At 70.0% G+C, this 110,629-nt stretch carries 99 protein-coding genes, 1 tRNA gene and 1 other RNA gene (1 of these 101 cut by a window edge); 41 read left to right on the top strand and 60 right to left on the bottom strand.

Features of this window, described 5'->3' with window-relative positions:
- Nucleotides 1-126: 126 nt before the first annotated feature.
- From J2Y69_RS03915 to J2Y69_RS03870, 10 genes are all read right to left on the bottom strand, one after another.
- Nucleotides 127-642, bottom strand: coding sequence for a CarD family transcriptional regulator (locus J2Y69_RS03915; protein WP_310017749.1), 516 nt, complete (start codon nucleotides 640-642; stop codon nucleotides 127-129).
- Nucleotides 643-830: 188 nt separating this feature from the next.
- Nucleotides 831-2,480 carry an ABC transporter ATP-binding protein gene (locus J2Y69_RS03910; RefSeq protein WP_310017747.1) on the bottom strand — a complete coding sequence of 550 codons (1,650 nt, stop codon included), beginning with the start codon at nucleotides 2,478-2,480 and terminating at the stop codon, nucleotides 831-833.
- Complete coding sequence (locus J2Y69_RS03905; RefSeq protein ID WP_310017745.1) at nucleotides 2,477-3,589, bottom strand: serine hydrolase domain-containing protein; 1,113 nt, start codon at nucleotides 3,587-3,589, stop codon at nucleotides 2,477-2,479. The genes J2Y69_RS03910 and J2Y69_RS03905 overlap by 4 nt, the downstream gene beginning before the upstream one ends.
- Nucleotides 3,586-4,782, bottom strand: a complete 1,197-nt coding sequence (locus tag J2Y69_RS03900) for an enolase C-terminal domain-like protein (RefSeq protein ID WP_310017744.1) — start codon at nucleotides 4,780-4,782, stop codon at nucleotides 3,586-3,588. Before J2Y69_RS03900 ends, J2Y69_RS03905 begins: the two co-directional genes overlap by 4 nt.
- The gene (locus J2Y69_RS03895; RefSeq protein ID WP_310017742.1) at nucleotides 4,779-5,267 is read right to left on the bottom strand and encodes a GNAT family N-acetyltransferase; all 489 of its coding nucleotides are present in this window, start codon (nucleotides 5,265-5,267) and stop codon (nucleotides 4,779-4,781) included. Before J2Y69_RS03895 ends, J2Y69_RS03900 begins: the two co-directional genes overlap by 4 nt.
- Nucleotides 5,264-6,454, bottom strand: coding sequence for an anhydro-N-acetylmuramic acid kinase (locus J2Y69_RS03890; RefSeq protein WP_310017740.1), 1,191 nt, complete (start codon nucleotides 6,452-6,454; stop codon nucleotides 5,264-5,266). Before J2Y69_RS03890 ends, J2Y69_RS03895 begins: the two co-directional genes overlap by 4 nt.
- Nucleotides 6,454-7,359 carry an N-acetylmuramic acid 6-phosphate etherase gene (gene murQ / locus J2Y69_RS03885; RefSeq protein WP_310017738.1) on the bottom strand — a complete coding sequence of 302 codons (906 nt, stop codon included), beginning with the start codon at nucleotides 7,357-7,359 and terminating at the stop codon, nucleotides 6,454-6,456. The genes J2Y69_RS03890 and murQ overlap by 1 nt, the downstream gene beginning before the upstream one ends.
- Nucleotides 7,356-8,243 carry an ABC transporter permease gene (locus J2Y69_RS03880; protein WP_310017736.1) on the bottom strand — a complete coding sequence of 296 codons (888 nt, stop codon included), beginning with the start codon at nucleotides 8,241-8,243 and terminating at the stop codon, nucleotides 7,356-7,358. The genes murQ and J2Y69_RS03880 overlap by 4 nt, the downstream gene beginning before the upstream one ends.
- Nucleotides 8,240-9,211, bottom strand: a complete 972-nt coding sequence (locus tag J2Y69_RS03875; protein WP_310017734.1) for an ABC transporter permease — start codon at nucleotides 9,209-9,211, stop codon at nucleotides 8,240-8,242. The genes J2Y69_RS03880 and J2Y69_RS03875 overlap by 4 nt, the downstream gene beginning before the upstream one ends.
- A gap of 65 nt (nucleotides 9,212-9,276) precedes the next feature.
- Nucleotides 9,277-10,824, bottom strand: coding sequence for an ABC transporter substrate-binding protein (locus J2Y69_RS03870; RefSeq protein ID WP_310017733.1), 1,548 nt, complete (start codon nucleotides 10,822-10,824; stop codon nucleotides 9,277-9,279).
- Between the two features lie 167 nt (nucleotides 10,825-10,991).
- Here J2Y69_RS03870 and J2Y69_RS03865 point away from each other — a divergent pair, with 167 nt between their 5' ends.
- Nucleotides 10,992-11,894, top strand: a complete 903-nt coding sequence (locus tag J2Y69_RS03865) for a MurR/RpiR family transcriptional regulator (RefSeq protein WP_310017731.1) — start codon at nucleotides 10,992-10,994, stop codon at nucleotides 11,892-11,894.
- On the top strand, nucleotides 11,891-13,048 hold the full coding sequence (locus J2Y69_RS03860; protein ID WP_310017729.1) for an MFS transporter: 1,158 nt from the start codon (nucleotides 11,891-11,893) through the stop codon (nucleotides 13,046-13,048). The genes J2Y69_RS03865 and J2Y69_RS03860 overlap by 4 nt, the downstream gene beginning before the upstream one ends.
- A gap of 5 nt (nucleotides 13,049-13,053) precedes the next feature.
- Here J2Y69_RS03860 and J2Y69_RS03855 read toward each other — a convergent pair whose 3' ends face one another.
- The 10 genes from J2Y69_RS03855 to zapE form a co-directional block, all read right to left on the bottom strand.
- Complete coding sequence (locus J2Y69_RS03855) at nucleotides 13,054-15,093, bottom strand: acyltransferase family protein (RefSeq protein WP_310017726.1); 2,040 nt, start codon at nucleotides 15,091-15,093, stop codon at nucleotides 13,054-13,056.
- A gap of 314 nt (nucleotides 15,094-15,407) precedes the next feature.
- Nucleotides 15,408-16,082: a response regulator transcription factor gene (locus J2Y69_RS03850; RefSeq protein ID WP_310017724.1), complete on the bottom strand. Its 675-nt coding sequence runs from the start codon at nucleotides 16,080-16,082 to the stop codon at nucleotides 15,408-15,410.
- The gene (locus J2Y69_RS03845; RefSeq protein WP_310017723.1) at nucleotides 16,079-17,227 is read right to left on the bottom strand and encodes a histidine kinase; all 1,149 of its coding nucleotides are present in this window, start codon (nucleotides 17,225-17,227) and stop codon (nucleotides 16,079-16,081) included. Before J2Y69_RS03845 ends, J2Y69_RS03850 begins: the two co-directional genes overlap by 4 nt.
- Before the next feature lie 56 nt (nucleotides 17,228-17,283).
- Entirely contained in the window at nucleotides 17,284-17,826 is a 543-nt protein-coding gene (locus J2Y69_RS03840) for a hypothetical protein (RefSeq protein ID WP_310017721.1), read from the bottom strand.
- 123 nt (nucleotides 17,827-17,949) lie between these two features.
- Entirely contained in the window at nucleotides 17,950-19,152 is a 1,203-nt protein-coding gene (locus J2Y69_RS03835; protein WP_310017719.1) for an acetate/propionate family kinase, read from the bottom strand.
- Nucleotides 19,149-21,290: a phosphate acetyltransferase gene (gene pta, locus J2Y69_RS03830; protein WP_310017717.1), complete on the bottom strand. Its 2,142-nt coding sequence runs from the start codon at nucleotides 21,288-21,290 to the stop codon at nucleotides 19,149-19,151. The genes J2Y69_RS03835 and pta overlap by 4 nt, the downstream gene beginning before the upstream one ends.
- A gap of 53 nt (nucleotides 21,291-21,343) precedes the next feature.
- On the bottom strand, nucleotides 21,344-22,285 hold the full coding sequence (locus J2Y69_RS03825) for an alpha/beta fold hydrolase (protein WP_310017714.1): 942 nt from the start codon (nucleotides 22,283-22,285) through the stop codon (nucleotides 21,344-21,346).
- A gap of 208 nt (nucleotides 22,286-22,493) precedes the next feature.
- Nucleotides 22,494-23,069, bottom strand: coding sequence for a type II toxin-antitoxin system PemK/MazF family toxin (locus J2Y69_RS03820; protein WP_310017712.1), 576 nt, complete (start codon nucleotides 23,067-23,069; stop codon nucleotides 22,494-22,496).
- A 48-nt stretch (nucleotides 23,070-23,117) separates the two neighbouring features.
- The gene (locus J2Y69_RS03815; protein WP_310017711.1) at nucleotides 23,118-24,353 is read right to left on the bottom strand and encodes an ammonium transporter; all 1,236 of its coding nucleotides are present in this window, start codon (nucleotides 24,351-24,353) and stop codon (nucleotides 23,118-23,120) included.
- A 124-nt stretch (nucleotides 24,354-24,477) separates the two neighbouring features.
- Complete coding sequence (gene zapE, locus J2Y69_RS03810; RefSeq protein ID WP_310017708.1) at nucleotides 24,478-25,521, bottom strand: cell division protein ZapE; 1,044 nt, start codon at nucleotides 25,519-25,521, stop codon at nucleotides 24,478-24,480.
- A 132-nt stretch (nucleotides 25,522-25,653) separates the two neighbouring features.
- Between zapE and J2Y69_RS03805 the strand changes: the two genes are divergently transcribed.
- Nucleotides 25,654-26,553, top strand: a complete 900-nt coding sequence (locus J2Y69_RS03805; RefSeq protein ID WP_310017706.1) for a sulfurtransferase — start codon at nucleotides 25,654-25,656, stop codon at nucleotides 26,551-26,553.
- A 58-nt stretch (nucleotides 26,554-26,611) separates the two neighbouring features.
- Nucleotides 26,612-27,061, top strand: a complete 450-nt coding sequence (locus tag J2Y69_RS03800; RefSeq protein WP_310017704.1) for a SufE family protein — start codon at nucleotides 26,612-26,614, stop codon at nucleotides 27,059-27,061.
- Nucleotides 27,062-27,085: 24 nt separating this feature from the next.
- Here the strand turns inward: J2Y69_RS03800 and J2Y69_RS03795 are convergent, their stop codons facing one another.
- Nucleotides 27,086-28,276: an alpha/beta hydrolase gene (locus J2Y69_RS03795; protein WP_310017702.1), complete on the bottom strand. Its 1,191-nt coding sequence runs from the start codon at nucleotides 28,274-28,276 to the stop codon at nucleotides 27,086-27,088.
- A 25-nt stretch (nucleotides 28,277-28,301) separates the two neighbouring features.
- On the opposite strand from J2Y69_RS03795, the gene J2Y69_RS03790 reads away from it, so the two are divergent.
- The 4 genes from J2Y69_RS03790 (at nucleotide 28,302) to J2Y69_RS03775 (ending at nucleotide 33,507) form a co-directional block, all read left to right on the top strand.
- On the top strand, nucleotides 28,302-28,880 hold the full coding sequence (locus tag J2Y69_RS03790; RefSeq protein ID WP_310017700.1) for a DUF3000 domain-containing protein: 579 nt from the start codon (nucleotides 28,302-28,304) through the stop codon (nucleotides 28,878-28,880).
- Nucleotides 28,877-30,073 (top strand): ribonuclease D, encoded by a 1,197-nt coding sequence (locus tag J2Y69_RS03785; protein ID WP_310017698.1) that lies wholly within the window; start codon nucleotides 28,877-28,879, stop codon nucleotides 30,071-30,073. Before J2Y69_RS03790 ends, J2Y69_RS03785 begins: the two co-directional genes overlap by 4 nt.
- Before the next feature lie 75 nt (nucleotides 30,074-30,148).
- Complete coding sequence (locus J2Y69_RS03780; protein WP_310017697.1) at nucleotides 30,149-31,354, top strand: thiolase family protein; 1,206 nt, start codon at nucleotides 30,149-30,151, stop codon at nucleotides 31,352-31,354.
- An 8-nt stretch (nucleotides 31,355-31,362) separates the two neighbouring features.
- Nucleotides 31,363-33,507: a 3-hydroxyacyl-CoA dehydrogenase NAD-binding domain-containing protein gene (locus J2Y69_RS03775; RefSeq protein ID WP_310017775.1), complete on the top strand. Its 2,145-nt coding sequence runs from the start codon at nucleotides 31,363-31,365 to the stop codon at nucleotides 33,505-33,507.
- A 126-nt stretch (nucleotides 33,508-33,633) separates the two neighbouring features.
- On the opposite strand, the gene J2Y69_RS03770 is transcribed toward J2Y69_RS03775, so the two are convergent.
- The 4 genes from J2Y69_RS03770 to J2Y69_RS03755 all read right to left on the bottom strand — a co-directional run bounded on the left by J2Y69_RS03770 (nucleotide 33,634) and on the right by J2Y69_RS03755 (nucleotide 38,711).
- Nucleotides 33,634-34,275, bottom strand: a complete 642-nt coding sequence (locus tag J2Y69_RS03770) for a 2-phosphosulfolactate phosphatase (RefSeq protein ID WP_310017696.1) — start codon at nucleotides 34,273-34,275, stop codon at nucleotides 33,634-33,636.
- Between the two features lie 239 nt (nucleotides 34,276-34,514).
- Entirely contained in the window at nucleotides 34,515-35,375 is an 861-nt protein-coding gene (locus J2Y69_RS03765; protein ID WP_310017694.1) for a polysaccharide deacetylase family protein, read from the bottom strand.
- Nucleotides 35,376-35,386: 11 nt separating this feature from the next.
- Nucleotides 35,387-37,327 (bottom strand): 1-deoxy-D-xylulose-5-phosphate synthase, encoded by a 1,941-nt coding sequence (gene dxs / locus J2Y69_RS03760; protein WP_310017692.1) that lies wholly within the window; start codon nucleotides 37,325-37,327, stop codon nucleotides 35,387-35,389.
- A gap of 76 nt (nucleotides 37,328-37,403) precedes the next feature.
- Entirely contained in the window at nucleotides 37,404-38,711 is a 1,308-nt protein-coding gene (locus J2Y69_RS03755) for a citrate/2-methylcitrate synthase (RefSeq protein WP_310017690.1), read from the bottom strand.
- Between the two features lie 114 nt (nucleotides 38,712-38,825).
- On the opposite strand from J2Y69_RS03755, the gene J2Y69_RS03750 reads away from it, so the two are divergent.
- A complete protein-coding gene (locus tag J2Y69_RS03750) occupies nucleotides 38,826-39,983 on the top strand; it encodes a citrate/2-methylcitrate synthase (protein WP_310017688.1) in 1,158 nt (385 codons plus the stop codon).
- 76 nt (nucleotides 39,984-40,059) lie between these two features.
- Here J2Y69_RS03750 and acnA read toward each other — a convergent pair whose 3' ends face one another.
- The 4 genes from acnA to dut all read right to left on the bottom strand — a co-directional run bounded on the left by acnA (nucleotide 40,060) and on the right by dut (nucleotide 45,031).
- On the bottom strand, nucleotides 40,060-42,921 hold the full coding sequence (acnA, locus tag J2Y69_RS03745) for an aconitate hydratase AcnA (RefSeq protein WP_396653032.1): 2,862 nt from the start codon (nucleotides 42,919-42,921) through the stop codon (nucleotides 40,060-40,062).
- Between the two features lie 165 nt (nucleotides 42,922-43,086).
- Nucleotides 43,087-43,827: a DUF3159 domain-containing protein gene (locus J2Y69_RS03740; RefSeq protein ID WP_310017684.1), complete on the bottom strand. Its 741-nt coding sequence runs from the start codon at nucleotides 43,825-43,827 to the stop codon at nucleotides 43,087-43,089.
- An 80-nt stretch (nucleotides 43,828-43,907) separates the two neighbouring features.
- Nucleotides 43,908-44,531, bottom strand: coding sequence for a DUF3710 domain-containing protein (locus tag J2Y69_RS03735; RefSeq protein ID WP_310017680.1), 624 nt, complete (start codon nucleotides 44,529-44,531; stop codon nucleotides 43,908-43,910).
- Nucleotides 44,528-45,031 (bottom strand): dUTP diphosphatase, encoded by a 504-nt coding sequence (dut, locus tag J2Y69_RS03730; protein ID WP_310017678.1) that lies wholly within the window; start codon nucleotides 45,029-45,031, stop codon nucleotides 44,528-44,530. Before dut ends, J2Y69_RS03735 begins: the two co-directional genes overlap by 4 nt.
- A gap of 13 nt (nucleotides 45,032-45,044) precedes the next feature.
- On the opposite strand from dut, the gene J2Y69_RS03725 reads away from it, so the two are divergent.
- Complete coding sequence (locus J2Y69_RS03725) at nucleotides 45,045-45,545, top strand: DUF3093 domain-containing protein (RefSeq protein WP_310017675.1); 501 nt, start codon at nucleotides 45,045-45,047, stop codon at nucleotides 45,543-45,545.
- Between the two features lie 71 nt (nucleotides 45,546-45,616).
- Here J2Y69_RS03725 and J2Y69_RS03720 read toward each other — a convergent pair whose 3' ends face one another.
- Nucleotides 45,617-45,910 carry a DUF4193 domain-containing protein gene (locus tag J2Y69_RS03720; RefSeq protein ID WP_310017673.1) on the bottom strand — a complete coding sequence of 98 codons (294 nt, stop codon included), beginning with the start codon at nucleotides 45,908-45,910 and terminating at the stop codon, nucleotides 45,617-45,619.
- 198 nt (nucleotides 45,911-46,108) lie between these two features.
- Here J2Y69_RS03720 and sepH point away from each other — a divergent pair, with 198 nt between their 5' ends.
- The gene (gene sepH, locus J2Y69_RS03715) at nucleotides 46,109-47,170 is read left to right on the top strand and encodes a septation protein SepH (RefSeq protein WP_310017671.1); all 1,062 of its coding nucleotides are present in this window, start codon (nucleotides 46,109-46,111) and stop codon (nucleotides 47,168-47,170) included.
- Between the two features lie 26 nt (nucleotides 47,171-47,196).
- Here the strand turns inward: sepH and J2Y69_RS03710 are convergent, their stop codons facing one another.
- On the bottom strand, nucleotides 47,197-48,327 hold the full coding sequence (locus J2Y69_RS03710) for an alkaline phosphatase family protein (protein WP_310017668.1): 1,131 nt from the start codon (nucleotides 48,325-48,327) through the stop codon (nucleotides 47,197-47,199).
- Between the two features lie 94 nt (nucleotides 48,328-48,421).
- Here J2Y69_RS03710 and J2Y69_RS03705 point away from each other — a divergent pair, with 94 nt between their 5' ends.
- Together J2Y69_RS03705 and J2Y69_RS03700 are read left to right on the top strand one after the other, a co-directional pair.
- Nucleotides 48,422-50,866 carry a DNA gyrase/topoisomerase IV subunit A gene (locus J2Y69_RS03705; RefSeq protein ID WP_310017666.1) on the top strand — a complete coding sequence of 815 codons (2,445 nt, stop codon included), beginning with the start codon at nucleotides 48,422-48,424 and terminating at the stop codon, nucleotides 50,864-50,866.
- A complete protein-coding gene (locus J2Y69_RS03700) occupies nucleotides 50,863-51,384 on the top strand; it encodes an AAA family ATPase (protein WP_310017665.1) in 522 nt (173 codons plus the stop codon). The genes J2Y69_RS03705 and J2Y69_RS03700 overlap by 4 nt, the downstream gene beginning before the upstream one ends.
- 55 nt (nucleotides 51,385-51,439) lie before the next feature.
- On the opposite strand, the gene J2Y69_RS03695 is transcribed toward J2Y69_RS03700, so the two are convergent.
- Nucleotides 51,440-51,913, bottom strand: a complete 474-nt coding sequence (locus J2Y69_RS03695) for a GNAT family N-acetyltransferase (protein ID WP_310017663.1) — start codon at nucleotides 51,911-51,913, stop codon at nucleotides 51,440-51,442.
- Complete coding sequence (locus tag J2Y69_RS03690; RefSeq protein WP_310017662.1) at nucleotides 51,913-53,991, bottom strand: DNA gyrase/topoisomerase IV subunit B; 2,079 nt, start codon at nucleotides 53,989-53,991, stop codon at nucleotides 51,913-51,915. Before J2Y69_RS03690 ends, J2Y69_RS03695 begins: the two co-directional genes overlap by 1 nt.
- A 191-nt stretch (nucleotides 53,992-54,182) precedes the next feature.
- On the opposite strand from J2Y69_RS03690, the gene J2Y69_RS03685 reads away from it, so the two are divergent.
- Nucleotides 54,183-54,398 carry a DUF7455 domain-containing protein gene (locus tag J2Y69_RS03685; protein WP_310017661.1) on the top strand — a complete coding sequence of 72 codons (216 nt, stop codon included), beginning with the start codon at nucleotides 54,183-54,185 and terminating at the stop codon, nucleotides 54,396-54,398.
- A gap of 113 nt (nucleotides 54,399-54,511) precedes the next feature.
- Here J2Y69_RS03685 and J2Y69_RS03680 read toward each other — a convergent pair whose 3' ends face one another.
- Entirely contained in the window at nucleotides 54,512-55,567 is a 1,056-nt protein-coding gene (locus J2Y69_RS03680) for an alanine racemase (protein ID WP_310017660.1), read from the bottom strand.
- A complete protein-coding gene (locus J2Y69_RS03675) occupies nucleotides 55,555-56,262 on the bottom strand; it encodes an alanine racemase (protein WP_310017658.1) in 708 nt (235 codons plus the stop codon). The genes J2Y69_RS03680 and J2Y69_RS03675 overlap by 13 nt, the downstream gene beginning before the upstream one ends.
- 140 nt (nucleotides 56,263-56,402) lie before the next feature.
- Here J2Y69_RS03675 and J2Y69_RS03670 point away from each other — a divergent pair, with 140 nt between their 5' ends.
- On the top strand, nucleotides 56,403-57,425 hold the full coding sequence (locus tag J2Y69_RS03670) for a sugar-transfer associated ATP-grasp domain-containing protein (protein ID WP_310017656.1): 1,023 nt from the start codon (nucleotides 56,403-56,405) through the stop codon (nucleotides 57,423-57,425).
- A 10-nt stretch (nucleotides 57,426-57,435) separates the two neighbouring features.
- Here the strand turns inward: J2Y69_RS03670 and J2Y69_RS03665 are convergent, their stop codons facing one another.
- The 3 genes from J2Y69_RS03665 to J2Y69_RS03655 all read right to left on the bottom strand — a co-directional run bounded on the left by J2Y69_RS03665 (nucleotide 57,436) and on the right by J2Y69_RS03655 (nucleotide 60,552).
- A complete protein-coding gene (locus tag J2Y69_RS03665) occupies nucleotides 57,436-58,140 on the bottom strand; it encodes a coenzyme F420-0:L-glutamate ligase (protein ID WP_310017655.1) in 705 nt (234 codons plus the stop codon).
- On the bottom strand, nucleotides 58,137-59,384 hold the full coding sequence (locus J2Y69_RS03660; RefSeq protein ID WP_310017653.1) for an RNA polymerase sigma factor: 1,248 nt from the start codon (nucleotides 59,382-59,384) through the stop codon (nucleotides 58,137-58,139). Before J2Y69_RS03660 ends, J2Y69_RS03665 begins: the two co-directional genes overlap by 4 nt.
- Before the next feature lie 220 nt (nucleotides 59,385-59,604).
- A complete protein-coding gene (locus J2Y69_RS03655; RefSeq protein WP_310017651.1) occupies nucleotides 59,605-60,552 on the bottom strand; it encodes a proteasome assembly chaperone family protein in 948 nt (315 codons plus the stop codon).
- Nucleotides 60,553-60,662: 110 nt separating this feature from the next.
- Here J2Y69_RS03655 and J2Y69_RS03650 point away from each other — a divergent pair, with 110 nt between their 5' ends.
- The 3 genes from J2Y69_RS03650 to sucB all read left to right on the top strand — a co-directional run bounded on the left by J2Y69_RS03650 (nucleotide 60,663) and on the right by sucB (nucleotide 65,305).
- The gene (locus J2Y69_RS03650; protein WP_310017649.1) at nucleotides 60,663-62,156 is read left to right on the top strand and encodes a leucyl aminopeptidase; all 1,494 of its coding nucleotides are present in this window, start codon (nucleotides 60,663-60,665) and stop codon (nucleotides 62,154-62,156) included.
- Nucleotides 62,153-63,526, top strand: a complete 1,374-nt coding sequence (gene lpdA / locus J2Y69_RS03645; RefSeq protein WP_310017647.1) for a dihydrolipoyl dehydrogenase — start codon at nucleotides 62,153-62,155, stop codon at nucleotides 63,524-63,526. Before J2Y69_RS03650 ends, lpdA begins: the two co-directional genes overlap by 4 nt.
- Nucleotides 63,527-63,601: 75 nt before the next feature.
- Nucleotides 63,602-65,305, top strand: a complete 1,704-nt coding sequence (gene sucB / locus J2Y69_RS03640) for a 2-oxoglutarate dehydrogenase, E2 component, dihydrolipoamide succinyltransferase (protein WP_310017646.1) — start codon at nucleotides 63,602-63,604, stop codon at nucleotides 65,303-65,305.
- Between the two features lie 10 nt (nucleotides 65,306-65,315).
- Here the strand turns inward: sucB and J2Y69_RS03635 are convergent, their stop codons facing one another.
- Entirely contained in the window at nucleotides 65,316-66,926 is a 1,611-nt protein-coding gene (locus J2Y69_RS03635) for a hypothetical protein (RefSeq protein WP_310017644.1), read from the bottom strand.
- 156 nt (nucleotides 66,927-67,082) lie between these two features.
- On the opposite strand from J2Y69_RS03635, the gene J2Y69_RS03630 reads away from it, so the two are divergent.
- On the top strand, nucleotides 67,083-67,793 hold the full coding sequence (locus tag J2Y69_RS03630) for a DUF4191 domain-containing protein (protein WP_310017641.1): 711 nt from the start codon (nucleotides 67,083-67,085) through the stop codon (nucleotides 67,791-67,793).
- A 78-nt stretch (nucleotides 67,794-67,871) separates the two neighbouring features.
- Here the strand turns inward: J2Y69_RS03630 and J2Y69_RS03625 are convergent, their stop codons facing one another.
- Nucleotides 67,872-69,068 carry a RimK family alpha-L-glutamate ligase gene (locus J2Y69_RS03625; RefSeq protein WP_310017637.1) on the bottom strand — a complete coding sequence of 399 codons (1,197 nt, stop codon included), beginning with the start codon at nucleotides 69,066-69,068 and terminating at the stop codon, nucleotides 67,872-67,874.
- Between the two features lie 17 nt (nucleotides 69,069-69,085).
- Here J2Y69_RS03625 and J2Y69_RS03620 point away from each other — a divergent pair, with 17 nt between their 5' ends.
- Entirely contained in the window at nucleotides 69,086-69,574 is a 489-nt protein-coding gene (locus J2Y69_RS03620) for an ATP-dependent zinc protease family protein (protein WP_310017634.1), read from the top strand.
- A gap of 32 nt (nucleotides 69,575-69,606) precedes the next feature.
- On the opposite strand, the gene J2Y69_RS03615 is transcribed toward J2Y69_RS03620, so the two are convergent.
- From J2Y69_RS03615 to J2Y69_RS03600, 4 genes are read right to left on the bottom strand one after another with little or no spacing between them, the layout of a single operon-like run.
- Nucleotides 69,607-70,038 (bottom strand): RDD family protein, encoded by a 432-nt coding sequence (locus J2Y69_RS03615; protein WP_310017632.1) that lies wholly within the window; start codon nucleotides 70,036-70,038, stop codon nucleotides 69,607-69,609.
- A 52-nt stretch (nucleotides 70,039-70,090) separates the two neighbouring features.
- Nucleotides 70,091-70,771 (bottom strand): methionine ABC transporter permease, encoded by a 681-nt coding sequence (locus J2Y69_RS03610; RefSeq protein WP_396653030.1) that lies wholly within the window; start codon nucleotides 70,769-70,771, stop codon nucleotides 70,091-70,093.
- The gene (locus J2Y69_RS03605) at nucleotides 70,768-71,889 is read right to left on the bottom strand and encodes a methionine ABC transporter ATP-binding protein (RefSeq protein ID WP_310017629.1); all 1,122 of its coding nucleotides are present in this window, start codon (nucleotides 71,887-71,889) and stop codon (nucleotides 70,768-70,770) included. The genes J2Y69_RS03610 and J2Y69_RS03605 overlap by 4 nt, the downstream gene beginning before the upstream one ends.
- 7 nt (nucleotides 71,890-71,896) lie before the next feature.
- Entirely contained in the window at nucleotides 71,897-72,805 is a 909-nt protein-coding gene (locus J2Y69_RS03600) for a MetQ/NlpA family ABC transporter substrate-binding protein (RefSeq protein WP_310017625.1), read from the bottom strand.
- Nucleotides 72,806-73,022: 217 nt separating this feature from the next.
- Between J2Y69_RS03600 and glnA the strand changes: the two genes are divergently transcribed.
- Nucleotides 73,023-74,447 (top strand): type I glutamate--ammonia ligase, encoded by a 1,425-nt coding sequence (gene glnA / locus J2Y69_RS03595; protein ID WP_310017622.1) that lies wholly within the window; start codon nucleotides 73,023-73,025, stop codon nucleotides 74,445-74,447.
- A 131-nt stretch (nucleotides 74,448-74,578) separates the two neighbouring features.
- On the opposite strand, the gene J2Y69_RS03590 is transcribed toward glnA, so the two are convergent.
- From J2Y69_RS03590 to J2Y69_RS03580, 3 genes are read right to left on the bottom strand one after another with little or no spacing between them, the layout of a single operon-like run.
- On the bottom strand, nucleotides 74,579-75,841 hold the full coding sequence (locus tag J2Y69_RS03590; RefSeq protein ID WP_310017620.1) for a hypothetical protein: 1,263 nt from the start codon (nucleotides 75,839-75,841) through the stop codon (nucleotides 74,579-74,581).
- A gap of 55 nt (nucleotides 75,842-75,896) precedes the next feature.
- Nucleotides 75,897-76,478 (bottom strand): hypothetical protein, encoded by a 582-nt coding sequence (locus J2Y69_RS03585; protein WP_310017617.1) that lies wholly within the window; start codon nucleotides 76,476-76,478, stop codon nucleotides 75,897-75,899.
- A gap of 60 nt (nucleotides 76,479-76,538) precedes the next feature.
- Entirely contained in the window at nucleotides 76,539-76,775 is a 237-nt protein-coding gene (locus tag J2Y69_RS03580; protein ID WP_310017614.1) for a hypothetical protein, read from the bottom strand.
- A gap of 281 nt (nucleotides 76,776-77,056) precedes the next feature.
- Between J2Y69_RS03580 and J2Y69_RS03575 the strand changes: the two genes are divergently transcribed.
- Nucleotides 77,057-77,458 carry a hypothetical protein gene (locus J2Y69_RS03575; RefSeq protein ID WP_310017611.1) on the top strand — a complete coding sequence of 134 codons (402 nt, stop codon included), beginning with the start codon at nucleotides 77,057-77,059 and terminating at the stop codon, nucleotides 77,456-77,458.
- Nucleotides 77,459-77,497: 39 nt separating this feature from the next.
- Here the strand turns inward: J2Y69_RS03575 and J2Y69_RS03570 are convergent, their stop codons facing one another.
- Genes J2Y69_RS03570 through J2Y69_RS03555 form a run of 4 tightly spaced genes read right to left on the bottom strand, consistent with a single transcriptional unit; the run spans nucleotide 77,498 to nucleotide 82,886 of the window.
- The gene (locus J2Y69_RS03570; RefSeq protein ID WP_310017608.1) at nucleotides 77,498-78,283 is read right to left on the bottom strand and encodes an NAD-dependent epimerase/dehydratase family protein; all 786 of its coding nucleotides are present in this window, start codon (nucleotides 78,281-78,283) and stop codon (nucleotides 77,498-77,500) included.
- A 45-nt stretch (nucleotides 78,284-78,328) separates the two neighbouring features.
- Complete coding sequence (locus J2Y69_RS03565) at nucleotides 78,329-81,316, bottom strand: bifunctional [glutamine synthetase] adenylyltransferase/[glutamine synthetase]-adenylyl-L-tyrosine phosphorylase (protein ID WP_310017605.1); 2,988 nt, start codon at nucleotides 81,314-81,316, stop codon at nucleotides 78,329-78,331.
- Nucleotides 81,317-81,326: 10 nt separating this feature from the next.
- Entirely contained in the window at nucleotides 81,327-82,664 is a 1,338-nt protein-coding gene (locus J2Y69_RS03560) for a glutamine synthetase family protein (protein WP_310017602.1), read from the bottom strand.
- A 3-nt stretch (nucleotides 82,665-82,667) separates the two neighbouring features.
- Nucleotides 82,668-82,886: an SPOR domain-containing protein gene (locus J2Y69_RS03555; protein WP_310017599.1), complete on the bottom strand. Its 219-nt coding sequence runs from the start codon at nucleotides 82,884-82,886 to the stop codon at nucleotides 82,668-82,670.
- A 67-nt stretch (nucleotides 82,887-82,953) separates the two neighbouring features.
- Here J2Y69_RS03555 and ppgK point away from each other — a divergent pair, with 67 nt between their 5' ends.
- Complete coding sequence (gene ppgK / locus J2Y69_RS03550; protein WP_310017596.1) at nucleotides 82,954-83,697, top strand: polyphosphate--glucose phosphotransferase; 744 nt, start codon at nucleotides 82,954-82,956, stop codon at nucleotides 83,695-83,697.
- 72 nt (nucleotides 83,698-83,769) lie between these two features.
- Here ppgK and rnpB read toward each other — a convergent pair.
- An RNA gene (rnpB, locus tag J2Y69_RS03545) (RNase P RNA component class A) lies at nucleotides 83,770-84,136 on the bottom strand.
- A gap of 14 nt (nucleotides 84,137-84,150) precedes the next feature.
- Complete coding sequence (locus J2Y69_RS03540) at nucleotides 84,151-85,875, bottom strand: bifunctional 3'-5' exonuclease/DNA polymerase (RefSeq protein WP_310017594.1); 1,725 nt, start codon at nucleotides 85,873-85,875, stop codon at nucleotides 84,151-84,153.
- 200 nt (nucleotides 85,876-86,075) lie between these two features.
- On the opposite strand from J2Y69_RS03540, the gene J2Y69_RS03535 reads away from it, so the two are divergent.
- Complete coding sequence (locus J2Y69_RS03535; RefSeq protein WP_310017592.1) at nucleotides 86,076-86,909, top strand: aldo/keto reductase; 834 nt, start codon at nucleotides 86,076-86,078, stop codon at nucleotides 86,907-86,909.
- A 48-nt stretch (nucleotides 86,910-86,957) separates the two neighbouring features.
- Here the strand turns inward: J2Y69_RS03535 and J2Y69_RS03530 are convergent, their stop codons facing one another.
- From J2Y69_RS03530 to J2Y69_RS03520, 3 genes are read right to left on the bottom strand one after another with little or no spacing between them, the layout of a single operon-like run.
- On the bottom strand, nucleotides 86,958-87,437 hold the full coding sequence (locus tag J2Y69_RS03530; protein ID WP_310017590.1) for a reverse transcriptase-like protein: 480 nt from the start codon (nucleotides 87,435-87,437) through the stop codon (nucleotides 86,958-86,960).
- Nucleotides 87,434-88,186 (bottom strand): zinc ribbon domain-containing protein, encoded by a 753-nt coding sequence (locus J2Y69_RS03525; RefSeq protein ID WP_310017588.1) that lies wholly within the window; start codon nucleotides 88,184-88,186, stop codon nucleotides 87,434-87,436. The genes J2Y69_RS03530 and J2Y69_RS03525 overlap by 4 nt, the downstream gene beginning before the upstream one ends.
- Before the next feature lie 49 nt (nucleotides 88,187-88,235).
- A complete protein-coding gene (locus J2Y69_RS03520; RefSeq protein ID WP_310017586.1) occupies nucleotides 88,236-88,622 on the bottom strand; it encodes a YchJ family protein in 387 nt (128 codons plus the stop codon).
- Nucleotides 88,623-88,694: 72 nt separating this feature from the next.
- Between J2Y69_RS03520 and J2Y69_RS03515 the strand changes: the two genes are divergently transcribed.
- Nucleotides 88,695-90,875, top strand: a complete 2,181-nt coding sequence (locus J2Y69_RS03515) for a heavy metal translocating P-type ATPase (RefSeq protein ID WP_396653028.1) — start codon at nucleotides 88,695-88,697, stop codon at nucleotides 90,873-90,875.
- Between the two features lie 85 nt (nucleotides 90,876-90,960).
- On the opposite strand, the gene J2Y69_RS03510 is transcribed toward J2Y69_RS03515, so the two are convergent.
- Entirely contained in the window at nucleotides 90,961-91,638 is a 678-nt protein-coding gene (locus tag J2Y69_RS03510; protein ID WP_310017585.1) for a TetR/AcrR family transcriptional regulator, read from the bottom strand.
- 84 nt (nucleotides 91,639-91,722) lie between these two features.
- Here J2Y69_RS03510 and J2Y69_RS03505 point away from each other — a divergent pair, with 84 nt between their 5' ends.
- From J2Y69_RS03505 to J2Y69_RS03490, 4 genes are all read left to right on the top strand, one after another.
- Complete coding sequence (locus J2Y69_RS03505) at nucleotides 91,723-92,412, top strand: NAD(P)-dependent oxidoreductase (RefSeq protein WP_310017583.1); 690 nt, start codon at nucleotides 91,723-91,725, stop codon at nucleotides 92,410-92,412.
- A gap of 175 nt (nucleotides 92,413-92,587) precedes the next feature.
- Nucleotides 92,588-93,100 carry a DUF805 domain-containing protein gene (locus J2Y69_RS03500; protein ID WP_310017580.1) on the top strand — a complete coding sequence of 171 codons (513 nt, stop codon included), beginning with the start codon at nucleotides 92,588-92,590 and terminating at the stop codon, nucleotides 93,098-93,100.
- Between the two features lie 44 nt (nucleotides 93,101-93,144).
- Entirely contained in the window at nucleotides 93,145-93,609 is a 465-nt protein-coding gene (locus tag J2Y69_RS03495) for a hypothetical protein (protein ID WP_310017578.1), read from the top strand.
- Nucleotides 93,610-93,813: 204 nt separating this feature from the next.
- Nucleotides 93,814-94,065, top strand: coding sequence for a hypothetical protein (locus tag J2Y69_RS03490; protein ID WP_310017576.1), 252 nt, complete (start codon nucleotides 93,814-93,816; stop codon nucleotides 94,063-94,065).
- A gap of 100 nt (nucleotides 94,066-94,165) precedes the next feature.
- Here the strand turns inward: J2Y69_RS03490 and J2Y69_RS03485 are convergent.
- A tRNA-Val gene (locus J2Y69_RS03485) sits at nucleotides 94,166-94,239 on the bottom strand.
- Nucleotides 94,240-94,297: 58 nt separating this feature from the next.
- Between J2Y69_RS03485 and J2Y69_RS03480 the strand changes: the two genes are divergently transcribed.
- From J2Y69_RS03480 to J2Y69_RS03450, 7 genes are all read left to right on the top strand, one after another.
- A complete protein-coding gene (locus J2Y69_RS03480) occupies nucleotides 94,298-95,266 on the top strand; it encodes an isoprenylcysteine carboxylmethyltransferase family protein (protein ID WP_310017574.1) in 969 nt (322 codons plus the stop codon).
- A 91-nt stretch (nucleotides 95,267-95,357) separates the two neighbouring features.
- Nucleotides 95,358-98,084, top strand: a complete 2,727-nt coding sequence (gene aceE, locus J2Y69_RS03475; RefSeq protein WP_310017572.1) for a pyruvate dehydrogenase (acetyl-transferring), homodimeric type — start codon at nucleotides 95,358-95,360, stop codon at nucleotides 98,082-98,084.
- Between the two features lie 28 nt (nucleotides 98,085-98,112).
- Nucleotides 98,113-99,309 (top strand): PucR family transcriptional regulator, encoded by a 1,197-nt coding sequence (locus J2Y69_RS03470; RefSeq protein WP_310017569.1) that lies wholly within the window; start codon nucleotides 98,113-98,115, stop codon nucleotides 99,307-99,309.
- A 105-nt stretch (nucleotides 99,310-99,414) separates the two neighbouring features.
- A complete protein-coding gene (locus tag J2Y69_RS03465; protein WP_310017568.1) occupies nucleotides 99,415-100,335 on the top strand; it encodes an ACP S-malonyltransferase in 921 nt (306 codons plus the stop codon).
- Nucleotides 100,332-101,330, top strand: a complete 999-nt coding sequence (locus J2Y69_RS03460) for a beta-ketoacyl-ACP synthase III (RefSeq protein WP_310017566.1) — start codon at nucleotides 100,332-100,334, stop codon at nucleotides 101,328-101,330. Before J2Y69_RS03465 ends, J2Y69_RS03460 begins: the two co-directional genes overlap by 4 nt.
- Nucleotides 101,331-101,394: 64 nt before the next feature.
- The gene (locus tag J2Y69_RS03455) at nucleotides 101,395-101,643 is read left to right on the top strand and encodes an acyl carrier protein (protein ID WP_310017565.1); all 249 of its coding nucleotides are present in this window, start codon (nucleotides 101,395-101,397) and stop codon (nucleotides 101,641-101,643) included.
- Nucleotides 101,644-101,725: 82 nt separating this feature from the next.
- Nucleotides 101,726-102,967, top strand: coding sequence for a beta-ketoacyl-[acyl-carrier-protein] synthase family protein (locus tag J2Y69_RS03450; RefSeq protein WP_310017562.1), 1,242 nt, complete (start codon nucleotides 101,726-101,728; stop codon nucleotides 102,965-102,967).
- A gap of 160 nt (nucleotides 102,968-103,127) precedes the next feature.
- Here the strand turns inward: J2Y69_RS03450 and J2Y69_RS03445 are convergent, their stop codons facing one another.
- Together J2Y69_RS03445 and J2Y69_RS03440 are read right to left on the bottom strand one after the other, a co-directional pair.
- Nucleotides 103,128-103,631 (bottom strand): DUF3145 domain-containing protein, encoded by a 504-nt coding sequence (locus J2Y69_RS03445; RefSeq protein WP_310017560.1) that lies wholly within the window; start codon nucleotides 103,629-103,631, stop codon nucleotides 103,128-103,130.
- 203 nt (nucleotides 103,632-103,834) lie between these two features.
- On the bottom strand, nucleotides 103,835-104,608 hold the full coding sequence (locus tag J2Y69_RS03440) for a hypothetical protein (protein ID WP_310017769.1): 774 nt from the start codon (nucleotides 104,606-104,608) through the stop codon (nucleotides 103,835-103,837).
- A gap of 208 nt (nucleotides 104,609-104,816) precedes the next feature.
- On the opposite strand from J2Y69_RS03440, the gene J2Y69_RS03435 reads away from it, so the two are divergent.
- From J2Y69_RS03435 to J2Y69_RS03415, 5 genes are all read left to right on the top strand, one after another.
- On the top strand, nucleotides 104,817-106,817 hold the full coding sequence (locus tag J2Y69_RS03435; protein WP_310017557.1) for a DUF262 domain-containing protein: 2,001 nt from the start codon (nucleotides 104,817-104,819) through the stop codon (nucleotides 106,815-106,817).
- On the top strand, nucleotides 106,817-108,073 hold the full coding sequence (locus J2Y69_RS03430; RefSeq protein WP_310017555.1) for an alpha/beta fold hydrolase: 1,257 nt from the start codon (nucleotides 106,817-106,819) through the stop codon (nucleotides 108,071-108,073). The genes J2Y69_RS03435 and J2Y69_RS03430 overlap by 1 nt, the downstream gene beginning before the upstream one ends.
- Before the next feature lie 103 nt (nucleotides 108,074-108,176).
- Nucleotides 108,177-108,818, top strand: a complete 642-nt coding sequence (locus tag J2Y69_RS03425; protein WP_310017553.1) for a hypothetical protein — start codon at nucleotides 108,177-108,179, stop codon at nucleotides 108,816-108,818.
- Nucleotides 108,819-108,888: 70 nt separating this feature from the next.
- A complete protein-coding gene (locus tag J2Y69_RS03420) occupies nucleotides 108,889-109,569 on the top strand; it encodes a TetR/AcrR family transcriptional regulator (protein WP_310017551.1) in 681 nt (226 codons plus the stop codon).
- Nucleotides 109,566-110,629, top strand: the 5' portion of a protein-coding gene (locus J2Y69_RS03415) for an amidase (RefSeq protein WP_310017549.1). 322 nt of this gene lie beyond the right edge of the window; 1,064 of the gene's 1,386 nt are visible here — the first part of the coding sequence; it begins with the start codon at nucleotides 109,566-109,568; its stop codon lies beyond the right edge, outside the window. The genes J2Y69_RS03420 and J2Y69_RS03415 overlap by 4 nt, the downstream gene beginning before the upstream one ends.

Raw genomic sequence — 110,629 nt, 5'->3', positions numbered from 1 at the left:
CACGAGTAAGCCTCGCAGACCATGACGACCCCCGTTCTACCGCGAAATCACGCGGCTATGTCAAGAACCCATCCACTCTTTCTGGCCTATAACCCCGGAGTCCTGGCAGCATCGTCGCCATCAACCTCATCCGGTGGCGCTCTCGACCAACGCGATGCTCGGGCAGACGGCATCGTTCAGCATCGCCTCGGCCTCGGCCTGGCTCATCCCGAGCGTGAGGCTGACTTCGACGGTCAAGCCGTCGCGCACCTCGCGCAGAAGATCGCGTTCCGCACCCGGGACCGGATAGGGGCCACGCTGGCGGATGATCTCCCGCATCACCGCAACCCGCTGCTCGACCTGCCCCGTCTGGAGCTTGAGCTGATAGTCCTTGATCCGCCGCGACCACCTGTTCTCGTAGTCATCGTCGGAGGGCGCTCCCAGCAGGTCAAGAACCCGCTGTACGCCCTGCGCGTCGAGCAGCGGGCGCAGCCCGACCCTGTGGACCGCGTCGACGGGAACGCTGATCCGTAGCGGGTGGTGCAGCGTCTCGACGTCGAGGTAACGAACCGATCGCTGCTTGAGGTCCCGCGTGGTGGTGCCGATGATCCGGACGGGCCCGTGGAAGGGATGGACGATGATGTGACCTGGGGTCGTGAGCACGTTGCCTCGTTCTGTGTGAACCAGGCTTCGTCGACACTGCGTCGAACAGGTCGTCTGCAGCGGAGCGATACCAAGCACACGAGGCTTCGGCATCCGTTCGCGAGCGCGGGCTCGCCCGTATGGACGGGAGAGCGTCGGCTTGCGGCGAAGCACCTCTAGTTTATCGGGCCATCGCCCAGATCTTCCCCTCAGGACGCCAGGGACGCTCCGGGGATCGCCGCGAGCAGCTCTCGCGTGTACGGATGCTGCGGGTCGTCGAAGATCCGCTCCGGCGTGCCGCTCTCGACGACGACGCCGCGCTGCATGACGTGCACCTCGTCCGAGATCATCCGCACGACGGCGAGGTCGTGGCTGATGAACAGATAGCTCAGTCCCAGGCGACGCTGCAGGTCGGCGAGGAGGTCGAGGATCTGCGCCTGCACCAGCACGTCGAGCGCCGAGACCGCCTCGTCCAGCACGACGAGCTCAGGCTCGAGCGCGAGCGCACGGGCGATCGCGACGCGCTGGCGCTGACCGCCGGACAGCTCATGCGGCAGCCGCTCGGCCATCGCCGCGGGCAGGGCGACCTGCTCCAGCAGCTCCAGCACCCGCGAGTGGCGGGTGGCGGCGGTGCCGATCCGGTGCACGCGCAACGGCTCGGCGATCGACTGCTCGACCGTGTACCGCGGATCCAGCGAGGCGTACGGGTTCTGGAACACCGGCTGCACCCGACGCCGCAGGGCGAACAGCTCCTTGCGGCGGAGCGTCGTCAGGTCGACTCCGTCGAACCGGATGGAGCCTGAGGTGACGTCTTCGAGGCCGAGCACCATGTTCGCCGTGGTCGACTTGCCCGAGCCGGACTCGCCGACGATCGACACCGTGGTCCCGCGCCGGATCGAGAAGCTGACGCCGTCGACCGCGGTGAACGTCTGCGGCTCGCCCGCCTTGGGCGCACGGAGGGCGAACTCCTTGCGCAGATCGCGGATCTCGACGAACGGCACGGCATCGGCTGCCCCTTCAGTACCTGCCAACGCGTTCCGCTGCGGGAGCGTCTCACGGCGGGAGGCGAGACTCGGCGCGGCGGCGAGCAGCTGCTTCGTGTACTCGTGCTGCGGGTTGCCCAGCACCTCCGCGGACGTTCCCTCCTCGACGATGTGCCCGCGGAACATCACGACGATGCGATCGGCGCGCTCGGCCGCCAGCGCCAGGTCGTGCGTGATGAGGAAGACAGCGGTGCCGAGGTCGTCGGTGAGGGCGTCGAGCTGGTCGAGGATACGACGCTGCACGGTCACGTCGAGCGCCGAGGTCGGCTCGTCGGCGATCAGCAGGCGCGGGGTGCAGGCGAGTCCCATCGCGATCAGCACGCGTTGGCGCATGCCGCCGGAGAACTCGTGCGGATACTGGTGAGCCCGTTGGGCGGCGTCCGCGATCCCGACCATCTCCAGCAGCTCGACGACCCTGGCCTTCGTGGCGTCGCCGCTCGTACGGCCGTGGACCTCCAGCGCCTCGCCGATCTGCTCCCCCACGCGCATGAGCGGGTTGAGGTTGGACATCGGGTCCTGCGGCACGAGGCCGATCCCCGCCCCGCGCAACGAGACCATCGCGTTCTCGGGGAGCTCGGTCAGCTCACGCCCTTCGAAGCGGATGCTACCGGCGGTGATCACGCCGTTCTCGGGCAGCAGACGGTTGACCGCGGCGGCCGTGGTGGACTTGCCCGACCCCGACTCGCCCACGATCGCCACGGTCTCCCCCGCAGCGACGTCGATGCTCACATCGCTGATGGCGGTGACCAGCTCGGAACCGGTCCGGAAGGCGACGGCGAGGCCGGTGATGCTCAGCACGGGCTCGGTGGTGCTCATGATGTTCTCGTTCCTTCGTTGTCACGGAGTGTCGGGGCCTGGTCCTGGACTCCGCCGTCCAGGAGCGCGGGGAGTGCCGCCCGCCAGAGCGTCTCGGTGGGCGCAGGCTCGGGCGCGAAGAGGCGATTGCTCAGCAGCACCGCGGCGATGCCGGTGTCGGGGATGAGCCCCAGGGCGCAGCCCGTGTAACCGGGGTGCCACAGCATCCGGGAGTCCCGGCCGCCGATGGTCACGGTGTCGCTCCGCCATCCCAGCGCCTGCCCGGGATCAGGCCCGTCGCGGAACAGCTCCGCCACGACCTCCGGGCGCCACAGCTCGGCATGCCGCTCGGGCGCAGCGAGAGCGGCCCCCAGGGTGAGCAGGTCGTCGACCGTGCTGAACAGCCCGGCATGGCCCGCGACCCCGCCCCACGCATGGAAGCAGTTGCCGTCGTTCACGAGGCCGGTGATCTCGCCCACTCGCCAGGCGAACTCACGGGCATCCGTCAGGAGCGGATAGGGCTCGCCGGTGGCGACCATCCGACGCTCGGCGGCGTCGCCGATCCCCGAGGAAGCGACGGGCGACGACACCGGGCCGTATCCCGTGCGTGCGAGGCCAAGGGGTGCCGTCACGAGCTCGCGAACGGCGCCGTCCAGCGTCAGACCCGTGACCGCCGAGACGATCCGGCCGAGAAGCATGAAGCCGAGGTCGGAGTAGTGCCGTCCCTCATCGAGACCGTAACGCAGCGGGAGGGCGTCGGCAGCAGCTGCCGCGTCGTGCGCGGGATCGAGGTAGAGCGGCTGCCACTCCCAGAGGCCCGCGCGGTGCTGCAACAGGTGGCGCACGGTCGTCCCCTGCGCGCAGGCGGTGCCGGGGAGGAAACGGTCGACGGCGTCGTCGAAGCGGAGCTCGCCCCGGCCTGCCAGGCGCAGGATGGCGGTCGTGGTCGCCGCGACCTTCGACACCGAGGCGATGTCGAAGGCGGTCTCGGTGGTCATCGGAGTCTCGACGAGGTCGGCCAGTCCACCGGCCGCGATGTCGCGCCCGGCATCGGAGATCACTCCCGCGACCGCCCCGCGCGGGGCGGAGGGTTCCGCGAGGACCGCCGCGACGGCTCCGGCGGCGCTCATGCGTTCACCCGCGCATCCCCCGCGAGGTCGATGAGGACCTCGACCGGCGCCCCGGGCGCGAGCCCCGCAATGCCCAGACCTGCGATGCCCAGACCTGCAGTGCCGAGGCCCACAGTGCCGGGGCCTGCGTTCGCATCGAGCAGAAGCGTGTCCCCCGCCGCCGCGATCCCGCCGATCACCGGGGCGGTACGCAGCCAGAGGGCCGCATCAAGGTCGTGCACGACATCAGGCGCAACGGCCGCGGCGAGGTGCGCTGCGGCCGCCACCCCGACGTGGGACTCCATCATGCAGCCGATCACGATGCCCAGGCCCGCGGTCCGCGCGGCCTCCGCAGCCGTGAGAGCCTCCGCGAGGCCACCCGTCTTGGCGAGCTTGATGTTCACGAGGGCCGCAGCCCCGCGGTCGGCGATCACGCGGACGTCGTGCGCGGTCCGCACCGACTCATCCGCCATGACAGGGGTGTCGACGGCGCCGCTCACCATGACAAGCGCGTCGAGATCGTGCGCGGCGACCGGCTGCTCGACGAACTCGAGCCCGATCCCCTCGTCCTCCGCGGCGCGGATCACGCGGATCGCCGCCTCGGCGTCCCAGGCCTGGTTCGCATCGACCCGCAGGATGATGTCCGACCCGACCGCGGCCCGCACCGCGCGGAGCCCGGCGAGCGTGTCGTGCGCGGCGGAGGCCTTGATCTTGAGGCATCGGAAGCCCGCGGCGACGTGCTCGACCGCGAGTGCGGAGAGCACGGACGGCTCCGCGGCGGAGAGCGTCATGTCGGTGCGGATGCGCGATGCCATCGACCGGTCCTCCCCTGCGAACGGCCCCCGAAGGTCCGCTGCGAGAGGAACACCCCGCTCCTGTGCGGCGAGATCGGCGACCGCGCACTCCACGGCGCTGCGGGCCGCAGCGTTGCCCCACAGCGACCGGCTGATGTCGGCAGCGATCCCGGGGTCCGTCGGCGCACGTCCGAGCAGGACATCCGAGAGCGGTCCGGCCACAGCAGCCGCCACGCTCTCCGGGCTCTCCCCCGTGACACGCCAGCTCGTCGCGGCCTCGCCGTATCCACGGCGTCCTTCGCTGTCCGTGAGCTCGACCAGCACGACATCGAGGTGGTCCGCACGCCGCACGGCCGTGATGAAGGGGCGCACCAGGGGCGTGGGCAACCGGAGCACGCGGATGTGCTCGACGACGCTCACGTCCACTCCTTGCGCATGCGCAACTCGGGCTGACCGAACTCGGGCTGCGTGCGGGTCGTGCCGTCGGGACGCCAGCCCTGGGCCTCGTAGAACCCGATCGACGGGAGGTTCGCCGCGAACACCCAGAGGGTCGCGGCGACCGCGCCGGCCTCGCGGATGTCGTCCGTCGCGCGCGCAAGCAGCGCACCGCCGATCCCGCCGCCGTGCGCACGCGGCGAGACGTACAGCGAGTGCACCGCACCCTCCTCCGAGGATGCGACGTACCGCGTGACGCCGACGACCGCGCCGTCCCGCTCGGCCACGAGCACGACGCCCTCGACGGACGCGAGCACCCGGCGCCACAGCGCATCCGCACGCTCGTCGCTCATCGCGGCGACGGCGGAGTCGGGGAGAATGCCGCGGTAGCTCTCCCGCCAGCAGGCGAGGAACACCTCGAGCACCCCGGACAGGTCGTCCGGGGTGGCACGGCGCACCTGGAGGCTCACGATGCAGCGGCCTCCGTCAGCACGAGCGAGTCGATCGACGCGACCGGCTCCGGCATCCGCAGGGGACCCGCCCCGGGCGTGATGGTGCCGAGTATGCGCGGCTCACGCGCGCCGGTCCCGCCGGGGACGATCGCGGGGACGCCGTGCATCGTCGCCCAGCCGATGAGGGCGAGGAGGATGGCCTCCTTGCTGTCCGCGGCGGCGCCCAGCTCGTCGGCGAGCACGACCTCGGTCTCCGGCAGCGCGGCACGCAGTCCGTCGAGGATCAGCGGGTTGCGGCATCCACCGCCCGACACCGCCAGGAACCCGATGCCGGCGGCCGCCACATCGTGCGCGACCGTCCGAACCGTGAGCTCGGTGAGTGTGCGAACGACATCGGCGACCGGGATGTCGCGCCCCTGCGCCGCGAGGTGCTCGTGCACATAGCCGAGGTGGAAATGCTCCTTGCCGGTGCTCTTGGGCGGAGTGAGGGCGTAGTACGGGTCCTCGAGCAAGGCCGCCAGCAGCGCCTCGTCGATCCGCCCCGTGCGGGCGATCGCCGCGTCGTCGTCGTAGCCGAGCGGGTTGAGCCCGTGCTCGACGACGACCGCGTCGACGAGGGCGTTCGCCGGGCCGATGTCGTATGCGACGAGGCCGTCCGGCCGCACCACCGTCATGTTCGAGATGCCGCCCAGGTTCAGGGCCGCGGAGATCCCGGCACGCGAACGCAGCAGCAGCTCATCGAGGAACGAAACCAGTGGGGCGCCGTGGCCGCCGGCCGTGATGTCGCGGATGCGGATGTCCGAGACCACCGGCGCACCGACCCTCTCGGCGATCCAGGCCGGCTGTCCGATCTGCAGGGTGCCCAGCGCGTGCGCACCGTCGACCCAGTGATAGACGGTCTGGCCGTGCGAGCACACCGCGTCGACCCCGCCGACCTGCGCCACGACATCGGCCGCGACCTCCGCGAAGGCCTGCCCGATCAGCGTGTCCAGCTCGCATACCTCGGCCAGGGTCGTCTGCGCCGGAGGAAGTGCGGCGATCAGCCGTGCGCGCAGCTCCGGCGCATAGGGCACGCTCGTCGCGGCGACCACCGTGCCGTGCAGTCCCGCACCGGCAGCAGCCGGGTCGATGGTGGTCGAGAAGTCGACGACGGCGGCATCGATCCCGTCATGCGAAGTGCCGGAGATCAGTCCAAGGACGCGCATCAGTTCTCCTCCAGTGCGGTGCGCAGCCGGCTGTCGGCGGCGGCGAGTCGTGCGGTGGCCGCGGCGAGGTCCTCACCGCGGCGGATCATGATCGACGCGAGCTTCACGTCGTAGGAGGACGCTTCCAGTGCGGCCGCGGCCGTGCCGCGGTCGGCGTCCGCGATGGTCTGCACCATGCGGATGGCGCGCTCGCGCAGCTTGTGGTTCGTGGCCTTCACGTCGACCATGAGGCTTCCGTAGGCCTTGCCGCCCCGCACCATCGAGATCGTCGAGAACATGTTCAGCACCAGCTTCTGCGCGGTCCCGGACTTGAGCCGCGTCGACCCGGCGAGCACCTCGGGCCCGACCTCCACCTCGATGCCGTGCTCCGCGGCCCCGCTGAGCACGGTACCGGTGTTGCACGACAGGCCGACGGTGAGCGCCCCGAGCTCCCGCGCGCGGCGGACCGCGGCGACGACGTAGGGCGTGCGGCCACTGGAGGCGATGCCGATCACAGTGTCGAGCGGGCCGACGCCCGCGGCGTCGATCGCCGCCGCGCCTGCCTCCTCGTCATCCTCCGCGCCCTCGACGGCATGGACGATCGCGCCGGGGCCGCCGGCCATGATCGCGAACACCTGCTCCGGCGGTGTGCCGAACGTGGGCGGGCACTCCGAGGCGTCGAGCGCCCCGATGCGCCCCGGGGTTCCCGCGCCGACGTAGATCAGGCGTCCGCCCCGCGCCATGCGCGCCGCCGTCGCCTCGATCGCCGGCACGATCTGCCCGAGCGCCCGCTGCACGGCCGCGGGTACGGTGGCGTCCGCCTCGTTCATCGTCCGCGCGAGCTCCGCCACGCTCATGAGGTCAAGCTCCGCGTACCGGGGGTCGCTCGCCTCGGTGGCGAGTCCGCCGAGATCGTCGGGGGTCATCGCTTGCCCCTGTTCCGGGGGTCGAGGCTGTCGCGGAGCCCGTCGCCGAGCAGGTTCAGCCCGACGACGAGGAGCACCACGACCACGCCGGGCGCGATCATCGTCCATGGCGCGATCGTGACGAGCGTCCGCGCCTCGAAGATCATCGAGCCGAGCGACGGCGCGGGCGGCGGGGTCCCGAGCCCGAGGAAGCTCAGCGACGCCTCGGTGAGCACCGCCCAGGACAGCGAGAGCGTCACCTGCACGATGATGATCGAGGTGATGTTCGGCAGCACGTGCCGGAACATCGTCGCCATCCGGCTCTGCCCGGTGCTCTTGGCCGCCTTGACGTACTCGACCTCCCGCAGCGACAGCACGGGGCCGCGCGTGACGCGGATGAAGATCGGCACGTAGACGATCGCGATGGCGACCGCGATCGTGAACCAGTTGCGCTCGAAGACGGATGCCAGCGACAGGGCGAGCAGGAGCGGCGGGAAGGCGAAGAGCACGTTGGTGACCGCCGTGATCGCGCCGTCGGAGATGCCGCGATAGAAGCCGGCGATGAGTCCGCACACGGTGCCGACGACAGTGGCGAAGGCGACCGCGACGACCGAGATCAGGGCGGAGTTCGCGACGCCGGCGGCGACTCGGGAGAACACGTCGCGACCGAACTGGTCGGTGCCGAACCAGTGCGCGCCCGACGGGGGCTGCAGGCGCGACGGCGGATCCTGCGCGAGCGGATCGGAGGGCAGCAGCCCGAACGCCGACACGACGCTGAGCACCGCGAGGAGGATCACGATGATGAGACCGATGAGCCCGCTGCGGCTGCGCAGCAGCAGTCGCACGCGCTCCATGGTGCGCCCGCCGCCGGGGGCGAGGGCCGGGGTCTGAGAGATGTCGGTCATGCGGCACGCACCCGGGGATCGATGACCCGGTAGAGCAGGTCGGTGAGCAGGTTGACGATGACGAAGGCGAGCGCGATCACCAGGACGGTGCTCTGCACGAGCGCGTACTCCTTCTGCTGGATGCCGAGCAGCACCTGCCGTCCGATGCCGGGGAGCGAGAAGATCTGCTCCACCACCACGGCGCCGCCGAGGAGGTAGCCGAACTGCAGGCCGGTCATGGTGACGATCGGCACGAGCGCGTTGCCCAGCACGTGGCGCAGCTGCAGGCGGCGCGGAGGCACGCCCTTGGCCCTCGCGGTGCGGATGAAGTCGTGGGAACGGATCTCCAGCACCGCGGTCCGTGTCGTCCGCATGATGGGCGCGGCGATACCGAAGCCGAGCACGATCGAGGGCAGCAGCATCTGCTGGAGGTTCAGCAGCGGATTTTCGAAGAGGGTCGCGTAGCCCTGCCCGTTCGGGTTGAAGCCGAAGGAGGAGGCGAGGATCGCGAGGAGCGCCGTGCCGAGGAGGAACGCGGGGATCGACAGGCCGGCGAGACCGACGACCTGCCCGACGCCGTCGCGGACCGAGTCGGGCTTCGAGGCGGAGAGCATGCCGAGCGGGATGCCGATGGCCAGGGCGATCACGATCGAGAAGATCGCGAGCTCGAAGGTGACCGGGAGGGCAGCGGCCGTGAGGTCGAGAACGCTCGTCTGCGCCCGGGCGGAGAAGCCGAGGTTCCCCGTGAAGATGTTGCCGAGCCACGAGAAGAACTGGACGAGCAGTGGCTGGTCCAGGCCGTAGTAGGACTCGAGAGCCGCCCGTTGAGCCGGCGTGAGCGCGGCGGCCTCCGTGCCGAGGCCGGAGCTGATCTGGTCGCCGGGGATCGCCCGCAGCATGAGGAAGACGAAGATGGCGACGCCGAGGAGCGTCCCGAGGGCTGCGAGGATGCGTCGCAGCACGCTGTTGCGGAGGAGCTGTCTGAACATGCGCGTGTGTGGATGCCTGTCGTCGGGGAAGGAGGGGGCGCGGTCGGCCGCGCCCCCTCGATCCGCTACTTGATGGATGTGCTCCGCAGGTACTGCAGCGAGCCGTTCGCCATCGGGGCGAAGCCGTCGACGGTCGACGCCGTGGCCGTGTAGGTGTAGCTGGTGAACAGCCAGATCCACGCGGCGTTGTCCTCGAGGTTCTTCGAGACCTTCGCGTAGATGTCCTTGCGCTTCTCGGGGTCCGCCGTCTGACGGCCCTCGGCGAACAGCGCGTCGAGCTCGGGCGAGGAGTAGCCGGCGACCTTGTTCAGGTTTCCGGTGCTGGTGAAGTAGCGGCCGTACATGCCGTCGGGGTCGGGACGACCGCCGTTGAGCGCGACGGCGGCGTCGAAGTCGGCAGCGATCCAGCGGTCGACGAACGCTCCGGACTCCAGGACCTCGAGATCGAGCGTGATCTTCGCGTCGGCGAGCTGGGCCTTGAGATTCTGAGCCTCGTTCACCGAGGTGGCGTACTCGCCCTGGGAGACGATCGTCTTGATGGTGACGCCGCCCTCCTTGCCCGCCTTCTTCAGGTACTCGGCGGCCTTGTCGACATCGCGCGTCGGGCACGGACGCGCATCCGGATCCGACTTGTAGGCGGGGGACGTGATGGGACCGGTGACCTCGCCCTCGCCGAGGGCGGCGGTGTCGAGCACCTCCTTGCGGTCGATCGCGCACTGGATGGCCAGGCGGACGTTGACGTCGGCGAGATCGCCTCGCGTGGCGTTCAGCTGCAGCGCGTGATAGCTCAGCTGCGGGGTCGTCGCCACCTTGACGTTGCCGCCCTCCGCCGTCTGGGCGACCAGCGGGTCATCGAACACGGCCAGCTGGATGTTGCCGGACTGCATCGCGGAGACGATCGAGGACTCGTCGGGGATCACGCGGAACTCGACCGTGTCGAGAAGGGCCTTGTCGCCCCAGTAGCCATCGTTCTTGGCGAGCGTGATCGACTGGCTCGCCTTGCGCGCGTCGAGGACGAAGGGACCGGTGCCGTTCGGCGTGGTGTTCAGCTTCTCCTCCGTGTCATCCGCGGAGAGCATCGCCATGTTGATCACGGCGAGGTTCGCGGGCAGTGCGGCGTCGGGTGCGCGCAGCGTGAGGGTCACCGTGGTCGCGTCGGTGGCCTCGACCGCGGCGACCGAGGCGAGGGAGCTGCGTGCGACGGCCGCGGTGCCCTCGGCCGCGATCGCGTCGAGCGAGTACTTGACGTCCTCGGAGCCGAACGTGCTGCCGTCGGCGAAGGTGACGCCCTTGCGGAGGTGGAAGGTCACGGTCAGACCGTCGTCCGAGACGTCCCAGGACTCGGCGAGGCCCGGGACCACGTTGAGGTCCTTGTCGAACTCGGTCAGCGTGCCGTACAGGTTCTGCAGGACGTTGACGGCCTGGAACTGCGTCGCCTTCCAGGGGAACAGGGTGTCGGGGTCGCTGGTGACGCCGATGACGAGATCGCCGCCCACCGCGCCCTGCGAGGGCTTGGGATCGGACGCTGGTGCGGAACAACCGGTGATCACGAGCGCCAATGCGACGCCCGTGGCAGTGAGAGCGCCGAATGACGCCCGCCGTGCTGTGCTCATTGCAGATTCCTCCTGGCTGGGACCACGTCGCCCTGGTGCAGGCTCAGGCGGTGCTGCCTGATCGCCCCGTGAACATCGTCGGTCTGGGTAAGTACCAAAAGTACACGAATGTCGCTTCTGATGTAACAGAAGTTCCTCTACAGTATGAGACACCGATCGGAGACCCCATGCCTCATGAAGCCGCCCGCGACGATGCGGGCGCACACCCCGTGCTCGTCCGCATGCGCGCGATCCGCCCCGAGCTGCGTCCGAGCGAGCAGCGCATCGCCGATCTGTTCCTCGCGGACCCCGCCGGCACCGCCGGGCTCTCGGTCGCCGAGCTCGCCACGCGCTGCGAGACCTCCACCACCTCCGTCGTGCGGTTCTGCAAACGACTCGGCTACGAGCATGTGCGAGAGCTCCGCAACCACGTGCTGCGGGACGTGGAGCGGGAGACGTTCGATACCGCGGCGCTCCCCGCCGTCTCCGGAGACATCGATCGCAACGACACCCTCGCCGACATCGTCGCCAAGGTCTCCCTCGCCGAGACCCTCTCCCTCGCGGACACGGCGAAGGTGCTCGACACCGAGTCGCTGCGCGCATCCGTCGAGGCCATCACCGCATCGACCCGGGTCGACATCTTCGGCGTCGGAGCCAGCTCCATCGTCGGCCTGGACCTGCAGCGCAAGCTCACCCGCATCGGGCGCACGGCGCTGGAATGGTCCGACCCGCACGCCGCCTGGACCTCGGCGGCGACGCTCGGCGCCGGCAACGTCGCGATCGCGGTCTCCCACAGCGGCGCGACCACCGACACCATCGAGTTCCTCCTGCTCGCCCGCAGAGCCGGTGCGACGACCATCGCGATCACGAATCACGCCGGCGCGCCCCTGGCCGATCAGGCCGACATCGTCCTCACCACGGCCGCCCGCGAGACCGGGTTCCGCTCCGGCGCGCTGGGCAGCCGGATCGCCCAGCTCATGGTGGTCGACTGCATCTTCATCGGCGTGGCCCAGTCGAACTACGACCGCTCGATGGAAGCGCTGCGCGACACCTTCGCCGCCGTGCACCGCGTCCAGGCCGGCAGCGCGTGATCGAGAGCGGCACCCGCACCAGGACGGCCCTCTTCGCGGCCTTCGCGAGCCTCGGCGTCACCGCCGCGTTCGTCCCTGCGATCCTCCCCTCGGCGGAGCGTGCGATCGGCTCCGACCTCAGCGCGGCGGTCCCTGCGCTGTTCGGCGGCCTCCTCGTCGGCGTCCTGGCGTCGGGTCCGCTGCTCATGAGGCGCCCGCCTCGGACCGCGCTGATGCTCGGCAGCGTGCTCCAGGCAGCGGCCATCGTCGCCGTTGCCCTGGCGGACGCTCCCGCCGTCTTCATCGCCGCCGCGGCGCTCGCCGGGTTCGGGTTCGGGCTGGTCGAGGCCTCCGGCTCCGTGTCCGCGAAGTCCGCGGTCGTCGGCAGCGCGACGGGGCTGCTCAGCGCGCTGCTCGGCACGGTCGCCGTGTGCGCCGCCGCCACACCGCTCCTCGTCGCCGCCGCTTCCGGCACGCGTCCGCTGCTCGTCGTCCTCGCCGCCGTGCCGCTCCTCGCCGCCGCGATGCTCGCGGGCCCCGTACCCGCCGCGCCCCGGGCCGACGCTCCTGCACGCCGCGACGTCCGCGGGCTGCGCTTCCTCCTGCCATTCGCGGTGGCGCTGCCGCTCTACGTCGGGGTCGAGACGGTGCTGTCCGGCTGGTCCGCTGCGATCCCGGAGCGGATCCTCGAGATCGACCCCGGCACCGCGGCTCTGGGGACCTCGGCGTTCTGGGCCCTGATGGCGCTCGGCCGCTTCGGCGCGGCGACCCTGCGCCGCCTTTCCGTGCCGCCGCTGGTCATCCTCGCCTCCGCGACGAGCGGTGCCGCCGTCCTGATCGCGACGGCGGGGATGCTTGTCGGCCCTGCTCCCGCGGGCGCGCTTCTCGCACTGGGCGCCGCAGTGGTGCTCCTCTCCCCCAGCTACGGGCTCATCCTCGGCATCGCGCTCGACCGGCTCGACCCCGCCCGCAGCGCCGCCGTCACCGGAGCGCTCGTCGCGTGCGGGGCCGTGGGAGGGACCTTCGTCCCGGCCCTGATCCTCCTCATCGGCCGCGATCCGGCGTCGAGCACGACCTTCCTGGTGTCGGCCGGCCTGTGTGCGCTGGTCCCGGTGCTGGTGCTGATCTCGGCGCGGCTCCCGGCACGCCGTCCAGACGCCGATCGCGTTACGTAGCCCGCTCAGCCCCTCGGCGCGTGGATCCTCTCGTCGAGGTAGGGCGTGAGCGTCGTGACGTAAGCGCCGGTCAGATGGTTCCCGTCCCGATAGGCGAGAACGCCGCCGATGATCGCCGGGCAGACCCCCGCACTGCACAGCAGATCGTTCATGTCGATGATCGGAATGCCACTGGCCTTCGCGCCCTCGACGAGAGGGTCGTCGCCGAGGGCCTTGTTCGCCGGAAGGTCGCAGTCCCGCCCCTCGGCGACGCAACTCGGCGGGTCGGTGATCCCTGCGCGATCGGGGCGGGGCGTGTCCGCGATCGGGATGATCCGTGCGCCCGTCGCCGTGAGCGAGCCCCACGCGCCCACGACGCCGGCCGTCGCCGTCTCCAACGCGTCCTGCTTCGCCGCGATCGCCTCCAGGCCGGAGCCGCTCGCGACGATCGCGATATCGAATCGGGAGGCCTCCAGCTCGGCGCGGACAGCGGCGTTCCACTCCGTGCACGACGGGTTGCGGAAGTCGGCGACGGAGAAGGGACAGCTCGATTTGAAGTAGGTGGTCAGATGCCAGTCCCGCTTCTCGGCGATCGCGGTCAGCGCCGGGAGCCACTGGTTCGCGTGCGAGTCGCCGAGGAGCACGACTCGCGTCCCGCCGTCCTCCGGACCGAACTCGCAACGGATCACCTCGGCGCGTCCGGCGCGCTGCTGGCAGTCCTGGGCTACGAGATCCTGTCGCGCGATCACCGGATCCGGGATGACGAGGTCGGTCGCGAAATCCGCGCATCCCTCCTCGACGAGGGTCGCGGCACCGAGGCAGGACGCGTCGTCGGACTGCAGGCTCTGGGCGACGAGCGCTGTCGCCGCGGATGCACGGGAGCCGACCGTGACAGCCCCGGTGACGCCGACGGCGGCGACGATGACCATGCCTGCGGCCACCGCCGTGAACGTCACGCGGGGACGACGCCACCGCGCGGGCAGGCCGTCGCCGATGAACGGATCCTCGATGTACTTCTTCGACAGCCATCCAAGCACGAGCGTCGCTCCGAAGATGATGACCTTTTGCACGGTGGTGAGCGACGTGCCGACGCCGCTCGCAAGGATCGGCACGAACACGATCAGCGGCCAATGCCACAGGTACATCGAATAGGAGATGCCTCCGACGAACTGGACCGGCCTGCGGCCGGTGAGGAACGCGGGAGTCAGCCGCGTGCGTGGATCGCCCGCGACGATGACCAGTACGGTCGCGACCACGGGGAGGAGCGCTGCATATCCGGGGAACGGGGTCGCGCTGTCGAACAGAAACGCCGCGACGAAGATGCCCGCGTATCCGCCCCAGGCCAGCACGGTCCGGATCCGTTCGTGGCCCACGAGGTCGGGGAGCAGCAGTGCGGCGAGCCCGCCCGCCCCGAACTCCCAGGCCCGCGTGGGCGTGACGAAGTAGGCCGACGCAGGATCCGTCGCCGTGGCGAAGACGGAGTAGCTCAGCGACAGGAGGGTCACGCATGCCATCGCGAGCACGAGACCGAAGATCCTCCGCTTCCCCGCCTTCACTGCGAGCACCGCGGCGACGAGCAGCAGGAGCGGCCATACGAGGTAGAACTGCTCCTCCGCCGACAACGACCAGAAGTGCTGCACCGGACTCGGCTGTGCGCCCAGTGCGAGGTAGTCGACGGCACGGGCGTTGAGCACCCAGTTCTCGACGTAGAGCGCGCTTGCGGCGATCTGCGTGCCGAAGTCCTCCCAGAGCGTCTGCGGCATCAGGACGAGCGTCACCGCTCCGACGAGGAGCAGGACGAGCAGCGAGGCGGGCAGGAGCCTCCGCGCACGACGCGCATAGAACTCGCGCAGCGAGAATCCGCGATCCGACTGGATCCCGCGCGCGATGTGGAGCGTGATGAGGAACCCGCTGATGACGAAGAACACATCGACGCCGACGTACCCTCCGGTCAGCCGCTCGGGCCACAGGTGGTAGACGACGACCAGAAGCACCGCGAGCGCGCGGAGCGCCTGGATCTCCGAACGGACACGATGGCCATGACCGTTGACGACACGTTCCCGCACCTGAGCCCCTCTCAAACCGCCAAGCGACAATGAACCCAAGTCGGGTGCGGAGCCTTTCGGGGCGGATTCTATCCAGCACAGGCGAAGTCTGACTACTGTGCGGATCGGTGCAGGTCGGCGCGGAGGGAACGTCGCACCGACGGCGGACCCGCGGCTTCCCGCCGATCCTGCGGAAAAACCGCCTCTTTAGGGGGCGAAAGCGCCCCAGGAGCAGAAAGTGAGAGCCCCTAGGGGCATGAGCGCTGCGCCGACCCGTCTCAGGAGAAGGCAGGCGTACGAGCCGTCGCCGTTCCCACCTCTGCTGTCCCGCCCTCTCAGGCCTCGCTGACGAGGGCGATCGCGGATGCCCGAGTCTCCACGCCGAGCTTGGCGAAGATCGTGTTGACGTGGCTCTTGACCGTGGCGACGCTGACGTAGAGTTCCGCCGCGATCGCCGGATTGCCCCGCCCAGCCGCGATGAGGGCGAGCACCTCCGACTCTCGAGCCGTCAGCAGGGGGAAACGCGCACGGATCGACGCTCCGGTCTCGGGCGCAGGACCGGTCGACGGTACGGATGTCGCGGCGATCACCTTCAAGCCGACCTCAGGAGAGAGGATCGTCTGCCCCGCGGCCGCCGCACGGATCGCGGCGGCGAGCTCCGCCCTCCCCGCATCCTTCGTCAGGTAGCCGCGTGCACCGGCACGGAGCGCGGCCAGGATCGACTCGTCATCCGCGTAGGTGGTCAGCACGAGCACCGCGGCCTCCGGGAGGTCGGCACGAAGGCGGAGCGTTGCAGCGACGCCGTCCATCCGGGGCATCCGCAGGTCCATCAGCACGACGTCGGGTCGATGGAGCACGGTCATCGCCACCGCCTCGACGCCGTCCGCCGCGGTGGCGACGACCTCGACGTCGGGCAGCAGATCCAGAAGCGTCGCCAGCCCCTCGCGGACGATCGCCTGGTCGTCCGCGACCAGCACGCGGATCGACCGCGTCGGATCGACCCCGCTCATCGACGCGCCTCCACAGTCAGGACGAAACGGCCGTCGACCACGCCGTGCCGGATGGCTCCGCCGGGCAGCGCCTCGACGCGCTCGCTCATGCCGACCAGCCCGAAGCCCCCGGCGCCTCCTTCGGCGCGCACGACCCGCGTGTCCGCCATCGGGTTCGAGATGCTCATCCGCACATCCTCCGCCCTCAGTTCGAGGTCGATACGGACAGGGGCGCCGGGCGCATGTCTCCTGGCGTTGCTGAGCCCCTCTTGAAGGACGTGGATCAGCATGCTCCCGGCCGCGCCGTCGATCGGCTCCCCGCGCCTCGCCTCGTCTTCTCGGACGACCAGCTCGACCTGGCCGCCGAAGGTCTCATGCGCGGCGACGAGGTCGTCGATCCCGCTCCGCAGATCGGGCCCGCTCCCCTCTTTCGGGACGAGCGCCGCGGGATCCCTGAGCGCCGCGACCGCCCGTCGCGCCTCGCCGAGCCCTGCCGCGGCGAGGCCCCGTGCGGCGGTGACCTTGGCTGCGGCGTCCGAGACGCGGTCGGCCTCCAACAGCGCCTCGGCCGCGTCCAGCTGGATCACCAGGCCGCCGAGCGAGTGGGCGAGCACATCGTGCAGATCCCGTGCGATCTCGATCCGTGCCTGCTCCTCGCGCAACCGGAGCTCCCGTCTGGCGAGGAGCGTCTCGCGCTCCTGCGCTGTCCGGGCGACGCGGCGACTGTAGCCGCTGAGGCCGCCGAACAGCGTCCCACCGGCCATCGCGAGCGTTGCTAGCGGTGTGAGGCCGTCGATCGCCGCGCCCAGGACGAGGACGACGACCGCGGCCACCACGACCGCGATCGCCGGCACGATCGCGAGGACGGGGCCTGCCATCAGCGCGACGACCCCGGCGATCAAGGGCACCAGTCCCAGTCCGTCGGTGACGGGTGCCGACACCGCGCCGAACAGGACGGCGAGGAGAGCCGGCACCACGGCGGCGACGGGGCGTCCCACCAGTTCGAGAACCGCACGCGCCAGCCAGGAGGCCAGGGCGAGGACGAGCGATGCCGTCGCCCAGGACGGCCATGCACCGTCCGCACCGCGCATCAGGGCCCATCCCCCGACGACGAGCGCGACGACCGTCGTCAGCAGCGCCGAGAACAGCTTCGCCCTCACGATCATCCCTCCATCCTGCGCCATGTCGCCCGCTCCGTCCGCCGACGGCGAGGACGAGCTCCTCACACGCGCGGGACACCGAGCCGCGCAGAGCCCCCGCCGGGCTCCGCGGCGAGCCGCGCGAGCCGAGAGGAGAGGACGGCCGCGCGCGCCGCGCGGTTCACCGAGACCAGGAGCAGGATCATCCCGGCCGAGACCAGGGAGTGGGCGCCGAAGCCCGCCGCCAGCAGATCGACGCCGACGCGGAGCGCGAGAACGAGGATCCACAGAGCCATCCCCCACCAGCCCGTGCGCGACTCGTACTCGCCTGTCGGCCCCCGGCCTCGGGCGGCGCCCGTCGGATCGCTGCGCCGGAAACGGGCGATCGCGCCCATCCACGCGCCGGTCCCGAGCGCGATCACGAGCTCGACCACGATCGCGGCGATGTCCACCGAGGTCATGGAGGCCGCCGAGGGGGCGAGGAGCACGAGACCGACCACGCCCACGACGATCGGCGCTCTCCACATGCGCTCGGGGACGACGGCGCGCCAGGTCGACTGCCGATATCCGACCAGGACGAGCACGCCGACGATGAGCAGGACGTTGATGACGAGTTGCGGGTTCATGACGTCCACGCTCCTCCGACCGGACTCTCCGCGGCACCACCCGGCGGGTGGAGAACGGGTGGAGAAGAGGCGGAGCGGGTGGAGAACAGCTCAGTCGTTGCGTCGTCGCAGCCGCACCGCTGGTTAGGCCGATGCCACCGCCAACGTCTGACGGCCGATCTCGAGCTCCTCGTTCGTCGGCACCACCAGGACCGTGACGCGCGAGGAGTCGGCGGAGATCACCCGGATCCCCCGCTCGGCGGATTCGTTCCGCCCGGCATCGACCTCGACGCCGGCGAATCCGAGCGTCGCGAGCGCCTCTCGACGCACCAGGGCGTTGTTCTCCCCCACCCCGGCCGTGAACGAGATCACGTCGGCGCCGCCGAGCTGCGCGAGATACGCGCCGGCATAGGCCCGCAGCCGGTGGATGTACACGTCGAGGGCCAGCATCGCGTCGTCGTCGCCCTCGACCGCCCGTCGCTGCAGGTCGCGCATGTCCGAGACGCCCGCGAGCCCGAGCAGGCCGCTGCGCTTGTTCAGCAGGTCATCGAGCTCGTCGATCGTCATCCCCGCACGGCGCCCGAGCTGTAGGAGCGCACCGGGATCGATGTCCCCCGATCGCGTGCCCATGACCAGCCCCTCCAGCGGCGTCATGCCCATGGACGTCTCAACGGAGCGTCCACCGTCGACGGCGGCGACCGACGCGCCGTTGCCCAGGTGGAAGACGATCTGCCTCAGCCCTTCGACCGGGCGGCCGAGGTAGGCAGCTGCCGCCTCGGAGACGAACTTGTGCGAGGTCCCGTGGAACCCGTAGCGGCGGACGCGGTGCGCCGCAGCGATCTCCCTGTCGATCGCGTAGGTGTAGGCCGCAGGAGGCAGGGTCTGGTGGAAGGCGGTGTCGAACACCGCGACGTGCGGAAGGCCGGGGAACGCCGTCTTCGCCGCCCGGATCCCCTGCAGGGCACCGGGATTGTGCAGCGGGGCGAGCACCGAGAGCTCGTCGATCCCGCGCTCCACCTCCGCGGTGATCGGCGTCGGCGCGAAGTACCGGGCGCCGCCATGGACCACGCGGTGCCCCACCGCCACCGGCGCGTTCTCGGCGAGGGACGGCCCCTGCGCGGCGAAGGCGTCGAGCATGGCGTGGAAGCCCGTGGTGTGATCGGGGATCGGCAGCTCCGTGACCGTGGTCAGGCTCTCTCCGTCCCGTGTGACGGTGTGGGACGCGATGCCGGTCGCCTCGCCGATCCGCTCGACCAGGCCGCTGGCCAGGGGCTCGGCCGACTCGACGTCCAGCAGCTGGTACTTGAAGGACGACGAACCGCTGTTGACGATCAGGACAACGGTCATGCCTGGGCCTCCTCGGCGTCCTGCTCCTGTGCCTGGATGGCCGTGATCGCGATCGTGTTCACGATGTCCTCGACCAGCGCGCCGCGGGAGAGGTCGTTGATCGGCCGGTTCAGTCCTTGGAGCACAGGACCGACCGCCACGGCGCCGGCCGAGCGCTGCACGGCCTTGTAGGTGTTGTTGCCGGTGTTGAGATCGGGGAAGACGAAGACGGTCGCCCTGCCCGCGACGGCGGAGTCGGGCATCTTGGCGCGGGCGACCGCGGCGTCGGCGGCCGCGTCGTACTGGATGGGGCCTTCGACGGCGAGCCCCGGAGCACGCTCACGGACAAGCGCCGTGGCCGCGCGCACCTTCTCCACCTCGACCCCCGACCCCGACTCCCCCGTCGAGTACGAGAGCATCGCCACCCGGGGCTCGATCCCGAACTGCGCGGCGGTCGTCGCCGAGGAGACCGCGATGTCCGCGAGCTGCTCGCTCGTGGGATCCGGGATCACCGCGCAGTCGCCGTAGACCAGCACCCGGTCGGCCAGGGCCATGAAGAACACCGAGGAGACGACGGACACGCCGGGCCGGGTCTTGATGATCTCGAACGCGGGCCGGATCGTGTGCGCCGTGGTGTGCGCGGCACCCGAGACCATGCCGTCGGCCATGCCCAGGTGCACCATCAGCGTCCCGAAGTACGACACGTCCGTGACCGTGTCCGCGGCCTGATCGAGGGTGACGCCCTTGTGCGCGCGCAGCCGCGCGTACTCCTCCGCGAACGGACGGACATAGGCCGGATCGGTCGGCGAGATGATCCGCGCGCCGTCCAGATCGACGCCGAGCTCCTGCGCGCGGGAACGGAGAGCCGCCTCGTCCCCGAGGATCACGAGATCGGCGATCCCCCGTTCGAGGACCGTGCCCGCAGCGCGGAGGACCCGGTCGTCACTGCCTTCCGGCAGGACGATCCGACGGCGGTCGCCGCGCGCACGATCGAACAGCTCGTACTGGAACATCAGCGGTGTGACGACGCTGGAGTGCGCGACCCCGAGGACGTCGATCAGCGACGGGACGTCCACATGACGCTCGAACAGCGTCCGCGCCCGATCCACCCGATGGGGCGCGTCCGTGGAGAGCCGACCGGGCGTGTTCATCACCCGCACGGTCGTGTCGTAGGTGCCGAGGTCGGTCGCGATGATCGGCAGGGTCGGGCCGAGCCCGTCCATCAGCCGGTCGATCGACTCCGGCAGCGCGAAGGGGCCGTTGAGGACGATCGCGGAGACGGACGGGAAGGTGCCGGACGCCTGCGCGAGCAGGGTCGCGAGCAGCACGTCCGCGCGGTCGGCGGGGATCACGATCACGGCGCTCTCGATCAGGCGCGGAAGCACGTTGACCATCGACATCCCGGCGATCACCACACCGAGCACCTCGCGATCGAGAAGCTCCTCGTCACCGCGGATCATGCGGCCCTCGAGCGAGTCCAGGATGCCCCGGACCGACGGCGCGACCAGGCTCCGCTCCTCCGGGAGCGCCCACACCGGCACCCCGTCGCGCCCCGCGGCGTCGAGCACCGCACGCACGGCGGACACGGTCTCCTCCAGCAGCTCAGGGTCCGCACGGTTCACGACGACGGCGCTCAGCTCGGCGCGCTCCTCGGCGAGCTCCGCGAGGGCCAGCGGGAGCACCTGCGACACCTGCTCCGGTGTCCGTGCCGACGTGACGCCGAGCTGCTCCCCGTGCCCCTGCTGCTCCCGCCCACCGAGCACCAGCAGCACCGGCGCGCCCAGGTTCGCGGCGATCCGGGCGTTCATCGCGAGCTCGGCGGGGCTCGCGACGTCCGTGTAGTCGCTGCCGAGGATCACGACGGCGTCGCACTGCGCCTCCATCGTCCGGTACCGCTCGACGATCCGGCCGAGCGCGGCATCCGGGTCCTGGCGGAGCTCGTCATAGCTGACGCCGACGCTCTGGGACGCGGTGAGACCGATGTCGGCCCTGGCGAGCAGCATGTCGAGCACGTCGTCGGCACCGTCGGCCGATCGCGTGATCGGGCGGAACACCCCGATCCGGGGAGTCGCCCGGCTCAGCGCGTCGATCACGCCGAGCGCGATCAGCGACTTGCCGGAATGGCCTTCTGCGGACGTGATGAGGATGCTCTGCGCCACGTTCTCAGCGTAGGGCGTCCGCCCCTGCGTGCGGACCTCCGGCGCGAACCCGCTCAGTGCACGGGAACCGGAGTCCTTGCGTCGATGGCGGCGATGAACGCGCGGGTGTCCTCCGCCAGTACCTCGGGCATCGTGAGGACGAGTCCGTGGTGGGCGTCCAGGTAGCGCACCGTGACGTTCGCCGCCCGTGCCGAGATCTCGTCCAGATCGCGACGGAGACCGAGTGCGTACGCCTCCATGAAGGCCAGAGCCTCCCCCTCGACGCCGTCGAGCGCCTCACAGCGGTAGATGAGGAACGGCGACTCGATCCGTCCGAAGACATCGTCCATCCAGTCGACCTCGACGAGGGCCGCCACCAGCTCACGGATGTCCTCCGCGCTCGGCTGGACGACCAGTCCGCCGTCCGGGCCGTCCTGGAGGGAGCGCCCGACGCCGGCGAGCTCCAAGGCCACCGGAAGGCCCAGCACCGATGCCTGGGATAGGTGGGCCTGCACGATCGCCGAGACGCCGTCCGGTGTGAGCGGCCCCGCAGCGTCCGGGCTCCCCATCGGCGCCGCCTCCTGGATCGTCCGCAGATGCTCCTGGACCACCACAGGATCAAGGCCCACATACTGATCGGGCGTCCCGCTGCCGTACCCGTCGAGATTGACGACGCCAGAGACGGACCCGCCGCGGACCGCGTAGAGCGCGCCGACCATGCCCCCGAGCGAGTGTCCGACGAGCGCGGGCGCGATGAGGCCCGTGGCGACGATCACACGATCGACGTCGGCGAGCACGGCCTCCCACGTCCAGGGCCCGCTGCCGGAGCGTCCGTGGTTACGGAAGTCCATGGAGACGACGCGGTGGTCCGCGACGAGGTTCTCCGCGAACGGCGTCCAGTCCTCGAGGTTGCGCCCCGCGCCGTGCAGGAGGAGGACGCCGGGACCCGAGCCGCCGTAGTCCCGCACGCTGAGGGGACAGTCACCGGGAACGGTCAGTTCGTGGAAGTCGCTCATGCGATCTGCTCTCCTTCGCGATCCCCGGACGGGGCGTCCGCGGCGTCGCGGATGGTGCCATCCTCGCCGAACGGGCATCCGCGGCGTTCGGCCGGCCGTACCAATCCCGCGCGGAGCTTCGTCCGTGCCTCCCAAGCCCGCGGCCCAAGCCCCGCAGCCCGAGCTCCGCAGTCCAGGCCCCGCAGCCCGAGCTCCGCGGTCCGCGATGTCAGGACGTGGGTCCCCATCCGTATCGACGCTCCAGGACCGAGGCGACCCGGTCGTAGCGCTCCCGGTCCAGGGCGGCCGCCTCGCGGCGCATGCCGCGTCGGTGCACGCTGTAGAGCTGGTCGATGTCGACCCAGGACTCCCGCCCCTGTCCGTCCCAGGGACCGGATCCGATGGAGAGGTAGTCGCGTTCGTCATCGTGCGACTTGCTCGTGAGCTTGACCGCGTAGACGCGGTCGGCGCTCTGCCGGGCGATCACGAGCACCGGTCGGTCCTTGCCCCGGCCGTCGCGCTCCGCGTACGGGACCCAGGTCCAGATGATCTCCCCCGCATCCGGGTCGCCGTCGCGATCCGGGCTGTAGTCGAGGGCGAGCCGCCCGACCGACCGGGGATCGACCTCGACCGTGTCCGTCCCGCCGCCCTGTCCCGGGGACGTCCCGGGAGCGATGGTCGCCCCGCCGGGAGCGGGACGCCGTGACGGCGTCGTGGTCCGCTCGCCTCCCCGCGTGACCGCGCGGACGATCGCCGCCGCCGCGCCGAGAAGCGCGGACAGGATGCCGTTGCCTGATCTGCTCACGACGACACCCTATCCGCGCTCGCCCGTCCCCTCCGTCGGCGGCGCCCGTCAGGAGGTCAGCGCGTAGCCGTTCTCCCCGTGCACCACGAGGTCGACGCCCGCGATCTCGTCCTCGCTGGTGACGCGGAACCCGATGGTCTTCTCGATCGCGAGCCCGATCACCAGGGCGACGACGAAGGAGTAGACGAGGACGCCGCCGGAGGCGATCACCTGCACGGCCAGCAGCCGCAGGTCACCGCCCGTGAACAGCCCCTGGCCGGTGGCGAAGAAGCCGAGATAGATCGTCCCGAGGAACCCGCCGACCAGATGGATCCCGACGACGTCGAGGGAGTCGTCGAAGCCGAGGCGGTACTTCATCTCGACCGCGAGGGCGCACGCGACGCCCGCCACGGCGCCCAGGAGCAGCGCCCATCCCGGGGCGAGGTTCGCGCAGGCGGGCGTGATCGCGACCAGCCCCGCGACGGCGCCGGACGCAGCACCCACCGAGGTGGGCTTGCCGTCCTTGATCTTCTCCACGAGGATCCAGCCGAGGATCGCCGCGGCGGTCGCGCCCAGGGTGTTGATCGAGATCAGCCCGACCTTGCCCATGTCTGCCGAGGTCCACTCCGCGCCGGCGTTGAAGCCGAACCAGCCGAACCAGAGCAGGGCGGCGCCGAGGAGCGTCAGCGGGACGTTGTGCGGCTTCTGGATGCCCTTCTGGAAGCCGATGCGCTTGCCCAGCACGATCGACAGCGCAAGGGCCGCGGCGCCGGCGTTGATGTGCACCGCCGTGCCACCGGCGTAGTCGATCACCGCGATGCCGCTGTCGGCCCCGAAGAGCGTGGTGCCGAGGTTCATGATCCATCCGCCGCCCCACACCCAGGCGGCGATCGGGAAGTAGCCGAGCGTGGCGAAGACGCCGACGAAGATGAGCCACGGCCCGAACTTCGCCCGGTCCGCGATCGCGCCGGAGATCAGGGCGACCGTGATGATCGCGAACGTCGCGCCATAGGCGACGGTCAGCAGCGACACGTTGGCCGCCGGGGAGTCCGCGATCGAGGCGAGACCGAAATCCGCGAACGGGTTGCCCGCGAAGGCGCCGGGGTCATCGACCGCGCTCATCGAGGATCCGTAGAGGATCCAGAGCACGGCGACGAGACCGATCGAGCCGAAGCTCATCATCATCATGCTCACGACGCTCTTGGCCTTGACCAGACCGCCATAGAAGAACGCCACCCCCGGCGTCATCAGCAGCACCAGCGCCGTCGCGGTCACCGCCCAGGCGATGTTCCCCGGTGCATCCATGTCGTACCTCGCTTTCGGAAGAGTGAGGCAAGCATGGCGACGCGACGTTTCCCGCGAGGTCGCGTCGTGTTGCGGGCCGGTTACGAACCGGCCCGCTGTGTGAACAGCGTGTTACGCGATCGGCTCAGGGACGGGCGGCGTGGGTCAGCGCGTTCAGCCGCGAGATCGCCCGGAGGTACTTCTTGCGGTAGCCGCCGCCGAGCATCTCCGGAGCGAAGACCTCGTCGAGGCCGAGACCACTCGCGAGGATCGGGATCTGCGCGTCATAGGCGCGGTCGACGAAGGCGACGAACCGGAGCGCCTCGGACTGGTCGGTGAGCTGGTGGACCTCGCGCAGACCGAGGGCCGCGAGCCCGGTGAGGAGTCGGATGTAGCGCGAAGGATGGACCTTGGCGAGGTGCCGCACGAGCTCCTCGAACCCATCGTCGGAGACCTCGTGGGACTCGGCGATCCGCGCGACCTCGGCTGCGTACGCCGCCTCGTCGAGAGTCTGAGAATGCCCGTCGAGCGCGCGCTGACGGAAGTCGACGCCGTCGATCCGGATGGTCTGGAAGCTGTCGGACATCTGGTGGATCTCGCGCAGGAAGTCCTGCGCGGCGAACCGCCCCTCCCCCAGCGCGTTCGGCGGGGTGTTCGAGGTCGCGGCCAGGCGGGTCCCCGAGGCCACCAGCTCGCCGAGCATCCTCGTCATGACCATCGTGTCGCCCGGATCGTCCAGCTCGAACTCGTCGATGCAGAGGAGGTCGGCCCCCTTGAGCAGATCGACCGTGTTCTTGTATCCGAGGGCTCCGACGAGCGCCGTGTACTCGATGAACGACCCGAAGTACTTCCTGCGCGCGGGCATCGCGTGGTAGATCGAGGCGAGGAGGTGGGTCTTGCCCACCCCGAAGCCGCCGTCGAGGTAGACGCCCGGCTTGATCTCCGGCTCCTTCGGACCCCGGCGGAACAGCCCCTGTCGTTTGACGGGCGCGGCGCCGCCGGCGAAGCGCATGAGGATCTGCTTCGACTCCTCCTGCGAGGGATAGGCCGGATCCGCGCGGTAGCTCTCGAACGTCGCGCCGCCGAACTGCGGCGGCGGGACGAGGCTGGCGAGCATCTCGGCCCCGGAGACCTGCGGCTGGCGATCGATGAGGTGGACGATGCCCGCACGGGGCGCCTGGTCGGTCATTCGGTTCCTGTGTCGAAGTCTTACGAATCGGGTGCGCATGCGCGCGAGGGGATCTATCGTCGAGGAGACGGATCAACCCTACGCCGTCGATCGCTCGGCCGAATCCGCGCCGACTTCACCGAGGAGCCCCCTGTGACCGTCGAGTTCGACACCTCGTCCGCCAAGTTCGCCGAGTACGCGGAGCCGGGCCGCCTGGTCACCACGGAATGGCTGGCCGCCCGTCTCGGGGAGCCCGGTCTGACCGTCGTCGAGTCGGACGAAGACGTGCTGCTGTACGAGACCGGCCACATCCCCGGCGCCGTGAAGGTCGACTGGCACACCGAGCTCAACGACCCGGTCGTGCGCGACTACGTGGACGGCGAGGGCTTCGCGGAGCTGCTCGGGCGCAAGGGCATCTCCCGCGATGACACGGTCGTCATCTACGGCGACAAGAACAACTGGTGGGCCGCCTACGCCCTCTGGGTGTTCTCCCTCTTCGGCCATCAGGACGTGCGGCTCCTCGACGGCGGCCGTGACCGCTGGATCGCCGAGGGCCGCGAGATCACGACCGATGCGCCGACGCCCGCGCCGACGGACTACCCGGTGGTCGAGCGGGACGACACGCTCCTGCGCGCCTACAAGGAGGACGTGCTCGCCCACATCGGCAAGCCGCTCATCGACGTCCGCTCGCCGGAGGAGTACAGCGGGGAGCGGACGAGCGCGCCGGCCTATCCCGAGGAGGGCGCTCTGCGCGCCGGACACATCCCGACCGCCCAGAGCGTGCCGTGGGCGAAGGCGGTCGCCGAGGACGGCGGCTTCCGCCCGCGCGCCGAGCTCGAGGCCATCTACCGTGACGGGGCGGGGATCACCGGTGAGGAGCCGATCGTCGCCTACTGCCGGATCGGCGAGCGCTCCAGCCACACCTGGTTCGTCCTCAAGCACCTCCTCGGCTTCGACGACGTGCGCAACTACGACGGCTCCTGGACCGAGTGGGGCAGTGCGGTACGCGTCCCGATCGTGACCGGGAGCGAGCCCGGCTCCCTGCGCGCCTGAACGCCGCCCGGAGCGTTCCCTGCCCCCGGAGCGGTCTGCACATGAGACGATTGCAGGGATGACCACCGCACTTCCGGACACCCTCGCCGAGATCCGTGACGAGTTCCTCGAGCTCCCCGAGTCCGAACGCCTCCAGCTCCTCTTGGAGTTCTCCGGCGAGCTCCCGGCCGTCCCCGCAGAGGTCGCCGAGCACCCCGAGATGTACGAGCGGGTCGCCGAGTGCCAGTCACCTGTCTACATCTCGGTGACGGTCGAGGACGGCCTGGTCGCCATGCACGCCACGGCTCCGGCCGAGGCGCCGACGACCCGCGGGTTCGCGAGCATCCTCGTCCAGGGCCTCACCGGGCTCACGCCGGAGGCCGTCCTCGCCGTTCCGGACGACTTCCCGCAGAGCATCGGGCTGACGCGCGCCGTGTCGCCGCTGCGCATCGCCGGGATGACCGGGATGCTCCTGCGCGCCAAGCGTCAGGTGCGGGAGCGCACCGGGCTGCCGCCGACCCGGCGCTGAGCCCGCTCCGCACGGGAGGTCGGGTCAACTGCCTGTTCGCTCCGTCGAGGCCGACAGCCCCTGGTCCTCGAGCCAGCCGGTGATCGCCGATGACCACCGCGTCTGGTCGTAGTTCCACAGCTTCGTGTGCCGCGCCCCGCTGAACGCCGGCATCGTCACGAGATCCGGACGGGCGTCGGCGAGGGCGTGCGAGGCATCGGCCGGGACGAAGCCGTCGTCGTCGCTGTGCAGGAGCAGGATCGGCGCGGTCAGCTCGTCCGCACGCGCGACCATGTCGAGGTCGTCGAAGGGAATCGCCTGCTCGGCGCCGCTCAGTCGCGCGGTCCACTCCGTGGAGAGGGCGTCCATCGCGAGGCGGGGCAGGGGCTCGCGGAGCCCCATCTCCCCCGCCTGGAAGCGCAGCACCGTCCGCCAGTCGACCACCGGGGAGTCCAGGATCATCCCGCTGACCGCGTCCCGCCGCGGCGACGAGACGGCCGCCTGGAGCACGATCGCGCCCCCCATCGACCATCCCATCAGCACGATCCGCTCGGCACCGCGGCGGAGCGCGTACTCCATCGCGGAGTCGACGTCGCGCCACTCCGCCGCGCCCAGCGCATAGGCACCGCCCTTGGTACGCGGCCCCTCGCCATCGTTGCGATAGGAGGCGACCAGCACCGGGAGCCCGGCCGCGTGCAGCACCGGAACGGCTCGGAGGCACTCGGCCCTCGTCGCGCCGCGGCCGTGGACCTGGATCACCCAGGTGCGCTCGTCGGCGGACGAGGCGGGGAAGTACCACGCGGGGCACGGGCCGGCCGGGGTGCCGATGAGCACCGACTCGTAGGGCAGATGGAGCTCACCGGGGCTCGTGTAGTAGTAGCCGCTGAAGGCGGCCTTCCGCTCGATGCGAGCGCCGGGCTCGATCTGCGTGAGGAGCTTTCGACGCACGCTGCCCGCATCGGCGCCGAGGACCGCACCGAGCTTGACGTACCCGGGCGTTCCCCCGACGAAGAGCCCGTAGCGTCCCGGAAGCTCCGTGTCGGCGTTCCTGGACAGCTCGATGGTCTGCGCCCCTGTGTCGACGGCGAGGACGTCGACGTCAGGCTGCCTCTGCGACGGCGTCACGACGCGCCGGGCGATCTGCGTGACGACCGCGATCCCCGCGGCCGCGCCCACTGCTGCGACGCCCGCAAGCGCGACGAGCCCGACTGTCGCGGCGTGCCTGAGACTCTTCATCGCTTCCCGACTCTAGTCTGTCCGCGTGAGCGCTCATCCCGGTTCCGACGACGCCTTCGAGCGTGCCACGGAGGAACTGCACGCGATCCGGTTCCGCGGCGACCTCGTCGTCCGCGAGATCGCCGCCCCCGGCGGCCTGGCGCCTCGGTCGCTCGCGCTCGCCGCCGACGTCCGCCCGGACGAGTCCGGCGACTCGATCTACGGCACGGGACGACTCGTCCTGCTGCACGATCCCCTCGAGCCCGACGCGTGGGGCGGGGCGTGGCGCATCGTCGCCTTCGCCCAGGCCCCGCTCGAGCCGGAGATCGGCACCGATCCGCTGCTCTCCGACGTCGCCTGGTCATGGCTGATCGACGCGCTGGACTCGCGCGACGCCGGCTACCACTCGGCGTCGGGCACCTCGACCAAGACCCTCTCCAAGGGTTTCGGCGGCCTTGCCGCGGAAGGCGACGGCGCACAGATCGAACTGCGTGCCTCATGGACTCCGGAAGGTCCTCTGGCGCCGCACGCCGAGGCCTGGGCGGAGCTCGTCGGAATGCTCGCGGGACTGCCGCCGGGCTCGGAGGACATCGCCGTGTTCGGCGCCAGGAGAACGAACCCGTGACTGACTATCTCGTCATCGACAACGACGGCGCCTTCGACGACGCCTGCCTCGCGCTCGCCGCGGGGAGCGGCCCTGCGGCGGTCGACGTGGAGCGCGCATCGGGCTTCCGCTACTCGCAACGCGCGTACCTCGTCCAGGTCTTCCGCCGCGACGCCGGCGCCTTCCTCTTCGATCCGACCGGCATCGCCGACTTCGCGCCGCTCCAGGACGCGCTCGCCGGCGTCGAGTGGGTCTTCCATGCTGCCAGCCAGGATCTTCCGTCGCTCCGCGAGCTCGGCCTGATCCCGGACAGCATCTTCGACACCGAGCTCGCGTCCCGCCTGCTCGGCCACGAGCGGGTGGGTCTGGCTGCCGTCGTCGAGCACACCCTCGGGATCACCCTCGCCAAGGAGCACTCCGCCGCGGACTGGTCCACTCGTCCCCTCCCCGACTCCTGGCTGGAGTACGCCGCGCTGGACGTCCTCCACCTGGTGGACGTCCGCGACGCCCTGGTCGCCGAGCTGGCCGAGCAGGGGAAGACCGGCTTCGCGGAGGAGGAGTTCGAGGCGACACGCGTCCGCCCGCCGAAGCCGCCCCGCGACGAGCCGTGGCGACGGCTGAGCGGACTGCATCAGGTGCGCGGGGCGCGCAACCTCGCGGTCGCCCGCGAGCTGTGGCAGACCAGGGAGGACTACGCCAAGGAGCAGGACGTCTCGCCCGGGCGCCTGGTGCCGGACCGGGCGCTCGTCGCCGCAGTGATGGCCTCCCCGGCGTCCAAGGGCGCCCTCGCGGGCGTCGCCGCCTTCAACGGACGAGCCAGTCGGAGCCAGCTCGACCGCTGGTGGGGCGCGATCGAGCGCGGACGCGCGACGGAGCAGCTCCCCCGCGAGCGGGTGCCCAGCGACGCTCCCCCGCCCCCTCGGGCCTGGTCCGACCGTAACCCCGCTGCGGACGCCAGGTTGAAGGCCGCGCGTCCGGTCGTCGAGGCCCACGCCGAGGAGCTCGGCATGCCGACGGAGAACCTCCTCACACCCGATCTGCTGCGTCGTGTCGCGTGGGAGCCACCGGCACAGATCGATGCGGACACGGTCGGCGCCGCTCTCGAGGCGCTCGGTGCGCGCTCCTGGCAGATTGCGGAAACCTCACAGCGGATTGCGGCTGCTTTTGTCGATGCCACGCAAACGCCGGAAGAGCCGTCCGCCTCGGCTTCGTAGGTTCGATCCAACCGATTCCCCTCGCTCACCGCCCCCGCTCCTAGGCTGGGGACAACCCTGATACCTGGAGGCAGAGTGGCCGAGATCTCGGACGTTTTCTTCGTCGATGGCATGCGCACCCCGTTCGGGCGCGCTGGCGAAAAAGGCATGTACTGGAACACCCGCGCAGACGATCTGGCCGTCAAGGCGACCATCGGACTGATGGAGCGGAACACCGCGGTCCCTGCCGACCGCATCGACGACGTGGCGATCGCGGCGACCTCGCAGACGGGCGACCAGGGCCTGACCCTCGGCCGTTCCGTGGCGATCCTCGCCGGCCTCCCGCAGTCCGTGCCGGGCCTGGCCGTGGAGCGGATGTGCGCCGGCGCGATGACGAGCGTGACCACGATGGCGGCCTCTATCGGCATCGGCATGTACGACTTCGCCCTCGCCGGCGGCGTCGAGCACATGGGGCACCACCCGATCGGCTCGAACGCCGACCCGAACCCTCGATTCGTCTCCGAGAAGATGGTCGACCCCGGCGCGCTGAACATGGGCGTCACGGCCGAGCGCATCTTCGACCGCTTCCCCCACCTCACCAAGGAGCGCTCCGACCGATTCGGGATGCTGAGCCAGCACAAGGTCCAGGCGGCCTATGACGCGGGCAAGATCCAGCCGGATCTGGTCCCGGTCGCGATCAAGGGCGCCGACGGCGCCTGGGGCCTCGCCTCGGAGGACGAGGGCCGGCGCCCGCAGACGACCATGGAGGACCTCGCGGCGCTGAAGACGCCGTTCCGCCCCCACGGCCGCGTGACCGCTGGTACCTCCTCGCCGCTCACCGACGGCGCGACGATGTCGCTGCTCGCCGGCGGTTCGGCCGTGAAGGAGTTCGGTCTCGCCCCGAAGATGCGGATGGTCTCCTTCGCCTTCGCCGGCGTGCAGCCGGAGATCATGGGCATCGGACCGATCCCGTCCACCGAGAAGGCGCTGCGCAAGGCGGGCCTCACGATCAACGACATCGGTCTCTTCGAGCTCAACGAGGCCTTCGCGATCCAGGTCATCTCGCTGCTCGACCACTTCGGCATCGCGGACGACGACCCGCGCGTGAACGCCTGGGGCGGGGCGATCGCCCTCGGCCACCCGCTCGCGGCCTCCGGGGTGCGGCTGATGATCCAGCTCGCGGCGCAGTTCGCCGAGCGCCCCGACGTCCGCTACGGCCTCACCGCGATGTGCGTCGGCCTCGGCCAGGGCGGCTCGGTCATCTGGGAGAACCCCTTCTACGACGGCAAGAAGAGGAAGTGACCGCGACCATGACGAACTACGACGAGATCGACTTCTCGCCCATCCAGGAGCTTACGGAGGGCGAGGTCGTCACGCACTCCCCCGTCCGTGACATCCGGCTCCCCTCCGGTCGCCTGCTCGCCCTGATCACGCTCGACAACGGGCGCGACCACAACCGCCCGAACACTCTGGGACCCGCGACGCTCACCGAGCTCGGCGAGACGATCGCCGCGCTCAAGGCGCGCGCGGCCGCCGGTGAGATCCAGGCCGTGGGCATCACCGGGAAGCAGTACATCCTGGCCGCCGGCGCCGATCTGTCCGACATCTCACGCGTCGGATCGAAGGACAACGCCCGCCTCATCGCCCAGCTCGGCCACAAGGTCATCGGATCGCTCGGCGACATCGGCGTCCCCACCTTCGCGTTCGTGAACGGCCTCGCCCTCGGCGGCGGCCTGGAGATCGCGCTGAACTCCAGCTACCGCACGGTGGACGCGTCCGCCGCCGCGATCGCGCTCCCCGAGGTGTTCCTCGGGATCATCCCGGGCTGGGGTGGCGCATACCTGCTGCCGAACCTCATCGGCATCGAGAACGCGCTCGAGGTGGTCATCTCCAACCCGCTCAAGCAGAACCGGATGCTCAAGCCTCAGCAGGCGTTCGACCTCGGGATCATGGACGCCATCTTCCCGGCGGCGAACTTCCTCGAGAACTCGCTCGCCTGGGCGGACGCGGTGCTCGGCGGCAGGAAGGTCGAGCGGAAGAACGAGCCGGGCAAGATCGAACGGCTCACCAAGTGGCCGATCGCGATCAAGATGGCCCGCGGCATGCTGGAGTCCAAGATCGGGACGGTCCCACGCTCCCCCTACGCCGCGCTCGAACTGCTCGACAAGGCCAAGAGCGGCACGAAGGCGGACGGCTTCGCCCGCGAGGACGAGGCGCTCGCCGACCTCGTCTCCGGGGACCAGTTCGCCGCGTCGATGTACGCGTTCGACCTGGTGCAGAAGCGCGCCAAGCGCCCCGTCGGCGCTCCCGCCAAGGAGCTCGCGAAGAAGGTCACCAAGGTCGGCATCATCGGCGCCGGCCTCATGGCCAGCCAGTTCGCGCTGCTCTTCGTCCGCAAGCTCCAGGTCCCGGTCCTCATCACGGACCTCGACCAGGCGCGGGTGGACAAGGGCGTCGCGTACATCCACGAGGAGATCGGAAAGCTGGAGGCCAAGGGCCGTCTCGACGCGGATGCGGCGAACAGGCTCCGCGCCCTGGTGACCGGGACCACGGACAAGAGCCTGTACGCGGACTGCGACTTCGTGATCGAAGCGGTCTTCGAAGAGGTGGGCGTCAAGCAGCAGGTGTTCGGGGAGATCGAGCAGATCATCGCCGAGGACGCGATCCTCGCCACCAACACCTCGTCGCTCTCGGTCGAGGAGATCGGGGCGAAGCTGGCCCACCCGGAGCGTCTCGTGGGCTTCCACTTCTTCAACCCGGTCGCGGTCATGCCGCTCATCGAGATCGTGAAGACCCCGCACACGAACGAGCAGGCGCTGGCCTCAGCCTTCGTGGTCGCCCGGAACCTCGGGAAGAACGCGGTCCTCACCGCCGACGCCACCGGGTTCGTGGTGAACCGTCTTCTCGCGAAGGTCATGGGCGAGGCCGCCCGCGCGGTCTACGAGGGCACGCCCGTCTCCGACGTCGAGAAGGCGTTCGCTCCGCTGGGTCTGCCGATGGGGCCGTTCCAGCTGATCGATCTCGTCGGCTGGAAGGTCGCCGCCCACGTGCAGGACACGATGGTGCATGCCTTCCCCGACCGCTTCTACGCCAACGACAACTTCCACCGCCTCGCCGACCTTGCCGAGGTCGTCGAGAAGGACAAGGGCGGACGGGTGACCGGGTTCACCAAGGCCGCGGAGAAGATCGTCAAGGAGGCGGCGGGATCGTCCCCGACGCCGGCGGGCGAGATCCTGCGCCGGGTCCAGGACGGGCTCGCCCAGGAGATCCGTCTCATGCTCGATGAGGATGTGGTCCCCGAGGTGCAGGACATCGATCTGTGCCTGATCCTCGGAGCGGGCTGGCCGTTCATCGACGGTGGCGCCTCGCCGTACCTGGACCGCGAGGGCGCCTCTGAGCGGGTGTTCGGCGCGACGTTCCACAACCCGCCGATCCGCGGCATCGAGAACCGCTGATCAGGACCGATCGAGAGAGAAGGGCCCCTCCTCGGAGGGGCCCTTCTCTTCTTGTCCGTGCACATCCCTTCTTGACCGTGCACAGGGTTCCGAGGCATGGGGACGGGGACACGGCGGCTGCACTCCTCAGGGTGTGAAACTCCCGTTTCGGAGCACCGGGACGACGGAGGACACGTCGAGCTCCGCGGCGGCGCGGATCTCCTCCTCGGCATCCGGATAGCGCTCGGGGTCGGCGCGGAGCTCCCTGGCCGAGCCGCTGGCTCCCACGAGGTGCCGCAGACCGCTGCGGAGGCTTCTGAACGACTCCGCAGCCGCCACCGCCTCGGGGGAAGCGTGATCGATCCCCTGGTTGATGAGCGCGTCGATGACGGCGCCGGCGCCGAGGAGATCCTCGACCGAGAAGCGCAGGTCAGTCCCGCCGCGGGTGCGCTCACCGCCGGCGATCACCGCGACGCTCGTCCTCCGATCGCGGCGCACCTGCTCGGCGCGGATCGCGTCCGCCGTCGCCGTCGCGTTGCGCAGGCATCCGGCGAGCACCAGCGCCTGCGCTGCTGCTGCGGCCTCAGCGATGGGCGCGCCGTTGATCGATGGGGCGTTCGCGATCGCCGTCGACAGCCCCTTCTCGGCTCTCCGCGTCACGGTCGTCGTGAATCGAAGCACATCGACCACGACGACTACGTCGGCCGGTGCAAGGCGGCGCAACCCTTCGACACCCCACTCCAGACGCACCTGGTATAGCGATTGGTCGAAGACACTGGAGGGTCGCATCCCTCCAGTCTAGAAAACCGTGCCGCCCCGATCTTCGTCCTCCAGGGGCGCGGCTGCTCGTCGTCTTTTGCCCCCGCCGTCTCTATCTACCCCGCCGTGGCAGAACCTGCGGGTTCAAGGGTGCCCCAACCCACAACAACTGCCACGGCGGGGCAACAACGGCAAAATGCCGACCCGCGACCCCTACGGCAAACCCGAACCCGACCCACCCCGCCAAACGAGTCGGCGCAAGAATCCGGTCAGTCGACGCCGACGAATTCGACGCCGCGGTCCCGCATCTCGCCGATCGCACGACGGATGCCCTCGGCCGTGCCGGATCCGGGCTGGTTCATGTGCGCGATGACGACGGCGCCCGCCTCCGCCGCATGCACCTCGGCGGCGACCGTTCGCGCCGAGTAGGTCGCCCCGCCGTCGCCGTTCACGCTGAACCCCAGCGGCGTCTCCCCCAGCGCCCTCACGATGGACACGCCGACGTCGTCATAGTGCGCCGTGCCCGCACGGAAGTATCGCGGCGGACGACCGGCGAGCTCGCCGAGGAGCTCATGGTTGCGCCAGACCTCGTCCACCGCCTCCTGCACGCTGGAAAGCCCGGGGATTCCGTAGGCGGCCCGCCCCGTCACCGACAGCGGCGCGTGCCGCCACCCGTGATTCGCGATCTCGAAGGCCGGGTGCGTCGCCAGATCCGCGACCAGCGGACGACGCGCCTCGGCCCAGCGATGGTTGAGGAACAGCGTCGCCGGCACGTGCTGATCGGTCAGCGTCCGGATCAGCGCCTCGTCATAGCCCGAGCCGTCCTGGCCTCCACAGGCGTCGAACGTCAGAGCGACCCGGGGACGCCCTCCCGGCATCTGCGGGACGGTGAGCGCGCTCTTGATGCCCGAGAGATGCATGCCCCAGTCGACCGGCAGACGGCCGGCATGATCGATGACGGCCTGCTCCGACCGACTGTGCACCGGGAAGATCTGAGCGATCCCCGGCGGCCGCGGAAGCCTCCGTGTCGCACGACGGGAGAGGGCGACGGCGGAGTTCGCAGCGGGTGCGCAGGCCGCGAGTCCCAGACTCGACATCACGGCGAGGGCCAGGAAGGCACGGCGCCGCACGCCGCCGCTCCTCATCGAGACTCGTGGACCGGAAGATCGATCGCGCCGGTCTCGCCGGTCTGCCGCGCCATCGGCACACGCCGTCCGAGCACCTGCGCCACCACGTCGTGGGCGATCTTCGCCGCGGTGAGTCCGGCGTCGCGGAGGATCTGCTCCCGCGAGGCGTGGTCGATGTACTCGTCGGGCACGCCGAGCTCGTCCACCGCGGTGTCGATGCCGGCCTCGCGCAGGACCTGCCGCACCCGCGTCCCGATGCCGCCGACCCGGATGCCGTCCTCCATCGTGATGACCAGTCGGTGCCGCCGCGCGAGATCGACCACGGACGGCTGGACGGGGATCACCCAGCGCGGGTCGATGACGGTCGCACCGATCCCCTGCGCCTTGAGACGCTCGGCGACATCGAGCGCGAGCGACGCGAACGGCCCGATGCCCATGAGCAGCACGTCCTCGGTCTCGTCGCGGTAGAGGACGTCGACGCCGTCCTGCAGACGCTCGACCGCCGGGATCTCCGCGGCCACCGCCCCCTTGGGGAACCGGATCACCGTGGGTGCGTCATCGACGGCGACGGCCTCGTCGAGGACCTCCCGCAGCCTCTCCCCGTCACGAGGGGCGGCGATGCGGATGCCGGGGACGATCTGCAGCATCGACAGGTCCCAGATCCCGTGATGGCTGGGACCGTCCGGCCCCGTCACACCAGCGCGGTCGAGCACGAAGGTCACGCCGGCACGGTGCAGGCCGACGTCCATCAGCACCTGATCGAATGCCCGTCCCATGAAGGTCGCGTAGATCGCCACCACCGGATGCAGGCCGCCATAGGCGAGGCCGGCGGCGGAGGCCACGGCATGCTGCTCCGCGATCCCGACGTCGTAGACGCGATCGGGGAAGCGCTCGGCGAAGGGGGCGAGACCCGTCGGCCGCAGCATCGCCGCCGTCATCGCGATCACCCGCGGGTCCCGATGCCCGACATCGACGAGAGCGTCCGCGAAGGCGTCCGTCCAGGCCTGCCCCGACGCGGCGAGAGCGCCGCCCGTCTTCGGGTCGATGCGTCCGACCGAGTGGAACTGATCGGCCTCGTCGTCGAGCGCCGGCTGGTAGCCGTGCCCCTTCTCGGTGATCGCGTGGACGATGACCGGCGCGCCGAAGCCCTTGGCCAGCTCCAGGGTCTCCAGGAGCGCGGCGATGTCGTGGCCGTCGACCGGCCCGAGGTACTTGATGTCGAGGTTGGAGTACAGCGCCTCGTTGTTCGTGAAGCGGGAGAGGAATCCGTGGGTCCCCCCGCGGACGCCCCGATACACCGCGCGTCCAAGGGGGCCGAACGCGCGGAACAGGCGGTCGGATTTGCGGTGCAGATCCCGATAGGCGCCCGCGGTGCGCACGCGGTTGAGGTAGCGGGACATCCCGCCGATGGTCGGCGCGTAGGAGCGCCCGTTGTCGTTGACGACGATCACGAGGTTGCGGTCGTTGTCATCGGTGATGTTGTTCAGCGCCTCCCAGGTCATGCCCCCGGTGAGCGCGCCGTCCCCGACCACCGCGACGACATGCCGGTCGGCGCGCCCGGTCGCCGTGAGCGCCCGGGAGACGCCGTCCGCCCAGCTCAGCGAGCTCGACGCGTGCGAGGACTCCACGACGTCGTGCGGGCTCTCGGAGCGCTGCGGGTAGCCCGCCAGCCCTTCCCTGGAGCGCAGGGCGGAGAAGTCCTGACGTCCCGTGAGCAGCTTGTGCACATAGGACTGGTGGCCCGTGTCGAAGATGAACGGGTCCTCCGGCGAGGAGAAGACCCTGTGCAGGGCGATGGTCAGCTCGACCACACCGAGGTTGGGGCCGAGGTGACCACCCGTACGGGCGATGTTCTCGATGAGGAATGCCCGGATCTCCTCGGCGAGCTCGGCGAGCTGCTCCGTCGAGAGTCCGTCGAGGTCACGCGGACCCGTGATGCCGGGGAGAATCGCCACCGTCTGCCTCCTGCGAACCAATCGAACCGCATCGTTCCCGGCGGCTTCCCGCCGAACGGCGTTGCATCGAACCACATTACCGAGCATTGCTCCCCGAGTGCTGGACATCCGCCGGGTCGGGGCCGACGTAGCGCCCCGTCGGACGCAGGCGGAGCGGCGTCCGCGTGTACTCGTCCGCCGCATGCGCGCACCAGCCGGCCGAGCGCGCGACCGCGAACACCGTCTCACCCGCATCCGGAGACATCCCCCAGGCGAAGGCCATCGTCGCCAGCGCGAAGTCGATGGAGGGCAGCGCGCCCGTGCGCTCCGTCACATAGGCGCTGACCGTGTCCGCGATCCCGAGCGCCGCCGACGCCTCCCGATCCTCCCTGGCGGCCGAACGCAGCGCGCCGAGCAGCGCCTTCGCGCGCGGGTCGCCGTCCGGATACCGCATCTGGCCGAAGCCGGGGACGCCGGAGCCCGAGCGTCGCGCCGCGTCGGCCGTGGTCGAGGCCAGGTCCCCGCCGTCCGCGACGTCGCGGAGCAGCTGGTGACAGGAGGCGCTCACGGCGCCGTGCAAGGCCGAGTCGAGGGCACCGAGACCCGCCGCGACCACCGCGTAGGGGTGCGCCCGCGCGGACGCGGCGGCACGGGCCGCCATCGTCGAGGCCGCCATGTCATGATCCACCAGCAGGACCAGCGCGGCATCCAGAGTCCTGACCCGGTCCGCCGTCGCCGGTGCAGCGGTCAGCCGCGGCCAGAGACGGGCGGCCAGCGGCGCCTCGGATCCGGGACGGGAGCCCTTCGCCGGCAGGGCGTCGACGAGGCCGGCGATGAGCCGCTCGGTCACCCGGGCGACCGTGGCGCCGGCCAGATCGAACCGCTCGGGATCGGCCGCCGCGAGCGAGGCGACGATCGTCAGCAGCACACTGAAGGCCGGGGCCTGGGGTGGGAGCGCGGCGAGCACGCGCCCGGCCGTCAGGACCCCGTCGGTCGCCCGCAGCGCCGAGGCGTCGGATCGGGGGCGATCCGTGCGCTCGAAGAGCCAGCGCACCACCGCGTCGAACCGTCCGCCCACCGTGGTCGAGCCCGTCAACGGGATCCCGGCGAGCTGCGAGGCTTCCAGCCCGCGGTACCAGAGCTCGCCGTCCTCGATCAGCGCGATGTCGGTGTCGATCACGCCGAGCGGGCTGCCGTCCGTACCCGGAGCGCGGTCCGTCCCCGGACGCGGAGCCGGTGATCGGCGGCGGGTCAGCGCGAATCGCTCGACCTCCAAGACGTCGAAGGTCGAACCATGGGCACCGCGCTCGCGCGAGATCAGCCCCCGTGAGACGTACGCGTACAACGTCTCGGCACGGACGCCGAGACGGGCCGCGGTCTGCGCGGCCGTCAGCCTGTCAGCCATCACCCTCCATTGACTCGATCAACATTGACGATACCGTCATCCATGTCGGATCGTGATCGAAGCGCTCCGCTCTCCCGAGCACCACCACAGGGCGCCGAGCAGAGGAGCCGGAACATGGCCATCACCATCGATCGTGACGACGACCGCCTCATCGACGTCCCCCGGGGCCTGACGAACGTCGTCGTCGCCGAGACCCGCATCGGCGACGTCCGCGGAGCGGAGGGGACCTTCCACTACCGAGGCGTCTCCGGCGTCGATCTCGCCGCCGAGGCGCGCTTCGAGGACGCCTGGCGCCTCGTCGCCATCGGCGCGCTTCCCCGCACTGCTCAGGAGGCCACGGCGTTCCGGGAGAGGATCGGCGCCGCCCGTGTCCTCCCGGCGACGACCGTTGATGCCCTCCCGGCCCTCGCCGCGATCACCGCAGCCCTGGATCCGACCACGCGCCTGCGAACAGGACTCGCGCTCGTCTCGGCCGCCGACGGTCGTCGGCCCCTCTACGACGAGACGACCACCGAGCGCGAGGACGATGCGATCCGGCTCGCCGCCGTCGCGCCGACGCTGATCGCGGCGCTGCACCGACTGAGCATCGGCGCGGAGCCCGTCTCCCCTGACCCCGCGCTTCCGCCGGTCGCGGACTACCTCCGCATGCTCACCGGCGAGGAGGCTCACCCCCGACTGGTCGACGCGCTCGCGAGCTATCTGACCGCCGCGATCGACCACGGCTTCAACGCCTCGACCTTCACCGCGCGGGTCATCGCCTCGACGGGGGCCGACCTCGCCTCCTGCGCGGACGGCGCCCTCGGCGCGCTCGCAGGACCTCTGCACGGCGGAGCGCCGTCGCGCACCCTGGAGATGCTCGACGAGATCGGCGACCCGTCGGCCGCCGAGGCATGGGTCCGGGACCGCGTCTCGTCGGGCGAGCGGATCATGGGCTTCGGGCACGCCGTGTACCGCACCGAGGATCCCCGCTCCCGGCTCCTGCGCGACGTCGCCCAGCGGCTTCGCGCGGACGGGCTCGCCGGCGAGCGGGTCGACCTCGCCGTCGCGGTGGAGCGGACCGTGCTGCACGTGCTCGACGAGCTCAAGCAGGGCCGGGCCCTGCGCACGAACGTCGAGCTGTACGCCGCCGTCATCATGGAGGCCTGCGGCATTCCGCGCGATCTCTTCACGCCGACGTTCGCCTCCGCCCGGCTCATCGGATGGGGCGCCCACGCCGTCGAGCAGGCGCAGGAGGGGAAGATCCTCCGCCCCTCCTCGCGCTACATCGGCTGAGCAGGCCGGGAGAACGACGGGACCCCCGACGCCGAAGCGCCGGGGGTCCCGTTCGTGGAGCGTGCGGGTCCCTGGATCAGACCAGCGAGCGCAGCACGTACTGCAGGATGCCGCCGTTGCGGTAGTAGTCGGCCTCACCGGGGGTGTCGATCCGGACCACCGCGTCGAACTCGATGGGCTGCTTGCCCTCGGAGGAGAACTCGCTCGGGACCGCGGTGACCTTCACCGTCTTCGGCGTGACGCCCTCGTTCAGCTGCTCCAGGCCCTCGATCGAGACGATCTCGGTGCCATCCAGCCCCAGGGACTCCCAGGACTCGCCGGCCGGGAACTGCAGCGGGACGACGCCCATGCCGATGAGGTTCGACCGGTGGATCCGCTCGAAGCTCTCGGTGATGACGGCCTTGACGCCGAGGAGGTTGGTCCCCTTCGCCGCCCAGTCACGCGACGAGCCGGAGCCGTACTCCTTGCCGCCGAAGATCACGAGCGGGGTGCCCTGGTCCTGGTAGTTCTGCGAGGCGTCGTAGATGTACGCCTGCGGACCGCCCTCCTGCGTGAAGTCGCGGGTGAAGCCGCCCTCGATCTGCTCGCCGCCGTTGACCGCCTTGACCAGCGCGTTCTTCAGGCGGATGTTCGCGAACGTGCCGCGGATCATGACCTCGTGGTTGCCGCGGCGCGAGCCGTAGGAGTTGAAGTCCTTCTGCGTGACGCCGTGCTCGGTGAGGTACTGCGCGGCGGGCGTTCCCGCCTTGATGTTACCGGCCGGGGAGATGTGGTCGGTCGTCACCGAGTCGCCGAGCGTGGCGAGCACGCGAGCACCGGAGATGTCGGTCACCGGAGCGGGCGTCGCCTCCATGCCGTCGAAGTACGGCGCCTTGCGCACGTACGTCGAGTCCGCGTCCCACTCGAAGATCGGACCGGTCGGAGTCGGCAGGCTGGTCCAGCGCTCGTCACCGTCGAAGACCGTGGCGTATTGCTTGATGAACTGGTCGCGCGAGATCGACGAGTCGATGATCTCCTGGACCTCGACGGGGTCCGGCCAGACGTCCTTGAGGAACACGTCGTTGCCCTCGGTGTCGGTGCCGAGCGCCTGGGTCTCGAAGTCGAAGTTCATCGACCCTGCCAGGGCGTAGGCGACCACCAGCGGGGGGCTCGCGAGGTAGTTCATCTTCACGTCGGGGCTGATGCGGCCCTCGAAGTTGCGGTTGCCGGACAGGACAGCCGTCACCGCGAGGTCGTTCTCGTTGATCGCCGCGGAGACCTCCTCGATCAGCGGACCGGAGTTTCCGATGCAGATCGTGCAGCCGTAGCCGACCGTGTAGAAGCCGAGACCCTCGAGGTCCTTGTCCAGACCGGACTTCTCGTAGTAGTCGGTGACGACCTTGGAGCCGGGGCCGAGCGTCGTCTTGACCCACGGCTTCTGCTTCAGGCCCCTCTCCCGGGCCTTGCGGGCCAGGAGGCCCGCCGCGATCATCACCGAGGGGTTGGAGGTGTTGGTGCACGACGTGATCGCCGCGAGGGTCACCGCACCGTTGTCGAGGATGTACTTCTGTCCGTCCGGGGTCTTGACCTTCACCGGCTTGGACGCGACCTTCGGCGAGCCCGAGGACAGGGTCGGGATCTCGTTGGTCTCGATCTCCTCGCCGGGGACCGATCCGGGGTCCGACGCCGGGAAGGACCCGGAGTCGGCCACGTCGATGGGACCGGTGACGTAGTTCAGGATGTCCTTCTCGAACTGCGCCTTCGACTCCGACAGCAGGATGCGGTCCTGCGGACGCTTCGGGCCGGCGATCGACGGGACGACCGTGGACAGGTCGAGCTCGAGGTACTCGCTGAAGCGGGGCTCGTGCGCGGCGTCGTGCCAGAGCCTCTGCTCCTTGGCGTAGGCCTCGACGAGGGCCACGGCCTGCTCGTCGCGGCCGGTCAGGCGCAGGTAGTCGAGCGTCACGTCGTCGATCGGGAAGATCGCGGCCGTGGAGCCGAACTCCGGCGACATGTTGCCGATCGTCGCACGGTTGGCGAGCGGCACCGATGCGACGCCGGCGCCGTAGAACTCGACGAACTTGCCGACCACGCCGTGCTTGCGCAGCATGTCGGTGATCGTGAGGACAACGTCGGTCGCGGTGACGCCCGCCGGGATCTCGCCGGTCAGCTTGAACCCGACGACGCGCGGGATGAGCATCGACACCGGCTGGCCGAGCATCGCGGCCTCCGCCTCGATGCCGCCGACGCCCCAGCCCAGCACGCCAAGGCCGTTGACCATGGTGGTGTGCGAGTCGGTGCCGACACAGGTGTCGGGGTAGGCGCGCAGGACGCCGTCCACGGTGCGGTCGTAGACGACCTTGGCCAGGTGCTCGATGTTCACCTGGTGCACGATGCCGGTGCCCGGGGGGACGACCTTGAAGTCGTCGAAGGCGGTCTGGCCCCAGCGCAGGAACTGGTAGCGCTCGCCGTTGCGCTCGTACTCGATCTCGACGTTGCGCTCGATCGCGTCCGGGCGGCCGAAGAGATCGGCGATGACCGAGTGGTCGATGACCATCTCGGCCGGCGAGAGGGGGTTGATCTTGCTCGGGTCGCCGCCGAGGGCGGTCACGGCCTCGCGCATGGTGGCAAGGTCGACGATGCAGGGCACGCCCGTGAAGTCCTGCATGACCACGCGCGCCGGCGTGAACTGGATCTCCGTGTCGGGCTGGGCCGCGGGATCCCAGGACCCGAGGGCCTCGATCTGCGCCTTCGTCACGTTCGCGCCGTCCTCCGTGCGGAGGAGGTTCTCCAGGAGGACCTTGAGGCTGAACGGGAGCTTCTCGTAACCGGCGACCGTGTCGATCCGGAAGATCTCGTAGTCGGTGCTGCCGACCGTCAGGGTGCTCTTGGCACCGAAGCTGTTCACCGTGGACACGAGGGGTTCTCCTTTGCGTCGGTCGTCACCGCAGGCCTCCATCTTCTCGGCTCGGCACGGGTCGAGGCTAGTAAGGCGCGCCTCACCAGTCTGCCCCGAGGAAGCCGGGTCCGACAGGGGTCAAAGTATCTTGATGTCGAGATAAATCTAGCACGTCCCCGACGACGCCGGGCCGAGACACCAGGCCGATCCGCGGCCGTTGCCGTCTCAGGCCCCGGAGACCACGGCATCGGCGCGCTCGCGCCGGTAGAGGGCCTGGATCGTCAGCCAGGTGATCGCCAGCACCGGCGCGAACAGCGGAAGGCCCATCACGAGCTTCAGGGTCCCGAGCAGCGCGACCGCGCCGTCCTGCTGTCCCGGTTGCAGCGAGGCGATGTACACCGGCAGCTGCACGGCGAGGCGGAGGAGGAACAGGGCCGCCCACACGATCGTGAGACCCGTGAAGACGCGGCGCTTGCGCACCGATCGGCGCCACGCCGTCCCCTCGCCCATGAGGTAGCCCGCGGCGAGGCCGATGATCGGCCATCCGACGATCGCCGAGACGAGCATCGCCAGCCCGTACCCGGCGTTCGTCAGGAGTCCGGGCACGAAGTTGTTCGAGGCGTTCCCGGTGAGCAACGCCAGCGCGGCCGCCGCGAGCGCTGCGACGAGCCCGCCGATCGCCGCGGCGGGAGGCTGCCTCATCGCGAAGCGAATGACCGTGAAGACCACCGCGATGCCGACCGAGATGATCAGGGCCGGGATCAGCTTCCCCATCCCCTCGCCCGGCCACAGCGTGAAGGCGAGGATGAAGGCGAGGCTGGGGATCACCGACTCGGCGACACCGCGCCAGCCGCCCATCGCCGCCCAGACCACATGGCCGGTCGACGCCTGCGTGGCCGGATCGATGCCGGCCTTGCGCGCGGCGTTCCCCAGGGCGGCCCCCAGCGTCTCGGACACGGACGGCACGCCGGCCCCCTCCGGCGGCGGAGGGGTCAGCGGTGTGCCCTGCCCGGGGTCGGAGCCGGCGGGCGGGCGGGGCTCCTCGGTCACGCCGCGCCCGGGGAGGCGGGCATACGGAGTGGGATGAGATCGCGCGGGGGCATCGGCGAGCCGCCGCGGACGACGACGATCGAGCGGAACAGATCCTCGACGGCGGCCGCCGCCTCGGGATCGGACGTGCCGGCGCCGCCGACCACGCCCCGCAGGAACCATCGCGGGCCGTCCACGCCGATGAAGCGCGCGAGGCGCGTGCTCGCCCCGTCGGCGTCGGCGACCGTCGGGATCTCGGCGAGCAGCTCGGGGCCGAACGGCCCCTCCCGCTCCTCGACGCGCCCGCCCTGCTGCGTGATCTGGTCGTGGATCTGCGCGCGGGTCTCCTCCCACAGCCCGGTCGTCCGCGGCGCGGCGAACGGCTGCACCTGCAGGGTGGATCCGGAGTAGTCCAGTCCGACCGCGACGATCCGCTTGGTCTGCTCCTCAACCTCCAGGCGCAGGTTCAGTCCCTCACGCGGCAGGATCTTGATCCCGCCCAGGTCGATGTAGGGGCGGACCGGGTTCGCCTCGGACTCGTCGAACGGGCCGTCGACGGCCCGGTCACCGTTCAGGGGCGCCGCCTCCTCCGCGACGACGTCCTCCGTACCGCTCTGCTCGATCTCGTTCTCGTCGCTCATGCTCTCTCCTCCGCACCGGCCTCGACGGCCGCGCTGTGGTTGTCGTTCCGGGCGGCGTCGCCCGAGCTCTGGTAGCCGGTGGACCCGAAGCCGCCGGCGCCCCGGTCGCTGTCGTCGAGCGACTCGACCGCGAGGAACCGCGCCCGCGTCACCGGCATGAGGATCATCTGCGCGATGCGGTCGCCCGGAGCGATCTCATAGGGCTCCCGTGCGTCCGTGTTCAGGAGGCACACCTTGATCTCGCCGCGATACCCGGCATCGACCGTGCCCGGCGCGTTCACGACCGTGATGCCATGCTTGGCCGCCAGCCCGCTCCGCGGGACCACGAAGGCCGCGAAGCCGTCGGGGAGGGCGATGCGCACCCCCGTGCCCACCAGTGCGCGCTCACCGGGCAGGAGCGTGACCGCCTCCGTCGACACCAGATCCGCGCCGGCGTCGCCGGCGTGGGCGTAGACGGGGATCTCGGGAGCGATAATGGGGACGTCCACGGAATCGGTCACGAGAAAGAGGCTAATGCAGAACGCTGACGCCGGAGCGCGCCCCTCATACAGCGAACGCCTCGCCCCGAGCCTGTGGCTGTTCCTCGCGGCTGCGGTGGCCGGCCCCATGGTCACGCTGAGCTTCGTCCCGGTGGGCTCCGTGCTCGCCCTCGTGCTCGGAGGCGTCGCCACGGCGCTCATCATCGTGCTGATCATCGTCGGCTCCCCCCGGCTCGTCCTGCGCGGGCGCACACTGCACGCCGGTCGGGCGCGGATCGACGCCCGCTGGCTCGGCGCGCCGACACCGCTGAGCGGCGACGACGCCAGGAACGCACGCGGACCGGGGCTGCCCGCCCGGGGCTGGCACCTCATCCGAGGAGGGATCGACGGCGTCGTGGTGGTGCCGATCACGGACCCCGCCGATCCGGCGCCCAGCTGGACCATCTCCACGCGGACGCCCGACCGTCTGGTCGCGGCGATCGAGGCGGCCCGCGCGGAGGCCGTGACGGACCCCGCGCTCCCCCCGGCCGGCTGAGGCCGCAGCCGTCCGCGGACAGCAGAACGCGCCCATGGCCGGGAAGGCCAGGGCGCGAGCGATGCGTCGTCTCAGGCGGCGCATTCCTTGCAGATCGGGCCACTGGGGCCCTCGTGATCGAGCTGCGAGCGGTGCTTCACCAGGAAGCAGCTCACACAGGTGAACTCGTCGGCCTGAGCCGGGAGCACCACCACATCGAGCTCGACGTCGGACAGGTCGGCGCCGGGGAGCTCGAAGCCCGAGGGGTTGTCGGAGTCCTCGACGTCGACAGAGCCCGACATCTTGTCAGGGACGCGCTCCTTGAGGGCCTCGATCGATTCGCTCTCGTCCTCGCTCTTGCGGGGGGCGTCGTAGTCGGTTGCCATAGCGGTGAATCTCCACTTTCATCGTGCGAGTGGCTGGGGGGCCGTCGGGTGTTCGGCGGCGATAGTTTGCATGACCGGCGCGCATTTGGCAAATGGCGCGGCTTCGAGGACGCAAACTCGCGGCGCGCCCGCGCTATTCCCCGGCACCGGACGAGCCGCGTGACACGATGGTCGCACACCCATCAGAGGGGCTCAGTCATGGAACACGTCACGATCGTCGGCAACGAAGACAACCTCCTCGTCCTCGCGACGGAGTCGGGGACACGCTTCGCGCTGCCCATCGACGAGGTGCTGCGCGCCGAGATCCGTCGCGCCGGCAGCCGGGGCGAGGAGAAGGCGCCGCCGCTCGCGGCCAGCCCGCGGGAGATCCAGGCGCAGATCCGTGCCGGTCTCTCCGCCGCCGAGGTCTCCGCGCTGCTCGGAGTCGGCGTCGACGACGTCGAGCGCTTCGAGGGACCGGTGCTCGCCGAGCGCGAGCACGTGGTCGGCCAGGCTCTCGCCGTGCCCGTGCTGATCGGCAGCGAGGTCGAGCCGGACGCGCAGCCGACCTTCGGCGTCGCCATCCGCGCCAAGCTCGCCGACCTCCTCGCCACCGAGGAGCGGTGGGCGAGCTGGAAGGGCGAGGACGGCTGGATCATCAAGCTCGAGTTCACCGCCAACGAGGTCGAGCACGACGCGCGCTGGACCTTCGACCCGCGCCGCAGCGCCCTCGCTCCGATCAACGCCGATGCGACGCAGCTCTCCCGGCAGGGCTCGCTGCCCGAGGGGCTCATCCCCCGCCTCCGCGCCCTGGACAAGGACCGCCCGTCTCCGTACAAGGACGACTCCCGCTTCGACTCCGGGGCCTTCGGGCCGCGGCTGGTCGCCTCATCCGGCGACGAGCCCCAGAGGCTCGAGGACATCGCCGGAGAGCCGGACGGCTCGCCGCGCTCCGCCCCCGCGGCGCAGGAGGCGGCGACCAAGCGCGCCCCGGAGGCGCCTGCGACGCCGTCCGACACCGCGGACCTCCTCGAGGCGCTCCGCCGACGCCGCGGCCAGCGCGAGCCCCTTCCGGGCCCGGTCGAGACGATCGCAGAGCCCGAGCAGACCCCGATCGCACTGTTCGACGCCCTCGAACCCGGATACGTCGGCGGCGAGACCGAGCCGGATCCTGCGCAGACGCCCGCGCCGACCGAGGCCGACGGCGCCTCCCGGAAGCGGCGGCGCAGCGAGATGCCGTCCTGGGACGAGATCGTCTTCGGCGCACGCTCCGAGGACTGAGCCGAACGGATCGACGCCGACCGGCGTCAGCTCGTCGCGAACGCCCCGAGCCGGATCCACGGGACCCTGGTCTCCTCCGGGGTCAGCGCACCGTGCTGACCGATCATGTCCTGCGCACGCTGATCGTCCTCACGCCCGTCGTACAGCGCCCACGCACCGCGCGCGATGACCATCAGATCGCCGAGCCTCGACGCCGCGGCATCCGTCACCTCCGGGCCGAGGAGGCCTGCGGCGATCGCCTCGTCCCTCGTCACGACATCGGCGACGCCCTCCGTGCCGCTCACCCAGGCGTCCTTGGCCTCGGCGATCCGCGCCTGCTCGTCGAGATAGACGTGCAGCATCCGCGGCTCTCCGCCGACGTGCCTGACGCCGGCGAGCATCCGATCGCCCTCCTCGAACACGAGATGCCGATGCCGCGGCACGTCGATCATCCCGTGATCGGCCGTGACCAGCATCCCCACGGTCTCTGGCAGCCGTACCGCGAGTGCCGCGTCGATGTCCTCCAGCGCGGCGACCCACTCGGCCGAGGCCACGCCGTGTTTGTGCCCCGCCTTGTCCGCCTCGGGGAGGTAGCAGTAGACGATCGCGCCGTCGTGCTCCTCCGCGAGCCGCACCGCCAGGGCCACCCGCTCCACCGGCCGCGGGGCCGAGCGGAAGTCCGCACCGCGGAGTGTCGCCGTGGTGAAGCCGCTGTGCGCGTAGGCCGCGAGTCCCACGGCGAACGCCGGGCGTCCCTCCGCCCGTGCGCGCTCGAAGATCGTCGGCTCGCGCTGCCACGTCGCGGCGTCGATCCGCTCCTCCTCCCAGCCGCTGAGCTGGTTCACGAGGCGGTCCCGACTCCGGTCCAGCACGCGATACCCCACCAGACCGTGGCGGCCGGGGGCAGTGCCTGTGACGATGCTGGTGAGCGCGGCGGCCGTCGTCGTCGGAAACACCGAGTGCGCGACGTCCTTCTTCGACATGGCACCGGCCAGATGCCTGGCATGCCCGGCATGCGTGCGCAGCTGGGAGGCGCCGAGCCCGTCCACCACGACGAGCACGGCCGACCGTGCCGGCCGCAAGGCCGACGGCCCGCCGGAGATCGCGCCGAACAGGTCGTGCGCCACCCCGGTGATGCTCCGGGTGGAAGCGGGCGGGGCCGGTAACATAGTGGTCATCCGTGCCAGTCTCCCATGAGCGCATCTCAGGGGGATCCGGCCGGCAGGCCGCGAGGACCGCCTCCGCCGCACACCCGACCGACGCAGGAAACACATGCCCCGCCCCACTCCGCCCGAGCCGATCGACGAGCGCATCCAGGACATCGATCTGTCGAGCGAGATGCAGGGCTCCTTCCTCGAGTACGCCTACTCGGTCATCTACTCCCGTGCACTGCCGGACGCCCGTGACGGCCTGAAGCCCGTGCAGCGCCGGATCCTCTATCAGATGGCCGAGATGGGGCTGCGCCCGGACCGCGGGCACGTGAAGAGCGCCCGCGTGGTGGGCGAGGTGATGGGGAAGCTGCATCCGCACGGTGATGCCCCGATCTACGACGCGCTCGTGCGCCTCGCACAGCCGTTCTCGCTGCGCGTTCCGCTGGTCGACGGCCACGGCAACTTCGGCTCCCTCGACGACGGCCCCGCCGCCGCCCGTTACACCGAGGCGCGCCTGGCTCCCGCGGCGCTCGCCCTGACGGAGAACCTCGACGAGGACGTCGTCGACTTCATCCCCAACTACGACGGCCAGTTCCAGCAGCCCTCCGTCCTTCCCGCCGCCTTCCCGAACCTTCTCGTGAACGGCGCGTCCGGCATCGCCGTCGGCATGGCGACCAACATGGCGCCCCACAACCTCATCGAGGTCGTGGCCGCAGCCATCCATCTGCTCGACCATCCCGAGGCGACGACCGAAGAGCTCATGGAGTTCGTGCCCGGTCCGGATTTCCCCTCCGGCGGCATCCTGATGGGTCTCGACGGCGTCAAGGACGCCTATGCGAACGGTCGCGGCGCCCTCAAGGTCCGCGGCAAGATCTCGATCGAGCCGCTCGGGCCGCGCCGCACCGGCATCGTGGTGACCGAGCTGCCCTACACGGTGGGCCCCGAACGCCTCATCGAGAAGATCCGGGACGCCGTGCAGGCGAAGAAGCTGCAGGGCATCAGCGACGTCACCGACCTCACCGACCGCAATCACGGTCTGCGGATCCAGATCGGGATCAAGACCGGGTTCGACGCCAGCGCCGTCCTCGACCAGCTCTACCGGCTCACCCCCCTCGAGGACTCCTTCAGCATCAACAACGTCGCCCTCGTCGGCGGTCAGCCCAGGACGCTGGGACTCAAGGAGCTCCTGTCGGTCTACGTCGCGCACCGGCTCGAGGTCATCACCCGTCGGAGCCGCTACCGGCTCGCGCGTCGCGAGGAGCGGCTGCACCTGGTCGAGGGTCTGTTGATCGCGATCGTCGACATCGACGAGGTCATCCAGGTCATCCGCACCTCGGACGACTCCGATCAGGCCCGCACCCGGCTCCGCACCGTCTTTGACCTGTCCGAGCCGCAGGCGGAGTACATCCTGGAGCTGCGGCTGCGTCGCCTGACGAAGTTCTCGCGGATCGAGCTGGAGGGCGAGCGAGACAAGCTGCAGGCCGAGATCTCCGATCTCCGCGAGCTCCTCGCCAGCGACGTCCTGCTCCGCGCCCAGGTCGCCCGTGAGCTCGACGCCGCCGCGGAGGCGTACGGGACCCCGCGGCGGACGATGCTGCTCAACGCGGCGCCGCCGAAGCCCCGCGCCGCCAAGGGCGCCGCTGACCTCCAGATCGCCGATACGCCGACGGTCGTCGTGCTCTCCACGACCGGGCGCGCGGTCAGGATCGACCTCGAAGAGGGACAGGAGCTCTCCGCGGCCGCCCGGCGCAGCAAGCACGACGCGGTGCTCACGACGATCACGACCACCACGCGCAGCGAGATCGGCGCGGTCACCTCGGCGGGTCGCGTCGTGCGCTTCTCCCCCGTCGATCTGCCGTCGGCGCCCCCCGCCTCCGTGCACCTCGCCGCCGGCGTCGCGCTCCGCGACTACGTCGGCCTGCTCGACAAGAGCGAGCGGATCCTCACCCTCGTCCGCTTCGACGACGACACCCCGATCGCGCTCGGCACCCGGACCGGTGTGGTCAAGCGCGTCGTCCCCACGACGCTCGCCGTCCGTCCAGAGCTCGAGATCATCGGGCTGAAGCCGGGAGACGCCGTCGTCGGCGCGGGGCTCGCGGTCGAGGACGCCGAGCTCGTCTTCGTCACCTCCGATGCACAGCTCCTGCACTTCTCCGCCGCGGCAGTCCGCCCCCAGGGTGCTCCGGCGGGGGGCATGGCGGGCATCAAGCTCAGCGGTGCCGCCGAGGTCGTCGCCTTCTCCGTGCTCCCCTCGACGGAGGATGCGGTGGTGATCACGATCTCGGGGGCCGACGGGGTGCTCGACGGCACCGACGCCGGACGCGCCAAGGTCTCGCTGTTCTCGGAGTTCCCGGGGAAGGGCCGTGCGACCGGCGGCGTCCGCGCGCACTCGTTCCTCAAGGGCGAGGACCGCCTCCGGCTGGCCTGGGTCGGCCTGCCGCCCGTCCTCGCCGTCGGCCCGGACGGCGCGGCGCGAATCCTGCCCGACGTCGGCGCCAAGCGTGACGCCTCGGGACAGACGCTCGACGCCGTCATCGGCAGCATCGGCCGGGCCCTCGGCGCATGAGCGGCTCCGTGGTGCTGGTCTCGGGCCTCCCCGGCGTCGGCAAGACCACGACCGCCCGCGCCCTGGCCGCCTCCGGCTCGCGAGGTGCTCACCTCGACACCGATGGCATCGGCGAGGACTTCATCGTCGCCGGGCTCGTGCTCCCCGGCGGGAACCCGCCGGACGAGGCGGAGCGGCAGCTGACGCTTCGCAGGGAGAACATCTGGGCGCTCACCCGGAACCTCGTCGCCGCGGGCTTCGACGTCGCCGTCTCCGACGTGGTCCTGTGGCCGTCGCTCCTCGACGACTACCGTCGCGCGCTCCCCGTCCCGTTCCGATTCGTGCTGCTCACGGCCTCGGCGGAGGAAATCTCCCACCGCGACGCGCACCGGGACAAGCACGTCGCCGAGGACTGGACGCATCTCCGCGCCGATCAGGATGCTTGGGACTCCCCCGGGCTGCGCATGGACACCACGGGCCTTTCACTCGACGAGACGCTCCAGGCCATCCGAGCCCGCTGGGACGACGCACTGGTCTGAGCCGCCTGTACGAGGCCGGAGGACAGGACGTCCTCCCCCGACGCGAGATCGGAGCTCAGTCCGTCCCGACCGACGAGGAACCGGTCGGGGGCCTGCGCATCCAGACGTCCACCCCGTCGTCCTCCTCGGCGACGAAGCCGTGCCGCTCGTAGAGTCCGCGCGCCGCCGAGCCCACGAGGACCTGAAGCCGGACGGTGAGCGAGGCGGGAACCTCGGCGAGCAGGGCGACGAGCACCGCCGAGCCGATCCCGCTCCCCTGGCGCGCGGCGGTGAGATAGAACATCTCCAGCCAGAGCTCGCCGTCCTCCGGACGCAGCGTGACGGTGCCGATGACCACGCCGTCCTCGAGGATCATCCGGGTATCGCCCGGTGAGAAGTGGGCGATCACCCTCTCGCGGGAGCGCTCGGGGCTCCATCCGACCAATCGGTCCAGGTCCGCGCTCAGGACCTCGGCCTTCAACGCGACGACGGCCTCGAGATCGTCCGGCACCGCGGGACGCAAGGAGATCCCGGAGGGCAGCGCGGTCATCACGCGTCGATGGCGTCCCGGGCCAGCCGGTCCGACGAATCGATGATGAACTCGCGACGGGGTGCGACCTCGTTGCCCATCAGGAGCTCGAAGACGCGCCCCGCGGCCTCGGCGTCCTCCATCCGCACCCGCCGGAGCAGACGTCCTGAGCGATCCATCGTCGTGGTCGCGAGCTGCTCGGCGTCCATCTCCCCGAGTCCCTTGTACCGCTGCACCGGCTCGTGCCAGCGCTTGTTCTGCTTGCGGAGCTTGGCCAGCAGAGAGTGCAGCTCCTGCTCGCTGTAGGTGTAGATCGTCTCGTTCGGCTTGGACCCAGGGTTCATGACGATCACCCGATGCAGCGGCGGGACCGCGGCGAAGACCCGACCGTCCTCGATCAACGGCCGCATGTAGCGGAAGAACAGGGTGAGCAGGAGCGTGCGGATGTGCGCGCCGTCGACGTCGGCGTCGCTCATGAGGATGATCTTGCCGTAGCGCGCCGTGGAGAGGTCGAACGACCGCCCGGAGCCCGCACCGATCACCTGGATGATCGACGCGCACTCGGTGTTGGACAGCATGTCGCTGACCGACGCCTTCTGCACGTTGAGGATCTTCCCCCGGATCGGGAGGAGCGCCTGATACTCGCTGTTGCGTGCGTTCTTCGCCGTGCCCAGCGCCGAGTCGCCCTCGACGATGAACAGCTCTGACTGCGACACATCGCTCGTCCGGCAGTCCACGAGCTTCGCGGGAAGGGAGGAGGACTCCAGCGCGTTCTTCCGGCGCTGCGTCTCCTTGTGCGCGCGGGCGGAGACGCGCGCCTTCATCTCGGCGACGATCTTGTCCAGGAGCATCGACGCCTGGTTCTTGTCGTCCCGCTTCGTGGACGAGAACCGCAGGCCGAGCTCCTTGCGGACCACCTGCGCGACGATCGCCCGGACCGCGGGGGTGCCGAGGACCTCCTTGGTCTGGCCCTCGAACTGCGGCTCGGGCACCGAGACGGTGAGCACCGCGGTGAGCCCCGCGAGCACATCGTCCTTCTCGAGCTTGTCGTTGCCGACCTTCAGCCGCCGCGCGTTCTGATCGACCTGCGCGCGGAGGACCTTCAGTAGCTCCTGCTCGAAGCCCTGCTGATGGGTGCCGCCCTTGGGAGTGGCGATGATGTTCACGAACGACCGGGTCGTCGTCTCGTAGCCGGTCCCCCAGCGCAGCGCGATGTCCACGGCGCACTCGCGGTCCACGGAGGTCGCGCTCATAGAGCCGTCCGGCTGCAGCACCGGGACGGTCTCGGTGAAGCTGCCGCTCCCCTGCAGCCGCCAGGTGTCCGTGACCGGCGCGTCGGCGGCGAGGTACTCGACAAACTCGCTGATCCCGCCCTCGTAGAGGTAGGAGGTCTCGACGACCTCCTCGCCGCGCTCGTCCCGGACGACGATCTCGAGCCCGGGGACCAGGAACGCGGTCTGCCTCGCGCGGTTCTCCAGCTCCGCGAGCTGGAACTCCGCATCCTTGGTGAAGATCTGCCGGTCGGCCCAGTAACGCACACGGGTCCCCGTGACCCCGCGAGCCGTCTTCCCGACGACCTTGAGCTCGCTCCCGTCCTCGAACGGCGAGAACGGCGCATCGGGCCGGATGCCGTCGTCGTCGGCGAACGTTCCCGGCTCTCCACGGTGGAAGGACATCGCGTAGGTCTTCCCGCCGCGGTCCACCTCCACGTTCAAGCGCTCGGACAGGGCGTTGACGACGGACGCGCCGACGCCGTGCAGACCGCCGGATGCCGCATAGGAGCCGCCGCCGAACTTCCCGCCCGCGTGCAGCTTCGTGTAGACGACCTCGACACCGGTGAGACCCGTGCGCGGCTCGACGTCCACGGGGACCCCGCGACCGCGGTCCCGCACCTCGATGCTGTCGTCGGCGTGCAGCACGACGTCGATGCGCGTGCCGTTGCCCGCCACCGCCTCGTCCACCGAGTTGTCGATGATCTCCCACACGCAGTGCATGAGGCCGGGCGACCCGTTGGAGCCGATGTACATTCCCGGGCGCTTTCGCACCGCTTCGAGGCCCTCGAGGACCTGCAGATGATGGGCGGAATACTCGGCTGTCACAATCTCCCATCGTATCGGCGGGCAGGAGCACCGGCCGCAGGACACTCCTAGCCATCGCCTAGCCGCCACCGGAGGCGTGGGGGCCGCGTACGCGGTGAGCGAAACACGCCGTCGTCCGGGCATGACTCCCGGGTCGGCGTGGTTGTATTGAACACGCTCCACCGCGTACCCGACAACGAGGAGGCATCGAGATGAACGCCACTACCGAACGTGAAGCACCGGCTTTCGACTACCGTCTCACGGCCTTGGACCGCTGCGACTCCTGCGGTGCGCAGGCCTACATCGCCGCCGAGGTCAACGGCAGCGAACTTCTGTTCTGCGCGCACCACGGTCGCAAGTACGAAGAGAAGCTGCGCTCGATCGCGACCAGCTGGCACGACGAGACGGCTCGCCTCCTCGACGCCTGACCGCGGCAGGACCACAGACATCGAAGCGCCCGGGACCATCGGTCTCGGGCGCTTCCTTCTGCGTTCCTCGCCGACCGGCCGACCGTGCGACGACGAACCGTGCGACGACCGGCTCAGCCCGTGATGTGACGCCGTCGCACCCGTGACGCGAGACGGGTGAGGATCTCCTCGCCGACCGTGCCGATCGCCTCGGCCAGCGTGGTGGCCGAGGACTCGCCGTGCGCCCCGTCGCCGAACAGGACGACTTCGTCGCCCTCCTGCGCCCCCGGCCATGCGCGGACCCGGATCCGGTCCAGTCCCACGGCCGTGAGCGGCCGCGCCCCGGCCGGCGTTCCGACCCCGACGCGTCCGGCGAGCGTGCTCGGCACGCCGTCCAGTGCGCCGATGGACACGACCGCCTCCTCGCCCTCGATGCCGACGACCGGGGCGACGAGCGACGCGATCGGCACGAGGCCGGGAAGCTCGGGACCGTCCGCCGAACGGATGCCGTAGCAGAACGCCCCGACGCGGACGATGTCCCCGCGGAGCTCCGGGCGCAGCCAGGTGGCGGCGGACGCGGTGAGGTGGGTGCGGGGGACCTCGGCGCCGAGCTCCCGTGCCTCGCCCAGAGCCGCGAGGAAGCAGGCATGCGCCGCGTCGTCCTCCTCGTCGCTCGCCTCGGCGAGGTGGCTCCACGCGCCGACCAGCTCGACGCTGCTCTCGCGCTGTGCACGGAGCGCCGTCTCGACGCCACGCGGCCATTCCGCCGCGGACAGGCCGTTCCGGTGCAGGCCGGTGTCGACCTTCAGATGCACCCGTGCGCGTGCCCCCAGCCGCTCGGCCTGCACGATGACGCGGTCGAGGTACTCGAGGGTGCCGACGCCGAGGTCAACACCCCCGATGATCGCCTCGGCGATCTCGTCATCGGCGGAGGTGACCCACGCGAACAGGGAGACCTCGGGGCCGACCGCCTCGCGCAGGAGGACGGCGCTGGGGACGTCGTAGGCGCCGATCCAGCGGATGCCGGCCGAGACTGCGGCCTCGGCGATGCCACGGAGCCCATGGCCGTATGCGTCGTCCTTCACGACGAGCATGAGAGCTGCCGGATCGACCCGATCCTGCAGCGTCGCCAGGTTCGCGCGGAACCGCGTGTCGTCGACGCGCAGCTCCGGCCGGATCAGGACTCCCACGCGCGCTCCGTCTTCTGGCCGACCACGGCCACCAGCTCGGGGACGGACATTCCCGTCGGACCGGTCCATTCCGACAGCGCGGCCGCGACCGGTCCGCGTCCGCCGAAGTATGTCGCCTCGTCACCGATCTCCACGGCCGCCTCGCCGATGTCGATCACGCACACGTCCATCGCGATCCGGCCGACGATCGGGTGCCGGAGGCCGCCGATCTCCACCGAGGCACGGTTCCCGAGCGCACGGACGATGCCCTGGGCATAGCCGCCGGAGACAAGGGCCAGGCGGGAGTCGCGCTCCGCACGGTACGCGTAGCCGTAGGACACGCCACCGCCGGCCTCGATGGCCTTGGTCGAGAGCACCCGTCCCACCGCACGCATCACCGGATCGCCCGGCAGCACGCCGGCGGAGTCCGGGAGACCGTACAGGAGCATCGGGTCGAGATCCGGCTCCTCGCCCACGGTCGCCACGATGCCCTCGAAGGCGAGGGCATCCACCTCGGCGGGGTCATCGACCCGCACCGCGCGCGCACCCGCCGCGGAGACGGCCTGTGCGACGCCGAGGAGACCGTGTCCCCAGGCGTCCCGGCGCAGATCGGCGACTCCGCGGCCGCCGGCCGCGACCGCGCGCGCCGCGCCGAGCGCGAGGGCCGAGCGCGAGATCAGTGTGCGCAGGGTCGCACTCCGGGAAAGCTCGCTCACGGTGCCAGTCTATCGGGCGCCTCCGACGGACCCGATCGGCGGTGCGCTCCCCCGCAGCCCCGCGGCCCCGCGGCCCCGCGGGAGACGATCAGGCGCCCGACCTAGAATGGAGCGTCCCTCGTCCCCGTCCCGGAGTACGCATGCCCTCGAACGGCCTCGGCCTCAAGCCCCGCATCAGCTATCTCGTCGAGCGAGCCCGTCGCATCAACGTCGGCTCCGTGATCGAGCGCGCGAAGGAGGCATCGGCCCAGCACGGCAAGGCGACCCCCGCGATCGTCGTCGACATGCTGTGGTCGGCCGCGCGCCACAACGTGGGGTTCCAGGACTACATCGACTACGACTTCGCGATCCTGAACCGGGCGGAGCGGGCGACCTACATGACCCACCCCGTCTCGAACCAGCTCTCGGAGCGCTACTCGCATCCCGACTACCGGCACCTCTTCCACGACAAGATCGAGTTCGATCGCCGCTTCAGCGACTTCCTGCGACGCGAATGGATGGTCATCGAGCCGGGAAACGCCGATGAGCTCCGCTCCTTCGTCGAGCGACTGGGCACTGTCGTCGTGAAGACCCCGATGGGCCAGGCCGGCTCCGGCGTGTTCCGGTACCACGCCGCCGACGTGACCGACTGGGACGCGTTCCACCGGGATCTGCTCGACCGCGGACGCCTGCTCGTCGAGGAGGTCATCGTCCAGCATCCCGACCTCGCGGCCGTCTGCCCCGGCACCGTGAACACCACCCGGATCACCGCGTTCTTCGACGGTGAGAAGACCCACATCCTCGCGATGGCGCAGAAGTTCGGGCGCGGCGAGGTGAGCGACCAGATGTCGTTCGGCGGCTTCTACACAATGCTGGACGACGACGGCCACTCGGTCGGCGCCGGCTACGACTCACATGGACACGTGCACGTCGAGCACCCCGACTCCGGCTTCCGGATCGCCGACTTCCAGCTGCCCCTCATCGACGAGGTGAAGGCGTTCATCGACCAGGTCGCCCGGGTCGTCCCGCAGATGCAGTACGTCGGATGGGACATCGTGGTCGGGCCGACCGGCCCCGTGCTCGTCGAGGGCAACTGGGGTGCCGGGGTGTACGAGAACAAGCCGAGCGTCACGGGCGTGCGCACCGGCCACAAGCCGCGCTACCAGGCGGCCATCAAGTTCTGACGGCGAGGGCTCACGCCGCCCGGATCACTCCGAGCGGCGTGGACTCCGTTCCCTGTCCGAGCGGGTTGTCCTTCAGGATCGCCACGAGACGGCGCTCGCCGGCGCGGTCCAGGGTCGAGCCGAGGATGTTGCCGCCCAGGTCGTTGATGTCGACGACCGCGACCTCGCAGCCGGCGTTCAGCATCGCCTTCAGGTGCGCCGCGACCTCGCGGGGCCTTTCGGGGCCCAGCACGACGGCCCGGTCATACGGCGGCATCGTTCCCGTGGTGGGGCCGTCGATCGCCCGTGCCTTGTCCCCGGCGATCCGATAGAAGTCGCCCTTGCGGCCGAACGCCTTCGTCACCGCGGACACCGCGGCGGCGAACAGGATCCGGATCGGCCCGCATTCGCGGAGCGCCATCTCCATCGTCTCCGGCATGCCGAGACCGATGCCGTGCGGCGTCCTGGTGACGTAGCGCGAGAGGAACCGCGCCAGCGGACGGGGCGTGATCTCCTCCAGCATGAAGGAGCGTCCCTGCGTGATCGCCACGATCTTCTCCGTGACGAACAGCACATCGCCCGGGCGGACGACGTCCGTCGCGTACTCGGAGATCACCGCATCGAGGTCGTCGCCGGGCATGACCACGCGCGTGCGGATGGGGACGCGCACGAAGCGCTCCCCGTCCACCGCGATCTCGAGCTTCTTGCCGTCGTTCGGCTGCCCCGCCGCACTCACTCGAGGTAGTCCCGCAGCGACTGCGAACGGCTGGGGTGCCGGAGCTTGGCCATGGTCTTGGACTCGATCTGACGGATGCGCTCGCGCGTGACGCCGAACGTGTCGCCGATCTGGTCCAGCGTCTTCGGCTGCCCGTCGCCGAGGCCGAAACGCATGCGGATCACGCCGGCCTCGCGCTCGGAGAGCGAGTCCAGCAGTTGCTCGAGCTGACGCTGCAGCATCGTGAAGCCCACGGCGTCCGCAGGGACCACGGCCTCGGTGTCCTCGATGAGGTCGCCGAACTCGCTGTCGCCGTCCTCGCCGAGCGGAGTGTGCAGCGAGATCGGCTCACGCCCGTACTTCTGCACCTCCACGACCTTCTCCGGGGTCATGTCGAGCTCCTTGGAGAGCTCCTCCGGAGTGGGCTCGCGCCCGAGGTCCTGCAGCATCTGGCGCTGCACGCGGGCGAGCTTGTTGATGACCTCGACCATGTGCACCGGGATGCGGATGGTGCGGGCCTGATCGGCCATGGCGCGGGTGATCGCCTGCCGGATCCACCACGTCGCGTAGGTGGAGAACTTGAAGCCCTTGGTGTAGTCGAACTTCTCCACGGCACGAATGAGCCCGAGGTTGCCCTCCTGGATGAGGTCCAGGAACTGCATGCCACGGCCGGTGTAGCGCTTGGCGAGCGAGACGACCAGGCGCAGGTTCGCGCCCAGCAGGTGGCTCTTGGCGCGCTGTCCGTCACGGGCGACCCACTGCAGGTCGAGCCCCAGCTGGTTCGTCTTCTCGGCGGCGGTCATGTTCGCGAGCTTCTCCTCGGCGAACAGTCCCGCCTCGATCCGCATGGCGAGCTCGACCTCTTCGGCCGCGTTCAGGAGCGCGACCTTTCCGATCTGCTTCAGGTAGTCCTTGACCGGGTCCGCCGTCGCGCCGGTGATCTGCGTCGAGTAGACAGGGACGTCGTCCTCGTCGTTGGAGCTGATCACGATCGCGCCGGTGGGCAGCGGCTCGGTGAAGGCCGGCTTCTTGGCGTCGTCGTCATCGCCGTCCGCCGAGGCCTCTTCGCCGTCGGCTCCGACGGGCACGTCGCCGGCGGTGTCGTCCGCCTCGTCGTCGGCCTTCTTCTTCTTGACCGGAGCCTTGGTGCTCTTGCGTGCGGCGGGCTTCTTCGCCGCAGGAGCGGCGACGGCCAGCTCCTCGGCGGTCTCCTCCGCCTCGTCCGCCTTCTTCGTCCGGGTGTTCTTCTTCGTGGCAGTCGTCACGTTTTGCCTTTCATGGGGGCTGCGCGGGCTCCCCTGGCCGATTCGGACACTAGTAAGACCCTTGTCAAGTCCTTTTCACCGGCGGGCGGCGATTGGTTGACAACGGGTCGGTTCTCCAGTATCGCACATCTGACAGCGTCCGGCGCCGAGTTCGACGGAACCGTGTCGCCTCCGTCGCGGTTCGGCCTCGGACGGTGCGGGAACGCGGGTCAGACGTCGGTCAGGAGAGACCGTTCTTGTCGTCGTCCCCCGTCGGACGCGAGGCGAGGAAACGCTCGAGCTCGGCGGCCAGCTCGTCGGCGCTCGGGAGCGAGCCCTCGTCGAAGGCGACCGTGCCGCCCTCGGAGAGCCCCATCTCCGCCGTGAGCCCCGCCATGTACGCGTCGTGGCGCTGCTCGAGGGAGGAGATCATCTGACGCAGCTCGTCGTTGCCGTCCACCTGCTCCTCGACCCGGGCAAGGTAGTCGGCCTGCTTGTCGCGTAGCCCGTCCGTCGCCAGCACGAGACCCGTCGCGGACATGATGCGATCCGCCGCCGCCATCGCCGCACCCGGGTGCTCGGTGTCCGCCAGGTAGTGGGGAACGAGCAGGATGAAGCCCGCGATCAGGTCTCCGCGCTCGGCGAACCGGAACTCCAGCAGGTGTCCCGCCGTCGCGGGGACCTGCGTCCGCGGCCGCCATACGGAATGGGCTGCCGTGAGCTCGCTGCGCGTCCCGCTGACGGTGGTCCCGAACGGCCGCGTGTGCGGCACGGGCATCGCGATCGAGTGCACCCAGGTGACCGTCGACGCGCCGTACTCGTCGAAGAGGCCGAGAACCGCGTCCGTGAAGGCGTTCCAGGCGAAATCGGGCTCGTAGCCGGAGAGGAGGAGGAAGGGCTGCCCCAGTGCGTCGGCGGCGAGCGAGAGCTCGAGCCGTGCCGGACGGTACTCGGTCAGGTGATCCTGGTCGAAGGTGACGACGGGACGTCGCGCGCGGTAGTCCAGGAGCATGTCGTTGTCGAAGACGATCAGCGGTTGCGGGCTCGCCGTCTCCTTCAGATGATCGATGACGCCGGACACGGCGGATCCCGCGTCGGTGAAGCCCGTCAGCAGGACGACGAGCGGCAGGCCGTCCGGCACCGCCGGGGCGCTGGCGACGCGTTCGAACAGTTCTCCGGAGAAGGGCATGCATCCATGCTACGAGCAGCCCCGCACCCGGGGTCCGATGACCGCTGAGAGCGAACACGCGCGTCCTCGAGCCGCCGCCGACGCACCGTTCCGAACCTAGGATGGGAATCATGACCTCCCCTGCGCTCGAGCTCTCACAAGGTGCTCCGGCGGATGCGAACGCGGATGCGGTCGTGCTCGTCGTCCCCGGCATCTCCGAAGACAGCTCATCCCTCCGCCCGTTCGATGCCGTCGCCGGACCGCTTCGCGCCGTCGGCTTCACGGGCTCGCCGAACTCGTTCACGCGGATCTACGCGCCGGAGGTCACCGACCTCCCGCTCGCCGTCGTCGGCACTGGCCCTGATCCTGACGCACGCAAGGTGCGCGAGGCCGTCGGCACGGCGCTCCGCTCGCTCACCGGGTTCGCCCGTGTCTCGGTCCTCCTCGCCGATGACCTCGCCCGGTTCGCCGAGGCGGCCGCCGAGGGCGCGCTCCTCGGCGCCTACCGCTTCGACGACTACCGGTCCACCGAGGAGCCCGGTCGCGCAGGGACCGTCATCCTGCACGCGGACCTCACCCTCGAAGAGACCGCACGCGCCTCGGCGATCGCCGAGGCCGTCGCGCTCACCAAGGACCTGGTGACCACGCCGGCGGAATGGCTCGGACCGGCCGATCTCGCCGATCGAGCGGTCCAGGCCGTCGAGGGTCTCGCGATCACTGCCGAGGTGCTCGATGAGAAGGACCTCGCCGCGCAGGGCTTCGGCGGAATCCTCGGCGTCGGCCAGGGGTCGGACCGCCCGCCGCGTCTCGTGCGCCTGGACTACTCCCCTGCCGGCGCGGTCGGTCACATCGCGCTGGTCGGCAAGGGCATCACCTTCGATACCGGGGGGCTGTCCTTGAAGCCCCCGGCGAGCATGGTCGGGATGAAGTTCGACATGACCGGCGCCGCCAGCGTGCTCGCCGTCATCCGCGCGGTCGCGACCCTCGGGCTGCCGATCCGCATCACGTCCTGGCTCTGCGTCGCCGAGAACATGCCGTCCGGGCGCGCCATCCGTCCGGGCGACGTCCTCCGTCTCGCGGACGGGCAGACCGTCGAGGTCCTCAACACGGACGCCGAGGGGCGTCTCGTCCTGGGCGACGGGCTCGTGGCCGCGAGCCGCGAGCGGCCGGACCTCGTGATCGACGTCGCGACGCTGACCGGCGCGATCATCGTCTCCCTCGGCATGCGTCACACCGGAGTCTTCGGCGACGACGAGGCGGTGACCGAGCTCCTCGACGCCGCGGCAGCGGCCGGCGAGGAGGCCTGGCCCATGCCCCTCCCCGCGCACATGGAGGATGACCTGAAGTCCCCGATCGCCGACATGGTCAACGCCAAGATCGGCGACCCGGCCGGCGGGTCCCTGTTCGCCGGCCTGTTCCTCCGCCGCTTCGTCGGACGCGTCTCCGACGAAGCGGACGCGCCGCGCATCCCCTGGCTCCACCTGGACATCGCCGGTTCGTCCGAGCACAAGGGCGCCCCGTACGGATACACGGACAAGGGCGCGACCGGCGCCATGGTCCGCACGTTGATCGCGTTCGCCGAGGAGCGGGCCGCGGCAGGACGAGTGAACGGAGAACCCGCATGACCACGAACGCTTTCGACATCGTCATCCTCGGCGGCGGCAGCGGCGGCTATGCCGCCGCGATCCGCGCGGCCGAGCTCGGCAAGAGCGTGGCGCTCATCGAGAAGGACAAGGTCGGCGGGACCTGCCTGCACCGTGGCTGCATCCCGACCAAGGCGCTGCTGCACTCGGCCGAGATCGCGGAGAACGTCCGCGATGCGGCGAAGTACGGCGTGACCGCGGTCCTCGACGGGATCGACCCCGCGGGCGTCCGCGCCTACCGCGAGGGCATCGTCGCGAAGAAGTACAAGGGGCTCGAAGGCCTGATCAAGGCCCGCGGGATCACCGTCGTCACCGGCGAGGGACGCTTGGAGGCCGACCGCACCGTCCGCGTCGGCAACGACCTCTACACCGGCACCGATGTGGTGCTCGCGACCGGCTCGTACAGCCGATCGCTCCCCGGTCTGGAGATCGGCGGCCGGATCCTCACCAGCGAGCAGGCGCTCGCGCTCGAGGAGGTCCCCCGGCGGGTCGTGATCCTGGGCGGCGGCGTGATCGGCGTCGAGTTCGCGAGCGTCTGGCGCTCCTTCGGCGCCGAGGTCACGATCGTCGAGGCGCTCCCCCATCTCGCGCCGAACGAGGACGTAGCGCTCAGCAAGGGTCTGGAGCGCGCCTTCCGCCGACGGGGGATCTCCTCCTCGCTCGGTGTCCGGTTCCAGAGCGCGACCCAGAGCGAGGAGGCCGTCACCGTCACGCTGGAGAACGGCACCTCCTACGAGGCCGACTATCTTCTCGTGGCCGTCGGACGCGGACCCGCGACCGACGGGCTCGGATTCGCCGAGGCCGGCATCGCGATGGATCGCGGATTCGTCCTCGCCGACCCCGAGCTGCGCACGAACGTGCCCGGCATCTGGGCCGTCGGCGACATCGTCCCCGGCCTGCAGCTGGCGCATCGCGGCTTCCTCCAGGGGATCGCCGTCGCCGAGCGGATTTCCGGTCTCTCCCCCGCCCCTGTCCCCGAGTCCCAGACCCCCCGGGTCACCTACTGCAGCCCCGAGGTCGCCTCCGTCGGCGTCACCGAGGCCGCCGCGGTCGAGGAGCACGGTCAGGACGCGGTCGTCTCCTACGAGTACAACCTCGCGGGGAACGGCAAGAGCGAGATCATCGGCACCGGTGGTCTGGTCAAGGTCGTCCGTCTCAAGGACGGTCCCGTCCTCGGCGTGCACCTCCTCGGCGACCGCGTCGGCGAGCTGATCACCGAGGGACAGCTCGCCGTGAGCTGGGAGGCGTATCCGGAGGAGCTGGCCCCGCTGATCCACGCCCATCCGACACAGAGCGAGGCTCTCGGCGAGGCCTTCCTCGCGCTCGCCGGCAAGCCGCTGCATGCGCTCTGAGCGCCGGGTCGCATCTTCGACCGCAGACATCACTAAGCTTGAGAACGTTACGAACTTCCTGAAGGAGACTCCGTCATGAGCACATCCGTGGTCCTCCCCGCTCTCGGAGAGAGCGTCACCGAGGGTACGGTCACCCGCTGGCTCAAGCAGGTCGGCGACACTGTAGCGGTCGACGAAGGCCTGCTCGAGGTCTCGACCGACAAGGTGGACACCGAGATCCCGTCCCCCGTCGCCGGCGTCGTGGAGGAGATCCTGATCGCCGAGGACGAGACCGTCGAGATCGGCGCGCTCCTCGCTCGCATCGGTGACGGCTCTGCGGCCGCTGCTGACGTCCCTGCGGCGCCCGCCGCGGAGCCCGAGGCCGCCCCGGTGACCGAGGCCCCCGCGCAGACCGTCGCCGAGGAGGTCGCTCCGGCCCAGGCCACGACGCCGAGTTCGGACGCGACCGACATCGTCCTGCCCGAGCTCGGTGAGAGCGTCACCGAGGGCACCGTGACCCGCTGGCTCAAGCAGATCGGCGACACGGTCGCGGTCGACGAGGCCCTGCTGGAGATCTCCACAGACAAGGTCGACACCGAGGTCCCCTCGCCCGTCGCCGGCGTCCTGCAGGAGATCGTGGCCGCCGAGGACGAGACCGTCGCCGTCGGCGCCGTGCTCGCCCGCATCGGCAGCGGTGAGGCTCCGGCTGCCGCCGCTCCGGCCGCTCCCGCCGCCCAGCCCGTCGCTGCACCGGCCCCCGCGGCTCAGCCCGCTCCCGCCGCTGCGCCGGCACCTGCACCCGCGGCTCCCGCACCGGTCACGCCGGCGCCTGCAACGCCGGCCGCTGCTCCCGCCGCCCCGGCCGCGGCTCCCGCTGTGTCGCCCGCCGGCGACGGGGACAAGCTCTACGTGACGCCGCTGGTCCGTCGTCTCGCCGCCCAGCAGGGCGTCGATCTCGCGACGGTGGCCGGCACGGGAGTCGGAGGCCGTATCCGCAAGGAGGACGTCCTCAACGCCGCCCAGAGCGCGCCTGCGACGGCCCCGGCTGCCGCTGCGCCTGCTGCCGCCGTGCGGGAGATCTCGCCGCTGCGCGGGAGCACCCAGCCGATGTCGCGTCTGCGCAAGGTGCTCGCCGAGCGTGCGGTGGCGTCGATGCAGCAGACCGCTCAGCTGACCACGGTGGTCGAGGTCGACGTCACCAAGCTGTCCGAGTACCGCGACCGGGTGAAGAACGAGTTCCACCAGAAGACGGGCGACAAGCTCTCCTTCCTGCCGTTCTTCGCTCTCGCCTCGGCCGAGGCGCTGCAGTCCTTCCCGATCATCAACTCGAGCGTCGACGGCACCGACATCGTCTACCCGGCGACCGAGAACCTGTCGATCGCGGTGGACACCGAGCGCGGACTGCTCACGCCGGTCCTGCGCGACGCCGCGGCGAAGAACCTCGCCCAGATCGCCCACGAGATCGCAGACCTCGCGGCGCGCACCAGGGACAACAAGCTGAAGCCGGACGAGCTCGCCGGCGGCACGTTCACCCTGACCAACACCGGCTCGCGCGGCGCCCTGTTCGACACGCCGGTGGTCTTCCTGCCGCAGTCCGCCATCCTCGGCACGGGCATCGTGGTCAAGCGTCCGGGCATCGTGACGGTCGACGGAGCCCAGGCGATCGCCGTGCGGTCCTACGTCTACCTTGCGCTGTCCTATGACCACCGGATCATCGACGGAGCCGATGCCGCTCGATTCCTCGGCGCGATCAAGGAGCGTCTGGAGACGGCCGACTTCGCCGGTCAGCTCGGGATCTGATTCCATAGCATCACCTCGCTTCCCCGGATGGCGGGTCTGCGACGTCGTAGACGTCTCGGATCCGCCATCCGTCGTCTGTCCGGGCGAGGACGAGCATCGCCGGGCCGCGGCCTCTCTCGACCCTGATCGCGGCGAGGTCACCGTAGTCCTCGATCAGGGTCGGGCTCGCGGCGGTTCCGGCATCGAACGGGCCTCGTCTCGCTCGGTCGCTCCCAGGCACCCATGCCCGCGCGCAGGCACCCTCGTCACCGCCCTCGCACAGCCCGGCGAATCGCAGCAGCTCCGGAACCGCATCGAGCGGCGTCCTCTGCGGGGTCACGATATCGGCACTCGGCGCCTCGACCGACCCGTCGGCCGGTGCCTCAGTCGGTCCCTCCGCCGGCGCCTTGGCCGGCGCCTTGGCCGGTGCCTCGGTCGGTGCCCCTGTCGGTCCCTCGGTCGGTGTCTTGGCCGGTACCGAGGGCATCGGGCTGCTCCCGACATCGTCGGTCGATGAGGCCGGCCACGACGCTCCGCCGATCGCCACCGCGACCGCGACCACAGCGCCAACGAGCGCGGGCCGCGCCCAGCGACGACGTCCCACAGACACCTCCGAGACCGACCTGCCCCCTCCATCCCGGCCCAGACCGTCCCGGCGTGCTCTGTCGTTGCTCGGCCGGGCTCGCCGCGAGGACTCGGTCATCTGCGACCCCCGCCTGCCGACCCCGGTCTGCCCCGGCATGTGCACGCTCTCGCCCCGGACGACGCGGCGCACCATCGCCCATGCGGAGGTCAGCAGGGAACCCTCTGCTCGCGAGGCGGCGACACGCGACCGCCGGTCGATGTCACCGCCGACGAGGCGACGACGTCGAAGCCCGATACCTGCGGCCTCCCCGACCCCGGTCTCGACCCCGCTCCCGGCGTCGCGCCGCCGCCGCTCACGCTCACGCTCGGTCACCGTCGCCGCCGCCCTGGTTGTGGAGATCGCCATGACCGGGTCGGGCTCCCGCTGGCCGACGGGCTCGCAACGAAGCGGCTTCGGCGCGGCGAGCTCGCAGAGCGCGGCCTCCAGCGCCGGCGCCTCGTGACGGGTTCGACGAGGGTCCCCCAGCACCCCACGGATCCGCTCGCAGAGACGCGCGGCGGAACGGTCCGTCGTCTGCTCGCCGAGCGTTCGCACGATCTCCGCCGACGCACGCGCGATCGCCTCGCCGTCGCCCATCACGAACACCGGGCGCCCGGTCACGGTGAGCCACCATCCGCCCATGAGCTCGATGTCGCCGGCCTCGACGACTCCGCGGAGCAGGCTCGCGATGAGCGTGGTCCGCTCCCCCGCCGACAGCGGCGGTCCCGTGCCGTCGCGACGGGCCACGAAGACGGGCACCGTCTCCGTGCACCACGGCAGCAGCACCTCCTGGCCGTCGGTGGTGCGGACGAGGTCCAGCGGCGCGGCGACGTGCATCGCGTCGCCGATGCGCCACCCCGCCCAGCCTTCAAGGGCCGCCGTGTCCACGGCGACGCACACCTCGTCGCCGTGGGAGACCAGGCGCCCTTCGTAGGGTCCCTCGTCCGTCGTCACCCTGCGGATCGTCCGATGCCCGCCACCGAGCACGTCGTCGATCGCCGCCGTTCCGTCTGCCATCGGGCCATTCCACCGGCTTCTCGAGTGCTGCGGGACCACCCGCACGCGATACGTGCACAAGTTCCTCCCCGTGAATCCCTGTGCAGGAGGGAACTTCGCGTTCGCCCGTCGCGAGACCGCACCGATCCGGCCGTGGGAATCGGTAGGCTGACTCCTATGGCAAATCGTCGTCCCGAGCCGGAGAAGCGGCCCGGCTTCTTCTCCCAGATCAGGTCTCTGTACCGGTTCACCCGCGAGGAGTACTCGTGGCTGCCGTGGCTGCAGATCGCGATCCTCATCGCCGGCGTGCTGCTCGGCCTCATCGTGGGATACCTCATCCCCCCGTTCCAGATCTGGTCTCTGATCCTCTGGGGCGTCACCGGTCTCCTGGCCGGCCTCCTCGGCGCGATGTTCACCATGACACGGCTCTCCACGAGCGCCATGTACAAGAAGATCGACGGCAGGCCCGGAGCGGTCGGCCACGTCCTCGGGAACAGTCTCGGACGCAGCTGGCAGTCCTCGGACACCCCGGTGGGCGTCAACCCCAAGTCGCAGGACGCGGTCTACCGCGCGATCGGGCGCGGCGGCATCGTAATCGTCGGCGAGGGTGCCCGCGGACGTCTGACCCGCCTCATCAAGGACGAGAGGACCAAGGCGCTCCGCGTCGCGCACGGCGTCCCGGTCAATGTGCTCTACGTCGGCCACGGCGAGGAGGACATCCCGCTCGACCAGCTCGCGAAGACCATCAAGAAGTACCCCAAGGCGATCGACAGGGCCACGATGGCCGCCGTCATCAAGCGCATGGACTCGGTGTCCCAGACGCTGTCGTCCCTCCCGATCCCGAAGGGCATCGACCCGCTCAAGGCTCGCGCGCCTCGACCGCGCTGATCACGCTCCGCACCGATCGCGGAGACGATGAAGCGCCCCGCCCCTCATGGGCTCGGGGCGCTTCATCGTCTCCGTCCGTCAGGACGATCGGTCAGGCAGCGGCTCCTTCGGCAGGCGTCGCACCTTCGCGCGTCGACGACGCCGCTCCGGGATCATCGAGCGCATCTCGTCCAGCTTCCCGAAGCAGAGCAGCCGATCCTCCGGCTCGAGGATCACATGCTTGCGCGGGTTCGGGATCACGGTCACGCCCCGATGGAGGGTCAGCACCGTGATGTCCCGATCCCAGAGGCCCAGATCACCGAGCTGCCTGCCCACCTGCTCGGCGCCCGCGTGCATCACCAGCTCCGCCACACCGTAGCCGGTGGAGACGCTGAGACGCTGCCGCACATCGATCTCGGGGAAGGCGACCTGCCCCGCGATGTAGTCGATGATCGCGCCGGCGACATCCAGGCCCGTCGCCGCCTCGATGCCCTGCAGGCCCGGAGAGGAGTTGACCTCCATCACCAGAGGACCGTCCTCCCCTTCGAGCATATCCACCCCGGCGACCCGGAGGCCCATGATCTGCGCGGCCCGCACGGCCGTCTGCTCGTAGACCGGATCGAGGGTCACCGCCTCGACGGTGCCACCCCGGTGCACATTGGAACGGAACTCGTCGCCGTGCGCAACCCGTCGCATCGCGGCGACGACCCGGTCGCCGACCACCAGCGCACGGATGTCGCGGCCGCGGCTCTCCGAGATGAACCGCTGGATCAGCACGTTCTGCTTGGTCGAGTGCAGCGTCTCGATGATGGCCTCGGCCACCTTGACCTGAGGGGCGAGGATCACGCCGATCCCCTGCGTGCCCTCCAGCAGCTTGATGACCACCGGTGCGCCGCCGACCCGCTCGATCGCCGGGCGCACATCGGCGCGGTTGCGCACGAAGGCCGTGGGCGGCATCGCGATGTTGTGCTTCGAGAGGATCTGGTTCGCACGGAGCTTGTCGCGCGCGCTGGAGATGCCGTTCGCCGTGTTGGGCGTGTACACGTCCATCTGCTCGAACTGCCGCACCACGGCCGTGCCGAAGTAGGTGATCGAGTTCCCGATGCGCGGGATGACCGCGTCATAGTCGCTCAACGGCCTTCCTCGGTAGTGCAGGTCCGGCTCGTCCGCGGTGAGGTCGATCGCGAAGCGAAGGGTGTTGAGGACCTTCACCTGATGACCCCGCTGGACGGCGGCGGCACGGAGGCGCTGAGTGGAGTACGACTGAGGGGCGCGCGAGAGCACGGCGAGCTTCACGGTGATTTCCTGCCAGGATGGACGATGTGGATCGGTCCCCTCATTCAAGCACCCCGACGGGGTGGCGTGAGTGGGTGAGCCTGCCTGACGTCGGTATTCCGTGGATCAAGGCGAAGATCGACACCGGAGCACGGACCTCGTCACTGCACGCGCAGCACATCCACGAGTTCGAACGCGACGGCGAGCCGTGGGTGCGCTTCGACGTGCGGCCGTGGCAGGGCGCGCACGAGCTGGTCTCGATGGAGCTCCCGGTCTTCGACCGCCGCGACGTCCGCAGCTCCTCCGGCCACGCGCAGAGCCGGCTCGTCGTCCTCCTCGACCTGACTCTCGTCGGCCGCCGGGTGACCGCCGAGGTCACGCTCAGCAACCGCAGCGAGATGGGATTCCGGATGCTGATCGGCCGGGAGGCTCTGCGACAGGGTTTTCTCGTGGATCCGGCCCGTTCCTTCCTCGGAGGCAAAGCGCCCAAGCACTTCCGCCGCCAGAACCGAGGCGTCGCGGCCTGAGCCGAAGGCGTCGAGCCCGTCTCCCCGCGACCTCAGGCGCGGATGAGGACGGTCCCGACCGCCTTGTCGTGCAGCCCCCGCTGATCGGGATCCCAGACCACGGCGGGGATCACCAGCATCAGCATCACGGTGCGCACGATCGGCCGCCACAGCCCCACCCAGCCACCGCCGAGCATCACCAGGCGAAGACCGACGATCCGGTGTCCCGGGCTGCCGCCGATCGTCGGGATGAACAGGATCTGGATCACCGCGAAGACCATCATCGGCGCGAACTGCGTCGCCCCCGCCTCCTGCGGAAGAGCGAACTGCCGGAACCCGAAGAAGGCCATCGCGATGATCGTGGCGGCGGCGTAGTCGATCAGCAGCGCGAGGATGCGCCGCCCAACCCGTGCGACGCTGCCGGAGCCCGTCTGCGGGAGTCCGAGGCGCTCGCCGGGGTACGAGGAGGTGGCGGGTTCGGGCATTCCTCCAGCCTAGGCGACCCGGTATCCGGAGGAGGACGGCCACCGCGCCCGCTCACCGCGCGAGGATGCGCTGCGCGAGCCGGTTCCCGAGGAACTGTCCGAGCTGCACGATGACGACGATGATCCCGACGGTCGCCCAGGTCGCCTGGGCGTCGAACTGCTGGTAGCCGTACAGGATCGCGAAGTTCCCCAGCCCGCCGCCGCCGATGTACCCCGCCATCGCGGACATGTCCACGACCGCGATGAACATGAAGGTGTAGCCGAGGATCAACGGAGCGAGCGCCTCGGGGATCACCACGGTGAAAAGGATCGAGAGCGGGCGTGCCCCGATCGCGGACGCCGCCTCGACGATCCCGGGGTCGACGGCGACGAGGTTCTGCTCGACGACGCGACCGATGACCACCGCGGCCATGATCGTCATCGGCACGATCGCGGCCCCCGTCCCGAGCGTCGATCCGACGATTCCCTTCGTGACCGGCGCCACCGCGGTGAGGAAGATGATGAACGGGATCGGGCGGATGAGGTTGATGACCAGGTTCAGACCATGGAAGACCACCGGGCTCTGGAGGAGGTTGCCCGGGCGCGTCGCGTAGAGCAGCGCGCCGATGAGAAGCCCCGCGGCGCCGCCCAGGACGAGCGTCACCACGACCATGTACACCGTCTCCTGGACCGACTGGAGGAGGACGGGGGTGAGCGAGCCCCAGTCCGCGGCGGGGACGAGCACCGCTCTCACCGGATCCCCTTTCCGATCGGAGCGCTGCCCAGGCCGCTTCCTGCGTCGGCGCCGTCCTGCAGCCGAGACCGGTCCGACACCTCCTCGTCCGGCAGCACGGCACGTGTCCGTGTCCGCAGATCGGCCACGACCCGCCGTGCTGCGGCGCGGTCGTCGTCGATCCGGTAGGTGAGCGTGCCGAGCTGACGGCCACGGACATCGGTGACCCCGCCGTAGACCACGGTTCCGCGCACTCCATGCCGGTCGAGGACCGCGGCCACGTCTTCGCTCGTGAACTCGTTCACGTCCACGCTCACGAGGGATCCGCCGCCGGCGACGAGCGCGTCGAGCGTCTCCCCCTGCGGGATGCCCTGCGTCACGGCTGCGACGAACCGTGCGGTCAACGCCGCGCGGGGATGGGCGAAGACGCGATAGGTCTCGCCGATGTCCACCACCCGGCCACCCTCCATCACCACGACCTGGTCGCAGAGCTCATGGACGATCGAGATCTGATGAGTGATCACGACGATCGTGATCCCCAGACGCCGGTTGACCTCCTTCAGGAGCGCGAGGACCTCGGCGGTGGTCTGCGGGTCCAGAGCGCTCGTCGCCTCATCCGCGAGCAGGATCTCCGGGCTCGTGGCGATCGCCCGTGCGATCCCCACCCGCTGCTTCTGCCCGCCGGACAGGCGCCGAGGACGCTGCTCCGCCTTGTCGGCGAGCCCGACGAACGCGAGGAGCTCGTCCACGCGTTCGTCGATGTCCGTCGGCCTCCAGCCCGCGACCCGGAGCGGATATGCCACATTCCCGCGGACCGTACGGGCGTCGAACAGGTTGAACTGCTGGAAGATCATCCCGATCCGCGCGCGCAGCGCACGCAGCTCGGCCGGTGTGGCCCCGCCGACATCCGTCCCCAGCACCCGAACGGTCCCCTCGGTCGGACGCTCGAGCCCGTTGATGAGGCGGACGAGCGTCGACTTGCCCGCGCCGGAGTACCCGATCACGCCCACGATGGAGCCCTTGGCGACCGCCAGGCTCGCCTCCTCGACCGCGACCGTGCCCTTCGACGCCCGACGCCTCGGGCCTCGCGACGCGGGGAACGACTTCGTGACGCGTTCGAACTCGATGACCGAGGTCATACCGCCCTCACCGCGTCCCCTTCAACTGGTCCTCGAGCGAGGTCAGCTCCTCCGACAGCCTGGTCGCGGACCAGTCCCCCTGGAACTTCAGGTTCCCCTGGTTGAGCGTGGTCACGGCGTCCTCCACCTCGGGGCTGTGGTAGGCCTCGACGAGCTTCGCCCAGCGCGGATCGTCCTTCTGATCGGCACGCGTCACGAACACGTTGATGTACGGGGCCAGCTTCGGATCGTCCAGATTCTCCTTGAAGATGATCAGCTCGTCGCCGAGTCCGCCCTTCTGCGCCTGCGTGTTGTTGACGACCGCGGCCTGAGCGCTGCCGTCCTTGAGCGCGGTCACGGTCTGGTTGGCATCGACGGGCTTCAGGGTGATGCGTGAGGAGACGATCTCATCCGGCGTCGAGAGCGCGTCGCCGCCGTCCTTGAGCGTGATCAGGCCCGCCGTCTGCAGGTTCAGGAGCGCGCGTGCGAGGTTGGTCGGATTGTTGGGCACCGCGACGACGGCGCCGTCGGGAAGGTCCTTGGGGTTGCCGTACTTCTCGGAGTAGAGGGCCAGCGGGTAGACCGCGGTCGCGCCGACGGGGACGAGCGTGCCCTGGTTGTTCACGTTGAACTGCGACAGGAAGATCAGGTGCTGGAACAGGTTCACGTCCAGTGCGCCGTCCTGGACGCCCTGGTTCAGCTGGACGCCGTCGCTGAGCGTGCGAACCTCCAGCTCGATCCCCTCTGCGTCGAGCTTCTCCTTGAGGAGCGCCCAATGCGCCTCGTTCCCGTCATCCGTCCCGATCACGATCCGGTCCTGGGCCGCGGCGCTCTGCGTCGCGGCGCCCGCCCCGGACGCGCATCCGGCCATCGCCAGGGTTCCGGCGACGACGAGCGCGATGGCGGACAGGATGCGGGGAAGGCGGGTCGAGGTCATGATGAGGATCGAACCACCCCGCACCTCCTCGGCGCCGATCCCCCGTCACCTCCCGTAACGCTCCGCCATCGGAGGACATACGGACCGGGATCCGGTGATGGTTGGGGAGGATCCGCTTGTAACATGCCGGAAACATGGCAGACACCCCGGAGTAATGGCCCGCACGTAACCTGCTGGCAGGCCGTTCGGCCTCACCCGTTCTCTCAGGAGTTGATGCATGTTCACCGATCCGTCCGACGTGCTCGCGTACATCCGCGACAACGACGTCAAGTTCCTCGACATCCGCTTCACCGACCTCCCCGGCGTCCAGCAGCACTTCAACATCCCGGCGGCCACCGTGGACGAGGACTTCTTCGAGAACGGTCAGCTCTTCGACGGCTCGTCGATCCGCGGCTTCGCCAACATCCACGAGTCGGACATGCAGCTCATCCCCGATGTGAGCACGGCCTACCTCGACCCGTTCCGCGAGGCGAAGACCCTCATCATGATCTTCGACATCTACAACCCTCGCACCGGTGAGATCTACGGCAAGGACCCGCGTCAGGTCGCCAAGAAGGCCGAGAGCTACCTCGCCTCGACCGGCATCGCCGACACCGCTTACTTCGCCCCCGAGGCCGAGTTCTACATCTTCGACGACGTCCGCTACTCGGTCACCGCAGGCGAGAGCTTCTACAAGGTCGACTCCGAGGAGGCCGCGTGGAACTCCGGCCGCGAGGAGGAGGGCGGCAACCTCGGCAACAAGACCCCGTTCAAGGGCGGCTACTTCCCCGTCGCCCCGGTCGACAAGACGGCGGATCTGCGCGATGACATCACCCTGCGCCTCATCGACGCCGGCTTCACCCTCGAGCGCTCGCACCACGAGGTGGGCACGGCGGGCCAGCAGGAGATCAACTACCGCTTCGACACCATGGTGCACTCCGCGGACGACATCCTGAAGTTCAAGTACATCGTCAAGAACACCGCCCAGGAGTGGGGCAAGACGGTCACGTTCATGCCGAAGCCCCTCTTCGGCGACAACGGTTCCGGCATGCACACCCACCAGTCGCTGTGGCTCGACGGCAAGCCGCTGTTCTTCGACGAGAACGGCTACGGCCAGCTCAGCGACACGGCGCGCTGGTACATCGGCGGCCTGCTCAAGCACGCGCACGCGGTCCTGGCGTTCACGAACCCCACGCTCAACAGCTACCACCGCCTGGTCAAGCACTTCGAGGCGCCGGTCAACCTTGCCTACTCGGCCGGCAACCGCTCCGCCGCCATCCGCATCCCGATCACCGGGTCGAACCCGAAGGCCAAGCGCATCGAGTTCCGCGTCCCCGACGCCTCGGGCAACCCCTACCTCGCCTTCGCCGCGCAGCTGATGGCCGGCCTCGACGGCATCCGCAACCGGATCGAGCCCCTCGAGCCGATCGACAAGGATCTCTACGAGCTCCCGCCCGAGGAGGCCGCGAACATCCCGCAGGTCCCGAACTCCCTGCTGGACTCGCTGGAGGCGCTCCGCAACGATCACGACTTCCTCCTCGAAGGCGGCGTGTTCACCAAGGAGCTCATCGAGACCTGGATCGACTACAAGTACAACAACGAGATCCTGCCGATGGCCCAGCGCCCGCACCCTTACGAGTTCGAGCTGTACTTCGGGGTCTGACCCGGCGGTATCGAGAGAGCGGCCCCTCCCGTGAGAAATCACGGGAGGGGCCGCTCGTGTTGTTCAGAGTGTCGCCTCAACAGATCAAAGTGAGGAACGATCCCGGCCTGGTGCCGGAGTGGTGTCCTCTCTCACGAAGCAGGTGGGATGACGATTGTTCGATACCCATCCCCGTCGGGCACGAGCCCGTGCACGACGAGCAGGCCATGTTCCACCTGCACCTGAGAGGTGTTGAGGTGCGCGGTCGTGACTTCGTCGGCCGCTTCCCCCTTGGAGTCCGTGAGTGAGATCCGGTCCGTTCTTCCCGCGGCATCGGAGGTGAACAGTGCCAGCGTCTTCCCGCTCCCGCTGATTGCAACCGGGCTTTCTGCGATCTCGTGGCCGGATACCCAGGAGAGGCTGCTGCCCTCGCGGACCACTACCGGTCGCCCGTTCTCGTCGGTCGCGACAACGCCGGACCATGCAGAGGCATCCTCAAGAGGAAGCCGTGCTGTACCGGGCAGAAGGAGCTGCGGAAGCCCGGCAGGCGCCGCCCCGATATCGTCGCCGTCGATGCCGACAAGCCGCGCGGATCCCCCTGCTTTCCCAACGGTCGCGAAACCGTCTGTGAGGAAGGAGGCCTCGGTATCGAGGGGAAGGTGCTCGGTGAGCGGCGTTCCGTTCCGGAGGGAACGGATCTCGGACCACCCATTCTGACTTCCGGGATCGGTCGTCTGGCACCAGGCGAAAGGCGCTATTCCCTGCACGGAGCAGAAGACATTGCTGAAGCCCTCGCTGGGTGCGTATTTCCAAAGCACGTCACCGCTTGTCGTATCGGCAAAGGTGATCTGCGTGGCGGGTGAATCGTCGTCGGTTTGGGCCGGCCGTGCGATCACCACTGCGACATCGGCGTCGACCTCTGCGATATACGGTGACAACGTCGCGTCGGGCATTGGCCAAGAGGAGAGGAGTGCGCCTGTGGCTGCGGCCCGTCTTTCGACCACGCCCGTGCCGCTCTCGTCACCGAGCGGTCTCGTGAGCACTTCGTCGCTGTCAGGGACGCCAGTGCACCCTCTGGCGGGAAGCGCCCATCGCTGCTCGCCCGTTCTGGCGTCCCACCCGTTCGTCGAGTCCGGCTCGCCGTCGCCGCCCTGTGCCTGCACGACAACGGCGCCATCTGCGGACGCGCCGCAGAGCTTGCCCTCGATCGTGATCGGCTCAGAAAAGCCCGCCGCATACCCGGGTGCGAGCCAGGCGCCTTCCGGAACACTCGGATGAAGATTCACATCCGACGGCGTAGCCGGTCCGTCGGACGGGACAGGGCCGGGTCCCGACGCTGTGCACGCCCCCAGTGCGACGACCCCTGCAAGGACGATCCCACCGATGAGAAGCCGGTTGACGACGAGCCTCTTCACAACAATTCCTCCAGCAGACTCAGGTGTTCAGGATGCGACTTCGTGAGGAAGCCCCCTATGGCTGCCGCAGGAGTTGGATGGCCTCTTCCTTCCCGATCGCGAAGCGAGCGATACCCGGTGCAGCTCCCTGCCCGAGAGCGCTCCGGTGCCGCTCCGGCGCCGGAAGCCACCGGAGGATATAGGCGATGAGCGCTTCATTGCGTTCCCGGCCGGCCGGCGTCTGCCTGATCGCCCCCACGTCGACGCCGATCGATCCTCGGGCGAACACAAGCTCGACATTGTCGGCGACCTGAGGAAATGTCCGATGGTTGTCGACGATCATCGTGAACTCGCTCACGGGCATCTGCGCAGAGGACGACGCGCCGATTGTGCCCCGGTCAAAATCGATCACGATCTTCCCGCTCGTCATGACCGCGACGATCGGAATCAGAACCGCGTTCGCCACCACCAGGAGGATCAACCCGATCACGACACCCGTCCACGTCTGGTGAAAGGCAACAGCCCCGAGGAGCTGGCCGCCAAGAATGAGGAGCATCGCACCGTTCACTCCGATGAGGATCCACCACCAGGGCCTCGCATCACGCCGAGAAAAAGTTCGGGTCCCGACAAAACGCGCATCGGTAGCCATCCCGGACATACGGACAATCGTATCCATATGGTCCTCAGGCATCAGAACGCAACAGCGGAGCCCGGCCGACTAGCGTGGCCGACGCCGATGGGGCGGCTCTTCCGTCGTGCCGTCAACAGGTTCGTCGCTCCTCAAGCCCCTTGTGCGGGAGCGTTCACGGATCAGGCCGATGATCCCGCCCACGGCCATGCCGATCAGGTGGTTGGCGAGGAAAGCGGTGCCGAGCAGGATGGTCACAGCGACAACCAGGATCGTGAAGGCGGCAGGGAGCATCCAGAAGCCGAACAGGAACGAACCGTTGTCCATGGGGTCAGAGTAGCCCCAGGATGAGTGCCGCCCCTTCTCCCCTGGCCACTGAGTACCGGCCGCTCCGAGCGAGTCTGAGAAACGGGGCACCGGGACTGAGGGGTTTCCCGTAGACCCCGCTCAGAGGCCGATCCCAGACAAGACGAGGCTTCCCGAGCAATGAGTCGCTCGATGTCACCGCCTTCCATACAGCGATTTCCCAGGTATGCCATTCTGAGGGGAAGGCGACTCATCGTCCGTCCGGGCGCCGGACGGCACTCCGCAGAGAGAAGGAATGTCCCATGTCCTCCACCCCCGCCCCGACGACCGTCAAGATCGCGTTCTGGATCCTGCTGGTCGGCCTCATCATCGACCTCGTCTCCGGCGTCGTCTTCATCATCTCCGGCTTCGCTCTCCAGTCCTCCGGGCAGACCGCGAACGTCGACGGCACAGTCACCGGCGGCGGTATCTTCATCGCCACCGGGATCGTCGTGCTCGTGCTGGCGCTGATCGAGCTGATCATCCTCTGGAAGCTGCGCGCCGGCCGCAACTGGGCTCGTATCGTCATCACCATTCTGGAGATCCTCGCCCTCGGCAGCGTCTTCGCCGGCGTCTCCGTGCTCAGCACGATCGCAATCGTGCTCTCCATCGTGGCGCTCGTCCTCCTCTGGCTCCCCGCCTCCAACGCCTACTTCCGGCGCTGAGGAGATGCGGGCCCGTCGCTGAGACGGCGGGCCCGCATCTCAGCGCTTCATCCGCGCCATCGAGAACTGCGCCGACGCATAAGGCCCCGCCTGCGGGTTCGACACCGGATACGGCTCCGCCTCGAAACCGGCGACCTGCGTCGCATCGTCCCGGGGCACGTAGCCGAGCCGCGCGCCCTCGTCGAGCGACCACCAGCGCTCACTGTTCGCCGAGACCGCGTAGAACACCGCACCGGCCTCCGTCGTCTCCATCGCCGCATCGAAGGCGCGGAGCGCATCCTCCGGGCTCAACCACGTCCGCAGCTCACGCTGCGAGGTCGGCCGATCCTCATAGGAGCCGATCCGCACCGTCACCGTGATCATGCCGAACTTGTCGGCATAGAGCCGGCAGAGCGCCTCTCCGGCGACCTTCGCGACGCCGTAGAAGCCGTCCGGCCTCGTCGGCATCCCCGGTGCCACCGTCTCCCCCGCCGGATACATCCCGGTCACCCGATTGCTTCCGGCGACGACCACCCGCGCGATGCCGTTGCGTCGGGCCGCCTCCAGGACGTGGTAGCCGCCGACGATGTTCACCTCTGCAAGGTCGTGGAAGTCCGCCTCGTCCGACAGCCCGCCGAGATGCAGGATCCCCACGCACCCGGCAGCCGCGCGGACCATGCCGTCGAGGTCGCGCAGATCCACCGCGGACACCTCATCGTCGTCGAACGGCTCCGGCGCCGAGAGGTCCAGCGACCGGAGCGGGACGCCCCGCTCGGCGAGATGCCGGCGCAGCGCCGACCCGATGCGCCCCGCCGCACCGGTGACCAGCCATCGTCCTCTTTCCATCCCGTCACTCTAGGCGGGACCCCCGACACAGCCGTCGGGAGGCGTCTATCCGTAGAAGAGCTGCTCGAAGACCCGGCGTGCACGCCGGGTCACGCCCAGATACGTCTCCTCCAGAAGCCCCGCCGAACGATCCGGGTAGCCGAGGATGCGGCCCACGCCGTCGAGGTCGCGCACGTCCGTGGGAAGGACATCGCTCGTCTGGCCGGTGAGGAGGGTCATCGCCGACCGCAGCCGGCTCGACAGCCGCCACGCCTCGCTGAGACGCTCCCCGGCGTCCACCGGGATCAGGCCGGCCTCGACGGCCGCATCGAGCGCACGCAGCGTCGAGGTGGTCCTGAGGTCCGGCACGCGATGCGCATGCTGGAGCTGGATGATCTGCACCAGCCATTCGACGTCGCTGAGCGTCCCCGGTCCGAGCTTGAGATGGCGGCGGGGATCGATCCCCTGCGGAAGACGCTCGCCCTCGACCCTGGCCTTGATGCGCTTGATCTCCCGCACCGACGCGATGTCGAGCGATCCGGGGAACCTCAGGGAGTCCGCGAGGTCCTCGAAGCGTCGGATCAGCTTGACGCTCCCCGCGACCCCCCGCGCGCGCAGCAGCGCCTGCGCCTCCCAGGACAGCGACCACCGGCGGTAGTACTCCGCATAGGCGTCGTAGGACCGCACGAGCGGCCCGTTGCGCCCTTCCGGGCGCAGGTCGGCGTCGAGATCCAGCGGGAGGCGCTGATCGGTCAGATGCTCCCGGAGACCGGCCACGATGCGCGCGGCCAGCTGCTGCGCACGCGCCGGCTCCACGCCATTCGCGTCGTAGACGTAGAGGATGTCGGCGTCCGATCCGAAGCCCAGCTCGGCACCGCCGAACCGACCCATCCCGATCACCGAGAAGTCCAGATCGTCGTCCTCCGGCGGGACCACGTCACGGTACACGGCACGGAGCCCCGCTTGGATCGTCGCGTCGGTGATGTCGGTGAGGGCGCCGGCGACCTCGTCGATGCTCAACACGTCCAGCACCGCGCCCATCGCGACACGGAGCAGCTCCCGTCTCCGGAGGGCCCTGACCGCACGGAGCGCCGGTCCGATGCTCTCGTGCCTGGTCTGGATCGCCCTGGCCTCCTCGTCCAGCGCCGCCCTGCTGCGAGGGCGGAGCAGCTCGGTGTTGTCGAGCCAGGCGACCGACTCGGGGATCCACTCCATGAGCTCCCCCGCGTACCTGGACGAGGAGAGGAGCCGCGTGAGGCTCTCGGCCGCACCGGAGGAGTCCCGGAGCATCCGCAGGAACCAGGGGGTGTTGCCGAGCCGCTCGCTGATCCTGCGGAACGCGATCAGCCCGTAGTCGGGATCGGTCCCGTCGGCGAACCAGCGCACCATCACCGGCATGAGGTGCCGCTGGATCGTCGCCTTCCGACTGATCCCCGTGGTGAGCGCGCCGATATGGCGCAGCGCACCAGCCGGATCCCGGAAGCCGATCGCAGCGAGACGATCGTGCGCCTGGGCGGTCGAGAGCGTCCGCTCCTCGGCCTGCAGGCCGGCGACCGCGCTCAGCAGCGGACGGTAGAAGAGCCGCGTGTGCAGGTCGCGCACCTCGCGCCGGACGTCCTCCCACAGCGCCTGTATCCCGTTCGCCGTGTCGGCGAGACCCGTCGCCCTGGCCAGGATCCGCAGGCCGTCCTCCGTGCGGGGCATGAGGTGGGTGCGCTGCAGATCACGGAGCTGGAGGCGGTGCTCCATCAGCCGGAGCACGCGATAGTCGTCCGCGAAGGTCGCCGCCTCGCTCCGGCCGATGTAGCCGCCGGCGACGAGTGCCTCCAGCGACTCCAGAGTCCCTCTCGTGCGCAGGGACGGGTCCGTGAGCCCGTGCACGAGCTGGAGCAGCTGGACGGTGAACTCGATGTCGCGCAGCCCGCCGGGGCCCAGCTTGACCTGATAGGCGACGTCCTCCGGCGAGATGTGGTCGGTGACCCTCTCCCGCATGCGCTGCACGCTGCCCACGAAGTCCTCACGCGCGGCGCTGGACCAGACCTTGGGCTGCACCGCGTCGATGTAGGCGCTGCCCAGCTCGGGGTCGCCGGCCATCGCCCTGGCCTTCAGCAGCGCCTGGAACTCCCAGCTCTTGGCCCAGCGGTCGTAGTACGCGAGATGGGAGCTCAACGACCGGACCAGCGCGCCCTGCTTGCCTTCTGGGCGGAGGGCCGCATCCACCTCCCAGAGCGGCGGCTCGGCCGAGACGCCGGCGAGGACCTGCATCACCTCGCGCGCGAGGCGGGTCGCCAGATCGATCGCGCGCGGCTCGTCGAGCCGGTCCTCGTCCATCGTGCCGCCGACGAAGATCACGTCGACGTCGCTGATGTAGTTGAGCTCGCGCGCTCCGGCCTTGCCCATGCCGATGATCGCGAGACGGGTGAGGGCGATCTCCTCCGCGACGTCCGCCGCAGGGTCGATGCCGCCGATCGCCGCGCGGGCGACGGTGAGCGCTGTTTCCAGGGCCGCCCCCGCGGCATCGGCGAGCGCCGCGGAGACCTTCGGCGTGAGGGACGCCGGGTCCGTGGCCATGAGATCGACGGCGGCGATCTCCGCGAGGCACCGTCGGTACTCCACGCGCAGCGCGATCCTGGTCTCGTCCGCACCGGATGCGGCGACGCCGTTCGCCGCACCCACAGCCCCCAGCAGGCGAGCACGCAGCTCACTCGGCCCGGGAAGCCCGTCCCGGGCGGTCGCGAGCGCGTCCAGCTCCTCCGGACGCCGCTCGAAGAACCGCGCGAGGCCGGCCGAGGCGCCGAAGACCCGCCACAGACGCGCACGGGACTCCGGCTCCGCGAGCAGCGGAGCGATCCGATCCGCCGCTCGCCGGGCAACGCGCAGCAGACCTGCCACCGCACCGTCGGGGTCGGCGGCGGTGAGCCCGTCGATCAGCGAGGCACGATCGATCCCGGTGAGCCCGGCGAGCTCGGTCAGCCCCTCCGCGCCGGCGGAGAGCTCGACGAAGCCGAGCCTCGCGAGCGCCGAGAGGGAGACGGATGCGTCAGGACGGGGCATGGCCGCCGGATCAGAGCAGCTCGAGGTTGCTCTTGAGCTCGAAGGGGGTCACCTGCCCGCGGTAGGCCTCCCACTCACGATGCTTGTTCATCAGCACGTGGGAGAACACCTGCTCGCCCAGGGTCTCGGCGACGAGCTCGGAGTCCTGCATGAGCTCCAGCGCGTGATCCAGGCTGGCCGGCAGCGGCGCGTAGCCGAGGGCACGGCGCTCCGCGCCGCTCAGCGACCAGACGTTGTCCTCGGCCTCGGGAGGAAGCTCGTACCCCTCCTCGATGCCCTTCAGACCGGCCGCCAGCATGAGCGCGTAGGCGAGATACGGATTGGCCGCGGAGTCCAGCGCGCGGTACTCCACGCGCGAGGACTGGCCCTTGTTCGGCTTGTACATGGGGACTCGGACGAGAGCGGAACGGTTGTTGTGGCCCCAGGTGACGAAGCTCGGGGCCTCGTCGCCGCCCCAGAGCCGCTTGTACGAGTTGACGAACTGGTTGGTGACCGCGGAGATCTCGTTCGCGTGGCGCAGGAGGCCTGCGATGAACTGCCGGCCGGTGCGCGACAGCTGGTACTTCGCGCCCTCCTCGTAGAAGGCGTTCACATCGCCCTCGAACAGCGACATGTGCGTGTGCATGCCGCTGCCGGGCTGGCCGCTGAGCGGCTTGGGCATGAACGTCGCATAGACGCCCTGCTCGATCGCGACCTCCTTGATCACGGTCCGGAAGGTCATCAGGTTGTCCGCGGTGGTCAGCGCGTCGGCGTAGCGCAGGTCGATCTCGTTCTGCCCGGGACCGCCCTCGTGGTGGCTGAACTCCACCGAGATGCCGAGGTCCTCGAGCATGCGCACGGATCGGCGACGGAAGTCGTGCGCCGTGCCGCCCGGCACGTTGTCGAAGTAGCCCGCCGAGTCGACCGGAACCGGGCCCTCCGGCCCGTAGGAGGACGACTTCAGCAGGTAGAACTCGATCTCCGGGTGGGTGTAGAACGTGAATCCCGCGTCGGCGGCCTTCGCCAGCGCACGCTTGAGCACGTGCCGGGGGTCGGCGACGGCGGGGCGGCCATCCGGAGTGGTCAGGTCGCAGAACATCCGCGCGGTCGGATCGATCTCGCCCCGCCAGGGCAGGATCTGGAACGTCGTGGGATCGGGCTGCGCCAGGAGGTCCGACTCGAAGCTCCGCGTCAGACCCTCGATCGCCGAGCCGTCGAAGCCGATGCCCTCGGCGAAGGCCCCCTCGACCTCCGCCGGCGCGATCGCGACGGACTTGAGGGTCCCGATGACGTCCGTGAACCAGAGGCGGACGAACTTGACGCCGCGCTCCTCGATCGTGCGCAGGACGAAGTCACGCTGCTTGTCCACGGCTCAGGCCCCGGAGCCCGAGCCGGAGCCCGCGCCCCAGCCGTCCTCTTCGGCATCGGCCGCGGCCCACGCCCTGGAGTTCTCCTCGAGCTTCTCCGGCGCCTTCGCCGCGGCGTCGGCCGTGTCGAACGGACCGACCCGATCCGCCGACGGCGAGAGCATTCCGAACTCGACCTCGCCGGTACGCAGGTTGAACCAGTACTTGTTGTCGTCGTCAGCCACGGGGTCTCCTTCGTGAGCGCTTGTCACGATCCTACTGGCGACCGCGCCGATCGCTAGGCTGGAGCGCATGGCACAAGCGATCGGCGTGGACATCGGCGGAACCGGCATCAAGGCGGGGATCGTCAACCTCGAACACGGCACCCTCGACTCGGACCGCATCCGCGTCCCCACCCCCGTCGGCGCATCGCCCCAGGACGTCCTGGACGCGGTCAAGCAGGTGCTGGACACGCTCGGGGTCTCGGAGTCCCGACTGCCGCTCGGCGTCGCCTTCCCGGCGATCGTCAAGTACGGCCGCACCCTCTCCGCGGCCAACATCTCGAAGGAGTGGATCGGCTTCGAGGCCGAGAAGTTCTTCGAGGACGGACTGGGGCGCGAGATCCACTTCGTGAACGACGCGGACGCCGCAGGAGTCGCCGAGGTCCGCCACGGCGCCGCCCGCGATTCGCGCGGCCTCACGATCATCACCACGCTCGGCACCGGCATCGGGTCTGCGTTCCTCTACGACGAGGTGCTCCTGCCCAACACCGAGCTCGGCCACCTCGACCGCAACGGCGAGTCCATCGAGCGGTGGTGCGCCTACTCCGCGATGGAGCGCGAGGAGCTCACCTGGGAGGAGTGGTCCGCCCGCCTCCAGGTGTTCTACCGGCACGTCGAGTTCCTGTTCAGCCCCGACCTGTTCGTCGTCGGGGGCGGTGTCTCGAAGCACCCGGAGAAGTTCCTGCCTCTCCTGGACATCAAGACGCCCATCGTCGCGGCCGTGCACCGCAACTCCTCGGGGATCATCGGCGCGGCGTCGCTCGCCGCGGACTGACCTCCAACCATCGGCCTCTGACGCAGAGAGCCCGGTCACGCGATCGCGTGACCGGGCTCTTCCGTTTCGGAGCGAACGGGCCGGCCTGTACGCCGGGTTCTGTCCCGGGATCCGCCGAAGCGGATCCCATCGACGGTCATCTCTCTCGGCGACGCGTTGCCGCGCCGCTCCAGCGGCCTACCCGGGGACTCGGCGAGCCGCGTCAACATCCCCTGTCTGACCTTGCTCCGGGCGAGGTTTACCGAGCGGATCGCGTCACCGCGACCCCTGGTGGTCTCTTACACCACCCTTTCACCCTTACCGGGACGAGCCCGGCGGTCTTCTCTCTGTGGCACTGTCTCGCGGATCACTCCGGGTGGGTGTTACCCACCGCCCTGCCCTGTGGAGCCCGGACGTTCCTCGGTGCGGTCTCCCGCCACGCGACCGTCCAGCCGACCCGTTCGCGGTCCCAGTCTACGAGGACTTCCCCGCGTCCGCCGAAATGCGCAGGTCCAGAGGGATCTCGATGTCGAAGCCGGGGAAGAGCCGTCGCGTCGCCGCCGTCGCCGCGTCGCGGACGATCTCGGCGGCACGATCCGCCAGTTCCGCCGGGCAATGCACGATCACCTCATCGTGGAGGAAGAAGGCCAGATGCGCCCGATCGCCGAAGACCGGCCCCGAACGATCCGCGGGGATCGCGGCATCCGGGAGCGCCGCGAGCCGATGGCGGATCTCCGCCAGCCAGAGGAGGGACCACTCGGCCGCAGTGCCCTGGACCACGAAGTTGCGGGTGAAACGACCGCGGTCACGCGCCGTGCTGCGTGCCCGCCGCTCCTCCATCCCTCCCGCGTCCGGGTCGCTCGCCCGGGACTGCGCCTCGACCCATCCCGCATCGGGCGGTGGCGAGCTGCGACCGAGGACCGTGGTCACGACGCCGCCCTCCTCCCCCGTCCGCGCTGCGGCGTCAACCAAGGCCATGGCCGAGGGGAACACCGAGCGAAGACGCGGGGCGAGCCGACCGCTGTCCCCCGTCGTCGCTCCGTACATCGCACCGAGCACCGCGTACTTCGCCTCCTCGCGCGTCGCCACCACCCCGGAACGCACGATGCCGTCGTAGAGATCGCTCCCCCGCGCCGCCGCCGCCATCGCGCGATCCTTCGCCATCGCGGCGAGGACCCGCGGTTCCAGCTGCGCGACATCCGCGCAGACGAGCAGCCAACCGTCGTCGGCACGGACCGCGGGGCGAAGGCTGCGCGGGATCTGAAGCGCGCCGCCTCCGGCCGAGGCCCAGCGGCCCGTGACCACCCCTCCGGTGAGGTAGATCGGGCGGAACCGTTCCTCTCGGACCCAGTCCGCGAGCCAGGACCAGCCGTTCGCGGTGAACAGCCGCGCGAGCTTCTTGTACTCCAGCAGCGGCGCCACCACCGGGTGCTTCACCTCGGCCAGCTCCCAGCGCGAGGTGGAGTCGACGAGGATCCCCGCACGGCGGAGCGACCGGAGCAGCCGAGGAGGGCTGTCCGGGTTCAGCGTCGCGTCGTCGAGCCGCTCGCCGACCTCCTGCGCGAGCTCGGCCATCCTCGCCGGCCTCGCCCCGGATCTCGGCTTCGGTCCGAGCGCCTCCGCCAGGATGCGCTCGTGGACGGCCGTGCTCCACGGCAGCCCGGCGGCGGTCATCTCCTCGGCGATGAGCGCGCCCGTCGACTCCGCCGCGCAAAGGAGGGCGAGTCGTCCGTCCGGAGCCGCGCGGAGGGCGGTCGATTGCCGAGCCCGCTCGGCGAGCAGCTCCTCCACCCCGGCGCCGGGGGCGGGATCCGCGTCCAGGGTGAACAAGGCCGGCGCTTCCCCACCGCCGACCACGGGGTCCGTGCGGACCCAGGAGGCGGATGCCGCCAGCGGCGCCGCGAGCGCCGACGTGTCCCGAAGGATCGCGTGGCAGAGGAGGAGGTCGTACGCGCGACGGATTCGGACGCCGGCGGCGAGCAGCAGCGGAGACACGTCGCGCAGATGACGGACGATCCACCGCGGCTCGCACGAGCGCTCCCAGTCCGCGACGCGCGCCACGAGGCCCGCATCGTCGAACTCCTCACGCCCGAGCTCCCGGTCCTCGGCATCCAGCAGCACGGCGATCCAGCCCCGCCGATCGCCGTGCCTGGCCAGCAGGATCGCCGCCGGAGCCGTCGGCGCATCGTCCGCCGTCACGAGGCGCGCTCCCTCGATCTCGCATCAGCGAGGACACGCGGATGACGGATCTGATGCACCTTCCGAACCTACGCCCGACCTCCGACATCCGTTCACCGGCGGCCTCGCGCACGGCCGCCCTCTGTTGCCGCTCGTGTCGGACGGGGCGCGGATGTCGGGATCACCGGTTAGCGTGAGGAGCACCCCCGAGAGGAGCCCCCATGACCGATCCGCTCATCGCCCACAACGGCTTCGCCCTTCCCGTGCAGGGCCTCGGCACGTACGGCTTCCGCGGAGAAGCCGGTGCCGACGCCGTACGCGCGGGCATCGAGTCCGGCTACCGCCTGATCGACACCGCTTTCAACTACGAGAACGAGGGAGCTGTCGGCTGGGGCGTCTCCGGCGCCGCGGTCGAACGCGACGAGCTGATCGTCACGACGAAGCTCGCGGGAAGACACCACGAACGGGCGAGCGCTCTCGTCACGATCGAGGAGAGCCGCCTCCGGCTCGGGCTCGACGTGATCGACCTCCTCCTCATCCACTGGCCCAACCCGAGCATCGGGAAGTACGTCGAGGCATGGGGCGCGCTGGTGGAGGCGCGCGACCGCGGCCAGGTCCGGCAGATCGGCGTGTCCAACTTCCTCCCCGAGCACCTCGAACGCATCGAGGCGGAGACCGGGGTGCGGCCGGTCGTGAACCAGATCGAGCTGCACCCATACTTCCCCCAGACCGACGCCCTCGCCTACCACCGGAAGCACGGGATCATCACCGAGGCATGGAGCCCCCTGGGCAGGGCCGGCGAGCTGCTCTCCGAACCGGTCGTGCAGGAGGTCTCGAATGCCCATGGGCTCACTCCGGCGCAGACGGTGCTGGCGTGGCACGCGACCCGTGGCACCGTCGCGATCCCGAAGGCCGCCGACCCCGCCCACCAGGCATCGAACCTGGCTGCGGCGGAGATCCGCCTCGACGAGGCCGAGGTCGACGCCATCACCGCTCTCGGTCGCGCGGATGGACGGCTCTTCGACGCAGACCCCGCGACCCACGAGGAGCTCTGACCCCCGGCATCGGAGGGGAGGGTTCGGACGGACCGACGGTCGCCGAGGCTAGAACAGGGTCTCGGCGGCCGTCGCCTCGGGTGTCGCCTCGTCGAACCCGTCGAGGTTCCGCAGAAAGCTCGCCCGCGCATCCATGGACTCGTTCGCCGCGGCATCCGCCCGTTTGTTCTGCTCGCGCGGAATCCACTCGAACGTCACGTCCCGTGACCCGATCAGCGCGTGCGCGTCGCGCGCGAGCTGCTGCATGTCAGGGTGCTTGATCTTCCAGCGCCCCGACATCTGCTCGACGACGAGCTTGGAGTCCATCCGCACCCGGACCCGCGCCTCATCGTCCCGGGCGAACGCCGACTCGAGTCCCGCGATCATCCCGCTGTACTCCGCGACGTTGTTCGTCGCGATGCCGACGTCCACACCACGCTCGGCGAGGATCTCCCCCGTGTCGGCATCGATGACCACTGCTCCGCCGGCGGCGATTCCCGGATTGCCGCGGGAGCCCCCGTCGGCCTCGACGATGAGGCGACGGCTCACAGCCCCGGTTCCTCGGTCCGGAGCCCCGATTCCTCGGTCCGGACGAGGATGCATCCGCATTCCGGGCAGAAGACGACCTCGTCGGCCGGCGCCTGACGGATGGTGTTCACATCGGTCCCGGAGAGCACCATCCGACAGGCCTCGCAGGTGCCTCGGCGAAGCAGCGCCGCCCCGGCGGTCCGCGACGCCCGGCGCTCGTACTCGGCCAGGAGCGACGGGGACACCGAGTCGGTCAGCGCTGCGCGGTCCCGGGCGAGGTGCTCGCCCTCGGTCGTCGCCGCAGCGATCTGGGCCTTGGCCTCCGTGGTCAGCGACGTTCCTTCGGCGGTGGTCGTGTCGATGAGCGCCTGCTGGGCGCCGAGGGCGGACTCCGCGTCCTCAAGGCGGCCCATGACGTCCAGCTGCGCGTCCTCGAGGTCGCTCAGACGCCGTGCGAGGCTCGCCAGCTCCTGCTCCAGGGCGACGGCGTCCTTCGCGCTCGATGTCGCCGCCAGCCGATCGCTGTCACGAGCGCGCCGCTGCTCGGCCACCGTCACGTCCGCCTCGACGCGCGAGAGCTCGGCCTGAAGGTCATCACGTGCACCCGCGAGGACCGTGAGCTCTCGCAGCTGCTGCTGCCGGAGCGCGGAGAGTTCGTTGATCCGCGCCGCCTGGGCCGGATGGGTCCTGGTGTGCTCGGCACGGGCGATCCTCTGGTCGAGGTCTGCGATGTCCAGGAGCACGCGCTGGTGTTCGGGATTGGCTTTCACGCCTCAAACCTACGCCAGGAACCCGCGTCGCCTGCCCGACAGCGACGCCTCAGCCGGTCACGCCGTCGAGATAGCGCCATTCCCGCCCCTCGCGCGTGAATCGGCTGACCTCGTGGAGCGCTCCCCGCTCCGCACCGTCCCGATACCTCGCGATGAAGGAGACGACCCCTTCCCTGTCGAACGGGCCACCGGCCTCCGTACCGAGGATCTCGAGTCCGAGCCAGCGAACGCCGTCATCCAGGTCGAGCGAGGACGGCCGCGTCGACGGGTGCCAGGAGCGGAGCAGATAGGCCTCGTCCCGTCGGGCGAAGGCGGTGTATCGCGAGCGCATGAGCCGTTCGGCGGTCGGGGCCGGCCGACCGCCGAGGATCGGCCCGCAGCACGATGCGAAGAGGTCACCCGTGCCGCACGGGCAACGCCGTCGCTTCTCGTCCATCGGGCCTCCTCCGCGTCATGACAACGATATCGAGTGGACGCGCGCTCGGAGGGGAATACCCTCCCGGGGTATATGGTTGAGGCCATCATGGACCAGCACCCCAGGACCGAGCCCGTCGCGCACGAGCACGAGCACATGGATCATTCGCCGACCGCCCGCGCGTCCGGCATGCCCGACGCGCCCTCGGACCACGGGGCGCACGGTGAGCATGGCTCCTCCTCCGAGAAGCACGGCGACCACGCCGGCCACCATGGCGATTCCGGCCACGCGGGGCATGCAGGTCATGCCGATCACGTCGGACAGTTCCGTCGTCTCTTCTGGATCATGCTGGTGCTCGCGATCCCGGTGGTCGCCTTCTCGCCGATGTTCGCGATGCTCCTCGGATACGGCCTTCCCGAGGGCCCGGTCTTCTCGTGGATCTCCCCGGTCCTCGGCACCGTCGTGTTCCTCTGGGGCGGGCGCCCGTTCCTCGTGGGCGCCGTCGACGAGCTCAAGGCGCGGCGCCCGGGGATGATGCTGCTCATCGCTCTGGCGATCACGGTCGCCTTCGTCGCCTCCTGGGGCGCCACACTGGGCGTCCTGCACCACGAGCTCGACTTCTGGTGGGAGCTCGCCCTGCTGGTCGTGATCATGCTGCTGGGCCACTGGATCGAGATGCGCTCCCTCGCTCAGACCACCTCCGCGCTCGATTCGCTCGCCGCCCTCATCCCGGACGAGGCCGAGCTCGTGGACGGCGAGGACGTCCGCGTCGTCACGCCGTCGGACCTCCGCGTGGGCGACGTCGTCCTCGTCCGCCCCGGCGGGCGGGTTCCGGCCGACGCGATCGTCGAGAGCGGCTCGGCCGACATGGACGAGTCGATGATCACCGGCGAGTCCCGCCCGGTGCGCCGCGATGTCGGCGACGCCGTGATCGCGGGCACCGTGGCCACCGACTCCGGCCTGCGGGCGCGGGTGACCGCCGTCGGCGACGACACCGCACTCGCCGGGATCGGCCGGCTGGTCGCGGAGGCCCAGAACTCGTCCTCGCACGCTCAGCGCCTCGCCGATCGAGCCGCCGGATGGCTCTTCTGGTTCGCGCTGATCGCGGGCGTCGTCACCGCCATCGCCTGGACGGCCTTCGGCATGCCCGATGCCGCCGTCGTCCGCGCGATCACCGTCCTTGTGATCGCCTGCCCGCACGCGCTGGGGCTCGCGATCCCGCTCGTCGTGTCCATCGCCACCGAACGCGCCGCCCGCGCGGGGATCCTCGTCAAGGACCGCATGGCGCTGGAGCGGATGCGGAAGGTCGACGCCGTGCTGTTCGACAAGACGGGAACCCTGACCGAGGGATCCCCCGCCGTCACCGCCGTCGCCCCCGCCGCGGGATTCTCCGAGGACGAGGTCCTGCGCCTGGCGGCATCGGCCGAGGCCGATTCCGAGCATCCGCTCGCCGCTGCGATCGTCACGGCGGCCGGCGCCCGCGACATCCGCCGCAGCCCTGTCGCCGACTTCCGATCGGAGCCCGCTCTCGGCGTCCGCGCCGTGCTCGACGGCCGAGTCGTCGAGGTCGGCGGACCGGCCCTTCTCGAACGGACAGGGGTCGACGAGTCTCCGATCGCCGCGACCTGGCGGACCGAGGGCGCCATCATCCTGCACGTACTCGTCGATGGCCGGCTGGCGGGCGCACTGCGGCTCGCCGACGCGATCCGCGAGGAGTCCCGCGCGGCGGTGGGCGCGCTGCAGCGCCGCGGGATCGCCGTGGTCATGATCACCGGCGACGCGGAGGCCGTCGCGGCGTCCGTGGCGAAGGAGCTCGGCATCACGCGCTTCTTCGCCGGAGTCCGCCCCGAGGACAAGTCGGCGCGGGTCGCCGAGCTCCAGGCCGAGGGCAGGACCGTCGCGATGGTCGGCGACGGGGTGAACGACGCGCCTGCGCTCGCCCGCGCCGATGTCGGCATCGCGATCGGGGCGGGAACCGACGTCGCCATCGGCTCCGCCGGGGTGATCCTCGCCAGCGACGATCCCCGTTCGGTGATCTCGACGATCGAGCTGTCCCACGCCGCCTATCGGAAGATGACGCAGAACCTGTGGTGGGCCGCGGGGTACAACCTCGCCGCCGTGCCGCTGGCCGCCGGCGTGCTCGCACCCATCGGCTTCCTGCTGCCGATGTCGATCGGCGCGGTCCTGATGTCGATCTCGACGGTCGTGGTCGCGCTCAACGCCCAGCTCCTGCGTCGCCTCGACCTGCGCCCGGAGCGGGTCCGCGACCGCTGACCGCCCGCCCCGCCCCGCTGCGGCCCGAGCCTGTCGGCGAGGGAGGGAGCGGGTGCGGCGAGAACGCCGCGAGGGAAGCCCGCCGTCACACCGTCCGGCTCAGGAGGTCGAGCCCGTCGAGGATGAGGTCAAGCCCGAATCGGAACTCGTCGTCCAGCTCCTCCTCGCTGCTCGCAGCGCGCGCAGCCGCCACTTCCGCCAGGTGCGGGTACTCCCCCGTCGACAGGTCTTCGAGCACGCTCCGGGCAAGATCCTGGAGGCTCTCCGCCTCGCCCACCGGAAGGCTCCTCTCCTGGAGCGCGTATCCATAGACGTAGCTGTCGATCGCCGACACCGCATGCACCGCCATCGCCACCGTGAACCCCGCCGCGCGGAGAGTGCTCAGAACCGCGTCGTGGTGGCGGTAGGTCGCCGGCCCCGATCGCCGCCGCGAGTCGAGGAGCCCGATGGCCCAGGGATGACGTCGCAACGCTTCGTGCGCGGAGACGGCCCGCCCACGGATCGCCTCTCGCCACGAGAGATTCGGGTCGGGCAGTGCGATCTCCGCGAACACGGCGTCGACCATTCCGTCCAGGAGATCGTCCCGCCCTGTCACGTAGTTGTACAGCGACATCGCCTCGACGCTCAGCACCGCGGCGACGGCCCGCATCGTGACGCCGGTCAGGCCCGACTCGTCGGCGATGCCCACCGCCGCCCCGACGACGCGGGGCCGGCTCAACGGCTCACGCCGCGACGATCCGGCCGATGGGGTCGCTCTGCTCATCTGCCCGTTCCTCACGCTTGACTCCGCGAACGTCGCAAGCCTACGTTTACTTACACTGTAAGTAAACGGAAACGAGGAGAAGACATGGCCATCGAGCGGATCTGCATCATCGGCGCGTCGGGGAAGCTCGGCCAGCATCTGGTGGGACAGGCGTTGGATCGCGGATGGGAGGTCGTCGCCGTCTGCCGTGCACGGAGCGTCGACAAGCTCGCCCGTTACGCGGATCGGATCACGATCGTCCCCGGTGACACGAACGACCCGACGGTCATCCGTCGCGCAGTCGCCGGGTGCACCGGAGTGCTCACGGTCCTCGTCCCGTGGGGCGTCCACGGGTACTCCTCCGGGACGGCGCAGGCCGTGCTCGACCACGCCGACGCGGATGCGCGTCTCGTCTTCTCCTGCGGCTGGCACGTCCCCCGCGACGACCATGATCGCTACACCAGGGCGAACCGGATGTCGATGATCCTCATCTCCCGGATCGCACGCGCACTCCGGGTGATCGACGTTGAGGACCAGATCGAGGCCGCCCGCCGGATCTACGCCAGCGATCGCCGCTGGACCCTCGTCCGCGCGAGCGATCTGGAAGAGGGCGAGAGCGAAGGCCTGCCGGTGTGGACCGCCCATGTCGGCGATCCGGTCCTCGCGAGCAATCGCACCCGTCGCACCGATTTCGCGCTGTTCATGATCGAGGCGCTCACCGACGACGCGCTGCTTCAGCAGGCACCGGCGATCGTCGGCCGCCTGACGCCCAGCGCCCTCGCCCACCCGCGCTGAACATCAATGAACACCACGGATGCCCCGCCACTCCGGCCTCGATCTCGACTTTCGTCCGATTGCACGCGTAATAGGTCCGATCGCACGCGTAATAGACGGCTCCGCATCGGCTCTCTCGTAGAGATGCATCGCGATCGCGTGCGAACGCACGATCGCTCTCGATCGGAAAGCCCCCATGACGATTCCCCCACCCCTCGACCGATCGCCGGTGACGGCCCAGAGCCTGTCCCGCGCCGATGACGATCACCACCTCGGCCTGCCTTCCCACCCTCTGCCCGGGGCACGACCCGGGCAGGCGGTCTCCCGGTGCATCGAGAGATACGCCACGTTCACCGGCCGTGCGTCCCGCAGCGAGTTCTGGTGGATCGCACTCCTCCTGGTCCCTCTCGGTCTCGTGCCCGTAGCGCTCATCGGGGGCGGGCTCTTCCTGACGCTCGCCGAAGACGGTCTGCGCGTCGCCGACGCGCCCGACGCGGTGCCTCTGCTCTTCACCGGCGGTCTCCTCGCGCTGCTGATCTTCGGCGCCACCGCGCTCCCGTCGCTGGCTCTGGCCTGGAGACGCATGCACGATGCGGACATGCCGGGGCCGCTTGCCCTCCTGGGCCTCGTTCCCTTCATAGGGACAGTGGCCCTCGCCCTCCTCGCCCTGCGACCGTCCAGGACGAGCGGCGCCCGATTCGACCGATGACGCCCCAGCGGAATAGCCGGCGCGCGACGTCGGTTGGCCCGGTCATGGACGACTTCGCCCGCGAAGACAAGGATGTGCGGCCTCTCGGGAAGGACGCCGACGACTTCTGGCGGGACCAGACCAGCACCGAGGGAAAGCCGCCCCGCGTCATGATCCGGGTCTTCACGCCCCCGGGGACGCTGGAGGAACGGATCTCCTTCTACGAGGATCTCCAAGGCGTGGACGCGGATGTCTGGTTCCCGTTCCCCGATGCGCGGCTCCGTCTCGCGATGGTGGGCGCCTTCCTCATCATCGAGGGCGACGACGAGGCGCTGGCACCCTTCCGCTCGACCACCGGAACGCTTCTCGTCGACGATGTCCAGCCGTACTACGACAAGCTCGTCGCCGCGGGCGCCGAGATCATCTTCCCGTTGCAGCAGGTCCCCACCGGCGCGGGATTCAACGCCGTGCACCCCGACGGCACCGTCGTCGAGTACGTGCACCACCGCCCGACGCCCGACGGGCGCTAGGTCTCCGACGCATGCCGCACCCCGTTCTCGCGTAACGTCCGGGCCTGTTCACCGTCTCACGGACGTAGGCGACGCACACGGTCTGATCGCCTCCGTGCATCCGATGTTCTCTGACAGGGCTGGCCTGCCGAGCCATCCGGGTCTACGGTCGAACGCAGGAAACACGCCGTAGACCGGCGGAGACGCGACACGAATAGAGGCGGAGTGGATCTCGACGGATGGTGGTCAAAGCTGGATCCCTCGGACCTCGCCTATCTGACCGACGGAGCAGGACGAGGGATCCCCGCGGATGTCATGCGGCGGATCCTCGATGCCTATGAACCCGATCCCACCGACCTCTGGGACGCACTGGTCGACCCGAACAGCCCCGTCACGGCGCAGGATCTCTACGATGCCGCCGAGAGGGAGACGGAGGAGAGCGACGGCAAGGGAACAGGCCGGGACGACGCTGGATGACCCGGGCGAACCTGCATGACGATTCCCCGCCTGGCGGGAGAATCGGACGGGAGACACCCGCCGAGCGGGGAACCTCCCGCCGCATGGGACGACGCTGCGGTGGGCCCTGAGGGACTCGAACCCCCGACCCTCTGGGTGTAAACCAGATGCTCTAACCAACTGAGCTAAAGGCCCGCGATCGTCCAGTCTAGCGAGCACCGTCCCGGCATATGCGCGGCCTAGACTGACGATCATGGAGGGAGCCCGGCGACCGGCGACGCTGATCGAGAGGGCCACCCCGACCTGGGGACGCGTCTACTTCGCGCTCCAGGCGCTGGCCGGTGCCGCGTGGTGGATCGGCGTCTTCACCATCCCCGCAGTCCGGACGGCGACCCTCGGCACGCTCGATGCCCCGGTGATCGCCGCCCTGGACATCCCCCTGTTCGTCCTCGGATCGGCCCTGGTCGGCTTCGGTATCAGGGCCGCGGTCTGGGTTACCGTCCCGTGGACGATCCTCGTCGCCGCCGGCATGGCGCTGTACGCGACCCTTACGGGGACCGCCGGTTGGGGCGCCCTGCTGATGATCGCGGCCGCGATCGGCTCGGTGGGCGCAGGGGTCCTCGTCCTGGTCGGACGCGTCCCCTCGGAATGGCTTCTGGTCGGCCCCTTCCGCTTCCGGCCGGCCGGGCCGTCGCGCACACGGTCCCTGCTGTCCAGGACCGGCGCGCAGATCCTCGTGTTCTCCGGGCTGTTCCTCGTCCTGCTTCCCGCGATCATCCTGTTCCTGGAGCTCCGATGGGGACTGCACGTCAGCGTCCCGATCGGTGTGCGCATCGCCGGCGGCGGCCTCCTCATCGCCGCGTTCGCGCTCTCGATGTGGTCGGCCGCGTCGATGTCGGTCCAGGGCGAGGGCACGCCGCTGCCGTCCGCGATGCCCCGCCGTCTGGTGATCGCCGGGCCCTACCGCTACGTGCGGAACCCGATGGCGGTCGGCGGGATCGCACAGGGCATCGCGGTCGGAATGATCGCCGGATCCTGGCTGGTCGTCCTCTACGCGCTCGGCGGCTCCCTGCTCTGGAACACACTGGTCCGGCCGTTGGAGGAGGCCGATCTCGAGGAGCGGTTCGGATCCGAGTTCCGCGCCTACCGAGACCGGGTCTCCTGCTGGCTCCCCCGCCGTCCACAGTCCTCGCACCGGAACGCCGGAACAGGGATAGGCTGAGGTCGGCGCGCGCTGTGCGGAACCGACAAGGCTCCCCCGCGTGGCATCCCGTTTCCATGGCATGAACTGCCATACAGACGAAAGGCTCCACGTGACCGTTCACGATCAGGATCCGTACTCGCAGGGCCCGCTCGACAGCGACCCGGAAGAGACCGGCGAGTGGCAGCAGTCCCTGGACGAGCTGGTCGAGGCCAAGGGCCACGGGCGCGGCCGAGAGATCATGCTCAGCCTGCTCAAGCGCTCCAAGGAGCTCCACCTGGGTGTGCCGATGGTTCCCACCACGGACTACATCAACACCATCGCCCCGGAGAACGAGCCCGAGTTCCCCGGCGACGAGGAGATCGAGCGCCGCTACCGCGCCTGGATCCGCTGGAACGCCGCGATCACGGTCCACCGTGCGCAGCGCCCCGGCATCGGCGTCGGCGGCCACATCTCGACCTACGCCTCCTCCGCAGCGCTGTACGAGGTCGGCTTCAACCACTTCTTCCGCGCCGCGGACGCGGAGGGCGGCGCGGACCAGGTCTTCATCCAGGGCCACGCCTCCCCCGGCATCTACGCCCGTTCCTTCCTCGAGGGCCGTCTGACCGAGAAGAACCTCGACGGCTTCCGTCAGGAGCAGTCGCAGGCGCCGTTCGGGATCCCGTCCTACCCGCACCCCCGTCTGATGCCGGAGTACTGGCAGTTCCCGACCGTCTCGATGGGCCTCGGCCCGATCAACGCGATCTACCAGGCGATGTCGAACAAGTACATCGAGAACCGCGGCATCAAGGACACCTCGGGCTCGCATGTCTGGGCGTTCCTCGGCGACGGCGAGATGGACGAGATCGAGAGCCGCGGCCAGCTGCAGGTCGCCGCCAACGAGGGCCTGGACAACCTGACCTTCGTGATCAACTGCAACCTCCAGCGCCTCGACGGCCCGGTCCGCGGCAACGGCAAGATCATCCAGGAGCTGGAGTCGTACTTCCGCGGCGCCGGCTGGAACGTCATCAAGGTGATCTGGGGCCGCGAGTGGGACGACCTCCTCGCCCGCGACACCGACGGCGCGCTGCTGAACATCATGAACGTCACCCCGGACGGCGACTACCAGACGTACAAGGCCGAGTCCGGCGCGTACGTCCGCGAGCACTTCTTCGGGCGCGACGAGCGCGCGGCGGCCCTGGTCCAGGACTACTCGGACGAGCAGGTCTGGAACCTCAAGCGCGGTGGTCACGACTACCGGAAGGTCTACGCGGCGTTCAAGGCCGCCGTCGAGCACAAGGGCCAGCCCACGGTGATCCTCGCCAAGACCGTCAAGGGCTACGGCCTCGGTCCGCACTTCGAGGGGCGCAACGCGACGCACCAGATGAAGAAGATGACGCTGGAGAACCTCAAGACCTTCCGCGACGCGATGCACATCCCGATCGCCGACGCGCAGCTCGAGGAGAACCCCTACCTGCCCCCGTACTACAACCCGGGACCGCAGGACGAGACGATCCAGTACATGCTGGAGCGCCGGAAGAACCTCGGCGGATTCCTGCCCGAGCGACGCACGACCCACGTCGGCCTTTCCCTTCCGGACGACACCGCATACGCGCTCCCCAAGAAGGGGTCCGGCACGCAGGAGATCGCCACGACGATGGCCTTCGTGCGACTGCTCAAGGACCTGCTCCGCTCCAAGGACTTCGGGCACCGCATCGTCCCGATCATCCCCGACGAGGCGCGCACCTTCGGCATGGACGCCTACTTCCCGACGGCGAAGATCTACAACCCGAACGGCCAGCACTACACCTCGGTCGACCGGGAGCTGCTGCTCGCCTACAAGGAGAGCCCGCAGGGCCAGATCGTCCACGTCGGCATCAACGAGGCGGGCGCGCTCGCGGCCTTCACGGCCGCCGGGACCTCCTACGCGACGCACGGCGAGCCGCTCATCCCGATCTACATCTTCTACTCGATGTTCGGGTTCCAGCGCACCGGCGATGCCCAGTGGGCGGCGGGCGACCAGATGGCACGCGGCTTCATCATCGGAGCCACGGCCGGGCGCACGACGCTGACCGGCGAGGGCCTCCAGCACGCCGACGGGCACTCGCACCTCCTCGCAGCGACCAACCCGGCGACGGTCTCCTACGACCCCGCATACGGGTACGAGATCGCCCACATCGTCCGCTCGGGCCTGGATCGCATGTACGGCGGGCAGCACCCCGACCCGAACGTCATGTACTACGTCACCGTGTACAACGAGCCGCTGATCCAGCCGGCAGAGCCCGAGGGCGTCGATGTGGACGGCATCGTCCGCGGCATCCACCGGGTCTCCGAGGGCGTCGGCGACGGCCTTCGCACGCAGATCCTCGCCTCCGGTGTCGGTCTCCCCTGGGCCCACGAGGCGCAGCAGCTCCTCAAGGACGACTGGGGCATCGCCGCGGACGTCTGGTCGGTGACCTCCTGGACCGAGCTCCGTCGCGACGGACTGGCTGTCGACGAGCACAACTTCCTCCACCCCGAGGCAGAGCCGCGCGTCGCATACCTGACGGAGAAGCTGAAGGGCTCCGACGGCCCCGTCGTCGCCGTCAGCGACTTCATGAACGCCGTGCAGGACCAGATCCGCCCGTGGATCCCGCAGCGCTACTACACGCTCGGCGCCGACGGCTTCGGGTTCTCCGACACGCGCGCAGCGGCTCGCCGGTTCTTCAAGATCGACGGTCCGTCGATCGTCGTCCGGACGCTCCAGGCGCTGGCCGATGAGGGGAAGGTCGACCGCGCGCTCGTCGGCCAGGCGATCGAGAAGTACGCCTTGCACGACGTGAACTCCGGCACGAGCGGGAACGCGGGCGGGGAGAGCTGACCCGACCGTGCCCTCTTCGTCCCCATCGATGAGCAAGTCGGAGACGCTCACCTGGTTGCGCCGCATCTCCGGAGACCTCGCGACAGCGACCCTCCAGCGGCTCGATGACTCTCTGACCTGGTACGCCGACATGCCACCAGCCCGACGGTCCGCCGTCGGACTGGTGGCGCAGGCCGGCATCACCTCGTTCATCCAGTGGTACGACGACCCCACGTCCACCCCCTGGATCGCGGCGGACATCTTCGCCGCCGCGCCCCGGGAGCTGCTGCGGAGCGTGAGCCTCCAACAGACCCTGCAACTGATCCGGGTCACCGTGGAGATCACGGAGGAGCGTGTCGCGGGGAAGGGCGAGCACCTGCGCGAGGCGATCCTCCTCTACTCGCGCGAAGTGGCGTTCGCCGCCGCCGACGTCTATGCCCGCGCCGCCGAGGCGCGAGGCCTGTGGGACGCGCGGCTGGAGGCGCTGGTCGTCGACTCGATCCTGACCGGCGAGGCCGACGAGGAGCTCCCCAGCCGGATCGCCGCGCTCGGCTGGCACGGGCACGGCGAGGTCTGCGTGCTCGTCGGCACCACCCCGCAGCTGTTCGACATCGACCAGGTCCGTCGCACGGCGCGCAAGCTCTCCGTCGATGTGCTGGTGGGCGTGCAGGGCTCACGCCTCGTGCTGGTCATCGGGCGCGCACGGATCGGCAACCCGCAGGAGGACGAGGAGCAGGAGCTCAGCTTCACGGACATCGCCCGCGCTCTGGAGCCGTCGTTCGGACCGGGCTACGTCGTCCTCGGCCCCGAGGTCACGGCGCTCGTCGACGCCAGTCAGAGCGCGAGAGCGGCTCTCGCCGGATTCGCCGTCGCGAAGGCCTGGCGGAGCGCCCCGCGCCCCGTCGAGGCCGACGACCTGCTCCCGGAGCGCGCGATCGCCGGCGACCCCCTCGCCAAGCAGACGCTCCTCGACCGCATCTATCGGCCGCTGCAGGCGCATTCGACGGATCTCATCACGACCCTCTGGAGCTATCTGGACAACGGTCGTTCGCTGGAAGCGACCGCGCGCGAGCTCTTCGTCCACCCCAACACCGTGCGCTACCGCCTCAAGCGCGTCAGCGAGGTGATCGGCTGGGATGCGACCGGGCCGCGCGAGGCGTTCATCCTGCAGACCGCTCTCGTCCTGGGCTCGATCGGCACCACCGAGCCGATCCGTCGCAGGCCGAACCCCCGTCGCCCGCGCTGATCCGCGGTCGTCTCGACAGGCTGATGTGCGCCACTCACAACTGTTCTCTCGATTCTTGTGAGGAATGTGCCACCGGATTGCTCTGATCGTTGGCAGACTGGACAGGTGATCGTCGTCGCCTGCCCTGGACAGGGCTCCCAGACCCCCGGCTTCCTCGCCCCCTGGCTCGAGATCGAGGGTGTGGCCGAGACCCTCGCCGCCTACTCCGAGGCCGCCGGTGTCGATCTCGTCGCGCACGGCACGCTCTCGGACGCCGACACGATCCGCGACACGCGCATCGCGCAGCCCCTCATCGTCGCCGCGTCCCTGATCTCCGCCGACCTGCTCGCGCAGAGGGCCGGACGCCGCCCGGACGGCGTGGCCGGGCACTCGGTCGGCGAGCTCGGGGCCCTCGTCGGCGCCGGTGTTCTCGAGGCGGAGGACGCGATGCGGCTCGTCGGGATCCGCGGACGGGCGATGGCCGATGCGGCCGCGCAGACCCCGACCGGCATGAGCGCCGTCGTCGGCGGTGACCAGGACGCCGTCATCGCCCGGCTCTCGGAGCTCGGGCTGACCCCGGCGAACTACAACGGCGGCGGCCAGATCGTCGCGGCCGGCGCCCTCCCGGCTCTCGGTGCGCTCGCCGACGAGCCCCTGAAGGGGACCAGGGTCATCCCGCTCGCCGTCGCGGGGGCCTTCCACACCGCCTATATGGCAACGGCCGTCGATGCGCTCCGCGCCGCCGTCACCGATCTGACCCCCGCCGACCCCGACGTGACGCTGTGGACCAACAGGGACGGCTCGATCGTGACCGACGGCGCCACGGCACTGGAGCTGCTGGTGAACCAGGTCTCCTCCCCCGTCCGCTGGGACCTGTGCATGGCCTCGTTCGCGGAGAACGGCATCACCGGCCTCATCGAGCTGTCCCCCGCAGGCGCGCTCACCGGGCTCGCCAAGCGCGGACTGCGCGGCGTCCCCACGGTGGCGGTCAAGACCCCTGAAGACCTCGATGCGGCCGTGGCGCTGCTGAACGGAGCAGCAGCATGATCACGCTCGCACAGGCCTCCGGCCCCGCGTACACGCGGATCTACTCCTACGGCGCCGCCCGCGGCGAGAACGCCGTGCCGAACGACGATCTCGTCGAGGCGATCGACTCCAGCGACGAGTGGATCCGGCAGCGCACCGGCATCGTCACCCGGGCGCGCGCGCTCCCCGAGACCGACGCGATCGATCTCGCGGCCGCCGCCGCCGCGGAGGCCGTCGAGAAGTCCGGCATCCCGGCCTCCGAGATCGACCTCGTGATCATCGCGACGATCAGCAACCCCCGGCAGACGCCGTCGGTCGCCGCGATCGTCGCCGATCGGATCGGCGCCAACCCCGCCGCCGCCTACGACATGAACGCGGCCTGTGCCGGATACGCCTACGCGCTGACCCAGGCGGATGCGCTCATCCGCGCCGGTGCGGCGCACAACGCCGTCGTGGTCGGCGCCGAGAAGCTCTCGGACGTCGTGGACCCGACCGACCGGAGCATCTCCTTCCTCCTCGGCGACGGCGCGGGCGCCGTGGTCGTCGGACCGAGCGACACTCCCGGCATCGGCCCCGCCGTCTGGGGCTCGGACGGCTCGAAGGCCGACCTCATCTCGATGAACGCGACGCTCACCGACTTCCGCGATGGTCGCGCCGAGTGGCCGACGCTCCGTCAGCAGGGTCCGGCCGTGTTCCGCTGGGCCGTCTGGGAGATGGCGAAGGTCGCCCGTCAGGCGCTCGAGAAGGCGGGGGTCCAGGCCTCCGATCTCGCCGCCTTCATCCCGCATCAGGCCAACATGCGCATCATCGACGAGTTCGCCAAGCAGCTGGAGCTGCCCGAGAGCACCGTGATCGCGCGCGACATCGAGACGACCGGCAACACCTCGGCGGCATCGATCCCGCTCGCCACCCATCGCCTGCTGCAGGAGCACCCCGAGCTCAGCGGCGGGCTCGCGCTACAGATCGGGTTCGGCGCCGGACTGGTGTTCGGCGCGCAGGTCGTCGTCCTCCCCTGAGGACGCCTCGCCCTTCCCTAGACTGTTCTCCGGTTCCAGTACCACCCAAGAAAGAGGAAAAGCCATGGCTTTCACCAAAGACGAGGTTCTCACGGGCCTTGCTGAGCTCATCACCGACGAGACCGGCATCGACGCCTCCGAGGTCGCTCTGGAGAAGTCGTTCACCGACGACCTCGACATCGACTCGATCTCGATGATGACGATCGTCGTCAACGCCGAGGAGAAGTTCAGCGTGACGATCCCGGACGACGAGGTCAAGAACCTGAAGACCGTCGCCGACGCCGTCAACTTCATCGTCGCCGGCCAGGAGTGACCCCCGTGGATGCCACCCCCGCCCCGGCGGGGCGTGGCATCCTCCGATTCTGCCCCTCACCGACTCCCCGACAAGGAACCCCATGACCAAGCGCATCGTCGTCACCGGCGTCGGCGCCACCTCCGCCCTCGGCGGAACCGTGGCTGACAACTGGGCGAACCTGCTCGCCGGCGTCTCCGGTACGCGCACGCTCACCCACGACTGGGTCTCGACCTACCAGCTCCCGGTCACGTTCGCCGCCGAGGCGTCCGTGCGTCCCGAAGAGGTCCTCCCCCGCCACGAGGCCAAGCGCCTGGACCCCTCGGTCCAGTTCGCGCTGATCGCCGCTCGCGAGGCGTGGGCGGACGCCGGGGCCCCCGAGGTCGTCCCCGAGCGCCTCGGCATCGACTGGGCCACCGGCATCGGCGGCCTCTGGACCCTGCTGGACGCCTGGGACACGCTCCGCGAGAAGGGACCGCGGCGGGTCATGCCGCTCACGGTCCCGATGCTCATGCCGAACGCCGGCGCCGGGAACCTCTCGCTCCAGTTCGGCGCGAAGGCCTTCGCACGGTCCGTGGTCAGCGCCTGCGCATCCAGCACCGAGTCGATCGCGAACGCCTACGATCATCTGCAGGACGGCCTGGCCGACATCGTCATCGCCGGCGGCGCGGAGTCCGCGATCCACCCCATCACGATGGCCTCCTTCGCGTCCGCGCAGGCGCTCTCCCGCCGCAATGACGATCCCGAGCACGCCTCGCGTCCCGGCAGCATCGACCGTGACGGCTTCGTCATGGGCGAGGGGGGCGCGGCTCTCGTGCTGGAGACCGAGGAGCACGCCAAGGCCCGCGGCGCGCGGATCTACGCGGAGCTCGTCGGCGGCGGCGTGACGGCCGATTCCTACCACATCACGGGCAACGATCCCGAGGGACACGGGGCTGCACGCGCCGTCGAGCTCGCACTCGGCGTCGCCGGCGCGAGCCCCGACGAGGTGACCCACATCAACGCGCACGCCACGTCCACTCCGGTGGGGGACCCCAACGAGTACGTCGCTCTCAAGCAGATCTTCGGCGAGCGGATCACCGAGATCCCGGTGTCCGCCACCAAGGCGTCCACCGGGCATCTTCTCGGCGGGACGGGGGCGCTCGAAGCGGTGTTCACGGTCCTCGCGCTCCGCGATCGGGTGGCTCCACCGACGATCAACATCACCGAGCGCGACCCCGAGGTGCCGTTCCGGCTGTCCGGGGAGCCGCAGCCGCTCGGCGACGGCCCGCAGCTCGCGATCAGCAACTCGTTCGGATTCGGCGGGCACAACGCCGTCGTCGCGTTCAGGGACTATCAGGGCTGAGAGACCCCTCTCAAACCCTTGAGGCCCCCGGGATGTCCCGGGGGCCTCATTTCCTTTCGGGGCGACGATTCCCTTTCTCGGACGCCGGGTCCCTGCTCTCCGGCTCCCGGTAGTCGGGCCTCGCCCGCCCCTGGCTCGTGGGCTGTCGGCTCGGCGCCGATCAGCCGACCTTGTGCAGCCAGACGACCCGCGCGTCGTCGCTCGCGTGCCGGAACGGCTCCAGCTCCTCGTCCCAGGCGGCGCCGAGCGCGACGTCCAGCTCCCGCTGGAGCTCCGTCGCGCTTCCCGCCGCGATCTCCATCGCATAGCGGATGCGGTCCTCGCCGACGACGATGTTGCCCGCGACGTCGGTCTGCGCGTAGTGGATGCCGAGGCTGGGCGTGTGCAGCCAGCGACCGCCGTCGCTGCGCGGCGTCGGGTCCTCGGTCACCTCGAACCTCAGGTGCTCCCAGCCCCGGATCGCGGTCGCCAATGCAGCCCCGGTTCCTGCGGGACCGTCCCAGTAGAACTCCGCCCGGCGGGCACCGTCGAGGACGGGCTGATCCGTCCACTCGAAGCTGACGGCTCGCCCGATAGCGCGACCCACCGCCCACTCGAGGTGGGGGCAGAGCGCGCGCGGCGCGGAGTGGATGTACACCACCCCGCGTGCTTGTGCAGTCGCCATGTTCTCTCCGTTTCATCAGGTTCGTCTTCCCTTACGACCTGACGCGCGAAGCACGGCATTCCTATGCGGTTATGCGCCCATTCTCACCGATCCGCCGCGAAATCACAAGCGTGTAACTCTTCGGCCCGCCCAGCGACCCTCCGGCGCGCAGAGGGCCCCGGACGCAGCGTGCGTCCGGGGCCCTCGATGAGCGATGCGGCGGATCAGGCCTCGCTCATCGCCAGCTTCTCCTGCTGCCCCTTGGCCGCGTAGTACGCCGCGCGAGCAGCGTCCCGACGGGCCTGCTCGGCATAGCCGGCGTCGAGGATCTCCTGCGAGACCTCATAGTTCGGCACGTCCTGGGTGCCGTTGTACTTCTCGATGTAGGCGTCCAGCTCGGGACCCGAGGTCCACGAGGTGATCAGGCAGTAGCGCGGCTCCGTGCCGTTGTGGGTCGCGGCGTGCCACAGGCGCTGGGTGTCGACGATCAGCTGCGCGCCGGCCGGCAGCGCGATGCGGTACTCGACACTCGGGTCGGTCCGGTTCTCGCGGAGAACGAAGTAGCTGTCCTTGTCGTCGGTGAGGTTGAAGAAGCCGCGAACGACCCAGCCGGTGCCGTCGGGGTTCAAGCGGTTGTTGTCGTCCTGGTGCAGGTTGTACAGGCAGTCGCCGTACGCGGTCGGCTGCAGCTCGATGATCCGGCAGCGGCCGACGTTCGCACCCGGCTCCTGCGCACGACGCGTCAGGTTCGGCGCCTTCGAGGTCTGCTCGTCGATCCAGACGCCGTCCTTGTCGGTGCGGGGCGGCTCGTGGTTCCAGAAGCCGTTGCACTCGATCTCACCCTTGGCGGAGGCCAGCGGCGCGAACCGCGTCTCACCCGAGGACTTCCAGTCGACGTACTCGATGTCGAGCCATTCCTTGGGGTCGAGCTCCTGGTTGTAGCTGTCCAGGACGACGAATCCCTTGTCTTCCAGCGCGGCGGACTTGATGTATCCCATGATCTGAGTCATGTCCTCTCATAAGGGGCCAGCACGTTTTAACAGGCCCTTCTTAGGACAGCCTAACAGCGGCCTCCTCCCGCTCCCCATAAGGGGTGGCCGTGAATATCCCCGTACACTGAGGTTGTCGCCGCAGCCGCTGGTCCGCATGACTCGGACCCCGCTCCGGAGACACAGGAGACGAACGTTCCGGAGGCGACAGAGCAGCATGGGCACGGCCACAAACGTCGAGGCGACCGCAGTCAACACGATCGAGTGGCTCTCCGCTCCGGGAACGGCCATCGTCGTCCCTGTCTACCAACGCCAGTACCGCTGGGACATCGGCGGCTGCGAACAGCTGCTCAACGACGTGCGCGCCGTGGCCGGCGAGGACGACGCCCATCGGCACTTCATCGGGTCGATCCTCTCCGCACAGGACGACGCCGGTTCCGGCGCGGACCTGATCCTCATCGACGGGCAGCAGCGGATCACCACCCTGATGCTGCTGGTCGCCGCCCTCCACCACGCGATCCGCGATGTCGACCCCGGCATGGCCGCCGAGCTCGAGCGGGTGCTCGTCCGGGCCGACGACACCGCGCGCACCAAGCTGCGCCCGCACCACGCCTGGGCCGATCTCTTCGAGTCCGTCGTCCTCGACCGGCGCGGGACCGATGATCGCGAGTCCCGCTTCGATGACAACTACGCCTTCTTCCGCAGTCAGGTGCAGGCGGAGGAGGCACCGAGCATCTGGCGGGGGCTGCAGAAGCTCGAGCACGTGTCGATCACCCTCGGCGCCGAGGCGAACGCGCAGCAGATCTTCGAGAGCCTGAACTCCACCGGCGAGCCGCTGCGCGACCACGAGCTCATCCACAACTACGTGCTCATGGGACTCTCGCACGCCGAGCAGCTCGACGTCGAGGAGTCGTACTGGCTGCCGATCGAGCGCAACACCGGCGAGACGATCGGCGCCTTCTGGCGGCACTACCTGATCATGACCACCGGTCGCGAGGTCGCCGTCGCCGGGGAGCACGGCGTGTACAGCGCTTTCCGGCAGGGCTTCCCCCGCCTCAGCCTCGACGAGCTGCGCGCCCAGGCCCAGGTGTGGCGGGAGTTCTCGGACATCTACCGCGTCCTGCTCGATCCCGCGCAGGAGACGGATCCGGACATCCGGCGTCAGCTCGGATACGTCAACACCTTCGGGCGCGCCACCTACCCGCTCGTGATGAGCGCGTACCGGGACTACTCCCTGGGGAGCATCGGGAAGGACGCCCTCCTCGCAACGCTCGAGGACGTCCAGTCCCTCCTCCTGCGCCGGACCGTCGTCGGCGTGCCGACCGATCGGCTCATCGCGCGCCTCTGCCGCGCCCGCGCGGAGGGACCGGAGCGCCTGCTTCGCGCGATCGCGCGGATCACCCCCTCCGACGAGCGCATCAGGGTGGCGCTGAAGTACGGTGAGCTCCCCCACGCCGCCTATGTCCTCGGGCGCATCGAAGACGTCGAGGACGCCGCAGCCCACGACGTCGAGCACATCGTCCCCCTCGCTCCGCACGACGGCTGGTCGGGAGACGGCAGGCGCCCGTGGAGCGAGTACACGGAGGACGAGCAGAACAGCCACCGTGCCCTCGCCACGACCCTCGGCAACCTGACGCTGCTCGAGCAGCCCCTCGCCGAGCGGGTCTTCGGCGCATCCTTCCCCGACAAGCGCGACGCGTACGCGCGCAGTCGCATCGCCGCGACCCGGGCGCTCGCCGACCGCGAGACATGGGGCACAGCAGCGGTCTCGGAGCGCACCTCGCAGCTCACGGACGCGTTCATCGCGGTCTGGAAGCGCCCCGCGGTCACCGAGATCGACGACGACGGGCTGACCCCGATCCTGGACGCGGTCCGGCGTCGCGGCTGGCCGCAGGGCTGGGACCGCGAGTTCGAGTACGTCGAGTACCGCGGCGAGCACTGGGAGGTGTACGACGTCAAATACCTGTTCAACCGCGTCTTCCGTCGCGGATGGACAGACACCCGCGACGCCGTGCTCGCCTACAGCGCCCGCCGCGGCGGGCCGATCTACGACGAGAAGGCCTGGAACGGGCAGTGGGACGAGCTCGATGAGCACCATTTCCTCTACATGGGCTGGGACTCGAAGTACATGATGGGCGCCGTCCAGGGGCTGCTCGAGGAATCGGGCCTGGCCGCCGAGGTCTTCGTGAAGTACTCCTACATAGGGAACGTGATGTGATGACGACCGCGACCACCCGCACCCGCCGCATGCAGGACCTCACCGTCGACGAGCACACTCTCACGGTGCCGCTCGTCTGGTCCGATCCGTCCGACCCGCGCACCATCGACGTGTTCGCCGCGGTCGTCACCCGGGAGGGCGGCGAGGATCTGCCCTACCTCGTCTTCCTCCAGGGCGGACCGGGGCATGAGGCCCCTCGACCGTTCCACTCCCCCTCGGGCCCCGTCTGGCTCGACGCGGCGCTCGCGCACTATCGGGTCGTGATGCTCGATCAGCGCGGGACCGGCCTCTCCACTCCGATCGGGGATGCCGACCTCGCTCAGGGCGCGACCGCCGTCGCCGAGTACCTGACGCATCTCCGCGCCGACGCCATCGTGCGCGATGCCGAGGCACTGCGCGAGCACCTCGGCGTGCCCCGCTGGAACCTGCTGGGGCAGTCCTTCGGCGGGTTCACGACCCTCGCCTACCTCACCGCTTTCCCGGATTCCCTCGACCACGCATTCATCACCGGCGGGCTCAGCACCGTCGACCGCTCTCCGGACGAGGTCTACGCGCTCTGCTACGACAAGATGCGCGAGGCCTCAGAGCGGTACTACCGCCGTTTCCCGGAGCACCGCGACCGGATGCGGCGCCTGGCGGATCTCGCCGCCGCGGGGCGGATCGTGCTTCCCGACGGCGAGGTGGTCTCGCCGTCACGGCTCCGCTCCGTCGGCTCGGCGCTGGGGACGGACGACGGGTGGCAGACCGTCTGGTCCCTGCTCGAACGCGACCCGGGATCGAATGCGTTCCGCCATGATCTGATGCACGCGATGCCCTTCGACGGCCGCAATCCGCTCTACTTCGTGTTCCACGAGTCCAGCTATGCCAGCGGACATGCGACGCGATGGTCCGCCGAGCGGGTCGAGCCGGCCGACTTCGTCGAGGACGTCTCCCTCTTCACCGGTGAGCACATCCGCCGGGAATGGACCGAGACCGTTCCGGCGTTCCGGCCCTGGCGCGAGGTCGCTCTGGAACTGGCCGAGTTCGTCTGGCCGCGGATCTACGACGCCGAGGCGATCGCCGCGTCCGGGGCTCGGGGAGCGGCGGCCGTGTACGTCAACGACGTCTACGTCCCGCTGGAGTTCTCCCTGGAGACCGCCCGGCTGATGCCGGAGCTGAAGCTCTGGGTCACCAGCGAGCACGAGCACAACGGCCTGCGCTCCGGGCCCGTGCTGGAACGGCTGATCGCCCTCGCCCAGGACCGCCGCGTCCGCTGAGCCCACCGGCACGCGCCTCCTCTTAGACTGGCGGGGACGGCGCACCCGGCGATCCGTCGATGAGCGAACGGTCCTTCCGAGACGAGGACGAGGTGCATGCCGTATGAGCCGTCCGGAGGCGAGTCTCCCCGAAGAGGAGCAGGGGCGTGCGATCGCCGCCTTCGACGGCGCGGTGGACCAGCTCGGCGAGGACGCGGCCTTCCTGTCGTTGGAGGGGCGCCCGCAGGCGGCGCGCTATCTCGCCCACGCCCACGCCGTCCTCGTCGAGGTGCGGATGGGGATGCACCGGCTCCAGGCCTCCGCCGACGAGCCCGGGTTCCGTCGGCGCGCGAGTCGCCGGATGCGCACGCTGGCCGCGGACATCGCACAGGCCGGCATCCGTGACGCCCGGAGCGTCCAGGAGACCGCCAGGAGGCTCGCCGCGGCTCCGCCCCCGCAGACCGGGGATCGTCCGAGCGGATGGGGCGATGCCCTCCGCACCCGGACCGCGAGGGCGACGGCCTGGAGCGTCGAGCGGTGGACCGGGTCGCCCCTCCCGCTCTCGTCGCTGCAGAGCCCGCGGGCCGTGGAGACGGCGGACAGCACCGCCGAGCTGGTGCGACGCCGCGAAGAGCAGCGGCTGCGCCGAGCGACGCGTCCTCGACGGGCGACCCTCGTCACCGGCATCGTGATCGCCGGCACGGGAACACTCGCTCTCGCGGGCTACGGAGGCTGGACCCTCCTCACCCTCCTGTTCGGCGGCTGAGCCGATCCGTCCGTCCGAAAAGGATCCGGAACGGCGGGAATAGAAACTTTACTCATGAGTTAAGAACTTCATGAGCAACTCACCATCGATCGAACGAGGCCTCCTCGAGGAATGCGGCCTTCCCCGGATCGACGGCGTCCCCGCCCGCTCGGCAGGACGGCTGGAAGCCGTTCGCGCCGCGGCCGTCGCGGAGTTCCAGCGGCACGGGTACCTCGGTGGATCCGTCGACGAGATCGCCCGAGTCTCGGGGGTCTCGAAACCCACGATCTACGCCTACGCCGAGAGCAAGGAACGCCTCTTCCTCGACGCTGTGGGCAACGCCCTGATCTCCGCATACGCCGGTCTTCCCGAAGTCCCCGAGTGGCACGACGCAGCCTCCGCCACGGCCTCGCTCCGCGTCTTCCTCCTCGCCTGGGCGGATCGGCTCCTGTCCCCGGGAACGATCTCGCTGCGCCGGACGGTCATCGGCGAGGCGGAACGGTTCCCGCAGCTGGCCCTGCTCTGGGCACGAACCAACGCGGTGTACGGCGACCGCCCCCTGGACATCGCCCTCTCGGCGATGGCCGACGACGGGCTGCTCACCCTCCCGGCGAATGACCTCCCCCTCCGCCAGCTCGTCGCGATGGGCGTCGGCGCCTCGCAGTTGGTCGCCACCTTCCGCCCGGACGAGTTCGACGCCGCCGAACTGCCCGACGTGGTCGCCGGGGCCGTGTCGGTCTTCTGGTCCGCCTACCGAAAGGATGCACGATGAACCTCTCCGAGTACGCCTCCCTCGACGCGACCGCGTTGTCCGAGGCGGTCGCCCGCGGCGAGACGACGACAGAGGAGCTGCAGTCCCTCGCCGCCACCGCCGCCGCTGCCGTCGATCCGGAGCTCAATGCGATCATCGAGCTCTGGCCGGACCCCGAGCCTCCCCTCGGCTCGGCACCGTTCGCCGGGGTTCCGATGCTCCTCAAGGACATGGGTGCCCCGATCCCGGGGCGGAGGATCGAGCTCGGCTCCCGGCTCACCGCCGGCCTCGTGGCCGATCACCGGGCGGACCTCGCCGATCGCTTCCGGAGCGCCGGTCTCGTCGCGATCGGCCGGACCACGATCCCGGAGTTCGCCGCAGCCGTGGTCACGGAGTCCTCGGCCACCGGCGCCACGCGCAATCCCTACGCGTCGGGGCGCTCCGCCGGCGGTTCCAGCGGTGGGAGCGCCGCGGCCGTCGCCGCCGGGGTGGTGCCGATCGCCCATGCGACCGATGCCGCCGGGTCCATCCGGGTCCCCGCCGCCTTCACCGGGCTGGTCGGACTCAAGCCGACGAGGGGCGCCGTGTCCTGGTCACCGGATCCCGAGCCGGTCGAGGGACTCGCCGTCCCGTTCGCCCTCACCCGCTCCGTCCGCGACGCGCGAGCGCTCTTCGATGCGATGACGGATGCTCCCGGCGTGCCGGAGAGGCCGGGGCCTCTGCGGGTGCTGGTGACCGACGGCGCGCTCGGCGCCCGCAGCGCCTCCCCCTCCGCGCTCCGTGCCCTCGCCGATGTCTCCGAGGCGCTCCGCGACGCCGGACACTCCGTGAACGTCAAGGACATCGACCTGGGTGTCCCGTGGGACCGGTACGCCCAGGCGCTCTCGGCTGTCTGGGCCTCATCCACCGCGGAGTGGATCGACGCCCTCGCGGCGGTCCTCGGCCGTGATCCGCGCGAGCACCTGGAGCCGCAGACCCTCGCCCTCCTCCTCTACGGCCGCGGTCTGACGGTCGAGGAGATGACCGCCGCACGCGACACCCTCGGCCAGGTCGGCACCTCGATCGGACGGATACACGAACA

This window comes from Microbacterium resistens, from assembly GCF_031456305.1.
Classification (GTDB): Bacteria; Actinomycetota; Actinomycetes; order Actinomycetales; family Microbacteriaceae; genus Microbacterium; species Microbacterium resistens_A.
Note: the sequence above shows the minus strand (reverse complement) of the source record. Positions and strands in the feature narration are given on the sequence as shown.

What these genes read in the sequence shown, in the direction of transcription:
- J2Y69_RS03910 (WP_310017747.1), bottom strand. Translation starts at nt 2,480, where the DNA reads ATGAGCACCACCGAGCCCGTGCTGAGCATCACCGGCCTCGCCGTCGCC.
- J2Y69_RS03905 (WP_310017745.1), bottom strand. Translation starts at nt 3,589, where the DNA reads ATGAGCGCCGCCGGAGCCGTCGCGGCGGTCCTCGCGGAACCCTCCGCC.
- J2Y69_RS03890 (WP_310017740.1), bottom strand. Translation starts at nt 6,454, where the DNA reads ATGCGCGTCCTTGGACTGATCTCCGGCACTTCGCATGACGGGATCGAT.
- murQ (WP_310017738.1), bottom strand. Translation starts at nt 7,359, where the DNA reads ATGACCCCCGACGATCTCGGCGGACTCGCCACCGAGGCGAGCGACCCC.
- J2Y69_RS03880 (WP_310017736.1), bottom strand. Translation starts at nt 8,243, where the DNA reads ATGACCGACATCTCTCAGACCCCGGCCCTCGCCCCCGGCGGCGGGCGC.
- J2Y69_RS03875 (WP_310017734.1), bottom strand. Translation starts at nt 9,211, where the DNA reads ATGTTCAGACAGCTCCTCCGCAACAGCGTGCTGCGACGCATCCTCGCA.
- J2Y69_RS03870 (WP_310017733.1), bottom strand. Translation starts at nt 10,824, where the DNA reads ATGAGCACAGCACGGCGGGCGTCATTCGGCGCTCTCACTGCCACGGGC.
- J2Y69_RS03865 (WP_310017731.1), top strand. Translation starts at nt 10,992, where the DNA reads ATGCCTCATGAAGCCGCCCGCGACGATGCGGGCGCACACCCCGTGCTC.
- J2Y69_RS03850 (WP_310017724.1), bottom strand. Translation starts at nt 16,082, where the DNA reads ATGAGCGGGGTCGATCCGACGCGGTCGATCCGCGTGCTGGTCGCGGAC.
- J2Y69_RS03845 (WP_310017723.1), bottom strand. Translation starts at nt 17,227, where the DNA reads ATGATCGTGAGGGCGAAGCTGTTCTCGGCGCTGCTGACGACGGTCGTC.
- J2Y69_RS03840 (WP_310017721.1), bottom strand. Translation starts at nt 17,826, where the DNA reads ATGAACCCGCAACTCGTCATCAACGTCCTGCTCATCGTCGGCGTGCTC.
- J2Y69_RS03835 (WP_310017719.1), bottom strand. Translation starts at nt 19,152, where the DNA reads ATGACCGTTGTCCTGATCGTCAACAGCGGTTCGTCGTCCTTCAAGTAC.
- J2Y69_RS03825 (WP_310017714.1), bottom strand. Translation starts at nt 22,285, where the DNA reads ATGAGCGACTTCCACGAACTGACCGTTCCCGGTGACTGTCCCCTCAGC.
- J2Y69_RS03815 (WP_310017711.1), bottom strand. Translation starts at nt 24,353, where the DNA reads ATGGATGCACCGGGGAACATCGCCTGGGCGGTGACCGCGACGGCGCTG.
- zapE (WP_310017708.1), bottom strand. Translation starts at nt 25,521, where the DNA reads ATGACCGACCAGGCGCCCCGTGCGGGCATCGTCCACCTCATCGATCGC.
- J2Y69_RS03800 (WP_310017704.1), top strand. Translation starts at nt 26,612, where the DNA reads ATGACCACCGCACTTCCGGACACCCTCGCCGAGATCCGTGACGAGTTC.
- J2Y69_RS03795 (WP_310017702.1), bottom strand. Translation starts at nt 28,276, where the DNA reads ATGAAGAGTCTCAGGCACGCCGCGACAGTCGGGCTCGTCGCGCTTGCG.
- J2Y69_RS03775 (WP_310017775.1), top strand. Translation starts at nt 31,363, where the DNA reads ATGACGAACTACGACGAGATCGACTTCTCGCCCATCCAGGAGCTTACG.
- J2Y69_RS03770 (WP_310017696.1), bottom strand. Translation starts at nt 34,275, where the DNA reads ATGCGACCCTCCAGTGTCTTCGACCAATCGCTATACCAGGTGCGTCTG.
- J2Y69_RS03755 (WP_310017690.1), bottom strand. Translation starts at nt 38,711, where the DNA reads ATGGCTGACAGGCTGACGGCCGCGCAGACCGCGGCCCGTCTCGGCGTC.
- J2Y69_RS03750 (WP_310017688.1), top strand. Translation starts at nt 38,826, where the DNA reads ATGGCCATCACCATCGATCGTGACGACGACCGCCTCATCGACGTCCCC.
- acnA (WP_396653032.1), bottom strand. Translation starts at nt 42,921, where the DNA reads ATGGAGGCCTGCGGTGACGACCGACGCAAAGGAGAACCCCTCGTGTCC.
- J2Y69_RS03735 (WP_310017680.1), bottom strand. Translation starts at nt 44,531, where the DNA reads ATGAGCGACGAGAACGAGATCGAGCAGAGCGGTACGGAGGACGTCGTC.
- J2Y69_RS03725 (WP_310017675.1), top strand. Translation starts at nt 45,045, where the DNA reads ATGCAGAACGCTGACGCCGGAGCGCGCCCCTCATACAGCGAACGCCTC.
- J2Y69_RS03720 (WP_310017673.1), bottom strand. Translation starts at nt 45,910, where the DNA reads ATGGCAACCGACTACGACGCCCCCCGCAAGAGCGAGGACGAGAGCGAA.
- sepH (WP_310017671.1), top strand. Translation starts at nt 46,109, where the DNA reads ATGGAACACGTCACGATCGTCGGCAACGAAGACAACCTCCTCGTCCTC.
- J2Y69_RS03710 (WP_310017668.1), bottom strand. Translation starts at nt 48,327, where the DNA reads ATGACCACTATGTTACCGGCCCCGCCCGCTTCCACCCGGAGCATCACC.
- J2Y69_RS03705 (WP_310017666.1), top strand. Translation starts at nt 48,422, where the DNA reads ATGCCCCGCCCCACTCCGCCCGAGCCGATCGACGAGCGCATCCAGGAC.
- J2Y69_RS03700 (WP_310017665.1), top strand. Translation starts at nt 50,863, where the DNA reads ATGAGCGGCTCCGTGGTGCTGGTCTCGGGCCTCCCCGGCGTCGGCAAG.
- J2Y69_RS03695 (WP_310017663.1), bottom strand. Translation starts at nt 51,913, where the DNA reads ATGACCGCGCTGCCCTCCGGGATCTCCTTGCGTCCCGCGGTGCCGGAC.
- J2Y69_RS03685 (WP_310017661.1), top strand. Translation starts at nt 54,183, where the DNA reads ATGAACGCCACTACCGAACGTGAAGCACCGGCTTTCGACTACCGTCTC.
- J2Y69_RS03670 (WP_310017656.1), top strand. Translation starts at nt 56,403, where the DNA reads ATGCCCTCGAACGGCCTCGGCCTCAAGCCCCGCATCAGCTATCTCGTC.
- J2Y69_RS03655 (WP_310017651.1), bottom strand. Translation starts at nt 60,552, where the DNA reads ATGCCCTTCTCCGGAGAACTGTTCGAACGCGTCGCCAGCGCCCCGGCG.
- J2Y69_RS03650 (WP_310017649.1), top strand. Translation starts at nt 60,663, where the DNA reads ATGACCTCCCCTGCGCTCGAGCTCTCACAAGGTGCTCCGGCGGATGCG.
- lpdA (WP_310017647.1), top strand. Translation starts at nt 62,153, where the DNA reads ATGACCACGAACGCTTTCGACATCGTCATCCTCGGCGGCGGCAGCGGC.
- sucB (WP_310017646.1), top strand. Translation starts at nt 63,602, where the DNA reads ATGAGCACATCCGTGGTCCTCCCCGCTCTCGGAGAGAGCGTCACCGAG.
- J2Y69_RS03635 (WP_310017644.1), bottom strand. Translation starts at nt 66,926, where the DNA reads ATGGCAGACGGAACGGCGGCGATCGACGACGTGCTCGGTGGCGGGCAT.
- J2Y69_RS03630 (WP_310017641.1), top strand. Translation starts at nt 67,083, where the DNA reads ATGGCAAATCGTCGTCCCGAGCCGGAGAAGCGGCCCGGCTTCTTCTCC.
- J2Y69_RS03620 (WP_310017634.1), top strand. Translation starts at nt 69,086, where the DNA reads ATGGACGATGTGGATCGGTCCCCTCATTCAAGCACCCCGACGGGGTGG.
- J2Y69_RS03615 (WP_310017632.1), bottom strand. Translation starts at nt 70,038, where the DNA reads ATGCCCGAACCCGCCACCTCCTCGTACCCCGGCGAGCGCCTCGGACTC.
- J2Y69_RS03605 (WP_310017629.1), bottom strand. Translation starts at nt 71,889, where the DNA reads ATGACCTCGGTCATCGAGTTCGAACGCGTCACGAAGTCGTTCCCCGCG.
- J2Y69_RS03600 (WP_310017625.1), bottom strand. Translation starts at nt 72,805, where the DNA reads ATGACCTCGACCCGCCTTCCCCGCATCCTGTCCGCCATCGCGCTCGTC.
- glnA (WP_310017622.1), top strand. Translation starts at nt 73,023, where the DNA reads ATGTTCACCGATCCGTCCGACGTGCTCGCGTACATCCGCGACAACGAC.
- J2Y69_RS03585 (WP_310017617.1), bottom strand. Translation starts at nt 76,478, where the DNA reads ATGTCCGGGATGGCTACCGATGCGCGTTTTGTCGGGACCCGAACTTTT.
- J2Y69_RS03580 (WP_310017614.1), bottom strand. Translation starts at nt 76,775, where the DNA reads ATGGACAACGGTTCGTTCCTGTTCGGCTTCTGGATGCTCCCTGCCGCC.
- J2Y69_RS03575 (WP_310017611.1), top strand. Translation starts at nt 77,057, where the DNA reads ATGTCCTCCACCCCCGCCCCGACGACCGTCAAGATCGCGTTCTGGATC.
- J2Y69_RS03570 (WP_310017608.1), bottom strand. Translation starts at nt 78,283, where the DNA reads ATGGAAAGAGGACGATGGCTGGTCACCGGTGCGGCGGGGCGCATCGGG.
- J2Y69_RS03565 (WP_310017605.1), bottom strand. Translation starts at nt 81,316, where the DNA reads ATGCCCCGTCCTGACGCATCCGTCTCCCTCTCGGCGCTCGCGAGGCTC.
- ppgK (WP_310017596.1), top strand. Translation starts at nt 82,954, where the DNA reads ATGGCACAAGCGATCGGCGTGGACATCGGCGGAACCGGCATCAAGGCG.
- J2Y69_RS03535 (WP_310017592.1), top strand. Translation starts at nt 86,076, where the DNA reads ATGACCGATCCGCTCATCGCCCACAACGGCTTCGCCCTTCCCGTGCAG.
- J2Y69_RS03520 (WP_310017586.1), bottom strand. Translation starts at nt 88,622, where the DNA reads ATGGACGAGAAGCGACGGCGTTGCCCGTGCGGCACGGGTGACCTCTTC.
- J2Y69_RS03515 (WP_396653028.1), top strand. Translation starts at nt 88,695, where the DNA reads ATGGTTGAGGCCATCATGGACCAGCACCCCAGGACCGAGCCCGTCGCG.
- J2Y69_RS03510 (WP_310017585.1), bottom strand. Translation starts at nt 91,638, where the DNA reads ATGAGCAGAGCGACCCCATCGGCCGGATCGTCGCGGCGTGAGCCGTTG.
- J2Y69_RS03505 (WP_310017583.1), top strand. Translation starts at nt 91,723, where the DNA reads ATGGCCATCGAGCGGATCTGCATCATCGGCGCGTCGGGGAAGCTCGGC.
- J2Y69_RS03500 (WP_310017580.1), top strand. Translation starts at nt 92,588, where the DNA reads ATGACGATTCCCCCACCCCTCGACCGATCGCCGGTGACGGCCCAGAGC.
- J2Y69_RS03495 (WP_310017578.1), top strand. Translation starts at nt 93,145, where the DNA reads ATGGACGACTTCGCCCGCGAAGACAAGGATGTGCGGCCTCTCGGGAAG.
- J2Y69_RS03480 (WP_310017574.1), top strand. Translation starts at nt 94,298, where the DNA reads ATGGAGGGAGCCCGGCGACCGGCGACGCTGATCGAGAGGGCCACCCCG.
- J2Y69_RS03470 (WP_310017569.1), top strand. Translation starts at nt 98,113, where the DNA reads ATGAGCAAGTCGGAGACGCTCACCTGGTTGCGCCGCATCTCCGGAGAC.
- J2Y69_RS03460 (WP_310017566.1), top strand. Translation starts at nt 100,332, where the DNA reads ATGATCACGCTCGCACAGGCCTCCGGCCCCGCGTACACGCGGATCTAC.
- J2Y69_RS03455 (WP_310017565.1), top strand. Translation starts at nt 101,395, where the DNA reads ATGGCTTTCACCAAAGACGAGGTTCTCACGGGCCTTGCTGAGCTCATC.
- J2Y69_RS03450 (WP_310017562.1), top strand. Translation starts at nt 101,726, where the DNA reads ATGACCAAGCGCATCGTCGTCACCGGCGTCGGCGCCACCTCCGCCCTC.
- J2Y69_RS03445 (WP_310017560.1), bottom strand. Translation starts at nt 103,631, where the DNA reads ATGGCGACTGCACAAGCACGCGGGGTGGTGTACATCCACTCCGCGCCG.
- J2Y69_RS03440 (WP_310017769.1), bottom strand. Translation starts at nt 104,608, where the DNA reads ATGGGATACATCAAGTCCGCCGCGCTGGAAGACAAGGGATTCGTCGTC.
- J2Y69_RS03435 (WP_310017557.1), top strand. Translation starts at nt 104,817, where the DNA reads ATGGGCACGGCCACAAACGTCGAGGCGACCGCAGTCAACACGATCGAG.
- J2Y69_RS03430 (WP_310017555.1), top strand. Translation starts at nt 106,817, where the DNA reads ATGACGACCGCGACCACCCGCACCCGCCGCATGCAGGACCTCACCGTC.
- J2Y69_RS03425 (WP_310017553.1), top strand. Translation starts at nt 108,177, where the DNA reads ATGAGCCGTCCGGAGGCGAGTCTCCCCGAAGAGGAGCAGGGGCGTGCG.
- J2Y69_RS03420 (WP_310017551.1), top strand. Translation starts at nt 108,889, where the DNA reads ATGAGCAACTCACCATCGATCGAACGAGGCCTCCTCGAGGAATGCGGC.